General features: G+C 66.6%; 102 protein-coding genes and 1 tRNA gene (2 of these 103 running past the window's edge). 32 read left to right on the forward strand and 71 right to left on the reverse strand.

All coding sequences use genetic code 11. The annotated features are described in order from the left end of the window. From AK36_RS06640 to AK36_RS06655, 4 genes are all read left to right on the forward strand, one after another. Positions 1–712 carry the 3' portion of a LysR family transcriptional regulator gene (locus tag AK36_RS06640; RefSeq protein WP_034193793.1) on the forward strand. It extends 239 nt beyond the left edge of the window, so 712 of the gene's 951 nt are visible here — the last part of the coding sequence; the start codon falls outside the window, past its left edge; the stop codon is at positions 710–712. A 154-nt stretch (positions 713–866) separates the two neighbouring features. Next, positions 867–2255: a nucleobase:cation symporter-2 family protein gene (locus AK36_RS06645; RefSeq protein WP_014725150.1), complete on the forward strand. Its 1389-nt coding sequence runs from the start codon at positions 867–869 to the stop codon at positions 2253–2255. 97 nt (positions 2256–2352) lie between these two features. After that, positions 2353–2772, forward strand: a complete 420-nt coding sequence (locus AK36_RS06650) for an NUDIX hydrolase (protein WP_011881893.1) — start codon at positions 2353–2355, stop codon at positions 2770–2772. Positions 2773–2858: 86 nt separating this feature from the next. After that, positions 2859–3161: a hypothetical protein gene (locus tag AK36_RS06655; RefSeq protein ID WP_011881892.1), complete on the forward strand. Its 303-nt coding sequence runs from the start codon at positions 2859–2861 to the stop codon at positions 3159–3161. A gap of 10 nt (positions 3162–3171) precedes the next feature. Here AK36_RS06655 and AK36_RS06660 read toward each other — a convergent pair whose 3' ends face one another. Beyond that, positions 3172–3384 carry a hypothetical protein gene (locus AK36_RS06660; protein ID WP_014725152.1) on the reverse strand — a complete coding sequence of 71 codons (213 nt, stop codon included), beginning with the start codon at positions 3382–3384 and terminating at the stop codon, positions 3172–3174. A 361-nt stretch (positions 3385–3745) separates the two neighbouring features. On the opposite strand from AK36_RS06660, the gene AK36_RS06665 reads away from it, so the two are divergent. The 3 genes from AK36_RS06665 to AK36_RS06670 all read left to right on the forward strand — a co-directional run bounded on the left by AK36_RS06665 (position 3746) and on the right by AK36_RS06670 (position 7660). Then, positions 3746–4918, forward strand: coding sequence for a DUF4382 domain-containing protein (locus AK36_RS06665; RefSeq protein ID WP_045578142.1), 1173 nt, complete (start codon positions 3746–3748; stop codon positions 4916–4918). Between the two features lie 59 nt (positions 4919–4977). After that, positions 4978–5139 (forward strand): hypothetical protein, encoded by a 162-nt coding sequence (locus tag AK36_RS33905; RefSeq protein ID WP_011881889.1) that lies wholly within the window; start codon positions 4978–4980, stop codon positions 5137–5139. 571 nt (positions 5140–5710) lie between these two features. Continuing rightward, positions 5711–7660 carry a hypothetical protein gene (locus AK36_RS06670; protein WP_045578143.1) on the forward strand — a complete coding sequence of 650 codons (1950 nt, stop codon included), beginning with the start codon at positions 5711–5713 and terminating at the stop codon, positions 7658–7660. 58 nt (positions 7661–7718) lie between these two features. Here the strand turns inward: AK36_RS06670 and AK36_RS06675 are convergent, their stop codons facing one another. The 8 genes from AK36_RS06675 to AK36_RS06710 form a co-directional block, all read right to left on the reverse strand. Continuing rightward, positions 7719–8456, reverse strand: coding sequence for a winged helix-turn-helix domain-containing protein (locus tag AK36_RS06675; protein ID WP_045578144.1), 738 nt, complete (start codon positions 8454–8456; stop codon positions 7719–7721). A gap of 97 nt (positions 8457–8553) precedes the next feature. Further along, positions 8554–9291, reverse strand: a complete 738-nt coding sequence (locus AK36_RS06680) for an iron-containing redox enzyme family protein (protein ID WP_011881886.1) — start codon at positions 9289–9291, stop codon at positions 8554–8556. 17 nt (positions 9292–9308) lie between these two features. Then, positions 9309–11708 (reverse strand): putative bifunctional diguanylate cyclase/phosphodiesterase, encoded by a 2400-nt coding sequence (locus tag AK36_RS06685; RefSeq protein ID WP_034193789.1) that lies wholly within the window; start codon positions 11706–11708, stop codon positions 9309–9311. A 166-nt stretch (positions 11709–11874) separates the two neighbouring features. Further along, a complete protein-coding gene (locus AK36_RS06690) occupies positions 11875–12639 on the reverse strand; it encodes a Crp/Fnr family transcriptional regulator (protein WP_045578145.1) in 765 nt (254 codons plus the stop codon). A 601-nt stretch (positions 12640–13240) separates the two neighbouring features. Then, the gene (locus tag AK36_RS06695; RefSeq protein WP_011881883.1) at positions 13241–14062 is read right to left on the reverse strand and encodes an alpha/beta fold hydrolase; all 822 of its coding nucleotides are present in this window, start codon (positions 14060–14062) and stop codon (positions 13241–13243) included. A 103-nt stretch (positions 14063–14165) separates the two neighbouring features. After that, positions 14166–15047 carry an alpha/beta fold hydrolase gene (locus tag AK36_RS06700; RefSeq protein ID WP_045578146.1) on the reverse strand — a complete coding sequence of 294 codons (882 nt, stop codon included), beginning with the start codon at positions 15045–15047 and terminating at the stop codon, positions 14166–14168. Between the two features lie 51 nt (positions 15048–15098). Then, a complete protein-coding gene (locus AK36_RS06705) occupies positions 15099–16112 on the reverse strand; it encodes an MBL fold metallo-hydrolase (RefSeq protein ID WP_011881881.1) in 1014 nt (337 codons plus the stop codon). Positions 16113–16508: 396 nt separating this feature from the next. Further along, positions 16509–17453 carry a 3-hydroxyacyl-CoA dehydrogenase NAD-binding domain-containing protein gene (locus AK36_RS06710; protein ID WP_011881880.1) on the reverse strand — a complete coding sequence of 315 codons (945 nt, stop codon included), beginning with the start codon at positions 17451–17453 and terminating at the stop codon, positions 16509–16511. Positions 17454–17696: 243 nt separating this feature from the next. Between AK36_RS06710 and AK36_RS06715 the strand changes: the two genes are divergently transcribed. From AK36_RS06715 to AK36_RS06730, 4 genes are all read left to right on the forward strand, one after another. Continuing rightward, positions 17697–18581, forward strand: coding sequence for a LysR substrate-binding domain-containing protein (locus tag AK36_RS06715; RefSeq protein WP_011881879.1), 885 nt, complete (start codon positions 17697–17699; stop codon positions 18579–18581). A gap of 333 nt (positions 18582–18914) precedes the next feature. Continuing rightward, the gene (locus tag AK36_RS06720; protein ID WP_011881878.1) at positions 18915–19709 is read left to right on the forward strand and encodes an acetoacetate decarboxylase; all 795 of its coding nucleotides are present in this window, start codon (positions 18915–18917) and stop codon (positions 19707–19709) included. A 137-nt stretch (positions 19710–19846) separates the two neighbouring features. Then, on the forward strand, positions 19847–20746 hold the full coding sequence (locus AK36_RS06725; protein WP_014725162.1) for a LysR family transcriptional regulator: 900 nt from the start codon (positions 19847–19849) through the stop codon (positions 20744–20746). 162 nt (positions 20747–20908) lie between these two features. Beyond that, positions 20909–21847: a LysR family transcriptional regulator gene (locus AK36_RS06730; protein WP_014725163.1), complete on the forward strand. Its 939-nt coding sequence runs from the start codon at positions 20909–20911 to the stop codon at positions 21845–21847. Between the two features lie 16 nt (positions 21848–21863). Here AK36_RS06730 and AK36_RS06735 read toward each other — a convergent pair whose 3' ends face one another. The 6 genes from AK36_RS06735 to AK36_RS06760 all read right to left on the reverse strand — a co-directional run bounded on the left by AK36_RS06735 (position 21864) and on the right by AK36_RS06760 (position 29828). Next, a complete protein-coding gene (locus AK36_RS06735; protein ID WP_014725164.1) occupies positions 21864–23006 on the reverse strand; it encodes an AraC family transcriptional regulator in 1143 nt (380 codons plus the stop codon). Positions 23007–23065: 59 nt separating this feature from the next. Continuing rightward, on the reverse strand, positions 23066–24001 hold the full coding sequence (locus AK36_RS06740; protein WP_045578147.1) for an electron transfer flavoprotein subunit alpha/FixB family protein: 936 nt from the start codon (positions 23999–24001) through the stop codon (positions 23066–23068). A gap of 16 nt (positions 24002–24017) precedes the next feature. Beyond that, the gene (locus AK36_RS06745) at positions 24018–24767 is read right to left on the reverse strand and encodes an electron transfer flavoprotein subunit beta/FixA family protein (protein WP_045578148.1); all 750 of its coding nucleotides are present in this window, start codon (positions 24765–24767) and stop codon (positions 24018–24020) included. A gap of 190 nt (positions 24768–24957) precedes the next feature. Continuing rightward, positions 24958–26655, reverse strand: coding sequence for an electron transfer flavoprotein-ubiquinone oxidoreductase (locus tag AK36_RS06750; RefSeq protein WP_014725166.1), 1698 nt, complete (start codon positions 26653–26655; stop codon positions 24958–24960). Positions 26656–26668: 13 nt separating this feature from the next. Beyond that, entirely contained in the window at positions 26669–28459 is a 1791-nt protein-coding gene (locus AK36_RS06755; RefSeq protein WP_011881871.1) for an acyl-CoA dehydrogenase, read from the reverse strand. A 124-nt stretch (positions 28460–28583) separates the two neighbouring features. Continuing rightward, positions 28584–29828 carry a CaiB/BaiF CoA transferase family protein gene (locus AK36_RS06760; RefSeq protein ID WP_011881870.1) on the reverse strand — a complete coding sequence of 415 codons (1245 nt, stop codon included), beginning with the start codon at positions 29826–29828 and terminating at the stop codon, positions 28584–28586. 354 nt (positions 29829–30182) lie between these two features. Between AK36_RS06760 and AK36_RS06765 the strand changes: the two genes are divergently transcribed. Then, complete coding sequence (locus tag AK36_RS06765; protein WP_014725167.1) at positions 30183–31439, forward strand: PucR family transcriptional regulator; 1257 nt, start codon at positions 30183–30185, stop codon at positions 31437–31439. Positions 31440–31816: 377 nt separating this feature from the next. Further along, positions 31817–32602 (forward strand): enoyl-CoA hydratase-related protein, encoded by a 786-nt coding sequence (locus AK36_RS06770; protein ID WP_011881868.1) that lies wholly within the window; start codon positions 31817–31819, stop codon positions 32600–32602. A 196-nt stretch (positions 32603–32798) separates the two neighbouring features. Here AK36_RS06770 and AK36_RS06775 read toward each other — a convergent pair. From AK36_RS06775 to fdnG, 7 genes are all read right to left on the reverse strand, one after another. Continuing rightward, positions 32799–32894: transfer RNA gene (locus AK36_RS06775), tRNA-Sec, on the reverse strand. Positions 32895–32926: 32 nt separating this feature from the next. Then, a complete protein-coding gene (gene selB / locus AK36_RS06780; protein ID WP_045578149.1) occupies positions 32927–34855 on the reverse strand; it encodes a selenocysteine-specific translation elongation factor in 1929 nt (642 codons plus the stop codon). Further along, the gene (gene selA / locus AK36_RS06785) at positions 34852–36291 is read right to left on the reverse strand and encodes an L-seryl-tRNA(Sec) selenium transferase (RefSeq protein WP_011881789.1); all 1440 of its coding nucleotides are present in this window, start codon (positions 36289–36291) and stop codon (positions 34852–34854) included. Before selA ends, selB begins: the two co-directional genes overlap by 4 nt. 66 nt (positions 36292–36357) lie before the next feature. Further along, a complete protein-coding gene (gene fdhE, locus AK36_RS06790; protein ID WP_014725170.1) occupies positions 36358–37308 on the reverse strand; it encodes a formate dehydrogenase accessory protein FdhE in 951 nt (316 codons plus the stop codon). Positions 37309–37415: 107 nt separating this feature from the next. Further along, positions 37416–38042, reverse strand: coding sequence for a formate dehydrogenase subunit gamma (locus tag AK36_RS06795; RefSeq protein ID WP_011881787.1), 627 nt, complete (start codon positions 38040–38042; stop codon positions 37416–37418). Then, the gene (gene fdxH / locus AK36_RS06800; protein WP_011881786.1) at positions 38039–38953 is read right to left on the reverse strand and encodes a formate dehydrogenase subunit beta; all 915 of its coding nucleotides are present in this window, start codon (positions 38951–38953) and stop codon (positions 38039–38041) included. The genes AK36_RS06795 and fdxH overlap by 4 nt, the downstream gene beginning before the upstream one ends. A 10-nt stretch (positions 38954–38963) precedes the next feature. Next, positions 38964–42035, reverse strand: a complete 3072-nt coding sequence (fdnG, locus tag AK36_RS06805) for a formate dehydrogenase-N subunit alpha (RefSeq protein WP_080938618.1) — start codon at positions 42033–42035, stop codon at positions 38964–38966. Between the two features lie 152 nt (positions 42036–42187). Between fdnG and AK36_RS06815 the strand changes: the two genes are divergently transcribed. From AK36_RS06815 to AK36_RS06825, 4 genes are all read left to right on the forward strand, one after another. Next, the gene (locus AK36_RS06815) at positions 42188–43120 is read left to right on the forward strand and encodes a YihY/virulence factor BrkB family protein (RefSeq protein ID WP_043292131.1); all 933 of its coding nucleotides are present in this window, start codon (positions 42188–42190) and stop codon (positions 43118–43120) included. A gap of 82 nt (positions 43121–43202) precedes the next feature. Beyond that, positions 43203–43457: a hypothetical protein gene (locus AK36_RS32675; RefSeq protein WP_144410630.1), complete on the forward strand. Its 255-nt coding sequence runs from the start codon at positions 43203–43205 to the stop codon at positions 43455–43457. A 61-nt stretch (positions 43458–43518) separates the two neighbouring features. Continuing rightward, entirely contained in the window at positions 43519–44682 is a 1164-nt protein-coding gene (locus AK36_RS06820; RefSeq protein ID WP_011881782.1) for a porin, read from the forward strand. Positions 44683–45037: 355 nt separating this feature from the next. Then, positions 45038–45511, forward strand: coding sequence for a VOC family protein (locus tag AK36_RS06825; RefSeq protein ID WP_045578150.1), 474 nt, complete (start codon positions 45038–45040; stop codon positions 45509–45511). 231 nt (positions 45512–45742) lie between these two features. On the opposite strand, the gene AK36_RS06830 is transcribed toward AK36_RS06825, so the two are convergent. Further along, positions 45743–46192: an HU family DNA-binding protein gene (locus tag AK36_RS06830; protein WP_011881780.1), complete on the reverse strand. Its 450-nt coding sequence runs from the start codon at positions 46190–46192 to the stop codon at positions 45743–45745. A 279-nt stretch (positions 46193–46471) separates the two neighbouring features. On the opposite strand from AK36_RS06830, the gene AK36_RS06835 reads away from it, so the two are divergent. After that, the gene (locus AK36_RS06835; RefSeq protein ID WP_045578151.1) at positions 46472–47590 is read left to right on the forward strand and encodes an acyltransferase family protein; all 1119 of its coding nucleotides are present in this window, start codon (positions 46472–46474) and stop codon (positions 47588–47590) included. A gap of 742 nt (positions 47591–48332) precedes the next feature. Here AK36_RS06835 and galU read toward each other — a convergent pair. Both galU and AK36_RS33910 read right to left on the reverse strand, forming a co-directional pair. Beyond that, the gene (gene galU / locus AK36_RS06840) at positions 48333–49220 is read right to left on the reverse strand and encodes a UTP--glucose-1-phosphate uridylyltransferase GalU (protein WP_011881778.1); all 888 of its coding nucleotides are present in this window, start codon (positions 49218–49220) and stop codon (positions 48333–48335) included. 227 nt (positions 49221–49447) lie between these two features. Then, complete coding sequence (locus AK36_RS33910; protein WP_011881777.1) at positions 49448–49591, reverse strand: hypothetical protein; 144 nt, start codon at positions 49589–49591, stop codon at positions 49448–49450. Between the two features lie 214 nt (positions 49592–49805). Between AK36_RS33910 and AK36_RS06845 the strand changes: the two genes are divergently transcribed. Continuing rightward, complete coding sequence (locus tag AK36_RS06845; RefSeq protein WP_045578152.1) at positions 49806–50981, forward strand: acyltransferase family protein; 1176 nt, start codon at positions 49806–49808, stop codon at positions 50979–50981. A 698-nt stretch (positions 50982–51679) separates the two neighbouring features. Here AK36_RS06845 and AK36_RS06850 read toward each other — a convergent pair. From AK36_RS06850 to AK36_RS33685, 4 genes are all read right to left on the reverse strand, one after another. Then, complete coding sequence (locus AK36_RS06850) at positions 51680–54133, reverse strand: glycosyltransferase family 4 protein (protein WP_045578153.1); 2454 nt, start codon at positions 54131–54133, stop codon at positions 51680–51682. Next, positions 54130–55596, reverse strand: a complete 1467-nt coding sequence (locus AK36_RS06855) for a flippase (protein WP_011881774.1) — start codon at positions 55594–55596, stop codon at positions 54130–54132. Before AK36_RS06855 ends, AK36_RS06850 begins: the two co-directional genes overlap by 4 nt. An 18-nt stretch (positions 55597–55614) precedes the next feature. Continuing rightward, entirely contained in the window at positions 55615–57807 is a 2193-nt protein-coding gene (locus AK36_RS06860; protein WP_014725182.1) for an NHL repeat-containing protein, read from the reverse strand. A 123-nt stretch (positions 57808–57930) separates the two neighbouring features. Next, the gene (locus AK36_RS33685; protein WP_155630318.1) at positions 57931–58221 is read right to left on the reverse strand and encodes a hypothetical protein; all 291 of its coding nucleotides are present in this window, start codon (positions 58219–58221) and stop codon (positions 57931–57933) included. A gap of 79 nt (positions 58222–58300) precedes the next feature. Here AK36_RS33685 and AK36_RS06865 point away from each other — a divergent pair, with 79 nt between their 5' ends. From AK36_RS06865 to AK36_RS06875, 3 genes are read left to right on the forward strand one after another with little or no spacing between them, the layout of a single operon-like run. After that, entirely contained in the window at positions 58301–59365 is a 1065-nt protein-coding gene (locus AK36_RS06865) for an acyltransferase family protein (RefSeq protein ID WP_011881772.1), read from the forward strand. 35 nt (positions 59366–59400) lie between these two features. Next, on the forward strand, positions 59401–60447 hold the full coding sequence (gmd, locus tag AK36_RS06870; protein ID WP_011881771.1) for a GDP-mannose 4,6-dehydratase: 1047 nt from the start codon (positions 59401–59403) through the stop codon (positions 60445–60447). Then, positions 60434–61402: an NAD-dependent epimerase/dehydratase family protein gene (locus tag AK36_RS06875; RefSeq protein WP_045578154.1), complete on the forward strand. Its 969-nt coding sequence runs from the start codon at positions 60434–60436 to the stop codon at positions 61400–61402. Before gmd ends, AK36_RS06875 begins: the two co-directional genes overlap by 14 nt. Positions 61403–61525: 123 nt before the next feature. Here AK36_RS06875 and AK36_RS06880 read toward each other — a convergent pair whose 3' ends face one another. The 20 genes from AK36_RS06880 to AK36_RS33690 form a co-directional block, all read right to left on the reverse strand. Beyond that, complete coding sequence (locus AK36_RS06880) at positions 61526–62716, reverse strand: O-succinylhomoserine sulfhydrylase (protein WP_011881769.1); 1191 nt, start codon at positions 62714–62716, stop codon at positions 61526–61528. Positions 62717–62959: 243 nt separating this feature from the next. Next, positions 62960–64492, reverse strand: a complete 1533-nt coding sequence (gene purF, locus AK36_RS06885) for an amidophosphoribosyltransferase (protein WP_011881768.1) — start codon at positions 64490–64492, stop codon at positions 62960–62962. A gap of 51 nt (positions 64493–64543) precedes the next feature. After that, positions 64544–65038: a CvpA family protein gene (locus AK36_RS06890; protein WP_011881767.1), complete on the reverse strand. Its 495-nt coding sequence runs from the start codon at positions 65036–65038 to the stop codon at positions 64544–64546. Between the two features lie 6 nt (positions 65039–65044). Then, positions 65045–65902 carry an SPOR domain-containing protein gene (locus tag AK36_RS06895; RefSeq protein WP_034195024.1) on the reverse strand — a complete coding sequence of 286 codons (858 nt, stop codon included), beginning with the start codon at positions 65900–65902 and terminating at the stop codon, positions 65045–65047. A 29-nt stretch (positions 65903–65931) separates the two neighbouring features. Next, a complete protein-coding gene (gene folC / locus AK36_RS06900) occupies positions 65932–67242 on the reverse strand; it encodes a bifunctional tetrahydrofolate synthase/dihydrofolate synthase (RefSeq protein WP_014725185.1) in 1311 nt (436 codons plus the stop codon). Positions 67243–67342: 100 nt separating this feature from the next. Further along, positions 67343–68215, reverse strand: coding sequence for an acetyl-CoA carboxylase, carboxyltransferase subunit beta (accD, locus tag AK36_RS06905; protein WP_011881764.1), 873 nt, complete (start codon positions 68213–68215; stop codon positions 67343–67345). A gap of 63 nt (positions 68216–68278) precedes the next feature. Beyond that, entirely contained in the window at positions 68279–69097 is an 819-nt protein-coding gene (trpA, locus tag AK36_RS06910) for a tryptophan synthase subunit alpha (protein WP_011881763.1), read from the reverse strand. Between the two features lie 91 nt (positions 69098–69188). After that, a complete protein-coding gene (locus AK36_RS06915; protein WP_011881762.1) occupies positions 69189–70040 on the reverse strand; it encodes a DNA-methyltransferase in 852 nt (283 codons plus the stop codon). A 7-nt stretch (positions 70041–70047) separates the two neighbouring features. Next, entirely contained in the window at positions 70048–71241 is a 1194-nt protein-coding gene (gene trpB / locus AK36_RS06920; RefSeq protein WP_011881761.1) for a tryptophan synthase subunit beta, read from the reverse strand. Positions 71242–71295: 54 nt separating this feature from the next. Then, complete coding sequence (locus AK36_RS06925) at positions 71296–71994, reverse strand: phosphoribosylanthranilate isomerase (protein ID WP_045578155.1); 699 nt, start codon at positions 71992–71994, stop codon at positions 71296–71298. After that, the gene (gene truA / locus AK36_RS06930; protein WP_034195022.1) at positions 71991–72803 is read right to left on the reverse strand and encodes a tRNA pseudouridine(38-40) synthase TruA; all 813 of its coding nucleotides are present in this window, start codon (positions 72801–72803) and stop codon (positions 71991–71993) included. The genes AK36_RS06925 and truA overlap by 4 nt, the downstream gene beginning before the upstream one ends. Beyond that, entirely contained in the window at positions 72803–74944 is a 2142-nt protein-coding gene (locus AK36_RS06935) for a motility hub landmark protein FimV (protein ID WP_045578156.1), read from the reverse strand. Before AK36_RS06935 ends, truA begins: the two co-directional genes overlap by 1 nt. 134 nt (positions 74945–75078) lie before the next feature. Continuing rightward, positions 75079–75318, reverse strand: a complete 240-nt coding sequence (locus tag AK36_RS32680) for a hypothetical protein (RefSeq protein ID WP_144410631.1) — start codon at positions 75316–75318, stop codon at positions 75079–75081. A 104-nt stretch (positions 75319–75422) separates the two neighbouring features. Continuing rightward, positions 75423–76544 (reverse strand): aspartate-semialdehyde dehydrogenase, encoded by a 1122-nt coding sequence (gene asd / locus AK36_RS06940; RefSeq protein WP_045578157.1) that lies wholly within the window; start codon positions 76542–76544, stop codon positions 75423–75425. Positions 76545–76626: 82 nt separating this feature from the next. Then, positions 76627–76746 (reverse strand): hypothetical protein, encoded by a 120-nt coding sequence (locus AK36_RS34215; protein WP_014725191.1) that lies wholly within the window; start codon positions 76744–76746, stop codon positions 76627–76629. Positions 76747–76876: 130 nt separating this feature from the next. Continuing rightward, entirely contained in the window at positions 76877–77944 is a 1068-nt protein-coding gene (leuB, locus tag AK36_RS06950; protein WP_014725192.1) for a 3-isopropylmalate dehydrogenase, read from the reverse strand. Between the two features lie 73 nt (positions 77945–78017). Continuing rightward, on the reverse strand, positions 78018–78668 hold the full coding sequence (gene leuD, locus AK36_RS06955) for a 3-isopropylmalate dehydratase small subunit (protein WP_011881755.1): 651 nt from the start codon (positions 78666–78668) through the stop codon (positions 78018–78020). Positions 78669–78735: 67 nt separating this feature from the next. Beyond that, complete coding sequence (locus AK36_RS06960) at positions 78736–78882, reverse strand: entericidin A/B family lipoprotein (RefSeq protein ID WP_011881754.1); 147 nt, start codon at positions 78880–78882, stop codon at positions 78736–78738. Positions 78883–78885: 3 nt separating this feature from the next. Then, positions 78886–80295 (reverse strand): 3-isopropylmalate dehydratase large subunit, encoded by a 1410-nt coding sequence (leuC, locus tag AK36_RS06965; protein ID WP_011881753.1) that lies wholly within the window; start codon positions 80293–80295, stop codon positions 78886–78888. A gap of 140 nt (positions 80296–80435) precedes the next feature. Then, positions 80436–80582 carry a hypothetical protein gene (locus tag AK36_RS33690; RefSeq protein WP_155121960.1) on the reverse strand — a complete coding sequence of 49 codons (147 nt, stop codon included), beginning with the start codon at positions 80580–80582 and terminating at the stop codon, positions 80436–80438. A gap of 448 nt (positions 80583–81030) precedes the next feature. Here AK36_RS33690 and AK36_RS06970 point away from each other — a divergent pair, with 448 nt between their 5' ends. Then, positions 81031–81756, forward strand: coding sequence for a glutathione S-transferase (locus tag AK36_RS06970; protein WP_034195017.1), 726 nt, complete (start codon positions 81031–81033; stop codon positions 81754–81756). 14 nt (positions 81757–81770) lie between these two features. On the opposite strand, the gene AK36_RS06975 is transcribed toward AK36_RS06970, so the two are convergent. The 5 genes from AK36_RS06975 to AK36_RS06995 form a co-directional block, all read right to left on the reverse strand. Then, positions 81771–83468 carry a flavin monoamine oxidase family protein gene (locus tag AK36_RS06975; protein WP_045578158.1) on the reverse strand — a complete coding sequence of 566 codons (1698 nt, stop codon included), beginning with the start codon at positions 83466–83468 and terminating at the stop codon, positions 81771–81773. A 39-nt stretch (positions 83469–83507) separates the two neighbouring features. After that, positions 83508–83990, reverse strand: a complete 483-nt coding sequence (locus AK36_RS06980; RefSeq protein WP_011881729.1) for an aromatic-ring-hydroxylating dioxygenase subunit beta — start codon at positions 83988–83990, stop codon at positions 83508–83510. Next, on the reverse strand, positions 83974–85314 hold the full coding sequence (locus AK36_RS06985; RefSeq protein WP_045578159.1) for an aromatic ring-hydroxylating dioxygenase subunit alpha: 1341 nt from the start codon (positions 85312–85314) through the stop codon (positions 83974–83976). The genes AK36_RS06980 and AK36_RS06985 overlap by 17 nt, the downstream gene beginning before the upstream one ends. Positions 85315–85471: 157 nt before the next feature. Next, entirely contained in the window at positions 85472–85870 is a 399-nt protein-coding gene (locus AK36_RS06990) for a hypothetical protein (protein WP_011881727.1), read from the reverse strand. An 8-nt stretch (positions 85871–85878) separates the two neighbouring features. Beyond that, on the reverse strand, positions 85879–87261 hold the full coding sequence (locus tag AK36_RS06995; protein ID WP_045578160.1) for an MFS transporter: 1383 nt from the start codon (positions 87259–87261) through the stop codon (positions 85879–85881). Between the two features lie 138 nt (positions 87262–87399). Here AK36_RS06995 and AK36_RS07000 point away from each other — a divergent pair, with 138 nt between their 5' ends. Beyond that, complete coding sequence (locus tag AK36_RS07000; RefSeq protein ID WP_045578161.1) at positions 87400–88305, forward strand: LysR family transcriptional regulator; 906 nt, start codon at positions 87400–87402, stop codon at positions 88303–88305. 21 nt (positions 88306–88326) lie between these two features. On the opposite strand, the gene iaaH is transcribed toward AK36_RS07000, so the two are convergent. From iaaH to AK36_RS07015, 3 genes are all read right to left on the reverse strand, one after another. Next, entirely contained in the window at positions 88327–89748 is a 1422-nt protein-coding gene (gene iaaH, locus AK36_RS07005; RefSeq protein ID WP_045578162.1) for an indoleacetamide hydrolase, read from the reverse strand. A 287-nt stretch (positions 89749–90035) separates the two neighbouring features. After that, positions 90036–91286: a DUF1479 domain-containing protein gene (locus AK36_RS07010; RefSeq protein ID WP_045578163.1), complete on the reverse strand. Its 1251-nt coding sequence runs from the start codon at positions 91284–91286 to the stop codon at positions 90036–90038. 104 nt (positions 91287–91390) lie between these two features. After that, the gene (locus AK36_RS07015) at positions 91391–91780 is read right to left on the reverse strand and encodes a VOC family protein (protein ID WP_034195013.1); all 390 of its coding nucleotides are present in this window, start codon (positions 91778–91780) and stop codon (positions 91391–91393) included. Positions 91781–91851: 71 nt separating this feature from the next. Here AK36_RS07015 and AK36_RS07020 point away from each other — a divergent pair, with 71 nt between their 5' ends. After that, positions 91852–92853 carry a helix-turn-helix domain-containing protein gene (locus tag AK36_RS07020; protein ID WP_034195061.1) on the forward strand — a complete coding sequence of 334 codons (1002 nt, stop codon included), beginning with the start codon at positions 91852–91854 and terminating at the stop codon, positions 92851–92853. Between the two features lie 90 nt (positions 92854–92943). On the opposite strand, the gene gltA is transcribed toward AK36_RS07020, so the two are convergent. From gltA to AK36_RS07055, 7 genes are all read right to left on the reverse strand, one after another. Then, the gene (gltA, locus tag AK36_RS07025) at positions 92944–94245 is read right to left on the reverse strand and encodes a citrate synthase (RefSeq protein ID WP_011881720.1); all 1302 of its coding nucleotides are present in this window, start codon (positions 94243–94245) and stop codon (positions 92944–92946) included. A 53-nt stretch (positions 94246–94298) separates the two neighbouring features. After that, positions 94299–94571 (reverse strand): FAD assembly factor SdhE, encoded by a 273-nt coding sequence (locus AK36_RS07030; RefSeq protein WP_011881719.1) that lies wholly within the window; start codon positions 94569–94571, stop codon positions 94299–94301. A gap of 7 nt (positions 94572–94578) precedes the next feature. Beyond that, the gene (locus tag AK36_RS07035; RefSeq protein WP_011881718.1) at positions 94579–95280 is read right to left on the reverse strand and encodes a succinate dehydrogenase iron-sulfur subunit; all 702 of its coding nucleotides are present in this window, start codon (positions 95278–95280) and stop codon (positions 94579–94581) included. 21 nt (positions 95281–95301) lie between these two features. Next, on the reverse strand, positions 95302–97077 hold the full coding sequence (gene sdhA, locus AK36_RS07040; RefSeq protein ID WP_011881717.1) for a succinate dehydrogenase flavoprotein subunit: 1776 nt from the start codon (positions 97075–97077) through the stop codon (positions 95302–95304). A 3-nt stretch (positions 97078–97080) separates the two neighbouring features. After that, a complete protein-coding gene (gene sdhD, locus AK36_RS07045) occupies positions 97081–97449 on the reverse strand; it encodes a succinate dehydrogenase, hydrophobic membrane anchor protein (protein WP_006399546.1) in 369 nt (122 codons plus the stop codon). A 4-nt stretch (positions 97450–97453) separates the two neighbouring features. Next, positions 97454–97870 (reverse strand): succinate dehydrogenase, cytochrome b556 subunit, encoded by a 417-nt coding sequence (sdhC, locus tag AK36_RS07050; protein ID WP_011881716.1) that lies wholly within the window; start codon positions 97868–97870, stop codon positions 97454–97456. Between the two features lie 170 nt (positions 97871–98040). Next, positions 98041–98853, reverse strand: a complete 813-nt coding sequence (locus AK36_RS07055; protein ID WP_193043975.1) for a GntR family transcriptional regulator — start codon at positions 98851–98853, stop codon at positions 98041–98043. Positions 98854–99151: 298 nt separating this feature from the next. On the opposite strand from AK36_RS07055, the gene AK36_RS07060 reads away from it, so the two are divergent. The 5 genes from AK36_RS07060 to acnA all read left to right on the forward strand — a co-directional run bounded on the left by AK36_RS07060 (position 99152) and on the right by acnA (position 106305). Beyond that, positions 99152–100138: a malate dehydrogenase gene (locus AK36_RS07060; protein WP_011881714.1), complete on the forward strand. Its 987-nt coding sequence runs from the start codon at positions 99152–99154 to the stop codon at positions 100136–100138. Positions 100139–100321: 183 nt separating this feature from the next. Beyond that, positions 100322–101326, forward strand: coding sequence for an HpcH/HpaI aldolase/citrate lyase family protein (locus tag AK36_RS07065; protein WP_041494099.1), 1005 nt, complete (start codon positions 100322–100324; stop codon positions 101324–101326). A 230-nt stretch (positions 101327–101556) separates the two neighbouring features. Then, positions 101557–102066, forward strand: coding sequence for a hypothetical protein (locus AK36_RS07070; RefSeq protein ID WP_011881712.1), 510 nt, complete (start codon positions 101557–101559; stop codon positions 102064–102066). Between the two features lie 17 nt (positions 102067–102083). Further along, positions 102084–103535, forward strand: coding sequence for a bifunctional 2-methylcitrate dehydratase/aconitate hydratase (locus tag AK36_RS07075; RefSeq protein WP_045578164.1), 1452 nt, complete (start codon positions 102084–102086; stop codon positions 103533–103535). A 52-nt stretch (positions 103536–103587) separates the two neighbouring features. Further along, positions 103588–106305, forward strand: a complete 2718-nt coding sequence (gene acnA, locus AK36_RS07080; protein WP_011881710.1) for an aconitate hydratase AcnA — start codon at positions 103588–103590, stop codon at positions 106303–106305. A gap of 121 nt (positions 106306–106426) precedes the next feature. Here acnA and AK36_RS07085 read toward each other — a convergent pair whose 3' ends face one another. The 3 genes from AK36_RS07085 to AK36_RS07095 are packed head-to-tail and all read right to left on the reverse strand — an operon-like array spanning position 106427 to position 107615. After that, positions 106427–106867, reverse strand: coding sequence for a DUF1801 domain-containing protein (locus AK36_RS07085; protein ID WP_011881709.1), 441 nt, complete (start codon positions 106865–106867; stop codon positions 106427–106429). Further along, positions 106864–107295, reverse strand: a complete 432-nt coding sequence (locus tag AK36_RS07090) for an SRPBCC family protein (protein WP_045578165.1) — start codon at positions 107293–107295, stop codon at positions 106864–106866. Before AK36_RS07090 ends, AK36_RS07085 begins: the two co-directional genes overlap by 4 nt. Further along, positions 107292–107615 carry an ArsR/SmtB family transcription factor gene (locus tag AK36_RS07095; protein WP_014724723.1) on the reverse strand — a complete coding sequence of 108 codons (324 nt, stop codon included), beginning with the start codon at positions 107613–107615 and terminating at the stop codon, positions 107292–107294. The genes AK36_RS07090 and AK36_RS07095 overlap by 4 nt, the downstream gene beginning before the upstream one ends. Before the next feature lie 702 nt (positions 107616–108317). Here AK36_RS07095 and AK36_RS07105 point away from each other — a divergent pair. After that, on the forward strand, positions 108318–110057 hold the full coding sequence (locus AK36_RS07105; RefSeq protein ID WP_011881705.1) for a S53 family peptidase: 1740 nt from the start codon (positions 108318–108320) through the stop codon (positions 110055–110057). 60 nt (positions 110058–110117) lie between these two features. Here AK36_RS07105 and AK36_RS07110 read toward each other — a convergent pair whose 3' ends face one another. From AK36_RS07110 to AK36_RS07125, 4 genes are all read right to left on the reverse strand, one after another. Next, positions 110118–110954 carry an ABC transporter permease gene (locus AK36_RS07110; protein ID WP_011881704.1) on the reverse strand — a complete coding sequence of 279 codons (837 nt, stop codon included), beginning with the start codon at positions 110952–110954 and terminating at the stop codon, positions 110118–110120. A gap of 34 nt (positions 110955–110988) precedes the next feature. Next, positions 110989–112245, reverse strand: coding sequence for an ABC transporter permease (locus AK36_RS07115; protein WP_011881703.1), 1257 nt, complete (start codon positions 112243–112245; stop codon positions 110989–110991). Positions 112246–112347: 102 nt separating this feature from the next. After that, positions 112348–113394 (reverse strand): ABC transporter substrate-binding protein, encoded by a 1047-nt coding sequence (locus tag AK36_RS07120; protein ID WP_011881702.1) that lies wholly within the window; start codon positions 113392–113394, stop codon positions 112348–112350. Between the two features lie 74 nt (positions 113395–113468). Then, positions 113469–114560 (reverse strand): ABC transporter ATP-binding protein, encoded by a 1092-nt coding sequence (locus AK36_RS07125; protein WP_045578166.1) that lies wholly within the window; start codon positions 114558–114560, stop codon positions 113469–113471. Between the two features lie 108 nt (positions 114561–114668). On the opposite strand from AK36_RS07125, the gene pdxR reads away from it, so the two are divergent. Beyond that, positions 114669–115343: the beginning of a MocR-like pyridoxine biosynthesis transcription factor PdxR gene (gene pdxR / locus AK36_RS07130; protein ID WP_011881700.1), read on the forward strand. The gene runs 849 nt beyond the window's last position; the window shows 675 of its 1524 coding nt (coding positions 1–675); it begins with the start codon at positions 114669–114671; the stop codon falls past the right edge of the window.

Consider the following 115343-nt stretch of genomic DNA (forward strand, 5'->3'; position numbering starts at 1 on the left):
CGTGCTGCGGCCGGCAGCGGCCGACCTCGACCTCGCGACGCTGTCGGCCACCTTCACGCTGCGCGCGGCGGCGTCGTTCATGGAGATGCTGGGCGGCCCGGTCGTCGCCGCGATCGGCGACGTCGCGCCCGGCGTGCGCGTGCGCTTCGTGCCGCGGCTCGCGCGCGACCCCGGGCCGCTGCGCGACGGCTCGGTCGATCTCGACATCGGCAAGCGCGGCGACGACGCGCCGGAGTTGCACACGCGCGAGCTGTTTCTCGACGCGCACGTCGCGGTGGCGCGCAGCGGCCACCCGCTGTTCGCCGCGGCCAGAATCACGCCGGCGCGCTACGCGGCCTGCCGCCACGTGATCGCGGCGCAGCTCGGCGACTTCGGCGGCCCGGCCGACGACGGCGAGCGCACGGCGGTGGCCGCGCACAACGTCCACGTGGTCGTGCCCGGCTATCCGGACGCGATGCGCGTCGCGGCCGGCACCGACCTGATCGCGCTGGTGCCGCGCTCGAGCCTCGGCAACGCGCTCACGCCGGGGCTCGCGGATGCGCTAGGGCTGCGCAGCTTCGCGATCCCGGTCAAGTTGCCCGAGATCCTGATCTCGGCGCTGTGGCACCCGCGCATGCACGGCGACCCGGTGCATCGGCGGCTGCGCGACGTCGTCACCGACGTCTGCAAGCGTGCGTATCCGCAGCGTCGCGCGCCGCGCCGCCCGCGCTGACCGTACACGGGACTGCCGCACCGTCGTTCTCGACTCCGTTCGCGGCCGCCGTTCCGTGGCCGCCAGGCGCCGGCCGTCGCGCCACACCAAGGGGCGGCGCCCGCGGCCGTTCGGCTAAAATGCCGCACTTTCCTCCTGTCCGGCCCGCTCGCCCATGCAACCCGCCTCCTCTGCCCGATCCGCCGCTCACGGCGCCGACGACGCATCTTCCGCGCGCGACCTCGTCTACGGCCCCAACGACCGCCCGGCGCCGACGATCGCGTTCGTCGCCGCCCTGCAGCACCTGCTGGCGATCATCGTGCCGATCGTCACGCCGGGGCTGCTGATCTGCCAGGCGCTCGGCGTCTCGAGCCGCGACACGACGCTGATCGTGTCGATGTCGCTGGTGATCTCAGGCATCGCCACGTTCGTGCAGTGCAAGCGCTTCGGCCCGCTCGGCGCGGGGCTGCTGATCGTGCAGGGCACGAGCTTCAACTTCGTCGGCCCGCTGATCGCGGGCGGCAGCGTGATGGTCAAGCAAGGCACGCCGGTCGAAACGGTGATGGCCGCGATCTTCGGCGTCGTGATCGCCGGCTCGTTCGTCGAGATGGCCGTGTCGCGCATCCTGCCGTTCGTGAAGCGGCTGATCACGCCGCTCGTGACCGGCATCGTCGTGCTGCTGATCGGGCTCACGCTGATCAAGGTCGGCCTCGTCAGCATGGGCGGCGGCTACGGCGCGATGGCCAACGGCACGTTCGCGAGCGCGCAGAACCTGACGCTGTCGTGCGTCGTGCTCGGCACCATCATCGTGCTGAACCGCGTGCCGATCGTCTGGGTGCGCAGCACGGCGCTGGTGATCGCGCTCGCGATCGGCTATGCAGTCGCGGCGGCGCTCGGGCGCCTCGACTTCACCGGCATGCACCAGGCCGCGCTGTTTCAGGTGCCGACGCCGCTGCACTTCGGCATCGGCTTCTCGTGGTCGCTGTTCGTGCCGATGCTGATCATCTATCTCGTCACGTCGCTCGAAGCGATCGGCGACGTCACCGCCACCAGCAAGATCTCGAACGAGCCGGTCGAAGGGCCGGTATGGATGCGCCGGATCAAGGGCGGCGTGCTCGTGAACGGGGCGAACTCGCTGCTGGCCGGCGTGTTCAACACGTTTCCGAGCTCGGTGTTCGCGCAGAACAACGGCGTGATCCAGATCACGGGCGTCGCGAGCCGCTACGTCGGCATCTGGATCGCGGCGATGCTGGTCGTGCTCGGGCTGTTCCCGGTGGTGGCCGGCGCGCTGCAGGCGGTGCCCGAGCCGGTGCTCGGCGGCGCGGCGATGGTGATGTTCGGCGCGGTGGCCGCATCGGGCATCAACATCCTGTCCGGCGTCCACCTCGACCGCCGCGCGCTGCTGATCATCGCGGTGTCGCTCGCGCTCGGCCTCGGCGTGTCGCAGGTGCCCGACATCCTGAACAGCCTGCCGCATGCGCTGAAGAACGTGCTGGCATCGGGTGTCGCGACGGGCGGCATCTGCGCGCTGGTGATGAACTGGTTTCTGCCGGAACGGCAGTAACGCCACCGACGCCGGCACGGCGCGATCTGATCGTCGCGCTCGGCGACGCCGGCCGCCGCTGCTTGGCCCGCCGCCCGGCAGCCGCTAGAATCGCACCATGTCGCCAGCCACCTCCATCGCCCCGCCCGAAATCGCCACCGTCCCGATCAAGGAACGGGCGACCATCGTGTGCTATCGCGCCGAGCAGGTGCTGCTGGTCGCCCGCATGTCGTCGCGCTGGGCGCTGCCGGGCGGCACGATCAAACGCGGCGAAACGCCGCTCGAAGCCGCGCATCGCGAATTGCTCGAGGAAACCGGCATCGTCGGGCAAAGCCTCGTCTATTCGATGCAGTTCAGCGGGCTCGCGAAGGTGCACCACGTGTTCTTCGCGGAAGTCGGCCCCGAACACAAGCCGACCGCCAGCAACGAGATCGACAAGTGCAAGTGGTTCGCGATCGATCGCGTCGCGGCGCTGCGCGCCAGCATCCCGACCAAGCGCATCGTCGAACTGGTCTACCGGCACGAGATCCTCGCCTAGGTAGACGCCCCAGCCCCGCCGGCTCGCACGAGCCGATATCATGCGCCCACGGTCCGTCGTCGCGTTCCCTCTCGAGCGAGCTGCAGATGAACAGTGCGTACACCTACCGCGGATACACGATCGATGTCCGCTGCGAATTCCGGCTCGACCTGCCGCACGCGCGCGCGTCGCTGGCCGATCCGCCCCGGTTCGGGTTCGTCGCCATCGTGCAGGTGCGCGCGGGCGAGCGCGCCACGCGGCTGCTCGCGCCGATCCGGCTCGCCGACGACGGCGGCCGCCTGTTCGACACGACGCGCACCGCGCTGTGCGCGGGCCAGGCCGCTGCCGAGATCATCGTCGACGATTTGCTGGCCGACGCCGGTTGCGCGAACGGGCGCGCCCGCTCGTAACGCGCCGGCGTCAGTGCATCCGCTTCCTGCGGAATTCGTGCGTCGAGTAGACGGCGAGAAAGATGCCGAGCATCGCGATGCCGGATGCCAGGAAGTCGTGGGCGGCGCCCGTGCCGTTCAGCGATTTCGGAAAGAGGTCGAGGCTCAATCCCGCCGCGGCCAGCAGCACGCCTGCCGCGACACCCCATGCCGGTCCGATGGTCGTTTCTTTCGTGTTTTTCATACAGCACCCGTCTACAGTCGTTGCCAGGCGGTGTGCGCGCATTGCGCCGCGTTCACCGCTCACGTCCGCACTATAACGAGGAAAAAAATACCGCGGGTTCGGTGCTTTTCCCCATCAAGTTTTTGCCTCGCGCGGCCGATCTAAGCCGCGCCGTCCGCTGCTATCACGTTCGGCCGAGCGCGCTCGTTCGTTCGCGGCGCGCCGCACTGCGGCGACGCTGAGGCGGAACGTGCGCCGCCAAGCCAGCCCCTTTACGCGTGGACGCAGAATTTACCGTTCGTTGCAAACCTGTCCACACTGTGGGCGCCGCGCGCGGCTATGCTTCGGTCCATCCACAATCATGATGGAAGGGGACAAAACAATGAACAATCGATTCTGGAAGGCCGCGTTGTGCGCAGCGATGGTGCCGTTCGCGCTGGCTGCGTGCGGCGGCGGCGGCGGCGGCGGCGGCGACGGCGGCAGCACGCAAACCGGCACGCTGCACGTCGCGATGACCGATGCGCCGTCATGCGGCTTCGATCATGTCTATGTGACGGTGTCGCAGGTCCGCGTCAATGCGAATGCGAATGCTGCCGATAACGATGCAGGGTGGTCCACCGTCGCGCTGACGACGCCGCAGAAAATCGACCTGCTGTCGCTGACCAACGGCGTCCTCGCCGATCTCGGCCAGACCGCGCTGCCCGCCGGCCAATATCAGCAAGTGCGGCTCGTGCTCGCGCAAAACCAGGGCAACAGTCTCGCGAATTCGGTCGTCCCGACCGGCGGCACCGAGCAGGCGCTCGCCACGCCGAGCGCGACGCAAAGCGGCTACAAGATCATCCAGCCGTTTACGGTGCAGCCGAACACGCTCGTCGACCTCGTGCTCGACTTCAACGCGTGCAAGTCGATCGTCCAGCGCGGCAACGGTACCTATGCGCTGAAGCCTGTCGTCACCGCCACGCCGACCGTGGTGAGCGGCGCGATCGCGGGCTACGTCGCCGCGGCGGAAGCCGGCGCGACCGTCTATGCGGAGCAAGGCGGCAAGGTCGTGCGCGGCACGGTGGCCGACAGCACCGGCAAGTTCGTGCTGTCGCCGCTGATCCAGAGTTCGACGCAGGGCAACTACGACGTCGTGATCGTGCAGAACAGCTTCGCGTCGGGCATCGTGCGCTCGGTGCCGGTCGTGGTGAACACCACCACTTCCGTATCGGCGCAGAGCGCGCCGATCGCGCTGCCGGCATCGACGATGAGTACGGTCAGCGGCACGGTGACGCCGAGCGCCGACGCGCTGGTGCGCGCATTGCAGACCATCGACGCGAACCCGTACGAGATCGCGTCGATCAACGCGAACATGGACACCGGCGCGTATGCGCTGAACCTGCCCGCGGCCGCACCGATCGTCGGCACCTACTCGGGCACGTTGCCGGTCGCGCTCGCCGCGTCGCCGGGCGCCGCCGGTCAATACACGATCGAGGCGGACGCAGCGTCGGGCGCGACGCAAGCGACGAACGTCAACGCAACCACCAGCCAGTCGAACGTCAATTTCACGTTCTGACGCTCGGCAGCAACCACGAAAGGGCCGCACGGCCCTTTCCTCGATAACGGGAGAACGATGTGAAGAAAGGGGTTATTGCGCTGCTCGCGGCAGCGAGCGTGGTGGGCGCACTCAGCGGATGTGTCGCCTACGTGCCGGGCGCGCCGGTCGTCGTCGCGCCGCAGGGCGGACCGGGCAACGGATTCTGTCCGCCCGGCCAGGCGAAGAAAGGCAATTGCTGATGGCACGAAGCCCGCTTCCCAAGCGGGCTTTTTTTCGTCGGCGGCCAGACCGGCACGACGGCAGCGCGGCATCGGGACGTGGCGCAATCGGGGCGCGTTCCGATGCTCGGCAAGCGCGCAGCGCCATCGTTTCGACATGGCGTCCGGATCAATTCAACGTTCCGACTTTATCAAGCGCAGACACCCTGCCCCAACGCCGCGAACGAACGTCGCACATCGTACGCAGCCTGCGCAGCATTCCCTAATTTCAACGATCCGATGCGCCTTTTCCAGCGGGCCTCCGAGCGCGAAATGCGGATTTGCAGGCCGTCGATTCGATGAAATGGCCGCGACATGCCATGCTTATCCTCATATCAACCGGCGCCGATCGTCCCTACTCTGCCGATTCCGTGCATCGCTTCCGCGACCTTCGTGCATTCGACGCGACGTCGCACCCGGAAATACCCGCACATCCTGACGGCAGGTGATCGTGAACCCCAATCTTCGCAATGCCGCGCTCGGCGCCGCACTCCTACTTTCTCTTTCTGCATGCGGAGGCGGTACATCGTCATCTACCACCGGCGCCGTTTATATGGGGCCGCTGCGCAACGCGTCGGTCAGCGTCTATGCGGTCGCGGCCGACGGCTCCGCGTCGGACCAGCCGATCGCCCATGCGGTGACCCGCGACGACGGCACGTTCGTGCTCGGCGGCGCCGTGCACTATCCGGTGCTCGTGCGCGCCACGGGCGGCGTGTATGACGAGGAAGCGACCGGTACGCGCACGGCGCTGCAAGGCGACATCGAAGCCGTCTTCACGGCTGCGCCGGCGCGCATGATCGTGTCGGTCTATTCGAACGCGATCGTTCAGGCGGCACGCGCCGCAGGCGGCTTGACCAGCGCGAACCTCGCGGCGGCGATGGTGCAGGTCAACGCGTTCGCCGGCGGGTTCGACGTGCAGCAGACCGCACCGGCGTTCGTCGCGCCCGGTACGGCGCTCGCTGCCGCCGATCTGTCCGACGGCGCAAAAATGGCGCTGGCGCTCGGCGCCGAATCGCAGAGCCGCACCGACACCGGCGCATCGGTTCAGGACAGCACGCAGAACATCGTCGCGCAATCGGCCAACGGCGACACGCTGGCCGAGTGCAATACCGGCGCCGGCAATCCCGCGGCCGATGGGACGCTCGCTGCGCCGCCCGGCGGAAATTGCGCGGTGACGACCGGCGCGGCCGGCTACGCGGCGAATCCGCTCAATCGTTCGGGCATCGCGTCGGTGGCGATGCTCAAGCCGGTCGTCCCCGGCAAGCCGGCGACGATCACGGTCAGCGACGGCGCATGCCGCGATCGCGTCGCGCTCTACAACGAGCAGTTGCCGCTCTTCACGAGCCGCAAGAACGACGTACAGGCGCGGCTCGGACACAACGTGACAGTCGACAACTGGTCGAGCTTCGCCGACGGCGGCTCGTGGGGCCCGCGCGCGGCCGTGTACGGCGCGATCACGACGGCGTCGTGCGCCGGCGACGTCGCGACGTTCCAGCGCGAGCTGTTGCTGGCAACCGAGAACTACTGGGTCGACCAGGAATTGAACTACTGCCATCACCATATTCCGGGCTGGCTGCCGCCGGCTTCGCGCCCGTCGTTCTTCAACTCGGATACGTCGTCGAAGTCCATGACCTGCGCGCCGCATCGACGCAGCAACGGCGCGCAGACCACCGCGACGCTCGCCAACGCCGACATCAAGTGGCAAGGCGTCGACTGTTCGGACTTCACGTCGTGGGCCTACGATTTTGCCGGCATCACGCACGCAAGCGGCAACCTGCAGACGGGCATCGGCACGCAGGCATGCTCGATCGGTTCGGACCCGCTCGCGGCCGTGACCGACCAGGCCGGCGTGCTGCTCGACATCAATCAGGACAACGTCGCGCAATTCGTCGATCATCTGCGCCCCGGCGATCTGCTGTACATCACCGAAACCGCGCATCCGCAAGCGGCGCCGCAGAGCATGATGTCGGGCTTCGTCGTGTCGCACGTGGTCACGTGGACGGGCAAGCGCTTCAGCGACCTGCGCAACGGCCCCGAAGGCCAACGCTACGATCCGGCGGTGGCCGGCGCGAGCGGCTCGCGTCTGGGCGGCGATTTCGGCGGCTTCTTCTCGCGTGCGGACGGCGGAACGACCAAGGTGCAGCCGTCCGAAATCGGCACGACCGACATGGACCCGTGGATGATCATCGACAGCCACTATGCGGGGCCGGCGTACCGTCCGTTCATCCTCAAGACGCCGAAGCTGAACGCCGACTGGTACGTGACGAGCCTGTCGCACGTGCGCCGCGTGATCGCCCCGGAATCGGCCAGCGCCGATCCCGTGCTCGCACCGCTCACCATCACGAAGGAAGCGACGGGCCATGGGCAATTCAGCCGCTACGTTGTGCTGAGTTCGCCCGCGGGGCGCGCGGCGACGAATGCGCACAAGCTCGTCTATCAACTGTCCGGCGCGAAGGGCGTGCCGACGTGCTACCGCACGCCTGCCGACGCCCCCGCGCAATGACGGCGCGACGAATGCCGACCGCGTCGGCTTCGTCGGCTCCGTCGCCAACGGCGACGACCTAAATGCGCGCTGGCGGCGGCGTCTGCAGGTCGTCGTCCGGCAGCACGCCGAGCGGCACGAAGATGTAGCCGCGGCCGCGTACGGTGCGGATATAGCGATAGTCGCCGAGCGCGCCCTCGACCACGTTGCGCAGCCTGAAAACCAACACGCCGAGCCCGCGCTCCGCGCGCCCGGCGACGGCCGGCCCGAGCCGCGCGAGGATCTCCGCGCGCGACAGCACACGCATCGGCTGCGCGATGAACACTTCGAGCAATGCGAATTCGCTCGCGCGCAGCCCGAGATCTTCGCCCGCGCGCGTCGCGCGGCGCGTCACGAAATCCACGTCGATGTCGCCGAACGCATAGCGATCGACGTGGCGCGGCGCGCGCGCCGCATGCCTGCGGATGGCGCAGCGCACGCGCACCGCGAACTCCATCGGCTCGAACGGCAAGACGAGATAGTCGTCGGCGCCGGCCTCGAACGCGACGAGCTTGTCCGCCAACTGCGCGCTGCTGCCGAGCACGATCACCGGCAGGTCGCAACCCGCGCACCGCAGCGCGTCGAGCGCCGCGCAGACTGCCGTGCCCTGCGGCTCGAAGCGCAGCACGATCAACGCGGGCGCCACCGCGGCGACGCGCGCGCGCAGCATCGATACGTCGTCGAGCACCGACATGGCGATGTCACAGCCGCGCAGCAACGCACGAATCATGCCGCGCATGCGCGGGTCCGGCTCTGCGACGAGTACTTTTGTCAGCATCGGAAATCGTCCAGCAGGACAGCGGCGTGCGCGTCGTCGCCATCACGCCGACGTGCCGACGACGACGCGCGTACCGGCTTCGGCACGGCGCGACCGCCTAAACATGCAGACAGCAATCGAGGCTCATCAGGAAGTATTCGAAGCTCTTGCGGATCGACGTCCCGACCTCGCGCACGTCGCGCGCGTCCGGCGCGCGGCCGAGCAGCGTCGCGACGATATCGAGCGCCTCCCACGGATGGCGGTCGTCGTACTCGGCATGCAGCCTCAGCCAGCGCATCGCGCGATGCCGCACCGACGCATCGAACTTCTCCTCGTATGGCGACGCGCACAGCAGCGCGCTCCACTCGCCCGTGACGCCTTCGATCGCGTAGTTCGTCGCGGCGATGCTCGGCGCCAGCGCGTCCGCGCTGCCGCTCTTCCAGCACCAGTGGCTCAGCGCGAAGCCGGCGAGCGGCGCGTCGGCGCCGAGCAGCATGTCGCGCGTCACGCCGGACTCGGCGGCCCAGTTGGCCCAGTGATCGACGTGATTCTGCTCGACGCGGATATTGCGGATCAGATAGCGCCGCGCCTTCTCGTCGCCGGGCGACCGGTACGCGGCGGTCTTCACGAGGTTCATCGCCATGTACTCGGGAAACTGGCTGACCACCGCCCAGCCGGTCACGAAGAACGTGCGCAGTTGCGCCGCCGTCAGCGTCCCGTCGATCATCGCCGCGAACACGGGATGCGCGCGGATGCGGGCCTTCAGCTCGTCGGTCGCGCCTACCACGTCGCGCAGCCACGCCGGATAGCTGGCCAGGTCCATGATGTCGCCGCTCAGCTCGAATGGAGCATTCATCTGTTGTCCTCCGTGGTTCAATGGAATCCCCCTTCCTGCCAGGGCACGGGGCGGCCGAAGTAATAGCCCTGGCAGTAGTCGACGCCCAGCGTGCGCAGCATCTCGGCCGTCTCCGGGTCCTCGACGTGCTCGGCGACGGTCCGGTACTGCATCACGTGCGCGATGTCGTTGATCGCGCACGCGATGCCACGCTTGACGTGGTCGGACGTCATGGTCGCGACCAGCCCGCCGTCGATCTTCAGGTAGTCGATCGGCAACTGGTGCAGATACGAGAACGACGACATGCCGGCGCCGAAATCGTCGAGCGCGAACCGGCAGCCGAGATCGCGCAGCTCACACATGAAGCGCGATGCGACTTCCAGGTTGCGGACCGCGCTCGTCTCGGTGATCTCGAAGCACAGCAGCGACGGCTCGAGCCCCGACGCCGACAGCTCGGCCATCACGAACTCGACGAAGCGCTCGTCGGTGATCGAGCGCGCCGACAGGTTCACGTTGTATTCGACGTACTCGCGCCGTTCGAGCCGCGCGAGACGCCGGATCACGTTGCTGACCACCCAGCGGTCGATCATCGTCATGTGGCCGTAGCGCTCGGCGGCCGGCAGGAACACCGGTGCGATCAGCTTGCCGTCGGCGTCCGGGACGCGCAGCAGAATCTCCACGCGCTGCGGCGCGCCGTCGCCCGACTGGATCGGCACGATCGGTTGCGCGTGCAACTGGAACGCATTCGTTTCGAGCGCCGTCTTCACGCGGCGGCTCCATTGCGTGTGATACGCCGGGCGGCCGGCATGCAGGTCGCGCGGATGCGCGACGTGCACGCGATTGCGGCCGCCGTCCTTCGCGACATAGCACGCGAGGTCGGCCATCTGCATCGCCTTCTCGATGCTCGCGGGACGGCACGCGAGATCCAGCAGCCCGATGCTGACGCTGATCTTGAACGGTTCGCCGTCCCACGTGAACGTGAAGGCCTCGAGCTGCGCGCGCATGCGCTCGGCCTTGCCGTCGTCGGGCGCGACGTTGCGGCAGGCCGGCAGCAGGATGCCGAACTCGTCGCCGCCGAGGCGGCCAAACACGTCGCCTTCGTCGAGACAGCCGCTGAACACCGCCGTCGCGTCGCGCAGCAGCACATCGCCGGCCGCGTGGCCGCATACGTCGTTCACTTCCTTGAAGCCGTCGAGGTCGAGCACCATCAGCGCGCCGCCCGCGCCGTCGGCCAGCATCTCGCCGAGGCGCCGCTCGAACCCGGTGCGGTTGATCAGGCCGGTCAGCGCGTCGTGCGACGCCTGCCACGTGAGCCGCTCGATCAGCTGGTGCTCGCGCGTCATGTCGCGCAGGGTCAGCACGTGGCCGACGCAACGGCCCGCGGCGTTGGTCATCTTCGACAGCGACGCGCGCACGGGCACCGCCGTACCGCATACGCGGATCAGGTTGAGATCGCGCGTGAACGTGTGGTCGCCGCCGTTGCAAAGCGTTGCGAGCAGCTTGATCGACATGCCGGTCGACGTGTCGATCAGGTCGAGCACGTCGTTGATCGGCTCGCCGACGCACCGCTGCGCCGTCCTGCCGAGCAGTTGCTCGGCGGCCGGGTTCACGGTCTCGATGCTGCGCGTGAGACCGATCGTGACGATCGCATCGACGACCGAACGAAGCGCGGCGTCGGCAAATGCGAGGCTGCGGTCGAGCTCGGTCTGCATCGACGACTGCTGGCGTTGCGCGCGGCTCGCCCAGCGCACCGACAGCAGGATGATCAACAGCGACGCCACCACGTACGACAGGAGCAACTGGATCACCGCTGAACGGAATTCGGCGCTGAGTTCGTCGGAGAAGCGTTTCGGCAACGGCTCGATGCGCGAGTTGATGTCCCAGAGGTCGCGGTTCAGGCGGCTCGTGCGCGCGACGTCGCCCGCGTGGACCGACTCGCGCAGCGCACCGGCGAGCCGGCGCAGGTCGAGCAGATGCCGGTCCGCCTCGGCCCAGTACTGCAGCGCGGTGTTCACGTGCGCGAAGGAGTTCAGGACCGGATAGAACCACACGACCGCGGTCGCATCGACCGGGTTGATGCCGGCCGCGATCATCGCGTAGCGGGCCACGTCGTAGTCGGCCGGCACGCCGATCATCGCGCGGTGCGCAACGCTGAACGACACAAGTGTCGCGTCCGCGAGCCGGTAATCGTCGAACAGCTTTTCGTCGCCGGTGTCGGCGTAGCGGCTCAACAGGATGACCTCGTCCTTCTGCGCCTTCGACCAGCTGCTTTCGCCGCCGACGTATACGCGCAGCGACATGATCACGACCAGGCTGACGGCCACGAACCCGGCCAGCGTCACGATCACGACGACGACCGGCAGGATGCCGAGCGCCGGGCTCCACGGCCACACGTGAAACGAGCTGCGCTGACTCTGAAACTTCGTACTGTTTTCCATACCTTCACGACCGCTTTCTGGTTCTTCTCGATCCAACCTGCCCGGCGCGTCGCCGGAAATCCCGCGTTCACGCATCCATGCTTCCCGGTGTACTGCGCACCGCCGTTCATGCCGCTGCTGCGCGACGCACAGGTATCGGCTGCGCAGCATCACCTGCAGCCGACGGCTAGACCATTCGCGCGCCGAGCGCCGGTAACGCACCGGCGTCGAGTGCGAGGAGGCGCCGCGTTTCGTCGCGGATCGCCCGATGACAGCCGCAACTCGCTCGTTCGAGGCGCGCGAGATCCGTCAGCACGATGACGCCGCGACGCTGATGAATCAGGTCGAGCGCGTGGATCTGTCGCGTGGTTTCGGTGACGGTCTCGCGGCGCACGCCGAGCATCTGACCAAGCATGCCGTGCGTGACCGGGATTTCGATGCTGCGCGAGCGCTCGTAGCCGATCAGCAGCCAGCGCATCAGTTGATGCCGGATCGTGTGATGGCGGCTGCAGAACATCACCTGCGACGCCTGGGACAGCACCAGACTCATCCGCACGAACACCTGCCGGCGGATCGCGGCCGAGGCGGCGCACGCGTCGGCGAAACGGTGCGTACCCAGCCGATACGCGAAGCCGCCGCCATAGACGACGACCCGGCGCTGCATCGCACTGCCGACGATGTCGTCGCAGACGACGCCTTCTCGGCCGATTTCCGTCACGCCGAGCGTGCCCCTGCCCGACCCCGCGAATTGCAGCGACACACCGGCCGTCACCGGAAAATAGACGGCGTCCAGGTTCTCGCCGGCATCACATAAAAGCTCGCCGGTCCGCAGCGTCGTCAGCCGCAGATGCGGCGCCAGTTTCGAACGGCTATTTCCGTCGAGCGAGGCCAAGAAATGATTGGCGACGAGTGCATCCGGCAACTCGACGACATTGTTTTCCCGATGTGTCACGGCACGCCTCGTACGTTGGATTCCTGCCCCACGGCAACCGCACCTTTCGGTGTTTCAGCGTGCCGGGCTTAACGGTTTATTCAACGCTTTATGTCGCGGCGACGTTGAGCAAAAAGGTATCACGCAGCCCGGCCAATGGGGACGCGCCGCCCCACTACATGAAGTAATTTGACAGTTCGTACGGCTAATGCCTTCTCATTCGAATGAAGATTGGCCAATCTGATTCGCCGAGGCATCAAAAACGGAATGTGAAGTATTGATTTACGTCAATTCATTAATGAAAATGCATCGCGATGCGTTTGCCTCGGAAATAAATATCGTTTCATGGTCCGAAGTTAATGCGGGAAGTGTGCGTTATCGAGCGGTTTGCCGGTCGCATCTGTGGAAGGCAAGCCGCACGCCGGCGCACGCGATGTACTCGGAATGAATGTGACGGCGCACGGCGCCCGTCGGGGCGCCCATCGAACTGCGCCATGAGACAAGCCGGTTTCCGCACGCCCACAGCGGGACGGGAAACCGGTGAATGGGAACGATTGGGCACGGCGCCCGGAGCGGTACACCGTGCGCGATTCAAGTCAACGCAATGTGGCCGGCCGCGGCATCAAGCGCGCGCGTAGGCAAGCAGTTCGTCGTTCAAGCGCTGCGCATGCGTCAGATACAGCGCGTGCGGCCCGCGTTCGTACACGCTCAGCGTCGCGTGACGCACGCGCTGCGCCGTGACCGCGCCGGTCAGGCTCAGCGGGGCGGTCTGGTCGTCGTCGCCGTGAATCACGAGCGTCGGAACGTCGAACTTGTCGAGGTCGGGCCTGAAGTCGGTCTCGGAAAAGGCCGCGACGCAATCGAGCGTGCCCTTCAGCCCGCCCTGCAGCGCCATGAACGACGTCCAGTCGAGCGCGGCGCGCGAGATCGTCGAGTCGGGCCGGTTCGAACCGGTAAACAACGGCCAGAAGCTCTCGAAGAATGCGGCGCGGTCGGCCAGGATGCCGGCACGAATGCCGTCGAATATGGCGATATCCGCGCCGTCGGGGTGATCGTCGCGTCGCGCCACCAGCGGCGTCACCGAACCGACCAGCACGGCCTTCGCGACGCGGCCCGTGCCGTGGCGGCCAATGTAGCGAGCCACTTCGCCGCCGCCCATCGAAAAGCCGACGAGTATCACGTCGCGCAGATCGAGCGTCTCGATCAACGTCGCGAGGTCGTCGGACAGCGTGTCGTAGTCGTATCCCGTCCACGGCTGATCGGAGCGGCCGAACCCGCGCCGGTCATACGCGATGCAGCGAAAGCCGTTCGACGCGAGATGATGCATCTGGACGTCCCACATGTCCGCATTCAATGGCCAGCCGTGAATGAATACGACGGGACGGCCTGCGCCCCAGTCCTTGTAGTGAAGCGAAACGCCGTCGCGTGTCGTGAACGTGCTCATGCCGATTCCTCGGTGGTCGAAAGTTGGTGGCTACCACTGGCCGCCACGGATTCGGGCAGCTGCCCGGTGAGGCTCGCGGCGTGACGATGGCGGTGCAGCGCACTCAACCGCCGGTCCAACCGCTCAGGAACTCGAGCAACAGCGCATTGACGCGCTCCGGTTGCTCCTCCTGCGGGAGATGGCCGCAGCGCGCGATCGGCTCGGCGCGCAGATTGGTCGCCATCGACTCCCACACGGCCTTCATATCGAACATGCCGCCGACCGCGTAGAAGTCCTCGCCCCAGATCGCCATCGTCGGACATGCGATGCGGACGTCGGCGTCCGCCTTGTCCTGCGCGACATCCTCGGCGTTCGCCCGATAGTCGGACATCGCGCCGCGCACGGCGCCCGGCCGCTTGTACGCCTTCACGTAGGTGTCGAAGTCTGCGCCTTCGATCGTGTGCGGGTTGTAGCACCAGTCGGAAAAGAAGTGGCGAAGCCACGGCTCCTCGTTGCCCGCGATCAGCGTCTCGGGCAGGTCCGCGACCAGATGGAACAGAAAGAACCAGTACGCCCGCGCCGTTTCGGGGCGCATGTTCTCCGCCACGATGCGCGTCGGCACGTTGTCCATCACGACCAGCCGGTCCACCCGCTCCGGGTGATCCTTCACCAGGCGCGTCGCCACACGCGCGCCTCGATCGTGGCCGACCAGCGCAACCTTGTCGATGCCGAGCCGATCCAGCAGACCGACGATATCGCGCGCCATGTTGCGCTTGTCGTATCCGGATGCGGGTTTGTCGGTTTCACCGTAGCCGCGCAGGTCCGGTGCGATCACGCGATACGTGCGGGCCAGCACCGGTATCTGATGACGCCACGCGAAACTGGTCTCGGGAAAGCCGTGCAGCAACACGACTACCGGCCCGTTGCCGGCGTCGAGATAGTGTTGGCGGATACCGTTCGCGGTGAGCGTGTGATGCGTGACTTCGACATCGTTCGACGTTTCCATCGGTCGTTCCTTCGAAAAAGGCGCATGGAGGAGCGCCGCTGCGCTGCCGCGTCAGCGGCCCGGTGCAGCGCCGGCATCCGGCACCGGCGATGCGTCGTAGTTGACGGGCACCCAGTCGAAGCCGTCGCCATCCGCTCTGACGTGCCCGAGGCCCGGAAAGGAGACATGCGCGGCGCCGACGAGGTAGCGTCGCTCGGCCACCTCGCGCAGGATCTCGCGACGCGATTCGCGCGCCTGCGGCGGATCGCTGTCGTACGCGACGGTGGCTTGCGGATGCCGAAGCTGAATCGCGGCGACGTGCACGACGTCGCCCCACACGAGCAGATGCGCCGTGCCGCTTTCGACGAGATAGGCGATTTGACCGGGCGTATGGCCGGGCAGCGAGATGGCGCGAATGCCCGGTTCGATCACGCCCGCTCCATCGAACGTCTGGAAGCGCCCCGTGGCGCGGTACGGCTCGACCACCGCGGCCGCTGCGTCGAAGAACGGCGCGAGAAGCGGCGATGCGCCCGGCTTGTTGGCCGGATCGAGCCAATAGTCGGCTTCGGTGCGATTCGCCTTGACGATCGCATTGGGAAACACGGCCGCGCCCTTCGACGCGATTCCGCCGATATGGTCTTCGTGCATATGCGTCAACAGCACTTCGTCGACCTGCTCGGGGCGATAGCCGGACGCGCGAAGATTGTCGACGAGCCGCCCGCAGCAATCGCCGTACAGGCTCCCGGCTCCGGCATCGATGAGGATCAGCTTCTTGCCGGTGTTCACGAGGAAGGCATTGATGGAGCCCTGCACCGGCTGCTCGAGGAATGCGCGATGCAGATCGCCGTCGATGGTCGCGTTCGACACGCCCTTGACCACCTTGTCGATCGGGAACGCATGCGTTCCGTCGGAAAGCGCCGTGACTTCGAACTGGCCCACCATCGTTCGGTAGAAGCCCGGCGCCTGCTTGCCGGCAAACGGGGCGGCGGCGAACGCCGCGACGCTCCAGGCTGTCGCGACGACGGCCAATACTGACGCGACGTGCTTGCGTATCCTTCTCGATCGGTTCCCACGATCAGTCGTCATTACCGTCCTCGGTGCATGCTCAGATAGGACGAGCATAGCGACCGCGCGGCACTGGCGTCCCTAAAGTTCCTGAATCGTTCTGTGCGGTCGGGCTTGACGCGGGGGGCGGGGTCGATCGACACCGCTGGACGACGCCGTGGCCGCTTCAACGGCGCAGGCGCTGCTGGCACGCGACGGGACGTCGGTGAGAGATCGCGAAAGGTGGGGAAAGCGTGTGTGGCGAAAGGCAGCGAACCGCAATCATCGGCCGCTGAAATCCAAAACAGCCGCCGAAACGTTCACTGGCTGCCTGAACTGCCAAGATCCCGCCGGGATCGGTACAACGAAACCGCCCGGCGCCTGCCCGACCGGCTCGGTCAGGCAGGTGCCAAATGATGGCGCCGGGCGGCGTACGGCTTACTGCTTCGACTGTCCAGCAAGACGCGCCTTCAGCAGCGTCAACAGCAGCTGATCCCGCTCGGAAGCGAGCGTCTGGAAGTCACGGCCACCCACTTCCTCACGCAAGCCCGCGATCATCTTTTCGCGCACTTCCTGGGTGAATTCGAAGTCGCCGAGCGGCGTCCACCAGGTGACGAGCGGGCCGGCAAACTGATTGTAGAAATGTTCGATGCCGCCTGCGCCGCCGCCGAGATGATTCAGCATCACCGGCCCCATGACACCCCAGCGCAAGCCCGGCCCCCACGAGCAAGCCGCATCCGCATCGGCCACGCTGACCACGCCTTCGCTGACGAGCGACATGATTTCGCGAACCAGCACACCCTGCAGTCGGTTGGCGACGTGGCCAGGCACTTCCTTGTTGAGCCGGATCGTCTTCTTGCCGAGCGCGGTGTAGAACGCGTCCGCGCGATCGATCGCCTCGGCAGCGGTCCGCTTGCCCGCGACGAGCTCGACCAGCGGAATCAGATGCGGCGGGTTGAACGGGTGGCCGACGATGCAGCGCTCGGGATGCCGTTCGCAACCCTCCTGGATGTCCGTCATGGTCAAACCCGACGAGCTGGTCGCGATAATGACGTCCGGACGCAGCATCGCATCGAGCTGACGATACAGTTCGTGCTTGAACGGCAGACGCTCCGGACCGTTTTCCTGGACGAAGTCGACATCGGCAAGGTCGTTCATATCGGTCGTAAACGTCAGGCGCGCCTGCGAGCCGCCCGGCACGACGGCGCCCAGCGTTTCCATCGCAGGCCACGCCTTTGCGATGTACTCGCGCAAGGATTTTTCCGCGCCCGGCGCGGGATCGGTCGCCACGACGTCGAACCCCTGAGCCAGAAACAACGCACTCCAGCTGGCTCCGATGACCCCGGTACCGACTACCCCGATCTTCCGAATATTCTTGCTCATATGGCGACTCGCAATGACTGATAGAGAAATTGGCGCGACGCCGCAGACCGCCGGCGTGGTCTCACCTACTCTCGTGGACCGTGGACCGCGCAGCATGCTGCATTCGGGGTGGGTCAGCGAGCCGGACGGCAGCCTGCATCGAAACGAGTCGATTGCGTCGCGCCTCAAAGTCTAGTCGAGCAGAACCGCGACGCTCCAATACTTTGTGGCACCGACCCTATGCCTCGGCGCTATACTTTCGCGATGGAAATCCGACACTTTCGATATTTTCTGGCGATCGCCGAGGCGGGGAGTTTTGCGGAAGGGGCCAAGCGACTGTGCATTGCCCAGCCGTCGCTGACGCGGCAAATTCGGGCGTTGGAGGACCAGCTTGGTTGCCCGTTGTTCGTGCGGTCCTGGCAAGGCGTGCAACTGACGGATAGCGGCGAAATCCTGCTCAGGGAAGCCCGGCTCGCCGTCGCCCAGTTCGACCTGGCGCTCAAGCGCACGCGGGAAGGCAAACAACATCCGCGGAAACTCGCTCTCGGCATGATTCCCGGCACGGAAGACGAACTAATGGGGCGCATCTCGGCCGCCCTCGGTCCCGAGTTGCAGGACATCGCGATCGACGTTCACAGCAAGCTGCATCTCGATCTGATTCGCGCGCTGGAAAACGGCCGCATCGACGCGGCATTCGTCCGCCAGGGCGATATCGGTCCGGAATGGACGAGCCGGACGGTCCAGGCCGAAGACCTGATCGCCATCCTGCCTCGCGGGCACGCGTTGCTGAACAAACGCCGCCTGTCGCCGGCCGATCTGTCCAAAGAACGCATCATCGCGGTGGCCGCGGCCGCCGCGCCCGCGCTACGCGCAACCATCGACGCATTCCTCCATCAGGACGGCACCGCGCCCGCAAAGCCGCCTCTCGAGGCCGACGGAATGTTGAGCATTTTCTCGCTGGTCGCCGCGACCGGACTCTGCAGCCTCGTGCCGAGCCATTTCGCGCGCATGCTGCCCAAGGGGATGGCTACGCGACGCCTGACCGCATTTGATAGCAGCCGGCTCAATCTCGTGCTGGCCTATGCGGGCAATCGCGCCTCGCCGATCGTGTCGCGCCTCGCCGCGCAGATGGGCGCAACGGTCAACTGAATCGAGCCTGTCCCGACCGGACGCAACGTTCCGCATCATGCCGGCGAAAGATCGCGCGGCGCCCCATCCCCGATCACTCGTTGCATCGCACGCAGCCGAAGCGCCATGCGATGACCGAATTTGCATGTCGGGTTGAGCAACGCGGAATTCAATTTCCTCCAGGCATGCAATTCATAAAAAGAATTCAATTTATTTAAGAAAAATCGAAATCTAGACTGTTCACAGCCGGGGTTACCTGATGCCTGTTTCCGGTGCGAGCGACGCGGGCTCAGCGCCCGCAGATCCGGCGCACCACCCTCGCCTCTCGAAAGTTTTGCCGACCAAGGACCCATTGTGAACATCAGCGACGTCAAGCAACGCGCAGTTTCGATTCCCCTCACCAGCCCGACCTATCCGCAAGGCCCGTACAAATTCGTCAATCGCGAATTCCTGATCGTGACGTACCGTACCGATGCGAAGAAACTTCGGGAGCTGGTTCCCGAACCGCTCGAAATCGACATGGACAATCCGCTCGTCAAGTTCGAGTTCATTCGCATGCCGGATTCCAGCGGCGGATTCGGCGACTACACGGAATCGGGGCAGGTCATTCCCGTGACGTACAAGGGCCGCCGCGGCACCTACACGCACGCGATGTTCCTCGACGACCACGCACCGACTGCCGCCGGCCGCGAGCTGTGGGGTTTCCCGAAGAAAATGGCGAAGCCGTCGCTCGAAGTCGACACCGACACGATCGTCGGCGAACTGCGCTACGGCAAGGTGCTGGTGGCGAGCGCGACGATGGGCTACAAATTTCAGGAGCTCGACGCTCAAGCCGCCAAGGCGACCATCGAGGCGCCCGGCTATCTGCTGAAGATCATCCCGCACGTCGACGGTTCGCCGCGCATCCTCGAGCTGGTCGAATACCGCTGCCAGGACGTCACGATCAAGGGCGCCTGGACCGGCCCGGTCGGCCTCGAGCTGTTTTCGCACGCGCTCGCACCGCTGAAAGACCTGCCCGTGCTCGAGATTCTCTCCGGCACGCACATCCTGGCCGACCTTACCCTCGGCCTCGGCCACGTCGTTCACGATTACCTCGCCCATCCGTCCGCGCACCACGCGCACAAGGAGGCCGCCGACGCCCTGGCGTGAATGAGCGAGCGAGGCGCACACTCCCGGGCGTGCGCCTCACTGCCGGCGACATCGTGACCATCGCGCACCGCTGCAATCCGACGCGCATTTGCACTTCGGGCGATAATCCGTCGGTCCAATCATCGCCAAGAAGTGCAATGGACTTGAAGGCATTTCGCTATTTCGACGAGATCGTCAGGCAAGGGAATTTCGGCAAGGCAGCCAAGCGCCTTCCGCTGTCTCAACCGGCACTGAGCAAAGCGATTCGACTGCTGGAAGACGAACTGGGTGTCACGCTGCTCGAGCGCGGCAGACGCGGCGTCGCCGTCAAGCTCACGTCTGCCGGCGAAGTCGTTCTGCAACATGCGAGAGCCATCCTGGCAGAGCGCGAGCGGATGCAATTCGATCTCGACGCGCTGCGCGACCTCGATCGCGGCGAACTCCGTCTGGGACTGCCACCGGTCGGTAGCGCAGAGTTGTTTGCCGCTCCTTTGGCGGAATTCCGCGAGCGATATCCAGGCGTGTCGATTCATCTGCACGAACATGGCAGCGCCGAACTGGAGCAAGCCGTGCGAGACGGCGAACTCGAGCTCGCGGCAACGATGCTGCCGGTGCGCACCGATCTGCAAGCGATGTTCATCCGGCGCGAGCCGATGGTGCTCGCGGTACCTCGCGGCCATGCGCTCGAAACGCACGTCCGTGTCCACCTGCATGAGCTGAATGGCGTGCCGTTCATCGCGCTGAATGAAGGATTCGCATTGACGCGCAGGCTGCGCGAAGCGTGCATTGCCCAGGGTTTCACGATCAACGAAGTCGCGCATAGCGCCCAGCCGAATTTCGCACTTGCGCTCGTCGCGGCGGGTTTGGGCGTGACGTGTCTGCCGCGGCTGGTCGCGCGCCGACACGGCAACGCCGGCGTGCGCCTGATCGATCTGGATGCGCCCGGACTGGAATGGCGTGTCGCGATCGTGTGGCGCAAGGGCACGACGCTATCCTGGGCCGCACGTGCGTGGCTCGACCTCATCAAGCCGGACGATGCCGGAGTTCCCCTCGACTAGCGACGCAAGCCGACAATCGCGGCGCGCCACGTCGGCCGACGACCCACCTGCCAGGCCACGCCCTCGCCCGCATCCGGCATTGCGGCCCGCTGCGTCAGCGTCCACGAATCGCTGCGCCGATCATGGTCACCGATATCTCGCGCGCTTTCCTTCCAGAGTCACATGAAGATGGATTTTTTCGCTGCAATTGGCATATTCGTACGCGTCGTGGAGTCGGGCAGCTTTACCGCCGCCGCCCGGCAAGTGAATGGCTCGACCGCCCAGATATCGCGCGCCGTCGCATTTCTTGAAAGACAGCTCGGGGTCCGCTTGCTCAACCGCACGACGCGTCACATCGGCATGACGGAAAGCGGCGAACGCTACTTCAAGCGCGCGAAATCGATTCTTGCGGACATCGAGCATGCGTCGGCCGAAGCGCGGAACCGGCTCGCAAAGCCGTACGGAAAGCTGCGGGTACACGCGATGCCGAGTCTCGGGTTACGTTACCTGACGTCCGCGATGGTTCAGTACCAGGTGTCGAATCCCGACGTCAAAATCGAACTGACGCTGTCGGAACGATTCCCGAACCTGATCGAGGACGGCATCGACGTCTCGCTGATGGCAACGGCCGACTTGCCGACTTCGAGCTATGTCTCGAAGGCGCTCGGCGGCAACTACAGCGTACTTGTCGCGTCGCCGGACTACGTGCAGAGAAGCGGCATGCCGTCGACGGTCACGGACCTCGCGGCACATAGCTGCCTCACCTTGAACGCGCCGAACTCGGCTCCCGAAAAATGGCGTCTGCACGGCCCGGACGGCGAGCATGCCCATCTGGTTCAGGCCTCGCCGTTTCAGGTCAACATGCCGGATGCCATGCGCTTCGCGCTGCTCGCGGGCGCCGGCATCGGCCCGCTGACGCTGCATTCGGCGATCGACGATCTTCGCCGCGGCACGCTGGTTCGGGTCCTGCCGGAATATCGCGTCAATGCGCTGACGGTGTATGCGCTCTATACGTCGAAGCGCTATCTGGATGCGAAGGTCAGCACCTTCGTTCAGCATCTGCACGGCATCGCCTTGCCCGCGTTCGAACCCCTCGACACGCTCGTCGCGGCGAATCGCTAACGAGAGGCGCCGGCAATCAGCCGGCCTGCCGACGGGCCTTCCACGGCTGCTGGCGGTATGTCGCCGGCGTGCTGCCTGTCCAGTGCCGGAAGGCGCGATAGAACGCCGTCGGATCGTCGAAGCCGACACTATTGGAAACGGCCTCGATCGAATCGTCCGAGCGCGTCAGCCGATAGATCGCAACGTCCCGCCGCACGTCGTCCTTGATCGCTTGAAAACTCGTGCCGTCGTCCGCCAGGCGTCGTGCCAGCGTACGCACCGACACGTGCAATTCCCGCGCGACCGTCTCGATCGTCGGCATGCTCGGCAACGCATTCTCGATCAACCGGCGAACGCGATGACAAGCCATCTGCTCGGCAAATGAAGTGAAGATCCAGTCTTCCGGCGCGCGGCGCAGGAACTCCTCCAGATCCGGCTTTCGTCGGGAAATCGGACGATCGAGGTAACCGGCATCGAAGAAGAGGCAGGTCTTGTCCCTGCCGAACCGCACCGGTCCGGGAAACAGGTACAGCAAGTCCCCCGACTGCGTCGGCCGAAGGAATCTGAATGAAACTTCGCGCAGCGCGATCTTCTGCCCGATCAGCCATGACGCGACGCCATGGACGAGCTTCAGCATCAGCTCGCTGCCCAGCGCGCTGACCGGCCGACCATCCGGATCAGGAATGAATTCGACGCAGGCGAGCGCGCCCTCTCGCCACGACGCGAGGCGAAAATCGTCGAGTATCAGGCGAAAGAACTGACCGATACGGTTCAACGCGACATCGAGCCGGGGTGCATCGATCAGACTGAGGCAAAGATATTTCAACAGCCCGCTTCTTAAGGGACGACTGAAAATGCCCGGCATTTCATCGTCCAGCTCCGTCGCCAGCAGGCGATACAGCGTCGCGAACTGCTGCTGCGTCACGCGCGCGGCCGGCTTCTCCAATAGGTGGGCCGGGATGCCGGAGCGTTCGGCAAGGCGCACGACGACTTCGCGTTCGGCCCCGGCCAGAAAGCCGTTGACCACCGAGATCGGGACTGTGGCCAGCGGATAGGTCGAAAAGCTGTCTAGCACGGTATCGAATGTTTTCTTGCCACTACGTTCGAAGGCGATGGCGTGCAAGGTGCTGCGGCATGGTCGACAGCCGACGGATGGCGTGTCGACGGCCGGCTCCTCCATCGCGCTACCGCGACAGAGGAGCCGGGGAGCTTGCGCTCACTGGCTACGCAATGCCGTCGTCAGCCCAGCGCGCTCACGAGCTCCGGCACGAGCGTGAACAGATCGCCGACGAGGCCGTAGTCGGCCACGCTGAAGATCGGCGCTTCCGGATCCTTGTTGATCGCGACGATCACCTTCGAATCCTTCATGCCGGCCAAGTGCTGGATCGCACCCGAGATGCCGACCGCGATGTACAGCTGCGGCGCGACGATCTTGCCGGTCTGGCCGACCTGATAGTCGTTCGGCACGTAGCCGGCGTCGACCGCCGCGCGCGAAGCGCCGAGTGCTGCCGACAGCTTGTCCGCCAGCGGCTCCAGCACCTTCGTGTAGTTCTCGCCGCTGCCCAGACCGCGGCCGCCCGACACGATGATCTTCGCGCTGGTGAGTTCCGGACGGTCCAGCTTCGTCACTTCACGGCTCACGAACTGCGACTTGCCGGCGTCCGCCGCCGCTTCGATCTTCTCGACCGCTGCGCTGCCGCCAACGGCCGCCACCGGATCGAAACCCGTGGCGCGCACCGTGATGACCTTGATCGGGTCGCTCGACTGCACCGTCGCGATCGCATTGCCTGCGTAGATCGGACGTTCGAACGTATCGGCCGAATCGACGGCCGTGATGTCCGAGATCTGCGCGACGTCCAGCTTCGCGGCGATGCGCGGCGCGACGTTCTTGCCGTACGCGGTCGCCGGCGCCAGGATGTGCGAGTAATCCTTCGCGATGTTCAGCGCGGTGGCTTCGACGTTTTCCGCCAGGCCAGCTTCCAGCTGCGGCGCGTCGGCCAGCAGCACCTTCGACACGCCTGCGATCTTCGCTGCCGCGTCGGCGGCTGCTTGCGCGTTGTGGCCCGCAACCAGCACGTGAATGTCACCGCCGATCTTCGCTGCCGCTGCGACCGTGTTCAGCGTCGCGGCCTTGATCGACGCGTTGTCGTGTTCTGCAATTACCAGAATCGTCATTTCTTTCCGCTCCCTCTTACAGCACCTTGGCTTCGGTCTTCAGCTTCTCGACCAGCGTCTTCACGTCCGGCACCTTCACGCCGGCCGCGCGCTTCGGCGGCTCGGCCACCTTCAGCGTCTTCAGACGCGGCGTCACGTCCACGCCGAGGTCTTCCGGCTTGACCGTTTCCAGCGGCTTCTTCTTCGCCTTCATGATGTTCGGCAGCGTCACGTAGCGAGGCTCGTTCAGACGCAGGTCGGTCGTGACGACCGCCGGCAGCGTCAGCGACAGCGTTTCCGCACCGCCGTCGACTTCGCGCGCGACCGTGGCGCGGCCATCGGCGACCGTGACCTTCGATGCGAACGTCGCCTGCGGCAGACCTGCCAGCGCGGCCAGCATCTGGCCCGTCTGGTTCGAATCGTCGTCGATCGCCTGCTTGCCGAGGATCACCAGTTGCGGCTGCTCCTTGTCGACCAGCGCCTTCAGGATCTTCGCGACGGCCAGCGGCTCGACGCCGTCGGTCGACTCGACCAGGATCGCGCGGTCCGCGCCGATCGCCAGCGCCGTGCGCAGCGTTTCCTGCGCCTGCGTCACGCCCACCGAAACCGCGACCACTTCGGTCGCCACGCCAGCTTCCTTCAGGCGCACCGCCTCTTCAACGGCGATTTCGTCGAACGGGTTCATCGACATCTTCACGTTCGCGATGTCGACGCCCGTGTTGTCCGACTTCACGCCGACCTTCACGTTTGCATCGACGACTCTCTTTACTGCTACAAGGATCTTCAAGCCATTCTCCTGAATTTCAACATTGCCGCATGCCATCCAGCGGCAACTCGTGCCGTCCGGCGCACCGATGCGCCGCCGGCTGTCGCGGATCCGCGCCGATACCGCTCATAAGCGACCGGATATCGACGCAGGCTATCCGCCTAAAAATGGACGTCGCTCGACCCGCAGCGCACTGCCCGCTACGCATCCGTCACATGTTCGGATAATTCGGCCCGCCACCGCCTTCCGGCGTGACCCACACGATGTTCTGCGTCGGGTCCTTGATGTCGCAGGTCTTGCAGTGCACGCAGTTCTGCGCGTTGATCACGAGGCGGTCGCTGCCGTCGTCGTTCTTCACGAACTCGTATACCGCTGCCGGGCAGAACCGTCCCTCCGGCCCAGCGTAGGTGCGCAGGTTCACGTTCACCGGCACGCTCGCGTCCTTCAGCGTCAGATGCGCCGGCTGGTTCTCCTCGTGGTTCGTGTTCGAGATGAACACCGACGACAACCTGTCGAACGTCAGCTTGCCGTCCGGCTTCGGATACTCGATCGGCGTGCATTGCGACGCGGGCTTCAACATCTCGTGGTCCGCATGCTTGTGGTGCAGCGTCCATGGCACGTTGCCGCCCAACAGCTTTTGCTCGATGCCGACCATCAGCGTGCCCAGGTACAGCCCCTTCGCCATCCACTGCTTGAAGTTGCGCGCGCGGTGCAGCTCCGCATGCAGCCAGGATCGCTTGAATGCGTTCGGATACGCGCTGAGCTCGTCGCCGCGGCGGCCCGTCTGCACTGCATGGAACGCGGCTTCCGCCGCCAGCATGCCGGTCTTGATCGCCGCGTGGCTGCCCTTGATGCGCGACGCGTTCAGGAAGCCTGCGTCGTCGCCGATCAGCGCACCGCCCGGGAACACCGTCTTCGGCAACGACAGCAGCCCGCCCGCGGTGATCGCGCGCGCGCCGTACGACACGCGCTTGCCGCCTTCGAGGAACGTACGGATCGACGGGTGCGTCTTGTAGCGCTGGAACTCCTCGAACGGCGACAGGTACGGGTTCGTGTAGCCGAGGCCGACCACGAAACCGACCATGACCTGGTTCTTGTCCATGTGATACAGGAACGAACCGCCGTAGGTGTCCGACTTCAGCGGCCAGCCGGCCGTGTGGATCACGAGGCCCGGCTTGTGCTTCGCCGGATCGATCTCCCACAGCTCCTTGATGCCGATGCCGTACGCCTGCGGATCCGCGTTCGCGTCGAGCTTGAACTTCGAGATCAGCTGGCGGCCGAGATGGCCGCGACAACCCTCGGCGAACAGCGTGTACTTCGCGTGCAGTTCCATGCCGAGCTGGAAGTTCTCGGTCGGCTCGCCGTCCTTGCCCACGCCCATGTTGCCGGTGGCGACGCCCTTCACCGAGCCGTCGTCGTTGTAGAGGATCTCCGCGGCCGGAAAGCCGGGGAAGATCTCGACGCCGAGCCCTTCGGCCTGCGTGCCGAGCCAGCGCGTGACGTTGCCCAGCGAAATCACGTAGTTGCCGTGATTCCTGAAGTTGCTCGGCAGTGCCCAGCTCGGCACGGCCTTGGCGTCCGTCTCGCTCAGGAACAGGAAGCGATCTTCCGTGACCTCGACGTCGAGCGGCGCACCCAGCGCCGCCCAGTCGGGGATCAACTCGCTGATCGCGCCCGGGTCCATCACGGCGCCCGACAGAATGTGCGCGCCGATCTCGGAACCCTTCTCGAGCACGCACACACCGATCTCGGCGCCCTTCTCCTTGGCCAGCTGCTTGAGCCGGATCGCCGCCGACAGCCCTGCCGGGCCGCCGCCGACGATCACGACGTCGTACTCCATCGATTCGCGCGGACCATACTGTTCGACGAGAGCGGCCTGGCGCGCCGAGCGGCAATCTATTTCGTTCATATGCGGGACCCAGTCAGAACTGGTCCTCCGTCAGGGCGAGCACGCCCTCCCCGCCCTTGGCGCCGACGATCGACGCCTCATACGACAACGCACGCGGCAGAATGAACTCTGCATAGAACTGCCCGATGGCGATCTTCGCGCCGTAGAACGCCTGATCCTCCTGCAGCTTCTTCGCCGCGATCAGCATCGCTCGCGCCATTTGCCATCCGCCGAGAACCACGCCCGCCAGCTGCAGATACAACACGCTGCCGATGAAGACCGCATTGGGATCGCGTTTCATGTTCGCGATGACGAATTCCATCGCATGCTCGAACGAGCGTGCGCCTTGCTCGAGATGCTTGCGCATCGACGCGAACGCCGCACCGTCGTGTGCCGACAGTTCCTCGACCGTCTTCGCGATTTCACCCAGCAGGAACTTCGCCACGACACCGCCGTCGCGGAACGTCTTGCGGCCGACGAAATCGTTCGCCTGGATCGCCGTCGTGCCTTCGTAAATGGTCAGAATGCGCGAGTCGCGGTAGAACTGTGCCGCGCCCGTCTCCTCGATGAAACCCATCCCGCCGTGAACCTGCACGCCGAGGCTCGTCACTTCGAGCGACAGTTCGGTGCTCCAGCCCTTGACGATCGGAACCAGGAACTCGTAAATCGCCTGATGATGCGCACGGGTGGCAGCATCCTCGTGCTGATGCGCGATGTCGTTGTGAGCGGCCGCCACGTATGCGATGGCACGCGACGCGTCGGTCAACGCGCGCATCGTCCCGAGCATGCGGCGCACGTCGGGGTGATGGATGATCGTCACCGCCTCCTTCGCCGAGCCATCGACCGGCCGGCTCTGGACACGCTCCTTCGCATATTCGACGGCCTTCTGGTACGCGGCCTCGGAAATGCCCACGCCTTGCAGGCCGACGGCGAAACGCGCGGCGTTCATCATGATGAACATGTATTCGAGGCCGCGGTTCTCCTCGCCGACGAGATAGCCGGTCGCGCCGCCATGATCGCCGAACTGAAGCACGGCGGTCGGGCTGCCCTTGATGCCGAGCTTGTGTTCGATCGACACGCACTGGACGTCGTTGCGCGCGCCGAGCGAGCCGTCTTCGTTGACGAGGAACTTCGGCACGACGAACAGCGAAATGCCCTTCACCCCTTCCGGTGCGCCGGGCGTACGGGCCAACACCAAATGAATGATGTTCTCCGTCATGTCGTGCTCGCCCCAGGTGATGAAGATCTTGGTGCCGAACACCTTGTACGACCCGTCCTGCTGCGGCTCGGCGCGCGAACGCACCATCGACAGATCCGAGCCGGCCTGCGGCTCGGTCAGGTTCATCGTGCCGGTCCATTCGCCGGAGATCATCTTCGGCACGTAACGCGCCTTCTGTTCGTCGCTGCCCGCCGTGAGCAGCGCTTCGATCGCACCGTCGGTGAGCATCGGGCACAACGCGAACGCTACGCTGGCCGCGTTCAGCATTTCGGCGCAGGGCGTCGCGATCAGTTTGGGCAGCCCCTGTCCTTCGTAATCGACCGGATGCTTGACGCCCTGCCAGCCGCCGGCGGCGAACAGCTTGAAGGCGTCCGAGAAACCGGGACACGCGTTCACCACACCGTCCTTCCACGTATTGCCATGCTTGTCGCCGAGCACGTTCAGCGGCGCGACGACCTCGTTGCTGAACTTCGCTGCCTCTTCGATAACCGCCTGTGCAGTCTCGGCCGTGGCGTCCTCACACCCCGGGAGTGCGCTGATTCGATCGAGTTGGGCGAGTTCGTTGACCACGAACAGAATATCTTTTACCGGTGCGACAAAACTCATCGTACTTCTCCATTCAGTTAGATCTACATCTTGCCGAGCCATCGATTGGCCCGACTTGAAGCGACCACGACAGTGACGCCGGACGCCTGTGCGTCGAGCGTCTACCGCCGTGCCGCATGCGGCATCACTTCGATTGCGCGGCCTGATCCAGTTGCGCGACGACCTTGTCGTTGATCAGCCGCTCGATCTCGTTCGCGTCGTAGCCCAGCGTTGCGAGCACGTCCCGGCTGTGCTCGCCGAGATCCGGCGCGCGGCGCGGCTTCACCTTGTCGACACCAGAGATCTGCATCGGGCTATTGACCGTATAGGTCGTCTTCTCGCCGGCTTCGCCCAGCGGGACGAACACCTCGTTCGCGTACATCTGCTCGTCCTTGACGACTTCGTCGGCGACTTGCACGACACCGTAAATGACCCGCGCCTCGTCAAAGGTCTTTTTCCAGTATTCGAGCGAATGGCCGGCGAATGCCTTGTCGAGAATGCCGACGAGTTCGGTGGCGTGCTTGGTGCGGCCCTCGGAGTCCGCGAAGCGCGGGTCTTCGAGCAGCGACGGCAGATCCATTGCCTTGCACAGGCCGGGGAATTCCTTGTTCGCCTGGAGCAACATCAGCAGCAGCCAGCGGTTGTCCGCGGTGCGGTACGGATTGAACAGCGCGTTGAGCGGCGCATTGCGCGTATGCGCGCCGTAGAACTTCGCGCCGTTGAGCGCGCCCTCGGTCCAGAGCGCCGAGGCCCATGCGCCTTCGGCAATGAGCGAGGTGGAGACGCGCGAGCCTTTGCCCGTCTTCTCGCGATGATAAAGGCCCGTCACGATCGCCGAGAACAGCGTGCTGGCCGTCGCGTGATCGCCAATCCCGGGGATGGGAACGGCGGGCGGGCTATCGCCGTCGCGCGTCACTTCCATCAGCCCGGAGCGCGCCCAATAGGTCGTCACGTCGAAGCCGGGACGGTTGGCCTCGGGGCCTTTCAAGCCATAACCGGTGATGTCCGCGTAGATGAGACGGTCGTTCAGCGGCGCGAGCGCTTCGTAGGAGATGCCGAGTTTGTCGCGGACGCTGAGCGGGAAATTGACCACGACGACATCGGCCCATTTGACCAGTTTTTCGACAATGTCTTTTGCTGCGGGAGACTTGAGATCGAGTGCAAGACTCTGCTTGTTGCGGTTGGTGAGCTGCCAGGGATAGTTGGTGTCGCAGACGGGGTTCGGCGCCAGCTTGTAGAGGTTTCGATAGGGGTCGCCGGTGCCGGGCGGCTCTACCTTGATAACCGTCGCACCGAAATCGGACAGTATCGTGGTTGCCGCGGGACCGGCGATATAGCTTGCGAAATCAACGACTTTGACTTCAGAAAAAATGCTGTCGGGGTTCTGCATGATGTCTGTAGCAGGTACTCTGCGTGTTGTATGGGTGACTCGGACTTTTGGTGCTCGCCAACTGCCGATACCTTATCCCGCTGCGCAGACGACCGACATGGGAGATGTCTCCGACCCGCATGTGGTTTGTCACAATCCGCCAACTCGAACGCCGACTTTCGCCGCACGATGCCCTGCGCTTCAGAGAGCGATTTTTCGATCGGTGATAGTCTTCGGCCCGTGAACGCAAAGCTCAGCGCAAACGACACATGCAATGGAATTTGCACGTGGCGTCGCGCAATGCGTATGTGCCATCGAGACCGAGGCACCCGAGAATTTCTGGTCCGGCACCACCCTAGAGAACGATTGGCCACAATGAGAGTGATACATGTTCCGTCGCCGTCTGCGTTATTGCGGCAACAGATCAAGACAATCTCCGACGATCTGTCGACGGTGATCGAGCGCACTTATGCAGCATTAGGCGATATCGACGGCTATGAGGATCTCCCCATCTCCGTGAAGAAAGACATCGTCGACTCCATATCGATTTCGGAGCGCCTGTGGTTCCAATCGATCGTCGATGGCGAGTTTCCCGACAATGAAAGTCTGAAGACGTTTCAGGACTTCGGACGACGAAGAGTTCATCAGGGCATTTCTCTGCAGTCGCTGCTGCGAGCCTTCCGGATGGCGCTTAGAGAGGTTTGGCGCGCATGCGCCGATCTGGGCAGCAAGCACGACATCTTGCGCGACGAACTGCTGTTCGAGATTTCGCCGTACCTGATGGATTACTTCGACCACATGTCGCAACTGATCTCCTCCGCCTATCTGGATGAGCAGTACCGGCAGGCGCGCTGGCAGGAATCGCTGCGCTACCAGTTGCACGACGTGGTGTTCAGCAGATCGCGCGACGACGATGCGTTTCGCAAGATCACCAAGGCGCTGGGCCTCGATCATGCCGTGCCGAGAATCGCGGTTGCGTTGGCGTCGTCGGCGCTGGACGGCGAGCCGATTCAGGCCGATCGCGCACTGGATCAGATCGTGCAAGTGACGGCGGGCATCCTCAAGACCTCGCGAGATACGCTGGTCGACGCCCGCCATCACGATCGCCTCGTCATCTGGGTTCCGTCGATACAGCAGGAATCCGCGAGCGCGAGCGACAGACGTGTCGCGGAATACATGGCGACACTGCAGGAACGATTGCCGTCCGTCACGTCGATCGGGATCGGCCTCGCCGGCGTCGGCGCACAAGGCTGGGCCGCATCGGCCGACGAGGCGATACGCGCGCTGGATTTCGGCAATCGCTTCGCGCCGGATCAGAAGGTGCATCGCTACTCGGACATCGTCATCGAGGAATGCATCCGAGGGAACGACAGCGCGCTGAATTACTTTCTTTCGCTGCTGAACGAACTGTCGGTCGAGTCGGGCGCGACCCGCACGATCGAGGCGTTCTTCACCAACAGACGGCGTCGGAAAGTGACGGCGGCCGCGCTCGACATCCATCCGAATACGCTCGACCATCGGCTCGAACGGGTGGAGAGCATTCTCGGCGCGAAGCTGGACGACGCGCGATGGATCGCCAAGCTCGAAATCGCACTGAAGTTGCGCGACGGGGCTTGCGCGTTGCCTGCGTGAGTGCGTCCATGACGCGTTGTCGTTCGCCGCAGTGACGGCCATCGTCCGAGCCGGCGACGACTCCTATCACTCGGAGCAGCCGTGCGATCGTCGCTGCCGGATGTCTGGCTGGGTTACGGCCTGCCGTTTGACCGGTTTTGCCATAGAAACGGCAGGCTTGGACATGAACATATCGACTCCACCGGGTTAGGATGTCTCGACACCTGAATCCGATGGCCGCCCGCTTACGTTCATGAACGCGTCAGGCGCACGTGTCGCACCGACGAGATGGCGGCCGTCACATTCATGCGTTCGCGACGTCTGCATCGCGGACCGCAACGGCCGCATTGCATTGCACGCACACGCATCCTCATACACTCAAGTCGAGCTCTTCGAACATGTCGAATTTCCAGAACATCCAATACGAAAAGAAGTCGGGTATTGCGTACGTCACCGTCGATCGCCCCAAATCGTTGAACGCACTGAATTTCCAGACGCTCACTGAAATCACCGCGGCCTTCGAGGACGCACGCGACGACGATGCCGTTCATGGCGTGATCGTAACGGGCTCGGGAAACAAGGCGTTCGTCGCAGGCGCTGACATCTCCGAGATCGCCGCACTGTCGGCCGTCGCCGCGGAGAAATTTGCAGGGCTCGGGCATTCGACCATGAATCTGATCGAGACGCTCGGCAAGCCGGTCATCGCCGCTGTGAACGGATTCGCGCTGGGCGGCGGCTGTGAGCTGGCCATGGCCTGCACCATGCGCATCGCATCCGAACATGCCAAGTTCGGACAGCCGGAGGTCAAGCTCGGCATCATTCCGGGCTTCGGCGGTACCCAGCGGCTTCCGCGGCTCGTCGGAAAGGGAATCGCGATGCAGCTGATCCTGACCGCGGCGCTCATCGACGCCAACGAAGCGCATCGCATCGGCCTCGTCAACGAGGTGGTGGAAGCGGACAAGTTGATCGCGCGCGCGGAGCAGATTCTGAATCAGATCGCCGCGAATGCTCCCATCGCAACGCGGCTCGCCATCACGGCCGTCAACCAGGGGGTCGAGGCGAGCCTCGAGCAGGCCTTGAGCCTCGAGCGTGCGCTGTTCGCGGTGTGCGCGGCGACGGAGGACAAGGCCGAAGGTACGGCGGCTTTTCTCGACAAGCGCGCACCGACGTTCCAGTCGAAATGACGCTCTGATGATGTCGCCGGCGCGGTGATGGCATATTCGCAAGCTCAGCATCGTGCCGAAAAGTCGACCTCTCAGGGCAGCCTCTACTACCGCGCTCTTCGTAAAACGAAAATGCCGTTCAGTTGCTCAACTGAGCGGCATTAGCGGCCTGAGGCGCATTTACGGAAGTCGCGCGGAATGCGCGACAAGCGTTGACTGGCGGAAGGCAGCCAGAGTCGAACTGACCCGGGAGCGTCTGACACCCCCAACCGGATTTGAAGTCCGGCCGTACCACCGGATACGAATGCCTTCCGTGCGGGAAAAATCAGGAAAACCGACGAGCGCCTACGCCTGAATACCGGCCCAACCGCTATCGGGCCGCAGGAAGTGCAGATCGCGGTGAAAGCGAGTATACCCAACCCGGTCGAAGAACTCGAGAATCTGGATCGCACGCTTGCGGCCGAGCCCGGTCGCATCGCGAAACGTCGCCGCATCGAGGCCGCCGCCGTGCATCGGCGCGAGTTCCGCAACGAGCGCAGCCAGCTCGCGCACGACCTCCGCGTGATAGAACAGATCGCGCACGACCTGATGCACGTCGCCGCGCCGCGCGAGCTTGCGCAACAGCGCGCGCACGGCGTCCTCGGCCGTGCCCGTCTCGCGCGCGAGATCGCGCACCCATGGCGGATCGAAACGCCCCGCATGAATCGGCGGCAACAGTTGCTGCGCCAGTGCGTCCTCGCGGGCATCGAAGCTCACCGCATGCGTCGGCAAATGCAGCCACGGCCCGCTGCGCGTCACGTCGCCGCCGTCCACCAGCGCATCGACCAGCGCACGCCACAGCGCATCGCCGACCAGCGGCGCAGCCATGCGCCGCAGCCGCGCCGCATCGAGCCCCTGCTCGTCCGGCACGCGCTCGTGATACGCGCGCAGCGTGTCGATCGCGCGCGCCTGCAACGCCTGCCAGTGCGCACGCGCGATCACGGTGCCGTCGTTCGACGCACCGCGCTCGCGCTGACCGATCGACAGCGCGTCCGTCGGCAACGCCAATGCGTCAGGCGCGAAACCCGTCAGGTGCGTGAGCGTCGCGCGCGCGATCCCGAGCGGCGCCTGTGCGAGCAATGCATCGAGCCGCCCTTCGTCGAGCCACGTCGCGAGCGCGTCCAGCCACGCGCGGCGCGCCGGCGTGCGCCGCTTGCGCGCCGGGCCGAACGGATCGAGCACGCGGCCGCCGCCGACCGTGCGCGTCGCCTGCGGGTTGCGAACGATGAAGCGGTCGCCCGGCAGCGCGAACACCGGCTCGTCGAACACCAGTTGCACGCGCATCCGCTGGCCGGCCGCGAGCATGTCGCCATCGAGCAGCGCGATGTGCGCGACGCGATGCAGCGTGCCGAGATGCACGTGCAGCGGCGCCCAGTGCGTCAGCGTCAATCCCGCATCGGCGAGCAGCGTCAATTCGACGTCGAGCCGCGGCGACGTTGCGACCAGCCGCGCATCGGCGACGGTATCGCCGCGCTCGACGTCCGCCTTCTCGACGCCGGCCAGGTTCAGCGCGCAGCGCTCGCCCGCATGGCCGGTGTCCACCGGCCGATTCTGCGCATGGATGCTGCGCACGCGTGCCGCGCGGCCGGTGCGCACGATCGCAAGCGTGTCGCCGGTCGTCACGCGGCCCGCGAACGCGGTTCCCGTCACGACGGTGCCCTGCCCGGCGAGCGTGAACACGCGATCGACGGCGAGCCGGAACAGCCCGTCGTCGCGGCGCGCGCGCCACGCGAACGCCGCGTCGGCGAGGTGACGTTTCAATGCGGCGACGCCTGCGTCGTCCGCGCGCGTCGCGCACGTGTCGAACACCGGCGCGCCGTCGAGCGTCGAACCATGCAGCCACGCGGCGATCTCGTCGCGCACGGCGCCCACGCGCGCGGCGTCGACACGATCGCACTTCGTCAGCGCGACCGCGCCATGCGTGACGCCGAGCAATTGCAGGATCGCGAGATGCTCGCGGGTCTGCGGCATCACGCCGTCGTCGGCGGCGATCACGACGAGCGCGAAATCGATCCCGCACGCGCCGGCCGCCATCGTGTGGATCAGCTTCTCGTGGCCGGGCACGTCGATCAGGCCGAGCACGTCGCCGTTCTCGAGCGGCGTGTACGCATAGCCGAGCTCGATCGAGATGCCGCGCGCCTTCTCCTCCTTCAGCCGGTCGGTGTCGACGCCCGTGAGCGCGCGCACGAGCGTCGTCTTGCCGTGGTCGATATGTCCCGCAGTGCCGACGATCATGCAGCCGGCCCCGCGATCTGCACGCATTGCGCGACGAGGGCCGCTTCGTCGGCGGCTTCGACGCAGCGCAGGTCGAGCCGCAGCGCGTTGTCGGCGATCCGGCCGATCACCGGCCGCGGCCATTCGCGCAGCCGCTTCTCCAGCTGCGCGAGCGCCCGGCCGCCGCGCTTGCCGTCCGGCGTGCGCACGACGAGCCCGGCGCTCGGCAACTGGTCGACCGGCAGCGCACCGCTGCCGATCTGGCTGAACATCGGCTCGACCTGCACGTCGTAGCCGCTGCCGAGCGCCGCCTGCAGCGGCGCGCGCAGGCGCTCGGCAGCGGCGGCGATGTCGCGCTGCGGCCGCGTCAGCAGGCGCAGCGTCGTGAGCCGCTCGCGCAGAAATTCGGGCGCCTGGTAGAGCCGCAGCACCGGTTCGAGCGCGGCGAGCGTCAGCTTGCCGACGCGCAGCGCACGCTTGAGTGGATGCTTCTTGATCTTCGCGATCAGCGCGCGGTCGCCGGCTATCAGGCCGGCCTGCGGACCGCCGAGCAGCTTGTCGCCGCTGAACGTGACGAGGTTCGCGCCGGCCGCGATCGTCTCCTGCACGGTGGTCTCGTGCGGCAAGCCCCATTGCGTCAGATCGGCCAGCGTACCGCTGCCGAGATCGACCGCGACCGGCAGCCCGTGCTCGCGCGCGAGCGGCGCGAGTTCGGCGAGCGCCACTTCGCGCGTGAAGCCGCTGATCGCATAGTTGCTGCAATGCACCTTCATCAGCAGCGCGGTGCGAGGGCCGATCGCGTCCGCGTAATCGCGCAGATGCGTGCGGTTGGTCGTGCCGACTTCGCGCAGCTTCGCGCCCGCGCGGCTCATGATGTCGGGAATCCGGAACGCGCCGCCGATCTCGACCAGCTCGCCGCGCGACACGATCACTTCGCGCTTCGGGGCCAGCGCCGACAACGCGAGCAGCACCGCTGCGGCATTGTTGTTGACGACGGTCGCGGCTTCCGCGCCGGTCAGCTCGCACAGCAGCGCGTCGATCAGGTCGTCGCGGTCGCCGCGACGGCCGGTCGCGAGATCGAATTCGAGGTTGACGGGCTGCGTGAGCGCGTCGACCACCGCGCGCACCGCGTCGTCCGGCAACAGCGCGCGCCCGAGGTTCGTGTGCAGCACGGTGCCGGTCAGATTGAATACCGGCCGCACCGCGCTCGCGCTCTGCGCGGCGAGCGTGCGCGCGACGGCGGCGGCGATGCGCGCCTCGTCGAGCGGCTCGGCCGCGGCAGGATCGGTGCGAGCGTCGCTGCGCCAGCGTTCGAGCTCGGCGCGCACCGCGTTCAGCACGCGCGTGCGGCCGTAGTCGGCGAGCAGCGGCTGCAGCGGCGCCGACGACAACACGCGCTCCACCGACGGCACGCGCGCGAGGACGGCATTCAGTTCATTCAAACCGGGTTCGGTCACGTCGAAGTGGCTCCATTTCGATGCGCGGCCCGCAGCCGGCGCGCGGCGGGCTGCGGTGTCACGCGCTCAGTCTGCTCGGTCGGCGTCCGCTTCGCGCGACACGTCGGGCCACAGCAGCGGGTTCGGCGAACTGCGCTGGTAGCCGGCTTCGTTCATCAGAAGGTCGAGCGTGAGGCTCGCGAGATCGTCGGCGAGCGGCTCGAATTCGTAGTCCTTCTCCTGATAGCCGATCTTGCGATAGGTCTTGCATTCGTCGCACGATTCGGCCTTCACCGCTTCGCTGCCGCCTTCGATCCCGTGGTACGCGATGCCCTTGGTCGAATCGCAGTGCGAGCACTTGGTGCGCACCATGTGCCACTCGGTCGTGCACAGCCCGCATTGCAGGAAGCGGTAGCCCTGGAACTGGCCGCCGACGCGCACGACGCTCGCGACCGGGTGCGTGCCGCACACCGGGCACAAGCCGGGCTGGTCGAGATACGGCACGTCGGCCGGCGCGACGCGGCTCGCGAGGTCGGTCCACACGACCTGCAGCGCGGCCATCAGGAACGGCGCGGTGGCCGGGTCGACTTCGGCGAAGCGCAGCGCGAGGATCGCGTCGGCCTGCGCGTCGAGTTCGGCGGGCGCCGTCAGGCGCAGCCGGTCGAGCAGCTTCGCGAGCGACGGATTGACGAGCCCGGCGCTTTCGACGCGATCGAGCAGCTCGTACAGCACGGCTCGCCACTGCGGATTGCGTTCGCCGTCGAGCGCCGGCACGAGCGGCATCGAATGCTGCTGCGCGCGTGCGATCGCCTCGGGCGACGGCAGCGGCAGGTTCAGCGCCTGCAGCGTCGCGTGCTGCGCGTCGGCCACGGTCGCCATCAGCCGCAGATAGCCGCTGATCGGGTTCAGGTCGGCGAGCTTGCGCAGCCGCGCGGCGCGCGCCGCAAACACGGAGCCGCGCTCCGGCAGACGAAAGCGCGGAATGGCCGAATGATCGAGTGCCGAGATCTCGGTCGGCTCGAGAATGCGTTGTGTCACGAGTATGTCTTCCAAAAAACAAGCGCCGACGAATCGGCGCTTCGGGGGCGATTCCTGCGGTTCGCGCAACGCCACGCCGAAGCCGGCGTGGCGTGCGCGCCGATGCGCTACTTCACGCTCTCACGGAACCACTTCGGGTGATGCTTGCGGGCCCAGCCCAGCGTGACGGTGCCGCGCACCATCGCGCCGATCGAGCCTTTCACCCACAACGCCGCGTAAATGTGCACGATGATGCTCGCAATCAGCACGAACGCCGCCGCCGCATGCACGACGGCCGCCGCGCGGATCACGCCGATCGGGAAGTAGAACGAGAAATAGCGACGCCAGATCACGATCCCGGACAGCAGGAGCAGCAGCAGGCAAGCCACCAGCGTGAAGAATAGCAGCTTCTGTCCGGCGTTATAGCGCCCCACCGGCGGCAGCCGGTCCTCCCGGTTGTTCACCACGTCGCCGATCTGCTTCAGCCATTGCCGATCGTCCGCGTCGAGCACGTTGTGATGCCAGAAGCGCACCACGAGAATCGCGAACGACACGAACATCACGACGCCGACGAACGGATGCAGTATCCGCGTCCACTGTCCGCCGCCGAACAGCGCGGTGAGCCAGAACATCGACGGATGGAACAGCGCGAGCCCGGACAGCGCGAGCAGCACGAACGTGATCGCGGTGATCCAGTGGTTGCTCCGCTCGTTCGGCGTGTAGCGGACGATCAGGTTGGGGTCGTCGTGCTTCATTTCGCGTCCTCCTTGATGCGTCGCGCCTCGTCGCGGGCGGCGGCTTCCTCGTCGTCGCTGACCTCGTTCGGACCGACCCGCGTGTAATGGAAGAACCCGGCCAGCGCGGTGAGCGCGAGCCCGGCGACCGCGAGCGGCTTCGCGATGCCCTTCCAGAGCTTCACCATCGGGCTGATCGACGGATTGTCGGGCAGCCCGTGGTACAGCGACGGCTTGTCCGCGTGGTGCAGCACGTACATCACGTGCGTACCGCCGACGCCCTGCGGGTCGTACAGCCCCGCATGCTCGAAGCCGCGCTCCTTGAGGTCCTCGATGCGCTCGGCCGCGTGCTGCTTCATGTCCTCCTTGGTGCCGAACACGATCGCGCCGGTCGGGCAGGTCTTCACGCACGCCGGCTCCTGGCCGACCGCGACGCGATCGGAACACAGCGTGCACTTGTACGCGCGATGGTCCTTCTTCGAGATCCGCGGAACGTTGAACGGGCAGCCGGTCACGCAATAGCCGCAACCGATGCAGTTCTCCTCGTGGAAATCGACGATCCCGTTGTTGTACTGCACGATCGCGCCCGGCGACGGGCACGCCTTCAGGCAGCCCGGGTCCTCGCAGTGCATGCAGCCGTCCTTGCGGATCAGCCACTCGAGGTCGCCGGCCGGGTTCTCGTATTCGGCGAACCGCATCACCGTCCACGAGTGCTCCGACAGGTCGGCCGGATTGTCGTAGACGCCGACGTTGGTGCCGACCTCGTCGCGCAGGTCGTTCCACTCCATGCACGCCGTCTGGCATGCCTTGCAGCCGATGCACTTCGATACGTCGATCAGCTTCGCGACGCTCCCGGTCACCGGTTCGCGCGCCGTGGGCGGCGGCGTCGTGGTGGCCGAGACGCGCTTGATATCCAGCGATTGCAATGCCATCTCTTTCCCCTTACGCCTTTTCGACCTTCACCAGGAACGACTTGAATTCCGGTGTGTACGAGTTGCCGTCGCCGACGGACGGAGTCAGGGTGTTCGCGAGATAGCCGGGCTTCGCCACTCCCTTGAAGCCCCAGTGCAACGGCACGCCGACCGTCTGAACCTTCTTGCCGTCGATCGTCAGCGGTTTGATCCGCTTCGTGACGAGCGCGACCGCGACGATGTAGCCGCGCTTGGACGACACCTTCACGCGATCGCCGTGCGCGACGCCGACTTCCTTCGCGAGGTCTTCGCCGATCTCGACGAATTGCTCGGGCTGGATGATCGCGTTCAGCCGCGCATGCTTGGTCCAGTAATGGAAATGCTCGGTGAGGCGGTACGTCGTCGCGACGTGCGGGAACTCCGACACCTTGCCGAACGACGCGCGGTCGTCCGCGAACACGCGGGCGGCCGGGTTGTTCAGCGCCTGCGGGTTGTCGGGGTGCAGCGGGTTCGCGGCGAGCGGCGTCTCGAACGGCTCGTAGTGCTCGGGGAACGGGCCTTCGTTCATCGCCGCGCGCGCAAAGAAGCGCGCGACGCCTTCCGGATTCATGATGAACGGCCCCATCCCGTTCTCCGGCGGCTCGTCGGCCTTGAAGTCCGGCACGTCGGCGCCCTTCCACGCGCTGCCGTTCCAGCCGATCAGCTTGCGGGTCGGGTCGAACGGCTTGCCGCTCACGTCGCACGACGCGCGGTTGTACAGGATCCGCCGGTTGGCCGGCCACGCCCACGCCCAGTTCAGCGTCTGGCCGATGCCGGTCGGATCGGCGTTGTCGCGTCGCGCCATCTGGTTGCCGGCCTGCGTCCACGCGCCGCAGAAGATCCAGCAGCCGCTCGCGGTCGTGCCGTCGTCCTTCAGCTGCGCGAACGCGGCGAGCTGCTCGCCCTTCTTCACGAGCGTCTTCGTCGGATCCTTCGGGTCGGGCAAGTCGGCGAGCGCACGGCCGTTGAACTCCATCGCCAGTTCTTCGGGCGTCGGGCTCTCCGGGTTCGCGTACGGCCACGTGAGGTTCACGATCGGGTCCGGGTACTTGCCGCCCTCCGCCTGGTACATCTTGCGCATCCGCAGGAACAGCCCCGACATGATCTCGAGATCGCTGCGCGCCTCGCCCGGCGGCTCCGCGCCCTTCCAGTGCCATTGGAGCACGCGGCTCGAACTGACGAGCGAGCCGTTCTCCTCGGCGAAGCACGTGGTCGGCAGCCGGAACACCTCGGTCTGGATCTTCGACGCGTCGACGTCGTTGAAATCGCCGTGCGGCTTCCAGAATTCGGACGTCTCGGTCGCGAGCGGGTCCATCACCACCAGCCACTTCAGCCTGGCGAGCCCGGCGGCCGTCTTCGCCTTCGACGGCGCGGCCGCGAGCGGATTGAAGCCCTGGCAGATGTAGCCGTTCATCTTGCCGGCACTCATCAGCTCGATTGCCTGCAGCAGGTCGTACTGCTTGTCGAGCTTCGGCAGGTAGTCGTACGCCCAGTTGTTGTCGGCGCTGGCCGCGTCGCCCCACCACGACTTCATGAAACTGACGTGGAACGCCTTGTAGTTCTTCCAGTAGCTGAGCTGGTTCGGCCGCAGCGGCTGCTGCGCGCGCTTCTTGATATAGCCGTCGAAGTCCTGCTCGGCCTGCATCGGGAGCGTCATGTAACCGGGCAGCAGGTTCGACATCAACCCGAGATCCGTCAGCCCCTGGATGTTCGAGTGGCCGCGCAGCGCGTTCATCCCGCCGCCGGCGATGCCGATGTTGCCGAGCAGCAGCTGCACCATCGCGCCGGTGCGGATGATCTGCGCGCCGATCGAATGGTGGGTCCAGCCGAGCGCGTACAGCACCGTGCCGGCGCGGCCGGGCACGGCCGTGGTCGCGAGCATCTCGCACACCTTCAGGAATTTCTCCTTCGGCGTGCCGCACACCTGCTGGACGAGCTCGGCCGTATAGCGCCCGTAGTGCTGCTTCAGCAGGTTGTAGACGCAGCGCGGATGCTGCAGCGTCGGGTCGACCTTCACGAAGCCGTCGTCGCCGCGCTCGTAGTCCCAGCTGGACTTGTCGGGGTACGCGTGCTTCTCGGCGTCGTAGCCGGAATAGATGCCGTCGTTGAACGCGAAATCCTCGCGCACGATGAACGAGAAGTCCGTGTAGTTCTTCACGTACTCATGCTGGATCTTGTCGTTCGTCAGCAGATAGTTGATGACGCCGCCCAGAAAGACGATGTCGGTGCCGGTGCGGATCGGCGCGTAATAGTCGGCGACCGACGCCGTACGCGTAAAGCGCGGGTCGACGACGATCAGTCGCGCCTTGCGGTGCGCCTTCGCCTCCGTCACCCACTTGAAACCGCACGGATGGGCCTCGGCTGCATTGCCGCCCATCACGAGAATCACGTCCGCGTTCTTGATGTCGACCCAATGGTTCGTCATCGCTCCACGGCCAAACGTCGGGGCAAGACCTGCCACCGTCGGGCCATGTCAGACACGCGCCTGATTATCGAATACGAGCATTCCGAGGCTGCGCACAGCCTTGTGCGTCAGGTAGCCGACTTCGTTGCTGCCCGCCGATGCGGCCAGCATGCCGGTGGTCAGCCAGCGGTTGACCCTGGCGCCGTCGTCGGTCGTCTCGACGAAATTCGCGTCGCGGTCGGCCTTCATCAGCTTCGCGATGCGGTCGAGCGCGTCGCTCCACGAGATGGGCTGCCACGTGTCCGAGCCCGGCGCGCGATACTCGGGACGCGTCAGGCGGTTCGGGCTGTGGATGAAGTCGATCAGGCTCGCACCCTTCGGGCACAGCGTGCCGCGATTGACCGGATGGTCGGGGTCGCCTTCGATGTGGATGATGCTCGACTGCGCGTTCTTCGCGCCATCGCCGAGGCCGTACATCAGGATGCCGCAACCGACTGAGCAATATGGACAGGTGTTGCGCGTTTCGACTGTGCGCGCCAGCTTGTACTGTCGGACTTCGGCGAGCGCTTGCGTCGGAGAAAAGCCCAGCAGGGCAAGACTCGATCCGGCAAGCGACGTGGCCGTCACCTTCAGGAACTGGCGCCGGGACATTTGTAGCATGGTGGTCTCGGGCGTTTTTGTGGGGTTGGGGTGAAGCTGAAAGGAATTATAGACAGTTCAGGCAACTATGATCGAATCCTCGGATCAATACCGATATGCCCGCTCCACCGACGCCCCGCGTTCACCCGCGTTCATCAACAGACCGAACCGTCATGAAACGACCGATCACGTCCGAAGCCACCCGTCTCGCGCAGCAGCAGGCGAACTGGGCACTCAACGCGTTCAAGCGCTTCTCCTCCGACCGCTGCTCGGCGATGGCCGCCAGCATCGCGTTCTTCTCGGCGTTCTCGCTCGCGCCGACGCTCGTGATGGTGATCGCGGTGGCCGGCTGGTTCTTCGGCGACGACGCCGCGCGCGGCCAGGTGTTCGAGCAGGCGCACCAGCTGATCGGCGACGATGCGGCGGCCAGCATTCAGACGATCGTGCAGAACGCGCATCGCGCGGGCAGCAGCGGCGGCATCGCCACGCTGATTTCGTTCGCGGCGCTCGCGATCGGCGCGTCGGCGACGTTCGCGTCGCTGAACACCGCGCTGAGCGTGATCTGGCCGAGCACCGAAAACCGCTGGTCGAGCATGCTCGGGCTCGTGCGCGTGCGACTGGTGTCGTTCGGGCTCGTGCTCGGCGTCGCTTTCCTGCTGATCGTTTCGCTGGTGCTCGACACGGCGATCACGTTCGTCGGCACGTGGCTGCTCGGCGATTCGCCATACGTATTCATCACCAACGTGCTGCAGTTCTTCGTCGGCATCGCGGTGCTGGCCGGCGCGTTCGCCGCGTTGATGAAGTTCCTGCCCGACGCGCGCGTCGCGTGGCGCGACGCCATGGTCGGCGGAGTCGTGTCGGCCATCCTGTTCTCTGGCGGCAAGAAGCTGTTCGCGCTGTATCTGGCGCGGGCCGGCACGGCGAGCGCGTTCGGTGCGGCCGGGTCGTTCGCGGTGCTGCTGATGTGGCTGTACTTCTCGGCGGCCGTGCTGCTGCTCGGCGCGGAATTCGCGGCCGCGCGCGGCGATGCGCATCGCCGCGGCGACCCGCTGCCCGCTGCATCGGCGCAGCCGCAGCCTCCCGCCAAGCGCGCGCCCGGCAACTGACGCCGTAGCGGCCGCGTGCCATTACGCGAACGCGCAGCGTTTCGCAAGCCCCGCGCCGTCGCCCCTTTCGTGACGCGTTGAGATGCCGCTTGCATCGCGTGCCGCCGCCATCTGCATCGGCAAACGTTTGCACACTTCGATTTCTGTGCACACAACGGCGAAATACGTGCTGTTGCTGCACGGCGCATCAACTGTTGCAACAATCGCAGCGCACAACTTGTCAACTGTTTCAAAAACAGGAACAGTTGTTGATGTGCTTGATATATATGGATTTTTTCGCTCTGTTACCTTTTGGAGACACTTTATTTTTTGGGCTTTCTTGCCCGTATTGCACTGAGCTATTCTCCAATCCGCAACAAATAACGAATCACGAATCACTTGCGTGGAGATACTCAACGATGAAGAAACTTGCTCTCTCGACCCTGTCGCTGGCCCTGCTGGGCGCAGCCGGCGCCGCTCACGCTCAATCGAGCGTCACGCTGTACGGCGTGATCGATACGTCGATCACCTACATTCACGGTAACGCTGGTCAAGGCAACAATTCGTGGTCGATGGGCAGCGGCAACCTGCAAGGTGCCCGCTGGGGCCTGAAGGGTACCGAAGACCTCGGTGGCGGCCTGAAGGCAATCTTCCAGGTGGAAAACGGCTTCAACTCGACGAACGGCGCACTGGGCCAAGGCCAGCGCATGTTCGGCCGCCAGGCATTCGTCGGCCTGCAGAGCGACCAGTACGGTACGCTGACGCTCGGCCGCCAGTACGACCCGCTGGTCGACCTGGTTCAGGCAGTGACGGCTGACAACTACTTCGGCAGCGTGTTCGCTACGCCGGGCGACGTCGACAACAACGACAACAGCCTGCGCGTCAGCAACGCGATCAAGTACACGTCGCCGGTCTGGGGCGGTCTGCAATTCGAAGGCATGTACGCACTCGGCGGCGTCGCTGGCGCAACCGGCAAGGGCCAGACGTGGGCAGCGGCAGCAGCCTACAACAACGGCCCGCTCGGCGTGGCTGCAGGCTACTTCCACGCAAGCAACGCGTCGGCACTGAATGCGGCTGGCCAGCGCACCGGCTGGGCAGGCACGTCGGACTCGATCTTCGACGGCGATTCGGGCACCACGTTCATCAACAACGCGTTCACGTCGGCGGCGTCGATCGGCATCGCTCAGGTTGCCGCGCAATACGCGTTCGGCCCGGTCACGGTTGGCGCCGGCTACAGCAACGCGCAGTACAAGGCAGACGCGAACTCGACGTTCGGTACGAACCAGAAGTACAACACGGGTCGCGGGTTCGTCACGTACCAGGCGTCGGCACCGCTGCTGCTGGGCCTCGGCTACATCTACACGAAGGGTAGCGGCAACAACAACGGCAAGTACCATCAGGTTTCGCTCGGCGCCGACTACTCGCTGTCGAAGCGCACGGACGTCTACCTGGTTGGCGCGTATCAGCACGCCAGCGGCAAGAACGCGGACGGCACCGATGCGCAAGCAGCGATCGGTTCGTACGGCGTCGCCGGCACGAGCTCGCAGGAAATCGTCGCACTCGGCCTGCGCCACAAGTTCTAAGAAGTACGTTTCCGGTGTGCATGGCGTCTTCGACGCCATGTCGCCGAACTGCAAAACCAGCCCCGGCTTCGGCCGCGGCTGGTTTTTTTTCGTCCCGTGCGTGGCGGCGCGATGTCGGCCGCCCGATGCGCGTCCAGTGACGGACAGTATCGGCGGCGTTCGACAGCGGCGCTCGGGCCGTCTGTCGCGTGCCTGAGCGCATGCCGAACCCGTGCCCGGCACTACGTGTTGCCGGCGTCCGCCCGAACCTGAACCGCGTATGCTGCCAGCTGTCGATTTCGACGTACGTCGTGCGTCGTAACGATGGCGGGAGGCGCATTGCCAGCCTTCCCCGACACCTGACAGGAGACGCTCGATGACGATTCAGAAGATCACGCCCTTCCTCTGGTATACGACCGAAGCCGAAGACGCCGCGGCGTTCTATGCGGGCATTTTCCCGAACTCGCGGGTCGTGCGCGTCACCGCGGTACAGGGGACCGCCGGCACGCGGATGGTCGAATTCGAACTGTTCGGCCAGCCGTTCATCGCGATGAGCCATCCGCGCACCGAGACGTTCAACCACACGGTTTCGCTGATGGTCAGTTGCGCGGACCAGGCCGAGCTCGACCGCTACTGGAGCGCGCTGCTCGACAACGGCGGCACCGCCGACGGCTGCGGCTGGCTGCGCGACCGGTTCGGCGTGTCGTGGCAGATCGTGCCGGACGCGCTGATCCCGATGATGGCCGATCGCGACACGGTCAAGGCCGGGCGCGTGGCCGCCGCGATGATGCAGATGACGAAGTTCGACGTTGCCGCGTTGCAGGCTGCCTACGCCGGCACGGCGAACTGACGCCAGCCGCCGCGCGCGTGCCGCCGGCTACTGCATACTGCAGCGCGTCGCGTTCGCCACGTGCGCAGCGCGCGCGAGCGCATCGGTCGGCGCGAGCGCATCGCGTCGTGCCGCACACGATCGGCCGCGCGGCCGACGCCATCAATGAAAAATCCCCGCACGCTTTCGCGTACGGGGATCGTCGGACGTTGCAACGGTCGCCGGCGTGGACGCGGCGACCGTCACGCTGCATTACGCAGCAGCGTCCTTCAGCTTCTTCAGCGCACGTGCCTTGACGCGCACGCTGGCCGGCTTCGCCGGGAACCAGCGCTCTTCGCCCGAGAACGGATCCTTGCCGAAGCGCTTCTTCTTCGCCGGCACGACTTGCGCCGTGATCTTCAGCAGACCCGGCAGCGTGAATTCGCCCGCGCCCTTCTTGTGGATCGAGCCCAGCACGACGTTCTCGAGTGCGACGAGCACTGCCTTGACCGCCTTCACTTCGACAGCTGCGCGCTCAGCGATGTGCGTTGCGAGCGATGCCTTCGTGAACTTGTCCTTCAGCGGCGTCGGAGCGGCCGGTGCTGCCTTCGCGGCAGCCTTCTTGGCCACTACTTTCTTCGCGGGCGCAGCCTTTTTGGCAGCCACTTTCTTGGTGGCCGGTGCGGCAGCCTTCTTGGCCACCTTTTTTGCGGAAGTCGCCATGTTTCTCCTACCAGGTGTGGTCGTTGGATACACGAAGCGTGCAACGCGCGCGCTTCAACGCCGGATTCTACAAGCGCGTCGACGCTTCGTGGAGTACTTTTGTGCGTTTTCGCGGGGTTTCCCGCAGGTTTTGTTGCGCTCGACCGACTTCGCCGACGTTCGAGCATCGAAAAACGCCTGCACGTATGCGTCGAACGCAGCGCTCGAACGAGCCGAACGCGAATTACGTTCGATATTTGCGCACCTATACTGACCTCGCTCAGTGCCCCGGATGCCTTCATGCGCGAAGTCAGATACGTCAAAGGACTCGACGGCCTGCGAGCCATCGCCGTCATTCTCGTTTTCCTGTCCCACAAGGGCCACGTCCTCGCCGTCGACGTGGGCAAGCTCGGTGTGTGGACGTTCTTCTTCATCAGCGGATTCCTGATCGTCGGCGAACTGCATCGCAACCGTCAGGCGATCGAATGCGGCACGATGACGCGCCGTCATGCGCTCGCGCTGTTCCTCGCGAAGCGCGCGCTGCGGATCTTTCCCGTCTACTACCTGCTGCTCGCCGCGCTCGCGATCGCGCACGCGCTGTTCTACCAGCGCGGCGTCAAACTCGGCCTCGCGTGGCACGCGACGTTCCTGTCCAATTACTGGATCGGCGTCGTCAAGGACGGCTGGCCGGGCTCCACGTCGCACTTCTGGAGCCTCGCGGTCGAGCAGCAGTTCTATCTGATCGCGCCGCTCACGCTGCTCGCGGTGCCGGCCGCGCGCCATGTCGCGCTCGGCGTCGCGGCCGTCGCGCTGTGTGCGCTCGCGCATCTCGCGCTGTATGCGGTCGATGCATCGCCGGTGCTGATCTACGCGTTTTCGCCGTGGAATTTCGCGCTGATCGCACTAGGCGGCGTGGGCGCGATGGCGCTCGCGGATCACGGCCGCGGCGTCCTGCGTCGCGTGCCGCCGGGATGGGTCGGCGCGGCGGGCGTCGCGTTCTTTCTCGCGCTGCCCGCGCTCACGCCGCTGCCGGACGTCGTCACGGGGCTCGCGGATCTCGGCCTGTCGGCGTCGCTCGGCTCGCTGATGCTGTGGATCGTCACCGAGCCGGACCATCCGGCCGTCGCGCTGCTCGACTGGGCGCCGCTCGTCTACCTCGGCACGATCAGCTACGGCTTCTACCTGTTCCACAACCTGGTGCCGGCGCGCTTCGGCACGATGCCCGCGCTGTTCGCGCGCGTGCCGATGCCCGCGTTCGTGCGCGACGCGCTGCCCGAGCTGCTGCAGTTCGCGCTCGCCGTGCTGCTCGCTCATCTGTCGTGGCGCTACCTCGAAAAGCGCCTGCTCGACTTCAAGAAGCCGATCGCCGCGATGCTCGCGCGGTACTTCGTGGCGCGGCCGAGCGCGTCTGCGCGCTGACGGAACGGCGGATCTTAGCGACGACGGCGCTATGGCCGGCGACGTTCGCGCGGCGGGTTGGGTGGTTGATTGCGAGCCCGGCTAACGTTGCCGCGATGGATTTGTTGCATACGCGTTCCGTGCCGACGTGCTCGAACCGCCACGCGCATCCAACCGTAAGCGCTGGCCGATGCGGCTCGACGTGCGCGCTTCGATGGGTGCATCGCGAGATGTGCGTCCTGGCATATGCGACCGACCGGTGCGTCCCGATGTGCGTATCCCAACATAGAGGCCCTGACGGGTGCATCCCTACACGCGCCCACGTGCTCGTCCCGATGTGTGTCCCGACACGGCCGACCCGACAGGTGGGTTCCGACATATGCCTCCCGACGCGTGTGTCCCGCCGGGCACGCTCCGGCGTGCGTGTCCCGACGTGGCCGCCCCGACGTGTGTCTCCCGACATATGCGTCCCGACATGTCCGTGCGGACGTGTGTGCCCCCATGTGCGCGTCCCGACGCGCGCACCCGCCACGCACCCCACCCCGCGGCGCGCAGCCGGTCGCGACACGCAACGCAGCGGCCCGGCAGCCGCACGCGTAGCCCACTCCCCCGGACAGCGGCCGATCGACCGCGCGCATGACGCGCCCACCACCCCACCGTTGCCACCGCATCGCACGTACGCACGCAAAAAAGCCCCGGCGCGCGAAGCGGCCGGGGCCAACGGAACAACCACCACCTGAAACAGCGAAAGCAGCGCGGCTACTTATGCGACGGCAGCGAGCGCCGGCAGACAAGTACGCAGATACGCCTCGAATTCGCGGCTCACTTCCGGATGCTGAAGCGCGAACTCGACGGTCGCCTTCAGGTAGCCGAGCTTGCTGCCGCAATCGAAGCGCGTGCCGTAGTAGCGGTACGCGAGCACCTGTTCGTTCGCGAGCAGCGACTGCACGGCGTCGGTGAGCTGCAGCTCGCCGCCCGCGCCCGGCTTGATCCGGCGCAGATGATCGAAGATCGTCGGCATGAACACGTAGCGGCCGACCACGCCGAGGTTCGACGGCGCATCTTCCGGCGCCGGCTTCTCGATGATGCCCGCCAGCTTGATGATGTCCTCTTCCCATTCGCGGCCCTCGACGACGCCGTACGAGCGGCTGTCCTCGCGCGCGATCGTCTCGACCCCGATCACCGAGCTGTGGTAGTGGTCGAACACGTCGACGAGCTGCTTGAGCACCGGCTGCTCGCCGTGCAGCAGATCGTCCGCGAGAATCACCGCGAACGGCTCGCCGTGCACGAGCTTTTCCGCGCACAGCACCGCATGGCCGAGCCCGAGCGCTTCCGGCTGACGCACGTAGAAGCAGTCCACGTTGCTCGGCTTGATGCCGCGCACGAGCTCGAGCAGCTTTTCCTTGCCGCGCGCCTCGAGTTCGGCCTCGATTTCGTATGACTTGTCGAAATGATCCTCGATCGCGCGCTTGCTGCGCCCCGTCACGAAGATCATCTCCGTGATACCTGCGTTGATCGCTTCCTCGACCGCGTACTGGATCAGCGGCTTGTCCACGACAGGCAGCATTTCCTTCGGGCTCGCCTTCGTTGCTGGGAGGAACCGCGTGCCGAGACCGGCAACGGGGAACACGGCCTTGGTGACTTTCAACATGTTCGCATCCTGATTGCGTTGAATGCGCCGCGTCGCCCAGCGACCCGGCGCGAATGTTTTGCGGGCGGTTTATCGGGAACCGGCGGCGCAGCCAATTCCAATCCGCATGTTTTCGATATGGACCGATTATCCGGCCATCCGGAAAACAGATAATTCATAATCCGGTCGATATTGCCGCATACGGCATCGCTACGGAAACAAATTACCGATTCTTCGGATACAAATAGTTACGATTCGAATTCCTCGATATACGGGACGCCGCCCCGTTCGACGCCGGGGCGAATCGGCTCGTTCTTCAGCGCCTCGCGGTAGGCCGACAGCACGGCCATGACCAGCAGTACCGCTGCGCTCGCGATCCAATGCATATCCATCTTGCCGCTCCTTTGCATCAATCATCCGGATCTTCAAACTATCAGAAAAAAATCCGCAAATAATTGCACCCCGTCCGAACCCGCTTTCACCCCGATATAAAACCACGATCCGAAATACGGTTATTCGCCGGCGGGATTTTTTTATTGATTCGCTCGAATTCTTGCGCATTACGATCGGACCATCCCCTTCATCCGTCGCAAGGATTCGAATCGCATGCAAGCATTCAGCGGATCGCCTTTGACTGCGCCGCCCGTCGCCGATCACAAGGAACACGTGATCGACGCGATGCGCGGGTTCGCGGCGCTGCTCGTCGCCTATTTTCATTGCCGGCAGGTCGTCTGGGTCGGCATGCAAGGCTTCCATCGCGCTTACGGCCACGCGCTCGACCCGAGCGTGATCGTCGGCTATCTGACGTTCCCGTTCGCGTGGGGGTCGGCCGGCGTGCCGATCTTCTTCGTGATCAGCGGCTACTGCATACACCGCAACGCGGCGCTCAAGCTCGCGGCCAACCCGGCCTACCGGCTCGATGCGCCGAACTTCTGGGCGCGCCGCTTCGCGCGCATCTATCCGGTGCTGCTCGCCGCGCTGCTGTTCACGCTCGCGATGGATGCGATCAGCCTGCAGATCGCGCCGGTCAGCCACAAGATCCGCGACATCGGGCTCAGCGCATTCGTCGTGAACCTGCTGTCGCTGCAGGGCGTCGCGGGCTACACGTACGGCTCGAACGGCGCGCTGTGGACGCTGTCGCTCGAGGTGCAGTTCTATGTGATTTATCCGCTGCTGTTCGCGCTGCGCCGGCGCGTCGGGATGCCGGCGATCCTGGCGGCCGTCGCGCTGGTGAACGTCGCGTCGGCGTGGCTGCTCGAGCGGCACGATCTGCAGTTCTTCACGTCGTACTGGCTGTCGTGGACGGTCGGCGCGTGGATCGCCGACGTGCGCGCCCAGCCCGCGCGCGGCGCGACCGCCGTGCCGTCGCGTTGGTGGTACGGCGCGGCCGCGCTGTTGCTCGCCGCCGGTTGCGGCGCGTTCCACTTCGGCCAGTACGGCGCGTTCCAGCTGTGGGCGGCCGGCTTCGCGTGCTTCCTGTACCGCGCGCTCGCGTGCCCGCCGCGCCCGACGCCGCTGCTGCGGCTGCTCGGCTGGTTCGGCGACTTCAGCTATTCGCTGTATCTGGTCCACCTGCCGCTGTTCGTGTGCCTCGGCTCGGTGCTGTTCCACTCGGAATTGCAGCTGTCGATCTGGCCGTCGTTCGGCTTCATGGCCGCCGCGATTCCGGTCGCGTATCTGTTCTACCGGCTGTTCGAACGCCCGGCGATGACGTGGTCGGCGAGCCTCAAGCCCGCGCGTACGGCGCGCGCCGTCGCGCCGACGCCCGAACAGGCTGCCTGAACGCGGCACTCCCGCTCGGCCCGACTTCGGCCGGGCGGCGCCGTTTCAGCGGCAGCGCGGCGATCCGCCCGCCAAGGTGCGTCGCGATGGGGCGGACAGTTGGCGCTTGCAGCGTCGGCGAAGCGCTGGGCTTGGATGGCATGCTGTCCTGCGTACGCTTGGATAGCATGCACACGCCGGCGCGCAAGCTCCACGCACGTGCATGCAGGCGCCACGCGGAACCGCCGCGACGCCGGCCGGACCGCTGCACGGCAGTTGCCGGGGTTGCCGGGGTTGCCGGGGTTGCCGGGGTTGCCGGGGTTGCCGGGGTTGCCGGGGTTGCCGGGGTTGCCGGGGTTGCCGCTGTTGCCGCAGTTGCCCCAGAGGCGGACCGAGCCGGCTCTGCATCAGCGCCGCCTTCCGGCTGCGTCTCGTGCTACCCCGCAAACGACCACTCGCTCCCGCCCACAGCCACGCGTCGGCTGCCCCGACGCGGCACATAGAAACCAAAGCGGAACCAGAAGCAAAACCGCACCCGCCGAGAGAGCACCGATCGACGAGCCGGCGTTGCGCATCTTCGACTACGACGACGATGACGCCCCGCGCGCCGCATCTTGCGCGCCAAACAACAAGAGGCCCTCATGCAGCACACCACTGCATGAGGGCCCCTCCTCGCCGCCTCGTGCCGACAAGAATCGACACGCCTCGACGCCTCGCGCCTAGCGCTTCTTCGCCTTCGCGGCCTTCGCCGTATCGGCGAGGATCTTCTCGACCCGCTCGACATAGGTTTCGGTGCCGAACCGCCGCACCGCGGTCGCCCGCCCGCTCGCGACCAGCCGCTCGCGCAGCGCGCCGTCGTGCTTGAGCCTGCCGAGCGCATCGGCCAGCGCGGCCGCGTTGCCGGGCTCGCACAGCAGCCCGTTCTCGCCGTCCTCGATGATCTCGACGACGCCGCCCGCCCGCGCCGCGACCACCGGCCGCCGCGCCAGCATCCCCTCGACGATCACGCGCCCGAACGGCTCCGGCGTGATCGACGTGTGCGCGACCATGTCGACCGCCTTCATGCATGCGGCCACGTCGCGCTGGAAGCCGAGGAAGTGCACGCGATCGCCCATCCGGTGCCGCGCGACCGTCTCGTGCAGCTGCGCCGCGTACTCGTCCTCGCCGAACAGCGGCGCGCCGACCAGCACGACGTGCATGTCGGGATGGCGCGTCGCGGCTTCCAGCAGCAGATGCTGCCCCTTCCAGTGCGCGAGCCGGCTGAACGAGCCCACCAGCCACGCGTGCTCCGGCAGCCCGAAGCGCGCGCGCAGCGCGGCCTGGCTGACGTTCTCCAGCGCGTCGAACGGTTCGGCCGAGATGCCGTTGAACACCACGTCGACGTGCTGCGGCGTGAAGCCGGTCAACGCACGGAACGCCTGCGCGGACGCGTCCGAGTTCGCGATCACGCGCGTGATGCCGAACCGCGCGCAATACTTGATGGCCTTCAGCTGCTTGCCGCCGAAATGGTCGCCGCTGACGATATCGCGCAGATGCCAGACCACCGGCTTGCGCGCGAGCCGCCCGGCCAGCGCCGCGACCACCATCGCGCGCTGCGTGTTCGCGTAGATCACTTCCGCACGGCGCGCGCGCCGCGCCACGTTGCGCACGAGCGCGACGAGCTGCTTCAACGCGCCGGCCGACACGCCGCCCTGCTTGCGCACGCCGGCGAGCGCGCCCTGGTCGAGCACGTCGACGCGCGCGCCGATCTCGTCGAGCGCCGCGCGAAACGGGCCGTCGTCGAACAGCAGCACGTCGGCGTTCGCGCGCATGTGCTTCATGATCTCCAGCAGCGACAGCTCCGCGCCGCCGAGCACGCCGCTCTGGTCCAGCACGAGCGTCGCCGGGCCGCGCGCGACCGGCAGCGGCGCGACGGCCGTGCTGCGCTGCGCGGTCGAGCCCGGCAGCGCCGCCTCGACGTAGTCGAGAAAGCGCTGCCTGAACGTGTCGGCGGAGAAGCGCTCGGCGTTCGCGCGGCACGCACGCGGCGCGAAGCGCTGCGGCGCCCGCTCGAACTCGTCGACCGCCGCGACGATCGCATGCGGCGTCTGTTCGTCGAAGAACAACCCGGTCGGATGCGCGTGCGAGGTCGGCTCGAGCACCGTTTCGAGCGCGCCGCCCTTGCCGTACGCGATGACCGGCGTGCCGCACGCCTGCGCCTCGACCACCGAGATTCCGAAATCCTCCTCGGCCGCGAACACGAACGCCTTCGCGCGCCGCATCCGGTCATGCAGCACCGCGAACGGCTGGTAACCCATGATCTCGACGTTCGGGCCGGCCTTCGCGCGGATCTTCTGCATCTCGGGGCCGTCGCCGATCACGACGAGCTTGCGCTCCGGCGTGCGCGAAAACGCTTCGACGATCAGGTCGATCTTCTTGTACGGCACCATCCGCGACGCGGTCAGGTAGAAGTCGTCCTTCACGTCGTTCAGCGAGAAGCCGTCGACGTCCACCGGCGGAAAGATCACCGCCGCGTCGCGGTGGTACACCTTGCGGATGCGCCGCGCGATGAACGCGGAGTTCGCGATGAAGCCGTCCACCGCGTTCGCGGTGCGCGTGTCCCAGTTGCGGATGTAATGCAGGATCATCCGCGCGAGCAGCGACTTCGGCCCGTGCGTGAGATTCGATTGCTCCAGATACTGATGCTGCAAGTCCCACGCATAGCGGATCGGCGAATGCACGTAGCTGATGTGCAGCTGGTCCGGGCCGGTCAGCACGCCCTTCGCGACCGCATGGCTGCTGGAGATCACGAGGTCGTAGTCGGACACGTCGAGCTGCTCGATCGCGAGCGGCATCAGCGGCAGGTAGCTGCGGTACTTGGTGCGCGCGAACGGCAGCTTCTGGATGAACGAAGTCGTCACGGGCTTGCCGCGCACGAACGCGCGGTCGTCGAGGAAATCGACGAGGCTGAACAGGTCCGCGTCGGGAAAGCACGCGATGATCTGTTCGAGCACGCGCTCGGCGCCGGCATACGTGACGAGCCAGTCGTGGACGATCGCGACGCGCAGCGGACGCGACGCATCGCGTGCGCTCGCGCGAGCGGGCGCTTCGGTGCGGCGCAGTACGGCATCGCCGGCCGCGGCCGCGTCGGCCGTGGCGAAGTTCAAGGCGTGTTCCGCCAGATCGCGATTCATACGGTTTTCCTCGCATTGAGACGGACGAACAGGTCGCGCACGAGCGCGCGCAGCCCAGGAGTCATCGTGAGCGACCACGCCAGGTTCAGCACGAGCACGACGGCGCACAGGCCGATCGACTCGCCGAGCCCCGACCATGTTTGCGCGAGCAGCAGGCTCGCGAGCAGGAAGGCGAGGTGCGCGAGCATGTCGAGCACGATCGCGCGCATCCGGATGGCCGACAGGTAGAGCAGCACGCCGTAGTCGACCAGCGCGCGCACGGCGACGACCACCGCCGCGCCGATCAGCCCGAAGTGATGAATGCCGAACCACAGCGCGCCGACGAAGAACGGCATTTCGACGAGCCCCGCGAACGCGGCGCGCGCCGGATTGACCTGCGACTGGATCAGGATGCGCGTGACGCTCGCCTGCCCGACGAGCCACACGCTGATCACCAGCACGCGCCCGACCGGCGCCGAATGCGCGGCGAGATCGGCGCCGACCCACAGCGTCAGGAACGGCGCGAGCGCGAAGATCGCGACGATGCCGACCGGCGTGAACACGCCGTTCAGGAATTCGAGCGACTGGCGCGCGAGCGTGTCGGCGTGATCGCGGCCGACCGCCGACAGGCGCGGAAACAGCGTGCGCACCAGCGCGTTCGGCAGCATGTTGAGCCGCGTGACGAGGTTCTGCGGCACGGTGTAGTAGGTGACGAACTTCGCGCCCATGCCGGCGCCGAGCATCACGCGGTCGAGCGTGTCGGCGATCATGCTGGCCATGCTCGCGATCAGCATCCAGCCGCCGAAGTTGAACAGCCCTTTCGCGGTGCCCCACTGCGGCGGATCGATGCGGCGGATGCCGAGCACCTTGATGCTCGCGTGGCCGAGCATCACCGCCGCGATCAGCCGCGCGACCACCGCCGCGGCGAGCACCGTCTGCAGGTTCGGCGCGATCCACCACGCGGCGCCGAGCGGCAACAGCTGGAACAGGAACGTGCCGATCGTCTGGTTCGTGTTGAACACGCCGAAGCGTTCCGCGCCGTTGATCGCGCCGGCGAACACCCACGACACGTTCGCGAGCGGAATCGCGAGCGCGAGCCACGGCAGCGCGAGATACACCTCGTGCTGCATCGCCGCCGACACCTTCGTGAAGTACGCGGTATAGACGAACGCGCCGAAGTAGATCAGCAGGCCGCCCGCGATGCCGGTGCCGAGATTGAGCCAGAACGCGCTCCAGAACACGCGCGCGCTTTCGGCCGCATCGCCGCTCGCGAGCGCCTTCGAGATGTGGTTCTGCGCGGCCATGCTCATCCCGAGATCGAGGATCCCGAAATAACCGATCAGCGTCCACACGAGGCTGACGACGCCGTAGCGCTCCACGCCGAGTGCATGGATGTACGCAGGCACCGTGACCAGCGACACGAAGGTCGGCAGGATCAGCCCGATGAAGTTGATCGAAACGTTCTTGAGTATGCCTTTGTCCATGCTCTTGCCTATCGGCCGTTACGGTTTCCAGCGGTACATCAGCACCTTGCCGCGCGCGTCTTCCTCGACGAACACCAGGTATTCGCCGTTCTCGCGCCGGAACGCGCTGATGCCGAACGGCACGTCGACCCAGCCCGACGCGCGGCCGACCTCCGCACCGGGGCTCATCACGCCCACTTCCTTGCCGGTTTCCTTGTCGTACACGTGGATCTTCCCGACCGGCTCGACCGTGAAGAGGTAGCGGCCCTCGACGGTGATCCCGATCAGATCGAAGATCGGCTTCGCGTCGAGCTGCCATGGCAACGCGACCTGGTAGCGCAGCACCGGCGAGCCGCTCGACCATTTGTCGAAGCGCACCAGCACGCGGCCGACCTCCTTGTTGATGCCCGGTTGCGGCGGCGCGTCCGCGGTATAGCCGGTCACGTACAGCGTGTCGGTCTGCGGCTCGTAGAGCGCGCGGCGCAGCTGCGTGAACGGCTGCGGCATCGGATAGGTCGTGACCTTGTCGTACGAATAGATCGGGTTGCCGGCCTTGTCGACGCCGCCATAAGCGAAACGATGGATGCCGCGCACGTCGCTCGTGCGCCAGATGTCGCCCTTGGTGTCGACCCACCAGCCCCAGCCGCCCGCCTTCGCCTTGCCGGTCGTGTTGATCGTGAATTCATCGGCGTCGAGCCGGCCGTTGCCGTTCGCATCGCGCCAGATCCAGTCACCGCCCGGCGGCTTGTTCGGCACCTTGTCGACCGGCCGCGCACGGCCCGCGATCAGCCCCGACGGAATCGCGACCTCGCCGTCGCGCTTGGCGTCGAAGCGGTAGATCTTCAGGTGATCGGCGTACATGTCGGTCAGGTACAGGAACGTGCGGCCGTCGAGGCGGCGCGCGAACGGCATGCCCGGATACTGGTCCGTGTGGAACACCGGGTCGTCCGGATACTTGAAGCGGTTCGACAGGAACCCGACGTATTTCCAGTCCTGCCCCGGCGGCTTCGACAAGTCGAGCTCGAAGCGCTTGTTGCCCGTGTACACGCTGTTCGGCCGCGCGGGATCGAGCCACGCGCCGTCGACGAACAGCAGCCCCTGCACCTGCCAGCGCAGCTTGCCGTCGGGCGTGTAGCTTTCGAGCACCGCGCCGAGCCCGGCGCCGATCGTGTCGTGGCGCGGCCCGATGCCGTTCATCGACACGTACACGTTGCCGGCGCGATCGACGCCGACACCGGTCAAGCCGTTGAAGCGCTGCGGCCCCGGACGCCCCGGCACCGGGCCTGCAAAGATGCCGCCGCGCTCGCCGAGCGTGCCGGACGGCGCATAGCCGTGGCCGCCCTTCGAAAAAATCAGCACCTGCTGGCGCGGGCCGTTGTCCGCGATCAGCACGCGCCCTTTCGCATCGACCGCCACGTCCACCGCCGCGGTGCCTTCGGGCAGCGCGGGCGCGTCGTCGAGCTTGCGGCCGTCGGCGCGCACGTGCGCGAGCCGCGCGGGGCCGGTGAGCGTGTCGGTCAGCAGCCATAACGTGCCGTCGCCGGCCAGCGCGATGCGGCCCGGCTCGTGCGCGCTCCAGGTGGCCTTCTTCTGCATCGTGTCGGCGTCGTACACGTCGACTTCGTCGTGCGTCGGGTTCGTCGCGAACAGGGTCTTGTCGTCCGCGGCGAGTCCGCCCACTTCGGCCTTCGACTCGCCCACCTCCGAGCGCGCCGGCGCCGCCACCTCGTTCATCACCATGAAGCTCGCGGCCATCCGTGCGCGGCCCGCATCGGCGCGCCCGCCGGGCGCGACCTGCGGCGCCGCGCGAAACGGCGCGGGCTGTTTCATGTCGCCGAGCGTGCGCCGTGAAATGCCGAACCACTGCTTGCCCTTGTCCGGCCAGATGCCGGGCGACTGCAGATGGCCGCGCTCGTTGCCGACGCCGATCGCGACGTACGCGTACTTGCCGTTGACCGCGACCGCGCTGCCGCCGAGGTTGCCCCAGCCGTGCGTGCCGCCGGCGAAGCCGAGCATCTTGCCGTCCTGATAGACGCTCGCTTCAGCGCCGCTCTCGTCCCACGGCGCGTTCGTATACACCTTGCCGTCGGGCGTGACCGCGATCGCGCGGATATCGATCTGCGTCCAGCTGCCGTCGCCATAGCCGAACGTATTGCCGATCCACGACGTGGTCGCGGGCAACACGTTTTCGGCCGGGGCGGCGCTCGCCGCGAGCGCCGCGCATACGGCCATGCCAACCAGAATCACACGTCGCAATGCGCTCTCCAGACTCGATGCAAAAGCGACCGGCGGCGCGGCAAAAAGGCCCGTGCAAACGCCCTGTCACTAAATGGGTTTCAAACGTCGCGATGCAGGTTACAAGCAAAAATAATCACAAGAAATTTGGAAATATTTGGGGATGTTTCCGTATGAAATATCTCGCGACGCGCAGCAAAGAAATGGCGGGAATGCGGCAATAACGACCGCGTGTTGGTTCGGCGTCCCGTAGAAAATGCCGCATCGTCCCGCCACATGGGGCTCACGGACTGCAAACCTTTCATGCAGCGCACGAATTGCGCGCAATTCGAATCTTTCCAGGCGAATAAATGAGCTGCGTTTTTTTGCCGATTTCTTTTCCCTAGAATCGATTTCGATTCGATATTTCATTTAAACGCATGGATTACGTTCACGCATCGAATGCGCGGCACGGCGGCGCATTGGCCGCGCGTCGCGAAGGAGCGGCGCGATGACGAACCTGTCGCATCAGGCCGCTGGCGCGCCGCCGCAACACGGCCGCATCGTGCAGCTCGACGGGCTGCGCGCGATCGCGGTCGGCGCCGTGTTCCTGCAGCACGCGCTGAAGGCGCCGCTATGGATGGGCGTCGATCTGTTCTTCGTGTTGAGCGGGCTGCTGATCACCGGCATCCTGCTGGAGCGCAAGGCGCGCGGGCAGTCGTATTTCGGCCACTTCTACGCACGCCGCGTGCGGCGCATCCTGCCGCCGTACGTGTTGCTGCTGGTCGTGTCGACACTGCTGTTCGGCGCGAGCTGGCTGCCGCACTGGCCCTGGTTCGCGTTCTTCTCGACCAACATCGGGCTGTCGCTCGGCAGCATCGGCCACGACAGCCTGAACGTGCTGTGGTCGCTCGCCGTCGAGGAGCAGTTCTACATCTTCTGGCCGTTCATCGTGCTGTGGTGTTCGGAGCGCGCGCTGCTGTGGGTGGCCGCCGCGCTCGTCGTCGCGGCGCCCGTGCTGCGCGCGATCGCGACGCCGTGGTTCGATTCGTTCTGGCCGATCTACTACCTGACGCCGTTCCGGATGGACCTGCTCGCCGCCGGCGCGCTGCTCGCCATCCTGCTGCGCCGCGACCGTCGCGCGCTCGAGCCGTTCTATCCGCTCGCGATCGTCGGCGCGCTCGTCGCGCTGGCGATCCTCGGCTGGCTGCACCTGTCGTTCCCGCGCTTTCGCGCGGCCAACACGCCGCTGTCGAACGCCGCGCTCTACAGCATCTCGCTGCTGCTCTGCACGTCGATCGTCGTGATCGCACTGCGCGGCCGCGGCATCGTGCAGCGCGTGCTGACGAACCCGTTGCTCGTCTACGTCGGCACCGTCAGCTACACGGTCTACCTGATCCACCTGAGCGTGCTGTACGCGCTGTGGCCGCTGCACCTGAACCGCTTCGTCACGGCCGCGCTCGCGCTCGCGATCACGCTCGCCTACGCGACGCTGAGCTGGTACGGCTTCGAGCGACGCCTGACCCGCGGCCCCGCTCGCAGCGCATTGCCGGCCGCCGCGCGCACGACCGCCTGACTTTCTCAATCCATCGTTTCGACCAGGACATTGCCATGAGCCAAACTCGCAAGAAGGCCATCATCACGGGGATCACCGGGCAGGACGGCGCCTATCTGGCCAAGCTGCTGCTCGACAAGGGCTACGAAGTAACGGGCACCTACCGTCGCACGAGCTCGGTGAACTTCTGGCGCATCGCGGAACTGGGCGTCGCCACGCATCCGAACCTGACGCTCGTCGAACACGATCTGACCGATGCCGGCTCGAGCCTGCGGCTGCTCGAACGCACGCAGCCGGACGAGCTGTACAACCTGGCCGCGCAGAGCTTCGTCGGCGTGTCGTTCGATCAGCCCGCGACGACCGCCGAGGTGACCGGCATCGGCCCGCTGAACCTGCTCGAGGCGATCCGCGTGGTGAGCCCGAAAACGCGCTTCTATCAGGCGTCGACGTCCGAGATGTTCGGCAAGGTGCAGGCGATTCCGCAGACGGAAACGACCGCGTTTTACCCGCGCAGCCCGTACGGCGTCGCGAAGCTGTACGCGCACTGGATGACGGTCAACTATCGCGAGTCGTACGGGCTGTTCGGCTGCAGCGGCATCCTGTTCAATCACGAATCGCCGCTGCGCGGCCGCGAGTTCGTCACGCGCAAGATCACCGACACCGTCGCGAAGATCACGCTCGGCCACGCGAACAAGCTCGAGCTCGGCAACCTCGACGCGAAACGCGACTGGGGCTTTGCGCTCGAATACGTCGAAGGGATGTGGCGGATGCTGCAGGTCGACGAGCCCGACACCTACGTGCTCGCGACCAACCGCACCGAGACCGTGCGCGACTTCGTGCAGATGGCGTTCGCGGCGGCCGGCTACCAGATCGAATGGACCGGCAAGGGCGAGAAGGAACGCGGGCTCGACGCATCGAACGGCAACGTGCTCGTCGAAGTGAATCCGAAGTTCTACCGCCCCGCCGAGGTCGATCTGCTGATCGGCAGCGCAGACAAGGCGAAGTCCAAGCTCGGCTGGGCGCCGCAGACGACGCTGGAGCAACTCTGCCAGATGATGGTCGAGGCGGACCTGACGCGGAATCGTCAACATGACACGTACTGAGGCCGGCCGCCCGTCGCGCCGTGCGTTCGTCACGGGTGTGACCGGCTTCACCGGCCGCTACATGGCGAAGCGCCTCGCCGCGGCCGGCTACGACGTGTGGGGCACGGTCGCGCCCGGCACGGCGCGCCCGGACGACCCGGCGTTCGCAAATTGCACGCTGCTGCCGGTCGATCTGCTCGACGCCGACGCGATGCGCGCGGCGGTCGCCGATGCGCGCCCCGATGCCGTCGTGCACCTCGCGGCCCGCGCGCACGTCGCACGCGACGAGCCGTCGCAGACCTACGCGGTCAACATCGTCGGCACGCGCAACCTGCTGGCCGCGCTCGCGGGCCTCGACCGCCGTCCGTCGGCGGTGCTGCTCGCGAGCAGCGCGAACATCTACGGCAACTCGACGGCCGGCGTGATCGACGAAACGGTCGCGCCCGCGCCGGCGAACGACTATGCGGTCAGCAAGCTCGCGATGGAATACGCGGCGAAGCTGTGGGCCGATCGCCTGCCGATCGTGATCGCACGGCCGTTCAACTACACGGGCGTGGGCCAGGACGATGCCTACCTGCTGCCGAAGCTCGTGTCGCACTATGCGAGCCGCGCGCCGCGCATCTCTCTGGGCAATCTCGACGTGAGCCGCGATTTTTCCGACGTGCGCGACGTGACGGCCGCATATCTGAAGCTGCTCGAAGCCGCGCCGGCCGGCGAGACGTTCAACGTGTGCTCGGAGCGCGCGTATTCGCTGAAGGAAGTGCTCGCGATGCTGTCGCGCATCGCCGGCTACGTGATCGACGTGACGATCGATCCGCGCTTCGTGCGGCACAACGAAGTGAAGCGCCTGAGCGGCTCGCGCGACAAGCTGCGGCGCGCGGTTGGCGAATTGCCGGTGACGCCGCTCGACGACACGCTGCGCTGGATGATGGACGCGGTGCGCGACGCGCCGCGGCAGGCTGCGCACGCCGGCTGATTCGCGCGGCGCGTGCGCGTGCGTGCGTGCGTCGCCGGCAGAAACACGGCAGGCAAAAAAAACGGGCCGCTCGATGTCGAGCGGCCCGTTGCATGACCGGCGCAGAACGCCGCGCTGTCGCGCTCAGCCGCCGAGGCCGCGCGCGAGATCGTTGCGCAGATCGCCCGCGTACTCGAGGCCGACCGCGAGGCGGATCAGCCCCTCGGTGATCCCGGCGGCCGCGCGCGCTTCCGGCGTGACGCGCGCGTGCGTGGTCGTCGCCGGATGCGTGATCGTCGTGCGCGTATCGCCGAGGTTGCCGGTGATCGAGATCAGCTGCGTGCCGTCGATCACGCGCCATGCGTTCGCGCGCTGCTGCTCGGGCGTGTCGCCCTTCAGCTCGAACGAGACGATCGCACCGCCCGCCTTCTGTTGCCGCTTCGCGAGCTCGTACTGCGGATGCGATTCGAGCCCCGGATAGAACACGCGCGCCACGGCCGGATGCGCGTCGAGCCAGCGCGCGATTTCGAGCGCATTCGCCGACTGCTTCTCGACGCGCAGCGACAGCGTTTCCATCCCCTTCAGCAGCACCCATGCGTTGAACGCCGACAACGTCGGGCCCGCGCTGCGCACGAACGGGAACACCTTGCCCATGATGAATTCCTTCGAGCCGACCAGCGCGCCGCCGAGCACGCGGCCCTGGCCGTCGAGGAACTTGGTCGCCGAGTGCATCACGACGTCGGCGCCGAGTTTCAGCGGCTGCTGCAGCACCGGGCTGCAGAAACAGTTGTCGACGACGAACAGCGCGTTCGCGGCCTTCGCGATCTTGCCGATCGCTTCGATGTCGGCGAGCTCGGTCAGCGGGTTCGACGGCGTTTCGAGGAAGAACATCTTCGTCTCGGGCCGCACCGCTTCGCGCCATGCGTTCAGGTCGGTCGGATCGACGAAGGTCGTCGTGATGCCGAACTTGCTGAAGATCTGCGAGAACATCCCGAGCGTCGAACCGAACAGGCTGCGCGAGCTGACGAGGTGATCGCCCGCCTGCAGCGCCGACATCACGACCGACATGATCGCGGCCATCCCGGATGCCGTCGCGATGCACGCCTCGCCGCCTTCGAGCGCCGCGAGACGATCCTGGAACATGGAGACCGTCGGGTTCGTGAAGCGCGAATAGGTGAAATAGTCTTCCGAATTCGCGAAGCGCTCCGCTGCGTCGGCTGCGCTCTTGAAGCAGAAGCTCGACGTGAGGAACAGCGCTTCCGAGTGCTCGTTGTATTCGCTGCGCTGCGTGCCCGCGCGCACGGCGAGCGTGTCGAAGTTGAGGGAGTCGTCCATGTTCCGTTTTCCGTATTCGAGGGCCGCGCATCGCGCGCGCCCAGCCACAAATCAGGCCAAAACAAAAAGCCCGCTATGCGTCGGCATCAGCGGGCTTCGGTGCGGTACGACAGCGGTCGACTCGGGCCGGCTGCCGCCGGCCTTCGCTTTAGCTGTTTTGGGAGATCGCCCCGCGTCCGCAAGCTGAATCAAATCGACGCAAGGCGCCATCCTATCACGCTTCGTCGCAAGCGTGCGCCGGCGTCACTCCACCGACAGCTGCAGGTTCATCTGCGAACGCGCGGTGTCGCTCGCGGTGTCGCGATCGGCCTGCGATGCCGGTGCGAGGCGCGCGCGCTCGATCGCGTCGAGGTACTCGGGCGTCACGGCGCCGGTGATGTAGTTGCCGTCGAAGCACGACGCCTCGAAGCCTTCCAGCTTCGGGTTGATGTCGCGCACCGCGCGGCGCAGGTCGTCGACGTCCTGATAGATCAGGTGGTCGGCGCCGATGATCTTCGCGACCTCCTCATCGGTGCGGCCGTGAGCGACCAGCTCGCCGCGCGTCGGCATGTCGATGCCGTACACGTTCGGGAACTTCACGGGCGGCGCGGCCGACGCGAAGATCACCGACTTCGCGCCCGCATCGCGCGCCATCTGCACGATCTCGTGCGAGGTCGTGCCGCGCACGATCGAATCGTCGACGATCAGCACGTGCTTGTCCTTGAACTCGATGCTCATCGCGTTGAGCTTCTGGCGCACCGACTTCTTGCGCACGGCCTGGCCCGGCATGATGAACGTGCGGCCGACGTAGCGGTTCTTGAAGAAGCCTTCGCGATACTCGACGCCCAGCTTCGCCGCGACCTGCATCGCCGCCGGACGCGACGAATCGGGGATCGGCATCACGACGTCGATCGGCACGTTCGGCAGCTCGCGGCGGATCTTCTCGGCGAGGTAATCGCCCATGCGCAGGCGCACGTTGTAGACGGGCACGCCGTCGAGGCACGAATCCGGACGCGCGAGGTACACGTATTCGAACATGCACGGGTTGAGCGTCGGGTTTTCCGCGCACTGCTGGCTGTGGAAGTTGCCGGCCTTGTCGATGAAGATCGCTTCGCCCGGCTCCACGTCGCGCACGAATTCGAAGCCGATGCCTTCGACGGCCACCGACTCCGACGCGACCATCCATTCGGTGCCGTGTTCGGTTTCGAGCTTGCCGATGCAGAGCGGGCGGATGCCGAACGGATCGCGGAACGCGACGAGGCCGTAGCCGGCGATCAGCGACACGATCGCGTACGAGCCCTGCAGACGGCGGTGCACGCCCGCGACTGCCTTGAACAGCGAGGCCGGATCGAGCTCCAGGCCGGTGGTCGACAGTTGCAGCTCGTGCGCGAACACGTTCAGCAACACTTCGCTGTCGGAATTGGTGTTGATGTGCCGGCGGTCGATCCGGAACATCTCGTCCTTCAGCTGTTGCCAGTTCGTCAGGTTACCGTTGTGCGCGAGGATGATCCCGAACGGCGCGTTCACGTAGAACGGCTGTGCCTCGGCTTCGCTCGACGCCGAACCGGCCGTCGGATAGCGGACCTGGCCGATGCCGAAGGTGCCGGGCAGGCTGCGCATGTTGCGCGTGCGGAACACGTCGCGCACCATGCCGTTCGCCTTGTACATGTGGAAATTGCTGCCGTCCGCCGTCGCGATGCCCGCTGCGTCCTGACCGCGATGCTGCAGCAGCAGCAAGCTGTCATAGATCAGCTGGTTGACAGGGGATTGGGAAATAACGCCTACGATGCCGCACATGGCATGTCCTTCAAGATGACAAAATCGGTTACGTCCTGCCCGGCCGCGTCGTCACACGCGTACGTACTGGGCCATGCCGTCGGGCAGGAGCTGCTTCAGCTCGTGCACGCCCTGCTCGGCGAAAGGACGCAATAGCGCATTGCGCCAGAAATCCTGTTTGGGCAACTCGGTCAGCCCGGCCGCCGCGACCAGCAACACCACCAGCACGCAGCCGCGCACGAGGCCGAACATCATGCCCAGCGAGCGATCGACACCGCCGAGGCCCGTCACCTGCGCGATGCGCGACAACAGCGCATTCGCGACACCGGCGACGAACACGACGCCGATCACGATCAGCGCGAACGCCAGCACCCACTGTGTCAGCGCGCCGCCCGGCCAGTTCGCCGGTATGTACGGCTCCACGAGTCCGACATAGCGGGCCGCGATCACGACCGCCGCGATCCAGCCGATCAGCCCGAAAATCTCCGAGACGAAACCGCGCCATGCGCCACGCAGCGCAGACAACGCGATCACCGCCAATACAGCGTAGTCGAAAGCAGTCAGCATCGCACGTTACTGCGTGAGCCCGGCTTCGCGCACTTTCGCGATCGCGGCGGACGCCGCCGCGCGATCCGCGAACGGGCCGGCACGCAGCAGTGTAGCCGTGCTGCCGTCCGCCTGCTTGCGATGCTCGACATATGCGGGCACGCCCGCCGATTTCAACTTCGTCGCCCACGAACGCGCCGTTGCGTCGTCCTTGAACGACCCGAGCTGCACCGCGAAGCGTGCGCCGGCCGGCGAGGCAGGCGAAGAGGCGTCGCCGGCGTCGGCCGCGACGTCGGTATTGGCTGCCGCCACTGCTGCGGGCGCCGGCTTCGGCGCGGGCGCAGCGGGCTTCGCGGCCGGTTTGGCGGCCGGCTTTGCGGCGGCTTTCGGCGGCGTCACGCTGGCCGTGGCCGTCGTGGTATCGGGTTTGGCAGCCGGCTTGGCCGCGTCCTTCGCGTCCTTCGTGTCTTGCGCAGCGGCGGCGACCGCCGCATCGGATGCCGGCGGCTCGTCGTGCGCGACGCCCGCCTGCACGTCGGCCGCGTCGTCGTCGCGCGGCGCGACCGCTTGATGTGCGGGGCGATTCGGAATGTCGATCGCGATGTCGTCCGTCACCGGCTTCGGATGCGAGTCGAGGACCATCGGCAGCACGATCACCGCGGCGACGACGAGTGCGATCGCGCCGACGAGGCGCCGGCGCGCGCGTTGCTTTTCAGGAAGGGTCGGATCGAGGAGCAGCGCGTCCGATTCCGGCCGCTCGGTGCGGCGCGTACGTCGCTCGACGCGCTCCGCGCGCTCGGTGCGCACGTTCCGGGAGGCCCCGGTACGACCGCCGCGCCGCGGGGGCGCGTCGTCGTCTTTCTTGCCGAACGAGAAAATTCCCATGAATGGCTGAGTCCGAAACTGCCCGACAGTCAGTGTTGCTGCGATTTCCGGTAGGCCATCACACCGGCCACCGTATGGAAACTGCCGAAAACCACGATTCTATCATTCTCGGATGCTCTTTTTAGTGCATCGCGAAACGCATCGGCCGGCGACGCGAACCGCGTGACGCTCGAATCGGGGCCGTCCTGCACGCCGGCATGGCGCAGCGCCGCTTCGAGCTGCTCCGCGCTCGCCGCGCGCGGCAGCGGCAGATCGGTCACGCACCAGTGGTCGATCTCGCCCTTCAGGTGCCGCAGCACGCCGTCGATGTCCTTGTCGTGCATCGCGCCGAACACCGCGTACGTGTACGGGAAGAAGCCCATGTTGCCGAGGTTCTGCTCGAGCACGGCGGCTGCGTGCGGGTTGTGCGCGACGTCGAGCACGATCGCCGGCTTGCCGGGCAACACCTGGAAGCGGCCGGGCAGCTCGACGTTCGCGAGCCCGAGGCGGATGTCCTGCGCCGACACCGGCAGCACCGGGCGCAGCGCTTCGAGCGCGGCGAGCGCGGCCGACGCGTTGATCAGCTGATTCGCGCCGCGCAGCGCCGGATAGGCCAGCGCCGGGTAGCGCTTGTCGCGGCCGAGGTAGCTCCATTGCTGGCGCTCCGCGCCCGGCTGCGCCTCGTAGCGGAAATCGCGGCCGACCAGCCAGAGGTCAGCGCCGATCGCAGCGGCGTGGTCGACGAGCGTATGCGGCGCCGCCGGGTCGCCGCAGATCGCCGGCTTGCCCGCGCGGAAGATGCCCGCCTTCTCGAACGCGATCTTTTCGCGCGTGTCGCCGAGGTATTCGGTGTGGTCGATGTCGATGCTCGTGACGACCGCGCAATCGGTGTCGATCACGTTCACCGCATCGAGGCGGCCGCCGAGGCCGACTTCGAGGATCACCGCGTCGAGCCCGCGCGATGCGAACAGATGCAGGATCGCGAGCGTCGTGAACTCGAAGTACGTGAGCGAGACCGGCTCGGGCAGCGACGTGCGGGCGGCTTCGACCGCTTCGAAATGCGGCAGCAGCTCGGCGTCGGCGACCTGCTGCCCGTTCACGCGCGCGCGCTCGGCGAATTCGAGCAGGTGCGGCGACGTGTGGCAGCCGACCTTGTAGCCCGCGTGAACCAGGATCGCCTCGAGGAACGCGCAGGTCGAGCCCTTGCCGTTCGTGCCGCCGACCGTGATGACCGGGCACGCGAATTCGAGCTGCAGCGCGGCCTTGACCTGCGCGATGCGGGTCAGGCCCATGTCGATGCCGACCGGGTGTGCGCGCTCGAGATGCGAAAGCCAAGCGTCGAGAGTGGGGAAAGTGCTCATCGGATCAAATCTGAATCGGTACGGCCACTACGCCAAAAAACGAAGCGCGCCGCCCGGCGGATCAGCCGGGCGACGCGCGCAGTTCACAACGTCGCGCCAATCAGGCCAGCGCGTCGGCCGGCTGCCGCTGCAACAGCGCGAGCAATTGCGCGATCTCGTCGCGCAGCTTGCGGCGGTCGACGATCATGTCGATCGCGCCCGTCTTCAGCAGGAATTCCGCACGCTGGAAGCCTTCCGGCAGCTTCTCGCGCACCGTCTGCTCGATCACGCGCGGGCCGGCGAAGCCGATCAGCGCCTTCGGCTCGGCGATCACGACGTCGCCGAGGAACGCGAAGCTCGCGGACACGCCGCCCATCGTCGGATCGGTCAGCACCGAGATGAACGGCAGCTTGGCTTCGGCCAGCTTCGTCAGCATCGCGGTGGTCTTGGCCATCTGCATCAGCGACAGCAGGCTTTCCTGCATGCGCGCGCCGCCCGATGCCGTGAAACAGATGAACGGCACCTGCTGCTCGAGCGCGTTCTGCGCGCCGCGCGTGAAGCGCTCGCCGACGACCGAGCCCATCGAGCCGCCCATGAACGAGAATTCGAAGCAGGCCGCGACCACCGGCAGCGTGTGGATCGCGCCGCCCATCACCACCATCGCGTCGGTCTCGCCCGTGTCGTCCATCGCTTCCTTCAGACGATCGGGGTACTTGCGGCTGTCCTTGAACTTCAGCGAGTCGACCGGCACGATTTCCTGGCCGATCTCGTAGCGGCCTTCCGGATCGAGCAGCGCGTCGAGACGCTCGCGCGCGCCGATGCGCATGTGGTGATCGCACTTCGGGCACACGTGGAGGTTCGCGTCCACGTCGTTGCGGTACAGCACGGCCTCGCAGGACGGGCATTTGACCCACAGCCCTTCCGGAATGCCCTTGCGGCTTTTCGGGTCGGTCTGCTTGATCTTCGGCGGCAACAGTTTGTCGAGCCAGCTCATCGTATGGTTTCCTGTTCCGTGGCGGGGCGGGCCTTGCGGCCGTTCCCGCTTCCTGTGTTGTGTTTATCGCGCCGTCTTGCCGGCGCCGTCCAGCGCGGCGCGCAGCTCGGCGATGAACGACTTCAGCGCGGCGGCGGCGCCTTCCGGTGCGGCGCTTTCGAGCAATTGCACCAGACGGCTGCCGATCACGACGGCGTCCGACACTTCGGCCACCGCGCGCGCCGTTTCGGCGTCGCGGATGCCGAAGCCGACGCCCACCGGAACCGGCACGCGCGACTTGATGGCCGGGATTTTACCCGCAATGCTCGAAACATCCAGATTTCCGGCGCCGGTCACCCCCTTCAGCGACACGTAGTACACGTAGCCGCTCGCGATCTTGCCCACGTCCGCGATGCGTTCGTCGGTCGACGTCGGCGCGAGCAGGAAGATCGGATCGATCTGCGCGGCGCGCATTTTCTCGGCGAACACGCCGGCTTCCTCGGGCGGATAGTCGACCACGAGCACGCCGTCGACGCCGGCCGCGTGGGCTTCGGTCGCGAACGCGTCGACGCCCATCCGCTCGATCGGGTTCGCATAACCCATCAGCACGACGGGGGTTTTCTGGTCGGTCTCGCGAAAGCGCTTCACGTCGGCGAGCACGGTCTTGAGCGTGACGCCGCGCGCGAGCGCGCGCTCCGACGAGCGCTGGATCACCGGGCCGTCGGCCATCGGGTCCGAGAACGGCACGCCGAGCTCGATCACGTCGGCGCCGCCCGCGGCGAGCGCGTGCATGAACTCGACGGTCTTCGCGGGATCGGGATCGCCGGCCGTGATGAACGGGATCAGGCCCTTGCGGCCTTGTTCGGCGAGCGCCGCGAAGGTCTGCTGGATACGGTTGGACATGGCAATTTTCCTTGTGTCGACCGGAGCGGGCGCTTCAGCGCTCAACTCCGATCCCATGCAAAGCGAGCGATCGGCACGGCGGCGGCGCGGCTCACGCGCACGCCTGCGCGGCGAGCGCGTTCACGCGCTCATGCGCGATCGCGCAATAACTTTCGTTGATCTCGTAGCCGACGAAGTCGCGCCCCTGCCGCGCGCAGGCCACCGCGGTCGTGCCGCTGCCCATGAACGGATCGAGCACGCGGCCGCCCGGCGGGCAGCTTGCGAGCACCATCCGCTCGATGATTTCCAGCGGCTTCTGGGTCGGATGATCGACGCGCTCCGCGTGCTGCCGATGCAGGCGCGAGACCGACCAGACGTCCTTCGGGTTGTAGCCCATCTCCAGCCACTTGCTGCCTTCGAACAGCTTGCGCGAGCGGGCCTTCTTCGTGTCGGCGTCGTAAGGGATGCGGACCGGATCGAGATCGAAGTAATACGCTTTCGAAACCGCGAAAAAGCCGATGTTGTCGTGCACCGACGTGAAACGGCGCGTCGTGCCGCCCATGCTCGGCACGCGCCGATCCCAGATGATCTCGTTGACCATCGTGAGCTTCGTCTTCAGGAAGCTGAAGATTTCCGGCGCGTACTGCCACGTGCAGAAGATGTACATCGACCCGCTCGGCTTGAGCTTCGGAATCGCGAGATCGAGCCACTCGCGCGTCCACGCGAGAAACGCGTCGCCCGAACGCTTGTCCGAGTCGTTGCCGTAGTCCTTGCCGAGCCCGTACGGCGGATCGGCGACGATCAGGTCGATCGACGCATCCGGCAGGCGCGCGGCTTCGGTCATGAAATCGCGGTTGTACAGCTCGATCCCGAGCGGCAGCGCGCGCGGCGCGGCGGCGGCCGGCTGCGCGGCCTCCGCTTCGCTCGCGGCGCCGCCGCCCGGTTGTTCGATCAGGTCACGCATCGGGCGGTCAGAGCGCGATGCCCGTTCGCTCGGCGACGGTGTGCATGTCCTTGTCGCCGCGGCCCGACAGGTTGACGAGCAGGATCTTGTCCTTCGGCAACGTCGGCGCGAGCTTCACGGCATATGCAAGCGCATGGCTCGACTCCAGCGCCGGAATGATCCCTTCGATCCGGCAGCAGTCGTGGAACGCCTTCAGCGCTTCGTCGTCGGTGATCGCCACGTACTGCGCGCGGCCGCTGTCCTTCAGCCATGCGTGCTCGGGGCCGACGCCCGGATAGTCGAGGCCGGCCGACACCGAATGCGTCTCGATGATCTGGCCATTCTCGTCCTGCAGCAGGTACGTGCGGTTGCCGTGCAGCACGCCGGGGCTGCCGGCGATCAGCGATGCCGCGTGATGGCCCGACGCGAGGCCCTCGCCGGCCGCTTCGACGCCGATCAGCTGCACCGACGTGTCGTCGATGTACGGATAGAAGATGCCCATCGCGTTCGAGCCGCCGCCCACGCACGCGATCACCGCGTCCGGTTGACGGCCGGCCAGCTCCGGCATCTGCACGCGGCACTCGTCGCCGATCACGCGCTGGAAGTCGCGCACCATCGCCGGATACGGATGCGGGCCCGCGACCGTGCCGATGATGTAGAACGTGCTTTCGATGTTCGTGACCCAGTCGCGCATCGCCTCGTTGAGCGCGTCCTTCAGCGTGCGCGAACCCGATTCGACCGGCACGACCGTCGCGCCGAGCAGCTTCATCCGGTAGACGTTGGCGGCCTGGCGGCGCACGTCTTCCGCGCCCATGTAGACGACGCACTCCATCCCGAAGCGCGCGCAGATCGTCGCGGTCGCGACGCCGTGCTGGCCGGCGCCCGTCTCGGCGATCACGCGTTTCTTGCCCATGCGCTTCGCGAGCAGCGCCTGGCCGATCACGTTGTTGATCTTGTGCGCGCCGGTGTGGTTCAGGTCTTCGCGCTTCAGGTAGATCTGCGCGCCGCCGAGCATCTCGCTCCAGCGCTGCGCGTGATAGATCGGCGACGGCCGGCCGACGAAGTACTTGAGCTCGCGCTCATACTCGGCGACAAATTCGGGGTCATTGCGGAATTTTTCGTACGCCGCGCGCAGTTCGTCCAGCGCGTGAATCAGCGTTTCGGCGACGAATACGCCGCCATACGGGCCGAAGTGGCCGTGATCATCAGGGAGGTTGTACATGGTGTCACTCTCGATCGGTCGGTGCGCCGCACTGTGGGGCCGCACCGGCTTGCATCACCCGGCGTCCGCGTCGCGCACCGCGCGTACGAACGCCGCCATCCGGGCGTGATCCTTCACGCCCTTTGCGCCCGCCACTTCGATGCCGCTCGAGACATCGACAGCAAACGGACGCAACCGGCGGATCGCATCACCGACGTTTTGCGCGTTCAAGCCACCACTCAAAACGGCCCGATGCGCGAGCTCTGCGGGAATAAGTGACCAATCGAAGACCTTGCCGCTACCGCCGTAGTCCGGCACCAGGGTGTCGAACAGGAGGCCGCGCGCTTTCGAATAATGAAGATCCGATTCTACCAAATCGGCCGGCTGCGTCGAGGGGCCGACGCGCACCGCGCGCAACCACGGCAGCCGCGCCGCGCGGCCGAGGGCCTCGCACTGCTGCGGCGTCTCGTCGCCGTGGAACTGCAGCATCGTCAGCGGCACGTCGCGCACCACCGCATCGATTTCGGCCTCGGTCGCGTTGACGAACAGCCCCACCACCGATACGAACGGCGGCGCGGCGCGCGCCAGCTCGGCCGCCTGCGCGATCGACACCGCGCGCGGGCTGCTCGGGTAGAACACGAGGCCGATCGCGTCGGCGCCGAGCACGGCGGCGTGCAGCACGTCGTCGACGCGCGACAGCCCGCAAAGCTTGATGCGCGTGCGCGGCGCGACGCCGGACGCGGAAGTCGAAGGAAACACGGCCAGCTCCGTCATGGTTGAGGGTCCAGATCGGCCCAGACGCTGCTCCACGGCACGCTGCCGAGCTGCGCGGGCGGGACGGCGAATTCCGCCGGATAGCCGACGTGGGCGAGGTACAGCCCGTCCGCCATGAACGTCGGCGCGGCGAGATTGCGATCGCGGCCCGCGAGCACGTCGGCGAGCCAGTCGGCCGGGTAGCGGCCGCGCCCGACCGCGACGAGGCAGCCCATCAGGTTGCGCACCATGTGGTGCAGGAACGCGTTCGCGCGGAAGCGGAAATGGATGAAGTGCCCCGCACGTCGCACGTCGATCTGATACAGGTGTTTGACCGGCGTCTTCGACTGGCATTCCGACGAACGGAACGACGAGAAGTCGTGCTCGCCGATCAGGTGCGCGGCGGCGGCGCGCATCGCGTCGTCGTCGAGCGGCGTGTGGATCCAGCCGGCCCGGCCGGCCAGCATCGGCGAGCGCACCGGATGCACGTACAGCGCGTAGTAGTAGGTGCGCTCGAACGCCGAGAAGCGCGCATGGAACGTGTCGGGCATCGCCTTCGCCCACTGCACGGACACGGTCGGCGGCAGGAACGCGTTGGTGCCGCGCACCCACGAGAATTCCGCGCGGTCGAGCGCCGTGTCGAAGTGGACGACCTGACCGAGCCCGTGCACGCCCGTGTCGGTCCGTCCCGCGACCGTCGTGTGCAATGGCACGCACGCGAATTCGCCGAGCGCGCGCTCGAGCGCATCCTGCACGGTCTTGCCGTGCGGCTGCGCCTGCCAGCCGCAGAACGCGGCGCCGTCGTACTGAACCCCGAGCGCGATCCGCATCACGCGTCGGCCGCCAGTTTCGCGAGCAGTGCGCGCGCATCGTCGCGCGTGGCGGCGTCGTTTGCGTCGACCACCTCCTGCAGCAGCGTGCGCGCGCCCGACAGGTCGCCAAGCTCCACGTATTCCAACGCCAGATCCAGCTTGTTGCGGGCAATGCGCGCAAGCTCCTCCGGCGTCAGTGCGGGCAGCTCGGCATCGGGGGCGGACGGCAGATCGAGATCGAAATCGAGCTTCAATGCACCGAACCGGGCGCCGAGCGGCGGCAGCGATGACGGCGTGGGCACCGTGGACGCGCCTCCCGCCTGCTCGGCAGGCGTGGTCGCATCCGGGTCCCAATCGAACTCGTCGTCGTGCTCGACGGATCGTTCATCCGACGCTTCGGTCGCGCCCAGCGGCGGGCGTGGCGCGGCTTGACCGTTAGTTGCTGATTGCTCGCTTTCGGTTTGGGCTTCCGGCGCTTGCGGCACGGCGTGCTCGTCGGCGATGCGCGGCGGCAACGGCATGTCGAGGCTATTCAACGCGTTGATCGCGTTCTGCATCAGCGCCTCGTGCTGCGTGTCGGTCGGTGTAGGAGCCGCGGGCGCCGTTTCAGCCGGCGCGTCTGCAGCGGCGGGCGCAGCAGCAGGCACGTCGGGCGGGAGCGCTGCTGCGGGCGCGGCCGGCGCTTCGGCTTCGGCTTCGGCTTCGGCTTCGGCGTGATCGTCGTGCGTCGACGCCTCTTCCGGCGGCGGCGCGACATCGGCCTCCCGCACGTCGGCCGTCTCTGCCGCGACCGCGGCGGCCGTCACGAGGCTCACGTCGGTCGCCGCATCGCGGGAAAACGGTGTGGCGGGCAGCGTCGGCGGCACGGGCTCGACGGCACGCGGCGATGCGTCAAGGTCGGTGTCGACGGGTGCCGTATCACGGGATTGCGCCGGCGGCACGTCGGCGGACGACGCCGCAGCGGCGTCCGCGGCGCGCGCTTTCCTGCGCTTGCGCCATGCAAACCCCGCAATGAGGACGACAACGGCCGCGCCGGCTGCTGCGGCCGGACGCCAGTCCATCTGACCGGTCGCGCGAGGCGACGACGGCGGCGCAACGCTCGTCACGACCGGCGGCACGGGGGCCGACGCCGGCGCCACTGCGCTGGCGGCGGCACCGGACGCCGCACCGGACGCCGCGTCGCCCGCGACCGCCGACGACGCAGCACCGGATGCCGCGACATCGCCCTGAACCGGACGCACAGCGGCCGGCGCGGGCGCGACGTTGCCGGATGGCGCCGGCTTGCCGATGCCGTGGTTCTGCAACTCCATCAGCACGCGGTTCTTCAGCGCGAGCAGTTGCTGAAGGCTCGACGGCCGCGGCTGCGACGCACTCGCAGCAGGCGCCGCTGCGGGCGGCTGCTGTGCGTGCTGAGCCGCACCACCCGCGGCGGGCTGCGCCGCAGCCTCGCTCGCCGACGACGGTGCGGACTGAATCGCGCCGTTCCAGACGTGCGGCCCACTGGCCCCCCCGACCGGCGCAGCCGGTTGAGCGGTTGCGGCCGACGATGCACCATGCGTCGCCGATGCGCCGGCCGAACTCGATGCACCGTTGGCGGCCGGGGCGTTCGCGCTGCTCGTGGGAGCGGCCGGCGCCGCGGGTGCGATCGGGGCGCTCGACACGGCCGATGCCGTCGGCGCGGCCACGGCGGCCGAGCCGGGATGGGCAGCCGACGCGCCGTGCTGCGCACCCGCCACCGTGGCGGAGCCCCCACCTGCCGCGGACCCGGCCGATGCGCCCGATGCCGCGCCGGCACCGGCCGGCACGAGCGCGGCGCCGGTGGCGTCCAGCGCCGGCACGGTCAGCGTCGCGCCGACTTTCAGCCGACTCGGGTCGCGCTTCATGAACGCCTGTGGATTCGCGTCGAACAGCGCGCGACCGGCACGCGCGAGCACGCCCGGGTCATGCGACTGCGTGGCGGCCTTCGCCAGATCGTTCAGCGACTGGCCCGGCTGGACCGTCACGGTGAGCGGAACGGCGCCGCCGGCGGCCGACGCCGGCTGTTCGCCGGGGCTGGCCGCACCGGCCGAAGCGGCCGCGCCGAGCGCCAGGACCGCCAGTGCGCCGCACACGGCGCGCGACAGGCGGGACTGACGCGGAAACAGGGAATTTCGGGACATCGTGGGCTCTATCGCCGCGCGCGGGCGCGGCTCGGATTCGCGTAGGGAAGCGTCTATAAACTCGCCGCAGAAATGCAAAAGCGTCGCGCGGAACGCGACGCTTTCGGCGGCTCTGCGCGTCGTAACCGCATAGTTTACTTCACGCGATCCGATTCCGGCCGAATTCGTCGCCGGCCGATACGGCCGACCGACCGATTCGGCAATGGAGCTGGGGATCGCGCGCGGCGCGCATGATCGAGCACGCGCCATTCGTCGGCCTGAATGTCGCCGGCTGCGTTCTGGCCGAAACGAACGCGGCCGCCATCGACATCCACGCCCACTTCCGCGCCGGCCGCGAAGCCGCGGGATCGGCGGCACGGCCCCAGCCCGCTCATGGGCGCATCCAGCGCCAGACATCAACAAAAACGCCTGCCGCCCGCGAACGGGCTGGCAGGCGTCTCGCTTCGCGCGCCGGCGGCGCGCGTGCGCGGCCCGATGCTTACTTGTCGAGCAGGATGCGCAGCATGCGGCGCAGCGGCTCGGCCGCGCCCCACAGCAGCTGGTCGCCGACCGTGAATGCCGACAGGTACTCGCCGCCCATCGCCAGCTTGCGCAGGCGGCCGACCGGCACCGTCAGCGTCCCGGTGATCTTCGCCGGCGACAGATCGCGCATCGACGCTTCACGCTCGTTCGGGACGACCTTCACCCAGTCGTTCGCCGACGCGAGGATGCCGTTGATCTCGTCAAGCGGCACGTCCTTCTTCAGCTTGATCGTCAGCGCCTGCGAGTGGCAGCGCATCGCGCCGATACGCACGCACAGCCCGTCGACCGGGATCGAACCCGGCTGGCCCATCGCCGGCTTGCCGAGGATCTTGTTGGTTTCCGCGCCGCCCTTCCACTCTTCCTTCGACATCCCGTTGCCGAGATCCTTGTCGATCCACGGAATCAGCGAGCCGGCGAGCGGCACGCCGAACTGGCTCGTCGGCATAGCGTCGCTGTTCATCGTCGCGAGCACGCGGCGGTCGATGTCGAGGATCGCCGAAGCCGGATCGGCCAGTTGCTGCTCGACCGAGCCGTGCAGCGCGCCCATCTGCGACAGCAGTTCGCGCATGTTCTGCGCGCCCGCGCCCGACGCGGCCTGGTACGTCATGGCCGTCATCCAGTCGACGAGGTTCTCGCGGAACAGGCCGCCGAGCGCCATCAACATCAGGCTGACCGTGCAGTTGCCGCCAACGAAGTTCTTCGTGCCCTTGACGAGCGCGTCCTTGATCACGTCGAGGTTCACCGGATCGAGGATGATGACCGCATCGTCGTTCATCCGCAGCGACGACGCCGCGTCGATCCAGTAGCCGCTCCAGCCGGCCGCGCGCAGCTTCGGGAACACTTCGTTCGTGTAGTCGCCGCCCTGGCACGTGATGATCACGTCGCACTTCTTCAGCTCGTCGACGTTGGTCGCGTCCTTGAGCGTGGTCTCGTTTTTCGCGAACGACGGCGCTTTGCCGCCCGTGTTGCTGGTGCTGAAAAACACCGGTTCGATCAGGTCGAAATCGCCTTCTTCCTGCATGCGTTGCATCAGCACGCTGCCGACCATGCCGCGCCAACCTACGAGACCTACGTTCATGACTAACCCTTTGAATGGAGCTTCCCCGCCATTTCCGCCCCCGGCGTGACCGCGCGGGGAAACAGGCGGGCACGACGGACGATCAGCGTTTAATGATCGTTTTCGTGGTAATGGTTTTCGTGATGACGATGGCGCGCGCATCCGCACGGGCAATGTTGCCGTGGGATTTCAAGACCGGGGAGATCAGGGAAATCAGCGCCATCGTTCGAGTCTACACAAAGCCGGTTGCCCGCACAACGGCCAACCGTGCGTGGACCGGCCGATTTCGCGGCCGATTCACGTGTTTTTCATCCCGGCCGCCGTACCGGCCGGCCATATGCGTGCAACGCGGCTTACAGCGCCGCCACCACCGCATCGCCCATCGCCGAGGTGCCGACCTGCTGGCAGCCCGGCGTCGCGATGTCGCCGGTGCGATAGCCTTGTTCGAGCACCGTTTTCACCGCGCGCTCGATCCGGTCGGCCTGCTCCGCGCGATTCAGCGAATAGCGCAGCAACATCGCGGCCGACAGGATCGTCGCCAGCGGGTTCGCGATGCCCTTGCCGGCGATGTCCGGCGCCGAGCCGTGCGACGGCTCGTACAGGCCCTTGTTGTTCTTGTCGAGCGAGGCCGACGGCAGCATGCCGATCGAGCCCGTCAGCATCGACGCTTCATCCGACAGGATGTCGCCGAACATGTTGCCCGTCACGATCACGTCGAACTGCTTCGGCGCCTTCGCGAGCTGCATCGCCGCGTTGTCGACGTACATGTGCGACAGCTCGACGTCCGCGTATTCCTTCGACACGTCGATCATCACGTCGCGCCAGAATTGCGACGTTTCGAGCACGTTCGACTTGTCGACCGACAGCAGCTTCTTCGCGCGCTTTTGCGCGGCCTGGAACGCGACGTGTGCAATGCGGCGCACTTCGGGTTCCGAGTAGCGCATCGTGTCGAAACCTTCGCGCGCGCCGGCGAACGGGCCGTCCGGTGCGGCGCGCACGCCGCGCGGCTGGCCGAAGTAGATGTCGCCGTTCAGCTCGCGCACGATCAGGATGTCGAGGCCCGCGACCAGCTCCGGCTTCAGCGGCGACGCATCGACGAGCTGCGGATAGCAGATCGCCGGGCGGAAGTTCGCGAACAGCTCGAGGTGCTTGCGCAGCCCGAGGATCGCCTGCTCGGGGCGCAGCGCGCGCTCGAGCGAGTCGTACTTCCAGTCGCCGACCGCGCCGAACAGGATCGCGTCGGCGTCCTTCGCCAGCTTCAGCGTCGCATCGGGCAGCGGATGACCGCTCGCCTCGTAGCCGGCGCCGCCCACCGGCGCGTGCTCGAGCTCGAACTTCTCGTCGAGGGCGTTCAGCACCTTGACCGCTTCGTTGACGATTTCCGGACCGATGCCGTCGCCGGGCAGCACTGCAATCTTCATGCGTTATTCCTGGACTGGGTAATGTGGGTGGCAGGTCGGCGAGCGCGTCACGCGCGCCCGCCCGCGGCCGAAATCAGCCGACCAGCTTGTTGTTGAGCCACGGCTGCTTCGCGAGCCGCTCGGCTTCGAACTGGCGGATCTTGTCCGCGTGACGCAGCGTCAGGCCGATGTCGTCATAGCCGTTCAGCAGACAGTACTTGCGGAACGCGGCGATCTCGAACGGATACTCGCGGCCGTCGCCCGTGCGCACGACCTGCGCCTCGAGGTCGATCGTCAGCTGATAGCCGTTGAACGCATACGTGTCGTTGAACAGGTGATCGACCTGCTGCTCGGTCAGCACGATCGGCAGCAGCCCGTTCTTGTAGCAGTTGTTGAAGAAGATGTCGGCGAAGCTCGGCGCGATGATCGCGCGGAAGCCGTACTGCTGGAGCGCCCACGGCGCGTGCTCGCGCGAGCTGCCGCAGCCGAAGTTCTTGCGGGCCAGCAGCACCGACGCGCCCTGGTAGCGCGGCTGGTTCAGCACGAAGTCGGGGTTCAGCGGGCGCTTCGAGTTGTCCTGGCCGGGCTCGCCGTGGTCGAGGTAACGCCATTCGTCGAACGCGTTCGGGCCGAAGCCCGTGCGCTTGATCGACTTCAGGAACTGCTTCGGGATGATCGCGTCGGTGTCGACGTTCTCGCGATCGAGCGGCGCCACGACGCCGGTATGCACATTGAATTTTTCCATGATCCGTCTATCCGGTTGAAGGGCCGGCATGCCTGGCCGGCGCACATCGACAATATTTCGGCGGGCATCAGTCCGCGGCGCGCTGCAGCGCGTTGCCGGCGGCGTTGACGTCCTGGCCGAAGCCTCGGACGGTGTTGCAGCCCGTCAGGCCGAAGCCGAGCCCGACGAGCGCCAGCGCGGCAAGCACGCGCACGATACGTTGCGATGCCTTCACGCGTTACCCCAGCTTGCGAATGTCGACGAAATGGCCTTCGATCGCCGCCGCCGCCGCCATCGCGGGGCTCACGAGGTGCGTGCGGCCGCCCGCGCCCTGCCGGCCTTCGAAGTTGCGGTTCGACGTCGACGCGCAGCGCTCGCCCGGCTCGAGCCGGTCGGCGTTCATCGCGAGGCACATCGAGCAGCCGGGCTCGCGCCATTCGAAGCCCGCGTCGGTGAACACCTTGTCGAGCCCTTCGCGCTCGGCCTGCGCCTTCACGAGGCCCGAGCCCGGCACGACCATCGCGAGGCGCACGTTCGGTGCGATGCGGCGGTTCAGCTTCTTCACGACGTACGCGGCCGCGCGGATGTCCTCGATGCGCGCGTTCGTGCATGAACCGATGAAGATCTTGTCGACGTTGATCGACTCCATCGGCGTGTTCGGCTCGAGCGCCATGTAGGCGAGCGCGCGCTCCATCGCTTCGCGCTTGACCGGATCCTTCTCGCGCTCGGGATCGGGTACGCGCGCGTCGATCGACGTGACCATTTCCGGCGACGTGCCCCACGTGACCTGCGGGACGATCTCGGCTGCGTTCAGCTCGACCACGCGGTCGAACTGCGCGCCTTCGTCGGACTTGAATTCGCGCCAGTATTCGACCGCCTGATCCCATTCCGCGCCGGTCGGCACGAACGGACGGCCTTTCAGGTAGTCGATCGTCGTGTCGTCGACGGCAACCATGCCGGCGCGGGCGCCGGCTTCGATCGCCATGTTGCACACGGTCATCCGGCCTTCCATCGTCAGCGCGCGGATCGTCGAGCCGCCGAATTCGATCGCGTAGCCGGTGCCGCCCGCGGTGCCGATCTTGCCGATGATCGCGAGCACGATGTCCTTCGCGGTACAACCGCGCGGCAGCGTGCCTTCGACCTTCACGAGCATGTTCTTGCTCTTTTTCTGCAGCAGCGTCTGCGTCGCGAGTACGTGTTCGACTTCCGACGTGCCGATGCCGTGCGCGAGCGCGCCGAACGCGCCGTGCGTCGACGTGTGCGAATCGCCGCAGACGATCGTCATGCCCGGCAGCGTCGCGCCCTGCTCCGGCCCGATGATGTGCACGATGCCCTGACGCAGGTCGTTCATCTTGAACTGCGTGATGCCGAAGGCGTCGCAGTTCGCGTCGAGCGTGTCGACCTGCAGCTTCGAGACCGGATCGGCGATGCCGTGGCTGCGATCGGTGGTCGGAACGTTGTGGTCCGACACGGCCAGGTTCGCGCTGATGCGCCACACCGGGCGGTGCGCGACGTTCAGCCCTTCGAACGCCTGCGGGCTCGTGACTTCGTGCAGCAGTTGACGGTCGATGTAGAGCAATGCCGTGCCGTCGTCTTCGGTGTGGACGACGTGGGTATTCCACAGTTTGTCGTAGAGAGTCTGTGCCATGGGTATGCGGGGTCGTGATGACTACAAGCCTTGCGGGTGCGGTCGATTATGCCACGCGCAACGCGCCGCCGCGCAGTGCGGGCGCGAAAAACCCATTAAAAACAGTGGTTTGGCTGGTAGTGGCAATACCTGTATCGGGATTACCAGCCAAACCCGCCCACGCCCGGATCGCGACGCACCGGAACGCCCCGGTCTGCCTGCGCGCGATTCGCGCATACGACCGATTCACGCAGTTCGGCACGTCCCGTCTCGCCGAACCGGGAGCCCGCCGCGATGAAGCTCGGCATCCGCACCTCGCTCGCCCCGCCTCGACACCGAAGGCGCGCCATTCACGACGCTGTTACGCCACGGCACGCTCGATATCGAGCTGTACCGCGCGCGGCGACGACCGCCAAACGCCGCTTACGTGCGACGAGATCTACGCGATCACGGCGGACGCGTCGCGCTTCATTGTGCGACCGGCGAGAATGTGCAGTGGCACGCCAGCGACGTGCTATTCGTCCGCGCGTTCGCGCCGCACCGTTTCATCGGCTTCTCCAACGATCGCTCGACGTGGGTGTCAATCGACGGCCCAAACGGCGACACACGCGACATACCCACCCCCTACCACCCGCGCCTCACGCCGCATTCCTCCCAATCTCCTACACTGTCTATTCCCGACGAGCGGCGCACGGCCGCCCTTCCCGCCATCGCGATGCGCACGTCACGCGGCGCATCGCCCGACAGGAGCACCGGATGCGATACGAACTCTATTACTGGCCCGAAATCCAGGGCCGCGGCGAATACGTGCGGCTCGCGCTCGAAGCGGCCGACGCCGACTACGTCGACGTCGCGCGCGAAACGGGCCGCGGCATGGGCGTGTCCGCGATGACGCGGATGATGGACAGCACGAAGGCCGAATGCGTGCCGTTCGCGCCGCCGTTCCTGAAAGCCGGCGACGTAGTCGTCGGGCAGACCGCGAACATCCTGCTGTTCCTCGGCCCACGGCTCGGGCTCGCGCCCGACGACGAAGCCGGCCGGCTGTGGGTTCACCAGTTGCAGTTGACGGTCGCCGATTTCGTCACCGAAATCCACGACACGCATCACCCGATCGGCAGCGGCCTGTACTACGAAGATCAAAAGGCGGAGGCCGCCGAGCGCGCGGCCGATTTCATCGCCCACCGGCTACCTAAATTCCTCGGCTACTTCGACCGCGTCCTCGCGCAGAATCCACACGACAGCGGCTACATCGCGGGCGACGCGTTGAGCTACGCGGATCTGTCGATGTTCCAGCTGATCGAAGGCCTGCGCTACGCGTTCCCGAACGCGATGAAGCATGCAGCGCGCAAAGTCGGCGGCCTCGTCGCGCTGCACGACCGCGTCGCCGAGCATCCGGGCGTCGCGCGCTATCTGGCATCGGAGCGCCGCATCGCGTTCAACGAGATGGGGATCTTCCGGCACTACGCCGAGCTCGACAGCTAGCGGCGCATGCCGCGTCAGTCGCCGTAGCGATAGCGGTTGCGCATCGCGTCGAGCGGATTGCCGTCGGCCAGCACGCCGCCGAGGCTGTGGATCACCGCGCTCGCCGCGTTGATCGCCGTCTGCACCGCGCCCTCGATCCAGCCGCCCGTAAACGAGCAGCAGCAGCCGGCCAAGTAAATGCCACGGTCCGCCGACGGCTCGGCGGCCGTCTGGAACTGGTAGAACAGCGCCTGCGAATGGATGTCCTCGCCCGGATAGTTCAGCTTGAACGCGCCGAGCGCATAGCGGTCCGACAGCCAGTCGTGGCTCGTCACGTTGCGCGCGTAATCGTCGTCGAGCGGACGCAGGTGTGCGGCGAACGCCGGCGACACGACGGCGATCTCGGCCACGAGGCGCTGGAACCGCTCGACCTTGTCCGTGAGCGACAGGATCTTGTGCGAATCGTCTTCCCACGTGTAGCTGATCAGCACGACGCCGTGCGCGTCGCGATCGTCGGGCGCGTAGTCGAGGCAGTAAATACCGCGCGCCAGCGTGTCGGTCTGGATGTTGTGCGGCAGCCCGTGCTTGAGCCAGAACTTGTCGCGGGTCAGCACGAACAGCTTCGACGAGCTGACCATGTGCGTGTCGTTGATCGCGCGCACGACCTCGGGCGCGAACAGGTTCGCGATGCCGGTGATGCCCATGCCGACCTGCATCGCCCGCGTCGTCGTCGCGACGATCACGCGGTCGAACACCTGCGTCGTCCCATCGTCGAGCGTCAGCGCGAAGGTGCCGTCCGGCTGCTTCTCGACGCGCCGCACGGCCGCGTGCACCACCCGGTCGCGTACGCGCGCGGCTTGCCCGCCGTCGTCGAGCAACCGCTGCGCGAGCGCGAAGATGCCGGCCGGAATCAGCCGCTGGTCGACTTCGAGTTCGTTGACGACGATCCGCAGGATTTCGAGGAACGACGCGCGATAGACCGGCTGAAAACCGCCCGAGCCGATCCCGAGCGTGCCGAACAGCCGCAGGTCCTCGCTCCTGCGCCAGCGCACGCCGCCGGGCGGCGTCGCGCCCGTGAAGATCTTGACGATCGCCGAGTAGAACGACTCGTCGCCGAACCGGTCGATGTACTGCTGCCAGCCGCGACGCGCGTCGTCGTAGCAATGCGCGCGCAGCAGCGCCGTCAGCTCGGCCGGCGCGGGCAGCTGCGTGCCGTCGTCGAGCCGCACGCCGTCGCGTATGAACGCGCGCCAGCCGCGGTCGACGCGGTCGAACAGCGCAGGCGGGCGCTCGCCCGCGGGCCAGCGATACGCATGCCCCTGGTAATGGATCTCGGTATCGACGACACCCGGATCGGGAAACGTCGACGAGCTGTCGATGCCGAACCGCTCGAGATAGTGGTACAGCGCGGCCTGCGATGGCGGGAAACGCATCGCGCCCATTTCGGCGAGCAGGTGCGGATGGTCGGGATTGATCGACTGCGACAGCAGCCGGCCGCCCACGCGCGCCGGGTTCGCCTCGAACACGACGAGCTGCCGCGCACCCGCGCGCAGCAGCTCGCACGCGGCGACGAGGCCGCCCACGCCGGCGCCGACGATCGCGATCCGCGCGTCGCGCGCGCCATCCGCCGGCAGCGTGCCGAGGTGTCCGCCGGTGCGGGCCAGGAAGGCGCCGTAGTCGTACAGCGTGTCGATGTACGGCAGCGTGCGCGACAGGAATTCAGGAGCGTTCATGGGAGCGGGGTCGGTAAGGAGCGTGCGCGGCGCACGCGGTCACATCGGCAGCTGGATGCTGCCGAGCGGCGCGTCGGCATTGACGAGATCGACGCGCTTCACGTGGATGCGCAACGCGTCGTCGCGCACCGCCAGCGCGTGCGTGTACCAGCCGGCGAACAAGGTCTGCTCGTCGCGCCGTGTTTCGACGTAGTGAAACGGCGTGCGCAGCAGGTACGCGCCGTGATCGGGCTCAGCGCGATCGACCTGCGGCCGCTGCAGCAGATGATGACCGCGGCTCGCCGGCTGCTGCGAGAACGTGCGGCGCCCGCCGAGCCGCTCGATGCGGATGCGCAGCAGCAGCAGGTCCTCGTCCATCAGCGCGCCGTGCAGCTCGGTGTCGGGCTGATCCGGCGACAGCGGCATCCAGTAGCGCGCATCGTCCGCGTACATCGAGAGCCATTCGTCGTAGCGCCGCTCGTCGAGCAGGCGCGCCTCGCGATAGACGAACGCGACGAGCTCATCGTCACTGAATACGCGCATCGGCGGCCTCCTGCGTCGACGCGGGCGCGATGTAGCGCAGCCATGCGCGGAACTGGTTGCGGATCTGCTGCTCGCTGGTGCCGTTCGTCACGAACGTCGGCTGCGCGAACTCCTGCGGATCGAACAGACGACCGACGTGCACCCAGTCGCGCGACTGCGTCGCGAGCCCACGCTGCGCGCGCTCGTACATCTCGAGATCGTCGTGCGCGACGATCGACGTCGGCGCATTGATCAGGCGGTTGTACGCGAGCGTGCGCTCGAACAGCGAGTCCGGTGCGCCGACCAGCCGGAACGACCACGACTCGACCAGCGTGCGATCGACGGCAAGCGGCTTGAACACGCGCAGGATCTGGATCGGCCCCTTCACCATCGCATTCGGGAACAGCACGGTGTTGTGACGCACCTCGCCGAGAATGCGCGCGGCGCGCGCTTCGCCATAGGCGGCGACCATCTTCTCGTGATAGCCGGGAATCGGCGTATAGCGCGCATGGATCGAATCGGCGGTGCCGGTATGCCCGTGCCCGTTGGGCCACACGCGCAGCCCCATCTGCTCGAAGAACGCGTGCGGCTGGATGAACGGCTCGAGCAGTTCGACCGCCATCGGCTTCGCGTGCTGCGCGCCGTCGCGCTCCCACACGCGCACGGCCGTGCCGGCCGACGATTCGTGCGCGACCATCGGATGACAGGTGTCGGTCTGGTTCTCGACCAGCATTTTCCAGTTGCAGCCGTGCACGTAGCGGAACACGCCGCCGGCGACTTCGACGCGCCCTTCCGGCGAACGGTCGACCAGATTGTCGAGCGACGACAGCGCGTCGCCGAAATACGCGTGAAAATCGACGCCGGACGGGTTCAGCCGGCAGAACACGAAGCCGCGATGGTCATGCACCGCGCCGATCGCCTGCATCCCCTTGCTCGCCTCGCACGATGCGAAGCCCGTGTTCTCGTAGCCGCGCCGCAGCGGGATCGCGTAGAGGCTGCCGTCGGTCCGATACGACCACGCGTGATACGGGCAGCGGAAGAACGCGCCCGTGTTGCCGCACGCGTCCGTCACCAGCTGGGTGCCCTTGTGCGAGCAGCGATTGTGGAGCACCCGCACCGACCCTTCGTCGTGGCGCACCATCACGACCGGCTCCGCGCCGATCGTCGTCGTCACGTAGTCGCCCGTCCGCGGAATCTGGCTCGTGTGGCCGACGTAGACCCACGTGTTGCGGAACAGCTCGCGCATCTCCAGCTCGAAGATGCGCGGCGACAGATAGAGGTCCTTGTGCACCTCGGTGTCGCGCACGAGCGACGCCGGCTCGTCGATGAACGGTTGCGCCGTCATGCGTGCCTCCGGCTGCGCACGCGCGAACGCCGCGCGCCGGCGCGGCGCGCGGTGTCGATTGCTTTTGTTGTCATCTCTCAGGTTCTGCTTGATATGGCGCCCGGAAGCGCATGCGCGTGCCGCCGCACCGCGCGGCACGCGTCGTTGCGGGTAACGGTCAGCCCGTCACCGGTGTTTCGTGCAGCCGCAGCCAGCCGATGCGGCCGTCCGCATCGCGTTCGAACACGACGGTCGAGCGGCGCACGGTACGCCGGCCGGCTTCGTCGGTCTGCGTCTCGCGATACGCGATCGCCGCGCCGCGCTGCCATGCGCTCACTTCGTGCAGCTCGTCGATCGCGATGCGCAGGCCGGGCCGCGCGCCGTAGCCGCGCGAGAACAGGATGTCGATATCGGCGTAGTCGAGCGCATGGCCCTGCAGCGAGATCATCGAGAACGCGCGCGAGAAGCGCGCGAGCAGCGGCGCGAGCGCGTCGCGCGTGGCGCGGCCGGACAGCCATTGCTCGATGTCGACGTGCGCATCGATCACTTCCTGGAAATACGGGTTTGACGGATTCATGCCGGAACTCACGAACGTTGGGAAGCCGCGCGCGCGGCAGGCGCACGATGCGTGGCGAGGCGTGCGACGAACGGCAGCGGCAGCAGCGTCGCCAGCGCGGCCAGCCCGAAGCATTGCTGGTAAGGCAGCTGCGCGGCGCCGCCCTGCAGCGACAGCAGCAGGTTCAGCGCGCTGCCCAGCACCGCGACGCCGAGACAGAAACTCAGTTGCCGATTGATGTTCCACAGCGCGCTCGCGTCGCCCATCCGCGCGGCCGGCACGTCGACGAACGCCGCGCTTTGCGACGTGCTCGTGCACATGCTGGCGCCCAGCCCCATCGCGACGAACGCGAGCACGCGCCCGGCCTCGAGCGCGGCGAGCGGCGTCGCGAGCAGCACGATGCCGATCGCATCGATCGCGATCCCGCAGACGAACAGCGGTTTCGGCCCCCACTTCGGAAAGCAGCGGCGCGTGGTCGCGATCGCGGCGAACGACGCGATCGCCCACGGCACCATCAGCGCGCCCGTGTGGGTCGCACTGAGCCCGAGCGCGTTCTGCAGATACAGCGCGGCGACGAGGTTCACGCCCGTGAACACGCCGGGCACGCACAGATAGACGATCAGCCCGATGCGCAGCAGCGGCTGCGCGACCAGGCGCAGATCGAGCAACGGCGCCGCGGCGCGGCGCGCATGCAAGACATACGCGGCGCCGGCCGCGATCGCGATCGCGAGCGGCACGAGCGCGTCGCCGCCCGCACCCGGCTGGCCCGCGAACGTGAGCCCGAGCAGCAGCGCGACGAGCGCCGTCGCGCTCAACCCGAGGCCGCGAAAGTCCAGCGCGGGCGGCTTGCCGTCCGGCGCGTCGGCCGGCAGCCATGCGAACGCGAGCACGCTCGTGAGCGCGGCGAGCGGCAGCATCCCGAAGAAGATCGCGCGCCACGATGCGCGGTCCACGACCACGCCGCCGAGCGCCGGCGACAACGCGGGCACGAGCAGCGCGACCATCATCACGATCGACGTCAGATGCGCGCGCGCCTCGGGCGGATACGCGCGATACGCCATCGTCTGGCCGACGGGGATCAGTAAGCCGCCGCCGAGGCCCTGCACCAGCCGCCACGCCAGCAAGGCGCCGATCGACGCCGACAGGCCGACGCCGAGGCTGCCCAATGCGAACAGCAGCAGCGACGCGATCAGCAGCCGGCGCTCGCCGAAGCGCCGCGCGAGCCACGTGCCGAGCGGAATCACCACCGTGAGCCCGAGGACGTACGTGTTGCCGATCCACGCGAGCTGCGCGACCGACGCGTGCAGCTCGCGCTGGATCGTCGGATAGGCCGCGTTGATGACGAACATGTTCGCCAGGTCGATCGCGAACCCGAGCAGGTAGACGGCAGCGATTTTCGAGCGATCGGTCATGACGGCGGAAAACGTACGGAACGCCGCAGTGTAAGGTTCGGCGCGGCCGTCGATAAGACCGTCCGGGCGGCCACACTGGTCGAAAAATTTTGACAATCGAGGCACCATGTCGGTTTTCCGCCCAGCATCCGACACGCCATGGTGAGTCTCGATCGTTTCGCCGTCTTCCGCGCCGTCGTGGAAACGGGGTCGTTTACGGCCGCCGCCGCCCAACTGAATCAGGCGCGCGCCGCCGTCAGTTTCAACATCAAGCAGCTGGAGGCCGAGCTCGGCGTCACGCTGCTCGCGCGCACCACGCGGCGCGTCGAGCTGACCGACGCGGGCGAGCGCTTCTACGCGCGCTGCGTGCGCGTGCTGGAGGAAGCCGAAAGCGCGATCGACGACGCGCGCAGCGAGCATGGCGGGATGCACGGCGTGCTGCGCGTGACGTCGACGGTCGAGTACGGAACGATGGTCGTCGCGCCGGCGCTGCACGCGTTCATGCAGCGCCACCCGGCGCTGCGCGTGCGGCTCGAGACCCATGCGACTCAGGTCGACCTGGTGCGCGAGCGTGTCGACGTCGCGATTCGGCTCGGCCGCCTCGAGCAGTTCCAGGATCTGCCCTACCGCGGCGCGTGCCTCGCGACCTACGAGGTGCGGCCGGTGATCGCGCCTTCGCTGCTCGCCGAGGCCGGCCTGTCGCAGATCGGCTCGCCGGAGCTGCTTGCCCGGCTGCCGCAACTCGGCCATACGCGGCTCGAGCGGATCGCCACGTGGACGCTCACCGATCGCGACGGCAACCCGCATGCGTTTCGTCCCGGCGCGAAGCCGCGCGTGGTGGTCGACAACGCTTCGGTGCTGCGCGTGCTCGCGCGGCAAGGCAGCGGCGTCGCGCTGCTGCCCGAGTGGCTCGTGCGCGACGACCTTGCGAGCGGCGCGCTGGTCGATGCGCTGCCCGGCTACCGGTTTCCGCCGCAGGCCGTCTATGCGCTGTACCCGTCGACCGCACACGTGCCGCAGAAGGTGCGCGCGTGGGTCGACTTCATGAAAGCGTATCTGGCCTGAGCCGGCGCCGCATGCGCAGGCTCACGCGCGTGCCGCATCGTCCCGCAGCCGTGCGTCGACGCGTGCCGCGATCGCCAGCAGGCGGCGGTCGCCGCCCCACGGGCCTTCGAGCATGAGCCCGACCGGCAGCCCCGTTTGCGCGGAGCGGCCGGCCGGCAGCGACACCGACGGTACGCCGGCGAGCGACGCGGGCGAGGTCTGACGCGCGACGCGCGCGAACAGCGCCGCGTCCTGCGCGGCCGTCATCGCGGCGGTGGCGTCGAGCAACGGCGCCTCGCCCGGCACCGTCGGCATCGCGATGCAGTCGACCGGCGTACCGAATGCGTCGTCGTACCAGCGCACGATGCGCCGACGCCAATCGAGCGCATCGGCGTAGGACTGTGCATCGATCGGCGCGGATACGAACGAACGGAAGATCGCGCGGACGTCGTCGCTCGCGATCCGTTCGACGAACGTGTCGAACGGGATGCCGAGCCGTTGCGTCGCGAAACGACGCCAGTACAGGTTGGCCTCGAAGGCCGCAATCGGAAAGCCGCACGCTTCGCTCGCGTCGTGCAACTGCCGCGCGGGCAACGGCACGAGCGTCGCGCCGGCCGCCGCGCAGGACGCGAGCGCGCGTTCGATGCAGGCCGCGACGCCGGGATCCAGCTCGTCGAAATACGGCGCGGCCGGCACGCCGATGCGCAGCTGCGACCAGCCGGGTGCGGCGGCAATGCCGTCGTCACGCGTCAGCACCGCATCGAGCAGCAGCAGATCGTCGATGTGCCGGGCGATCGGCCCGACCGTATCGCGCGTGTGCGACAGCGACAGCACGCCGTGCGACGAATAGCGCTGCGCGGACGGCCGCAAGCCGTACACGCCGCAAAATGCGGCGGGAATGCGCACCGACCCGCCGGTGTCGGTGCCGAGGCCGAACGGAATGCCGGCCGCGACGGCCGCGGCCGTACCGCCGCTCGAGCCGCCCGCGATACGGCGCGGGTCGTGCGGGTTGCCGACCGTACCGAACTGCCGGTTGCCGCTCGTGATGCCGAACGCGAGCTCGTGCATGTTGGCCTTGCCGAGCGGCACCGCGCCGGCGTCGAGCAGGCGCCGGACGGTCAGCGCATCGTGCGTCGCGCGATAGCCGTTCACTGCCGGGCTCGCGCCGAGCGTCGGCATGTCGGCGGTGTCGAGGTTGTCCTTGATGACGAACGGCACGCCGGCGAGCGGCAGCGCGTCGCCCTGTGCGATACGCGCATCGATGCGCTCGGCCGTGCGGCGTGCGAGTTCGGCATCGACGTGCACCATCGCATTGAGCGGCGCAATGGCGGCGACGCGCGCGAGTGCATCATCGGCCACGTCGACGGCACGGCACGCGCTGTGGCGCACCGCGTCGGCAAGCCCGCGCACGCTCGCATCGGAAATGAAGGGAGAGGAAGAAACGCGGTTCGGCTGTGTTGTCATGTTGTGTGCTGGACGCGGAATCGATCGGGAAACGGGCGGCGTACCGAAGGCCCTGTCCGGCATGCCGCGCGCAGCGCGATGGTAGCCCGGGGCGCGCGCGGGCGCACGTGGGGCATCATGCAGGCGGTTGGGAACGGTCGGGGCGTAGGCGGCCGGGCGCGCGGCGAATTGCAGGCCGAATCGAATCGCAAGCGGCATGGTACGGATGCGGCGGATACTTCGGATGCCGTGGATACTGATGCCGCCGATGCCGCCGATGGACCGACGGCGCGCGCGCCGTCGGTCCATCAAGCGCACGGCTCGAACCCCATCTGCTCGCGGCCCAGCCCCGTCAGATCGCGCTCGCACGCGCGCCCGTCGAAATCGACCTCGAAATGATCGGCCGGAAAATCCGGCGGGCTCTCGCCGCGCACGAACGCCTGCCGCTGGCGCTGCAGGTACGCATTGTTCTTCGGGCAGCCGGGCGCGGCCGCGATGTACATCACGTTGCTGTCGCCGCTGCCGCGATGCACGTCTTCGACCGCATGCACGACGTCGCCGTGCCAGAACACCGCGTCGCCCGGCTCCATCTGCGGAATCGGCACCAGCGCATCGAGCAGCAGCGCATGCCACTCGGGCAGGATCGACAGCGCGCGGCCGGGCCGCGCGCCGCACAGGTCGTCGTCGGCGACATCGTCCTGCAGCGCGCGCAGCACGACATACGCCATCGCGTTCGCGACCGGAATCAGCTGCAGCGTGCCGTCGCCGGGGCCTTGCGGCGTCAGCGCGGTCCAGCCCTGGAACGTACGGAACATCGAACACACGGCCGGCGACGCAATCTCCTCGACGTCGGGCCGGAATGCCGCGTCGAACGGGTCGTAATCGCGCCAGCGGCCGGCCAGCACGTGCCGATACACGTGCCGGAAATTCGGCCCGAGCCAGCGTTCGACCGACCCGCCGTCGACGTGCGGCGACAGCCCGAGCGTCGTCGAACCCGGCGGCCGGCGGCGGATGCGATCCGCGTACGCCGGAACCCGGTCGGGATCGAAATGCGGGCGTGCGCCATCAGCATGACGCCACAGCCGGTTCAGGAACACGCGCGCCTGCGTCAGCGCTGGCGACTGGCGCGCGGCCACCTGCGGCTTCGACCAGTAGACGCCGTAGATCTGCGGCTTGCCGGACGCGAGGTTGCCGAAGTAGCGATCGTCGGCGCGCGCGTGCAGCCGCTCGGCGAAGCGGTTCGCCTCGAGATACGCACCGATCTCGTCGTTCCAGTCGCGCGCCTGCCGCGCGTCGAACACGCCGCGGATCACCGCCGCGCCGTGTGCACGGATCGCGTCGATCGTGCGCGGCTCGACCGCGCCGTTCGCGATCTCCGCGAACCGCAGCACCGGAATCGCATCGCGGCCGTGCGCGTGCGTGCGGCGGATCGCGTCGACCTGCCGCGCGATGTCCCCTTCCAGCTCGCGGAACGTCGTCGCATAACCGGGCAGGTCCGCACGCAGCGCCCGTTTCGCCGCGCGGATCGCGGCCGGCAGATCGTCTATCGTCAGGGGCATCGTCGTCTCCTCGCTGAACCATGTCGTGATGAGCGCTCAGCGTACGGCCGACACGTCGCCGCGATCGATACTATCCGGCCGACAATCGATACAATCCGGACAACCTAGCCCGGACGATGACAGACGACGCACAGCTTGTTGCCGTCCGGATCGCGGAAGTACGCGCCGTAGTAGTCGCGGTGATAGTGGGGCCGCAGGCCGGGCGGCCCCTCGCAGGTGCCGCCGTGCTGCAGCGCGAGCGCGTGGCAGCGGTCGACCTGCGCGCGCGAATGCGCATCGAACGCGATCGTATGGCCGTTGCCCGGCTCGGGCCGGCGGCCGTCGAGCGGCCGCCCGAAGAAGAACAGCGGCCGGTCGGTGTCGGCCGGCATCCAGCCCGACCAGCCGTCCGGCTCGCGGAACTTCAGGCGCAACCCGAGTTCCGCGAACAGCGGCGCGTAAAAATCGTACGCGCGTGCGGTATCGCTGACGCCCACGCAAACATGTGAAAACATGGCTTCGCTCCGTCGTGACGATCGACCACGATCATGCCACGGTGCGATGCCGCCGTCGCCCGGAGGCCGCGATGAAGCCGCAATACGAACACGTGACGTACGCTCCCGGCTGCTCGATCCGCGTATATCACCGCCAGCTCGCACGCATTCCGTTCGAATGGCATCGGCATCCTGAGTACGAACTGACGCTCACGCTGAACAGCCGCGGCCGGCGCTTCATCGGCGATCACGTCGCCCGCTATGCGGACGACGACCTGGTGCTCGTCCCGCCGAACCTGCCGCACACGTGGTCGTCGAATGCGCGCATCGATCGCGCCGCGCCCGAAGTCGCGCTCGTCGTGTGGTTCGACGGAGACTGGGCCCACCGCGTCGCCGACTGCTGCGCCGAATACACGCCGCTGCGCTCGCTGCTGCGGCGCGCAGCGTCGGGCCTCGCGTTCGATGCCGATACGGCGCGCGCGATGCGCGCCCGGCTGCCGCGCTTGCTCGATGCGTCGCCGCGCGTGCGGCTCGCCGCCGTACTCGACACGCTCGCGGAACTCGCCGAAGCCGGCGGCGAGCCGCTGGCCGGCGCGCACGCGTATAGCCGGTCCGAGCGGATCGCGTCGTCCGTCGACGCATCCGCTCCGGAAGCCGAACGCGTCGAGCGCGTGCTCGATGCGATCGACCGCCGGTTCCACGAGCCGCTGCGCATCGACGCGCTCGCGGCCATCGCGCATCTGTCCGAACGCTCGCTGCAACGACTGTTCGCGCGCCATCTCGGCGAAAGCGTCGGCCGCTACCTGCAGCGGTTGCGGCTCGCGCACGCGTGTCGCCATCTGGCCGGCAGCGACTGGCCGGTCGCGACGGTCGCCGCGCGCTGCGGCATTCCGAACGTCGCGAACTTCAACCGTCAGTTCCTCGCCGCACGCGGCATGACGCCGCGCGCATACCGGCGCCTGTTCGCGCAGCATGGCCATGCGTCGGGCGTCGACGTGCCGGGCGCCGATGCCTCGGCTGCCGACGCCCCATCGCTCGACACACGCCCACCGTCGCTGGAACGCAGCACCGGCCCGCGCCGCCCGCACAAATGAAAACACCCCGGCGGGATGACCCACCGGGGTGTCGGGGCGTTGCGTTTGCCGGACGCGAACGGCGTTGCAGCCGTTCGCGCCGCGCACGACTTAACGTGCGTTGAGCGGCTTCGCTTCGCGCGGCGTGTCGCCGATGAACAGCTGACGCGGACGGCCGATCTTTTGCTCCGGATCCGCAATCATTTCGTTCCACTGTGCGATCCAGCCGACCGTACGTGCCATCGCGAAGATACACGTGAACATCGACGTCGGGATGCCCAGCGCGCGCTGCACGATACCCGAGTAGAAATCGACGTTCGGGTACAGCTTGCGCGACACGAAGTACTCGTCTTCCAGCGCGATCTTCTCGAGCTGCATCGCGAGCTTGAACAGCGGGTCGTCGTGCAGGCCCAGTTCGTTCAGCACTTCGTAGCACGTTTCGCGCATCAGCTTCGCACGCGGGTCGTAGTTCTTGTACACGCGGTGACCGAAGCCCATCAGCTTCACGCCCGAATTCTTGTCCTTCACCTGCTTGATGAATTCGGGGATGTTGTCCGGCGAGCCGATCTGCTCGAGCATGTTCAGCGCGGCTTCGTTCGCACCACCGTGCGCCGGGCCCCACAGACACGCGATACCGGCCGCGATACACGCGAACGGGTTCGCGCCCGACGAGCCGGCCAGGCGGACCGTCGACGTCGATGCGTTCTGCTCGTGGTCAGCGTGCAGGATCAGGATACGGTCGAGCGCGCGGACGAGCACGTCGTTGACCTTGTACTCTTCGCACGGGTTCGAGAACATCATGTGCATGAAGTTCGCGCTGTACGACAGCGAGTTCTTCGGATACACGAACGGCTGGCCGATGCTGTACTTGTATGCCATCGCGACGAGCGTCGGCAGCTTGGCGATCATGCGGATCGCCGACACTTCGCGGTGACGCGGGTCGTTGATGTCGAGCGAGTCGTGGTAGAACGCCGACAGCGCGCCGACTGCGGCGACCAGGATCGCCATCGGGTGCGCGTCGCGGCGGAAGCCGCGGAAGAAGAAGTGCATCTGCTCGTGCACCATCGTGTGCTTCGTGACGGTGTCGACGAATTCCTTCTTCTGTGCTGCGTTCGGCAGTTCGCCCTTCAGCAGCAGGTAGCAGGACTCGAGGAAGTCCGCGTTCTGCGCGAGGTTGTCGATCGGGTAGCCGCGGTACAGCAGTTCGCCCTTGTCGCCGTCGATGTACGTGATCGCCGAGTTGCACGAAGCCGTCGACATGAAGCCCGGGTCGTAAGTGAACTTGCCGGTTTGGCCGTACAGCTTGCGGATGTCGATTACGTCCGGGCCCATCGTCCCCTTGTAAATCGGCATTTCGACGCTCGGCGAGTTGTCGCTGAACGATAGCGTGGCTTTAACATCAGACGGAGTCATGGCACATCCTCAATCGAAATAAAGAAACGGGATTCGATAACGGGCGTAACGCTTTAAACGTTGCGCAGCATCTCCAACAGCCGGTGAACATCCGGGCTGTCTAGGTCGCCCTCTGGTTCCTTGCGCGCGAGGAGCAAGTCCATCAGGTCGTTGTCGCTCAGATCGAGCAGGCGCGACAACGCGCCTACGTCTGCATCGGTGAGGTCATGCTCGTGTCTGCTGAAGAAACGCTCGAACAGAATGTCGTTCTCCAGCAGACCCCGCCGCGCGCGCCAACGCAGGCGCGCGCGACGGTGCGGGTCGGATTGATGCGAGTCGTCGCTCATTTCAACCTTAAACCGCGCGGCGAACCATCAGTTCCTTGATCTTGCCGATCGCCTTCGTCGGATTCAGGCCCTTCGGGCACACGTCGACGCAGTTCATGATCGTATGGCAACGGAACAGACGGTACGGATCTTCCAGATTGTCGAGACGCTCGCCGGTGGCGGTGTCGCGGCTGTCGGCGATGAACCGGTAAGCCTGCAGCAGGCCCGCCGGGCCCACGAACTTGTCCGGGTTCCACCAGAAGCTCGGGCACGACGTCGAGCAGCTCGCACACAGAATGCACTCGTACACGCCGTCGAGCTCGTCGCGCTCTTCCGGCGACTGCAGGCGTTCCTTCTCCGGCGGCGGCGCGTCGTTGATCAGGTACGGCTTGATCGAGTGATACTGGTTGAAGAAGTGCGTCATGTCGACGATCAGGTCGCGCACCACCGGCAGCCCCGGCAGCGGACGCAGCACGATCTTCTGCGGCAGATCGTTCAGGTTCGTCAGGCACGCGAGACCGTTCTTGCCGTTGATGTTCATCGCGTCCGAGCCGCACACGCCTTCGCGGCACGAGCGGCGGAACGACAGCGTCTCGTCCACGGCCTTCAGCTTCACCAGCGCGTCGAGCAGCATGCGCTCATGCTGGATCTCGAGCTCGTACGTCTGCATGCGCGGCGCCGCGTCCTTGTCCGGATCGTAGCGATAGAGTTCAAAAATGCGTTTTGCCATTTCGGATTCCTTTGACTCGGCTTAGAACGTGCGCGGCTTCGGCGGCACGGAGTCGACCGTCAGCGGCTTCATTTGAACCGGCTTGTAGTCGAGGCGATCGCCTTCGCTGTACCACAGCGTGTGGCGCAGCCAGTTGTCGTCGTCGCGGTGCTCGTAGTCGCTGTGCGCGTGTGCGCCGCGGCTTTCCTTGCGCGCTTCGGCCGACACCATCGTTGCACGGGCCACTTCGATCAGGTTCTCCAGCTCGAGCGCTTCGATGCGCGCGGTGTTGAACACCTTCGACTTGTCCTTCAGGTGGATGTTTTCCACCCGCTCCTTCAGGCCGGCCATCTGGTCCACGCCTTCCTTCAGCAGCGCCGAGGTACGGAACACGCCCGCATGCTTCTGCATCGTCGAGCGGATGTCGTTCGCGACGTCTTGGGTGTATTCGCCCGACGTCGACTTCTCGAGCTTCGCCAGACGTGCCAGCGAGTATTCGCCCGCGTCGGCCGGCAGCGGCTTGTGGTCGCGCTGGTTCTTCACGTGCTGGACGATGTGGTTGCCGGCCGCGCGGCCGAACACCACCAGGTCGAGCAGCGAGTTCGTGCCCAGGCGGTTCGCGCCGTGCACCGACACGCACGAGCATTCGCCGACCGCGTAGAAGCCGTTGACCGGCTCCTTGTGATCGCGCGACGTGCCCACGACCTGACCGTGGATGTTGGTCGGAATGCCGCCCATCTGGTAGTGGATCGTCGGCACGACCGGGATCGGTTCCTTGATGCAGTCGACGTTCGCGAACCGCAGCGCGATCTCGCGGATCGACGGCAGACGCTTCATGATCGTCTCCGCGCCGATGTGCGACAGATCCAGCAGCACGTGGTCCTTGTTCGGACCGACGCCGCGGCCTTCCTTGATTTCCTGGTCCATCGAGCGCGACACGAAGTCACGCGGCGCCAGATCCTTCAGCGTCGGCGCATAGCGCTCCATGAAGCGCTCGCCGTTCGAGTTGCGCAGAATGCCGCCTTCGCCGCGCACGCCTTCCGTGATCAGCACGCCCGCGCCGGCCACGCCGGTCGGGTGGAACTGCCAGAACTCCATGTCCTGCAGCGCGATGCCCGAGCGAGCGGCCATGCCCAGCCCGTCGCCCGTGTTGATGAACGCGTTCGTCGATGCCGCGAAGATCCGACCAGCGCCGCCCGTCGCGAACAGCGTCGTCTTGCCTTCCATGATGTAGACGTCGCCCGTCTCCATCTCGAGGGCCGTCACGCCGAGCACGTCGCCGTCCGCGTCGCGGATCAGGTCGAGCGCCATCCATTCGACGAAGAACTGCGTCTTCGCCTCGACGTTCTGCTGGTACAGCGTGTGCAGCAGCGCGTGACCGGTACGGTCGGCGGCCGCGCAAGCGCGCTGCACCGGCTTCTCGCCGTAGTTCGCGGTGTGGCCGCCGAACGGGCGCTGGTAGATCGTGCCGTCCGCGTTGCGGTCGAACGGCATGCCGAAGTGCTCGAGCTCGTACACGACGTTCGGCGCTTCACGGCACATGAACTCGATCGCGTCCTGGTCGCCGAGCCAGTCGGAACCCTTGATCGTGTCGTAGAAATGGAAGTGCCAGTTGTCTTCGCTCATGTTGCCGAGCGACGCGCCGATGCCGCCTTGTGCCGCGACCGTGTGCGAACGGGTCGGGAACACCTTCGACAGCACGCCGACCGACAGGCCCGCACGCGACAGTTGCAGCGCTGCGCGCAAGCCCGAGCCGCCCGCGCCGACGATCACCACGTCGAACTTGCGGCGCGGCAGGGAAGTTTTGATTGCAGCCATTCTTTACACTCTCCAGAGAATCTGCGCGGCGTAGCCCGCACATGCGAGCAGCCAGACGATGGTCAGCGATTGCAGCAGCAGGCGCACACCGACGGGCTTCACGTAGTCCATCCAGATGTCGCGCACGCCGACCCATGCGTGGTAGAAGAGGGAAAGCAGCGTCACGAAGGTCGCGAGCTTCATCCATTGCGCGGAGAAGATCGATGCCCAGCCTTCGTACGAGAAGTCATGCGCGCCGAAAAACAGGACGAGCAGAATGACCGTGTAGACCGCCATGATCGTGGCGGTGACGCGCTGCGCGAGCCAGTCGCGCAGGCCGTAGTGAGCGCCGACGACGAGGCGCTTCGAGCCGATTCGGTTGTTGGCTGCCATTTTCTTAGAATGCTCCGAACAGTTTGAGTGCCATGGCGATCGTCAGCGCGATCGAGACGACAAACACGACCACGGCCGTACGCTTGCCGCCTTCCTTCGAGACGGCGTCATGGTTGACGTCCATCAACAGGTGGCGAATGCCGGCGCAGAAATGGTGGAGGAACGCCCAGGACAACGCGAGGACGATCAGCTTGACGACGATGTTGGAGAGGAAAGACTTGAAGACTTCGAAGCTGAGCTCCGACGTGAGGCTCTGATCGAAGAGGAACAGCAGGAACGGCAGGAACAGGAACAGCAGCGCGCCGCTGATTCGATGGAGAATCGACAATATCGCCGCCGCAGGCATGCGATATTTCATCGTGATGTCGCCGAATCCGATGTTCCGGTATTCCGGCCTCGGCTTTCTTACTGCGTCAGTCATGCTAGACCCCTACTATGTTGTCACACTAATCCGCGATTTTAGCGCCTTTTTATATCGCGCTGCAGCGAAAGTCTGCTCTGGATCGTTACGCAAACGCGAACAAAAGGCGGCCCGATACGTGCTACGCGAACGTGGGGAGAACGCGCGCCCGCAGCTTGGCCGATACGTCGTCAGCTCAAGTCATTGTGATAGTAATACCCGGTTGTGACATACCAGCCGCGCCGCACTTCCACCGGCCGATCGCCGTACGTATAGGACACCCGCTCCACCGACAGCAACGGAAAACCCGCCGGCACGCGCAGCAGGTCGGCAACCGCCGGCTCCGCCGCCACCGCCCGGATCTTTTCCGTCGCGCGAATCATGCGCGTGCCGAACTCCGTCTCGAACATCGCGTAGAGCGGCCCCTTGTATTCGCTCAAACGCTCGAACGACAGCCCGCGGAACATCGCGCCGGGCAGCCAGATCTCGTCGAGCACCGTCGCGTCGCCCTCGAACGCCAGCAGCCGGCGCACCTGCACCACCGGGTCGGCCGGCTTCAGGTCGAGCTGCCGCGCGATCTCGGCCGGCGCCCGCAAGCGCCGGCATTCGAGCACGCGGCTCACGTGCGGATGCTCGGCGCCGTCGTCGGCGAGCAGGCGCAGAAAGCGGAACTGCGCGCGATCTTCGTTGTGCGTTGCAACAAACGTACCCTTGCCCTGCCGCCTGACGACGAGATTCTCGGCGGCCAGTTCGTCGATCGCCTTGCGCACGGTGCCCTGGCTGACCTTGTAACGGGCCGCGAGCTCCACCTCGCTCGGGATGATCTCGCCCGGCTTCCATTCGCCCGATTCCAGACTCTGCGTGATCAACGACTTGATCTGCTGGTATAACGGGCTGAAAGTCGGCGACGGCGCGGCAGGCGCCGGCACGGAATCGCCCGCGCCCGGCTGCCCTGGGCTGCCTGCGCCGGTCGGATTCGCGTTGTTCGCCTGGTTCGATGTCATGGCGCGCATTTCATCACAAACCGCGCTTTTCCGTCCACTCAAATTCAGCAAAACATCTGTCTTATATAAGACATATGATACCGTTTGACTTTGGCCACGCCCGCTCCTACACTCCCGGTCGAGCAAGGGTTCGCGGGTGCAAAACGCGTCCCCGGCTACGTGCCACGGCCGTCTCCAGGTTCACCGCGTCTGCCTTTCGCGAGTCCTCCGCCCTGCTTCACTGCAACGCTACGCGTAACGCGCATAGAATGGCGTTTTGCCTAGCGTCCATCGCTTCATCCCGTCCTGGAGATTTTCAATGGCTAAGCCCGCAAAGCGCGTTGCCGTCACCGGCGCCGCAGGTCAAATCGCTTACTCCCTGCTGTTCCGCATCGCGAACGGCGACCTGCTCGGCAAGGACCAGCCGGTCATCCTGCAACTGCTCGACCTCCCGCAAGCCCAAGCCGCCGTCAAAGGCGTCGTGATGGAACTCGAAGATTGCGCGTTCCCGCTGCTCGCGGGCGTCGTGATCACCGACGATCCGAAGGTTGCATTCAAGGATGCAGACGTCGCACTGCTCGTCGGCGCACGTCCGCGCTCGAAGGGCATGGAGCGCAAGGACCTGCTGTCGGCCAACGCCGAGATCTTCACGGTCCAGGGCGCCGCGCTGAACGAAGTCGCGAGCCGCGACGTCAAGGTGCTGGTGGTCGGCAACCCGGCCAACACGAACGCCTACATCGCGATGAAGTCGGCGCCGGATCTGCCGAAGAAGAACTTCACGGCCATGCTGCGCCTCGATCACAACCGCGCGCTGTCGCAACTCGCAGCGAAGACGGGCAAGCCGGTCGCATCGATCGAGAAGCTCGCCGTGTGGGGCAACCACTCGCCGACGATGTACCCCGACTTCCGCTTCGCGACCGCCGAAGGCGAGTCGATGCTGAAGCTCGTCAACGACGACGTGTGGAACCGCGAAACGTTCATCCCGACCGTCGGCAAGCGCGGCGCGGCGATCATCGAAGCGCGCGGCCTGTCGTCGGCAGCGTCGGCAGCCAATGCGGCGATCGACCACGTGCGTGACTGGGTGCTCGGCACGAACGGCAAGTGGGTCACGATGGGCATCCCGTCGGACGGCTCGTACGGCATCCCCGAAGACATCATCTACGGCGTGCCGGTCACCTGCGAAAACGGCGAATACAAGCGCGTCGAAGGCCTCGAGATCGATGCGTTCTCGCGCGAGAAGATGGACGGCACGCTCGCCGAGCTGCTCGAAGAGCGCGACGGCGTCGCACACCTGCTGAAGAACTAAGCAGGCTGCGTGGCCGGGCCGCCCGCGGGCGGCCCGGCCACGGCACGGGCGGCCGGCGCGCAGCCAGCCGCGCCGCCCGATCCGATCCGGGCACGTTTTGCCGCCGGCGCGCAGCGCGTGCCGGCCCAGAACGTGGCCGGATCCGATTTCTCCCCGATGATCCGCTTCCCTGGCGTAGAAGAGATGTCCGCGCTCACTCCTGCACAAGTGCTGTACGACGGGGCGTCGCCGCCCGCGATCCTGCCCTGCTGCGATCACTACGCGGGCAGCGAGAAGCTGATGCGCAAATCGCTCGCGCTCCAGGCCGAACTCGGCCCGGTGTTCGACATCACGCTCGACTGCGAGGACGGCGCGGCCGTCGGCCAGGAAGCCGCCCACGCACAGCTCGTCGCCGAATTCCTCGGCAGCGCCGAGAACCGCTTCGGACGCGTCGGCGTCCGCATTCACGACTTTTCCCATCCGCACTGGCGCGACGACGTGCGCATCGTGCTGCGCGCCGCGCGCGCGCCCGCCTACGTCACGCTGCCGAAGGTAGCCGGCGCCGCCGATGCGGCCGAGATGATCGCGTTCATCGAAGGCACGCGCCGCGAGCTCGGGCTCGCGCAGCCGATTCCGGTCGACGTGCTGGTCGAGACGCACGGCGCGCTCGCGCAGGCCGCGACGCTCGCCGCGCTGCCGCTGGTCGGCACGCTGAGCTTCGGGCTGATGGATTTCGTATCCGCCCATCACGGCGCGATTCCCGATGCGGCGATGCGCTCGCCGGGCCAGTTCGATCACCCGCTCGTGCGCCGCGCGAAACTGGAGATCGCCGCGGCCTGCCACGCGCACGGCAAGACGCCGTCGCACAACGTCACGACCGACGTGCGCGACATGAGCGTCGTGGCCGGCGATGCACGCCGCGCGCGCGACGAATTCGCCTTCACGCGGATGTGGAGCATCCATCCGGCGCAGATCCGTCCGATCGTCGACGCATTCGCGCCGCGCACCGACGAGGTCGCGCTGGCCGCCGAGATCCTGCTGGCCGCGCAGGCCGCCGACTGGGGCCCGACGCGCCACGGCGACACGCTGCACGACCGCGCGAGCTACCGCTATTACTGGTCGGTGCTGCGCCGCGCGAAGGCGACCGGCCAGGCCGTGCCGCGCGAAGCCGCGCCGCTGTTCGGGCCGGCCGGCGCAGGCTCCGGTTAAGCCGGCCGAGCCGCCGACATGCGGATTTCATCGAATCTCCGGCGCGCGAACGCGACACAGGTTTGCGAAACGACAAAAAACGTAACCGAGCCCGAAAACCTGAAATATGCGCAGCCAAATAGGTCAAAATAGCGGCCGCTGCGCGCTTCCGGGGGCGCGTGCAGTTTCAAACCGGCCGGCGGCGTCAGCAGCCGGCCCTTGTCAACTGATAATCGAAAGGTTCTGACTCCATGAAGAAACTCCTGATCGCTACCGCCATCGGCGCGTTGTCCGCCACGCTGCTGGTGTCGGCGCCGAGCGCGTTCGCCCAGGGTACGGCCACGACTGCGAAGAAGACGGCCAAGCGCCCGGCACCGGCCAAGCGCCTGATTCCGCGCAGCAAGAAGTCCCTCGCGCGTGCCGCGGCGAAGGTCGATCCGGTACCGGACGGCGCAGTGAAGTGGGCGTGCAAGGACGGCCTGTCGTTCGACCTCGCCGGCGACATGAAGCGCGACCAGCTGGTCACGGTCCACTGGGCGAAGAAGAACTACAAGCTGCCGCGTCAGGCCACGACGACCGGCGCCGACACGTTCTACGATCCGGCCGCCGGCTTCAAGCTGGTCGTGATCCCGACCAAGGCGATGCTGTTCAGCGACGCGAACGGCGGCGAGCGTCTCGCCGACGAATGCGTGACGCCGGAAATGGCGCAAGGCGGCGCCGCACCGACGCAGTCCAACGAGCTGAAGCCGGCGACGAACTAAGCGCGCCCAGGCCCTCGATGTCCGCCCCGGTCTCCAACGTCCGCCCTGCGCCGGATTCGGTACTCGTCGACATCGTCGACTACGTGCTCGACACCGGCATCGACAGCGCGCTCGCGCTGGAGACGGCGCGTCATTGCCTGATCGACACGCTCGGATGCGGACTCGAGGCGCTCTCCTACCCTGCCTGCACCAAGCTGCTCGGCCCCGTCGTGCCGGGCACGATCGTGCCGAACGGCGCGAAGGTGCCCGGCACGTCCTTCCAGCTCGATCCCGTACAGGCCGCGTTCGACATCGGCGCGATGATCCGCTGGCTGGACTTCAACGACACCTGGCTCGCCGCCGAATGGGGTCATCCGTCCGACAACCTCGGCGGGATCCTGGCGACGGCCGACTGGCTGTCCCGCACGGCCGTCGCGGCCGGCAGGAAGCCGCTCGCGATGCGCGACGTGCTCGTCGCGATGATCCAGGCCCACGAGATCCAGGGCTGCCTCGCACTCGAGAATTCTTTCAATGCCGTCGGGCTCGACCACGTGCTGCTGGTCAAGGTCGCGTCGACCGCCGTGGTCGGCCGCCTGCTCGGGCTCACGCGCGACGAGCTGCTCAATGCGGTGTCGAACGCGTTCGTCGACGGCCACGCGTTGCGCACCTACCGCCATGCGCCGAACACCGGCTCGCGCAAGTCGTGGGCGGCCGGCGACGCGACGTCGCGCGCGGTGCGCCTCGCGCTGATCGCGAAGACCGGCGAGATGGGCTACCCGTCCGCGCTGACCGCGAAGACCTGGGGCTTCTACGACGTGCTGTTCCGCGGGCAGCCGTTCCGCTTCCAGCGCCCGTACGGCACCTACGTGATGGAGAACGTGCTGTTCAAGATCGCGTTCCCCGCCGAATTCCATGCGCAGACGGCCGTCGAGGCCGCGCTGCAGCTGCACGCGCGGCTCGCCGCGGCCGGCCGCACGACCGACGAGATCAGCCGCATCACGATCCGCACGCACGCGGCCGCGATCCGCATCATCGACAAGCAGGGGCCCCTCGCCAATCCGGCCGACCGCGACCACTGCATCCAGTACATGGTGGCCGTGCCGCTGCTGTTCGGCCGGCTGAGCGCGGCCGACTACGAAGACGCGACCGCCGCCGATCCGCGCATCGACGCGCTGCGCGCGAAGACCGTGTGCGTCGAGGATCCGCAGTTCACGAAGGACTACCACGACCCGGCCAAGCGCTCGATCGCGAACGCGCTGACGATCGAATTCGCGGACAGGTCGACGCTTGCCGAGGTGACGGTCGAATATCCGATCGGCCATCAGCGACGCCGTGCCGACGGCATCCCGCTGCTGATCGAGAAATTCCGGACCAACCTTGCCCGCCGTTTCCCGGCAAAGCAGCAACAAGCGATTCTCGACGTGTCGCTGGACCAGGCAAAGCTCGATGCGATGCCGGTCAATGAGTACGTCGATCTGTATATGATCTAGCCGTCAGATACAGGACTCTTTGTTTCCTAGCCTTAAACCCAGGAAAATCACCATGGCCCACAATCTCCACAAGACCCTCAAGGAATTCGACAGCGGTTCCGGCAAAGGCAAGTTCTACTCGCTGCCGCAGCTCGGCAAGGAACTGAAGACGAAGATCGAACGCCTGCCGGTGTCGATCCGCATCGTGCTCGAGTCCGTGCTGCGCAACTACGACGGCAAGAAGATCACCGAAGAACACATCGAGCAGCTCGCGAACTGGCAGCCGACCGCGAAGCGGGTCGACGAGATTCCGTTCGTGGTGTCGCGCGTCGTGCTGCAGGACTTCACCGGCGTGCCGCTGCTCGCCGATATCGCGGCCATGCGCGGTGTCGCGCAGCGTTCGGGCAAGGATCCGAAGAAGATCGAGCCGCTGGTGCCGGTCGATCTCGTCGTCGACCACTCGGTGCAGATCGACTACTTCCGTCAGAAGGATGCGCTCGACCTGAACATGAAGCTGGAATTCCAGCGCAACAACGAGCGCTACCAGTTCATGAAGTGGGGCATGCAGGCGTTCGACACGTTCAAGGTCGTGCCGCCGGGCGTCGGCATCGTCCACCAGGTGAACCTGGAATACCTCGCGCGCGGCGTGCACAAGAAGGCCGACGGCGGCGACACCGTGTACTACCCGGACACCCTCGTCGGCACCGACAGCCACACGACGATGATCAACGGCATCGGCGTGGTCGGCTGGGGCGTAGGCGGCATCGAAGCGGAAGCCGGCATGCTCGGCCAGCCGGTGTACTTCCTGACGCCGGACGTCGTCGGCGTCGAGCTGAAGGGCAAGCTGCGCGAAGGCGTGACGGCCACCGACCTGGTGCTGACGATCACCGAAATGCTGCGCAAGGAGAAGGTCGTCGGCAAGTTCGTCGAGTTCTTCGGCGAAGGCACGAAGTCGCTGTCGTTGCCGGACCGCGCGACGATCGGCAACATGGCGCCGGAATACGGCGCGACGATGGGCTTCTTCCCGGTCGACGAAAAGACGATCGAGTACTTCGAAGGCACGGGCCGCACGAAGGCCGAAATCGCCGCGTTCGAGAACTACTTCAAGGCGCAGAAGCTGTTCGGCATCCCGAAGGCAGGCGACATCGACTACACGAAGACGGTCACGCTCGACCTCGCGACGGTCGCCCCGTCGCTGGCCGGCCCGAAGCGCCCGCAGGACCGCATCGAAATCGGCAACGTGAAGTCGACGTTCACCGAGCTGTTCTCGAAGCCGGTCGCCGAAAACGGCTTCGCGAAGAAGGCCGAGGACCTGAACGCGCAGTACACGACGAGCAACGGCGTCGACGTGAAGAACGGCGACGTGCTGATCGCCGCGATCACGTCGTGCACGAACACGTCGAACCCGAGCGTGCTGCTGGCCGCCGGCCTGCTCGCGAAGAAGGCCGTGGAAGCCGGCCTGACGGTCGCGCCGCACATCAAGACGTCGCTCGCGCCGGGATCGCGCATCGTCACCGAATACCTGACGAAGACGGGCCTGCTGCCGTACCTCGCGAAGCTCGGCTTCGAAGTCGCCGCGTACGGCTGCACGACCTGCATCGGCAACGCGGGCGACCTGACGCCGGAGCTGAACGAAGCGATCACGAAGAACGACATCGTCGCGGCGGCCGTGCTGTCGGGCAACCGTAACTTCGAGGCGCGCATCCACCCGAACATCCGCGCGAACTTCCTCGCGTCGCCGCCGCTCGTCGTCGCCTACGCGATCGCCGGCAACATCACGCGCGACCTGATGACGGAGCCGGTCGGCAAGGGCAAGGACGGCTACGACATCTACCTCGGCGACATCTGGCCGACCAGCGACGAAATCCACGCGCTGCTGAAGTTCGCGCTGGACCCGAAGAAGTTCGAGGACAACTACTCGAAGCTCACGAAGAAGGGCGACCTGTGGAGCAAGATCGAGGGCGAAACGGGCCAGGTCTACGACTGGCCGAAGTCGACCTACATCGCCGAGCCGCCGTTCTTCGGCCACGACTTCTCGATGGAGCCGGCCGCGTCGATCCCGACCGTCCAGGGCGCGCGCGCACTGGGCATCTTCGGCGATTCGGTGACGACCGACCACATCAGCCCGGCAGGCTCGATCAAGGAAGACTCGCCGGCAGGCAAGTGGCTGAAGGAGAACGGCGTGCAGAAGGCCGACTTCAACAGCTACGGCTCGCGCCGCGGCAACCATGACGTGATGATGCGCGGCACGTTCGCGAACGTCCGCATCAAGAACCTGATGATCCCGGCGAAGGCCGACGGCACGCGCGTCGAAGGCGGTCTGACGATCCACCAGCCGAGCGGCGAACAGCTGTCGATCTACGACGCGGCGATGAAGTACGTCGGCGCCGGCACGCCGACCGTCGTGTTCGCGGGCGAAGAGTACGGCACGGGCTCGTCGCGCGACTGGGCCGCGAAGGGCACCCAGCTGCTCGGCGTGAAGGCCGTGATCGCCCGCAGCTTCGAGCGCATCCACCGCTCGAACCTGGTCGGCATGGGCGTGCTGCCGCTGCAGTTCAAGGGCGCGGACAGCGTGCAGTCGCTCGGCATCACCGGCGAAGAGACCTACGACATCGAAGGCCTCGGCGACGACTTCAAGCCGCAGCAGGACGTCACGCTGGTGATCCACCGCAAGAACGGCGAAACGACCCGCGTGCCGGTGCTGCTGCGCATCGATACGCCGATCGAAGTCGACTACTACAAGCACGGCGGGATCCTGCCGTTCGTGCTGCGCTCGCTGCTCGCAGCGTAAGCGCCCTGCTTTTGCAGGTGCCGCAGCCGCCTCGCGGCGGTTGCGGCCGATTTGGATACCCGACCTCGTGTCGGGTTTTTTTTCGTCCGTACAAAGGCGCGCGCCGCAGCGGCCGGCGGCGCTAGGCTTGCTTGCCGCCGCGCGCCTTCGCACCCGCAGCGGCGCGTGCGTTCTTCTTCAGATGCGCGCGGTTGTAGTCGATCGCCGCGCGAATCAGGCGCTGCAGCGCGCGCCGGTCGAGCTTGTCGCCTTCCATGAAGTCGATCGCGCGGCGCGCGTTGCCGTCGAGGCCCGCGTTGAACAGCCCATCGGGATCGGCCAGCTGCGCGCCGTGCATGAACGTGAGCTTGACCTTGCCCTTGTGCGCGTTCGCGACCGCGATCATCCCGTCGCACGACCAGACGGGGCTGCCCATCCACTTCCATTCCTCGACGATGCCGGCGTCGGCCGCGAGGATCGTCGCGCGCAGCTCGGCAAAGACGTCGCGGCGCCAGTCGGCGATTCCGGCGATCAGTGCGTCGATGCGCGCGGACGGCGTCAGGTCGTGCCCGGCGGCGCTCATGCGTCGGCCTCCCCGCCCTCGTCCTGGCGTGCGAGCAGTTGTTCGAGCGACGCGAAGAACTTCGGCCAGCCGTGCTGCGCGCCACGGTACGCCTGCTCCTGATCGGTGCGGAAGCCGCTTTGCTCCATTCGCAGCAGCGTGCCGTGCGGCGTGGGCGTGAGCGTCCATGTGACGACGCTTTCGAGGCCATGAGCGGCCCACGTGTACGACAGCGCGCGGTGCGGCTCGATCGTCAGCACGGTGCAGTCGACCGAACCCCAGTCGGCGCGAAAACTGAACGCGCGGCCCGCCACCGGTTCGAAATCGCTCTGCATCAGCCACGCGTCGAGCAGATGCGGTTGCGTGAGCGCACGCCAGATCTTCTCGGGCGGATGCGACAGCTCCCGTTCGACGACGACGGTACGGGTTGCGGCGGGGTTGGGGTTCATTGGTCCATTCTCCTGAGCAGATCTTCGAGCGCATCGAACCGGTTCTGCCAGAAGGCGGTCATCTGGCCGGCCCAGTCGAGCAACGGAGTCAGCGCCTGCGGCTGCGCGCTGTAGTGCGTCTGCCGGCCCGCGTGACGGTCGCTCACGAGCCCGGCCTGCTTCAGTACACCCAGATGCTTCGACACGGCCGGCTGCGACACGCCGGCGCGGGCCGTCAGCGCGGCGACCGTCAGCTCGCCTTCCGCACACAGTCGCTCGAACAGCGCGCGGCGCGTCGGATCGGCAAGTGTTCTGAACAGCAGGTCGTGCGGGCTTTGCATGCTGGAATCAATAACTTTGTGGTTATGGATTGCAGAATAGCTCGGCGACGGCGCGCGTCAAGCATGGGTTGCGGCCGGATGTCGCGCGCGACACGCGCAAGCCGGGGCGACCGAACGCGCGCAAACGCCGCCGCACCGGCGCGCCGTGGACATCGGACGCTCGGCCGAACCCGGCATCCGGATGCGTTCGAGCAATTCCTCTAATCGGCTCGCGCGCTTCGCGAACCGAAAGGACGCTGCAAGGCTCGGCGATGCGACGTTCCACAGTTCGGGAAACCGGCACGTCCGAACGGGTCGAGAATTCCCGCCGTCGCGGCTCGCGCTGCACGCGTCCCGGCCCCGCGCCGTCGCGCGCCCACATAGTGCGACGCGCGCCGCATTCCGGCGCGGAGGCGAACGACGCGTGCGCGCACGGCAGCGCCGCGCAATTGCGCACATTCCGATACCGCAACGAACGCGTCATGCGCTCGAACGGCGCGGACGGTCGCACCGGCGCGCCGCAAACCGGTTCCGTCCGTCCGCGCATGCCGTTGCGCGCGCACCCAACGCAGTGCCCGCGCGCGGCACGTCGGTGTCAGAACTGACAGCTATGGAAACTGCCAGCTACCTGAACGACCCCGACACCCTACGCTCGTCACCGCTCGCAGCCCCACAAGGGTTGCGGCTTCCAGCAACGTCGTCTCTCCCGAAAAAGGATTCCCGATGAAAAGGAACGCGCGGTTCGCCCTGTCCCTCCCGTCGCCCCGCCGCCTCGCGTGCGCGTGGCCGCTCGTGTTCGCCGCCGGTGCGGCGCATGCGAGCACGGACTGGGTCGATACCCACACGAAGGCCTTTCTGACCGGCCCGCAGCTGATGGCGCGCAGCACGGCGCCGTCGCTCGAACTCGCGGCCGGCGAGACGGCCGACATCGTCGTCAGCCTGAAGCTGCGCAACGCGGCGCAGCTCAAGCAGCTCGCCCGCGACGTGAACCGGCCCGGCAACGCGCATTACGGCCAGTACCTGACGCACGAGCAGTTCCTCGCGGACTACGCGCCGACCGAAGCGCAGGTGAAGTCGGTCGTCGACTATCTGCGCAAGAGCGGGTTCGTGAACATCGAGGTCGCGCCGAACCGGCTGCTGGTGTCGGCGCACGGCACGGCGGGCACCGTGAAGACCGCGTTCAACACGTCGCTCGTGCACTTCCAGTACGCGGGCCGCGCCGGGTTCGCGAACGCGTCGACGGCGCAGGTGCCGCGCGCGCTCGGCGACGTCGTCGGCTCGGTGCTCGGCTTGCAGAACGTCGCACGCGCGCGCCCGATGCTGCGCATCGGCAACGTCGCGAAGCCACAGGCGCTCGCGGCCGGCACGGCCACCGGCCACTATCCGAAGGAGTTCCCCGGCCTCTACAACGCGACCGGCGTGCCGACGGCGGCCGGCGTGACGGTGGGAATCGTCACGATCGGCGGCGTATCGCAAACGCTGCAGGACCTGAAGCAGTTCACGTCGAGCAACGGCTACGGCACGGTCGCGACCCAGGCCGTGAAGACCAACGGCACCGGCACGTCGGGCAGCTACAGCGACGACCAGGACGGCCAGGGCGAATGGGATCTCGACAGCCAGTCGATCGTCGGCTCGGCGGGCGGCCAGGTCGGCAAGCTGGTGTTCTACATGGCCGACCTGAACGCGGCCGGCAACACCGGGCTCACGCAGGCGTTCAACCGCGTGGTGTCGGACAACACGGCGAAGGTGATCAATGTGTCGCTCGGCTGGTGCGAGACCGACGCGAACGCCGACGGCACGCTCGACGCCGAGGAGCAGATCTTCACGACCGCCGCGGCGCAGGGCCAGACGTTCTCGGTGTCGTCGGGCGACGAAGGCGTGTACGAATGCAACAACCGCGGCTATCCGGACGGCTCGAACTACACGGTGTCGTGGCCGGCCGCGTCGCCGCACGTGCTCGCGATCGGCGGCACGACGCTGTACACGACGTCGGCCGGTGCGTTCTCGAACGAGACGGTGTGGAACGAAGGCCTCGACGGCAACGGCAAGCTATGGGCGACGGGCGGCGGCGTCAGCACGATCCTGCCGGCGCCCGCGTGGCAGTCGGGCAGCAACCGCCGCTTGCCGGACGTGTCGTTCGACGCCGCGCAGAGCACCGGCGCGTACATCTACAACTACGGCCAGTTGCAGCAGATCGGCGGCACCAGCCTCGCCGCGCCGATCTTCACCGGCTTCTGGGCGCGGCTGCTCGCGGCAAACGGCACCGGGCTCGGTTTCCCGGCCGCCAGGTTCTATGCGCGCATTCCGTCGAATCCGTCGCTGGTGCGCTACGACGTGGTGTCGGGCAACAACGGCTATCAGGGGTATGGCTACACGGCAGGCACCGGCTGGGATTACCCGACCGGCTTCGGCAGCCTGAACGTCACGAACCTCAACAAGCTGATCCAGTCGGGCGGCTTCTGAGCGTCGCGTGAAGGCCGGCGCGCGCCGATGGCGGCGCGCCGGCCGGCGAAGCGCTCGCCGTCAGGACACCGCGCGCCGCGCATTGCGGCCGCGCAGCCATTCGAGCGCGAGCAGCAGGCTCGTCGAGAAGATGATCAGGATCGTGGCGAGCGCCGCGATCGTCGGGCTGATGTTCTCGCGGATGCCGGTGAACATCTGGCGCGGCAGCGTCGTCTGATCGGCGCCGGCGAGGAACAGCGTGACCACGACTTCGTCGAACGACGTCGCGAACGCGAACAGCGCGCCCGACATCACGCCCGGCGCGATCACCGGCAGCGTCACGCGGAAAAACGTCGTGACCGGATTCGCGCCGAGCGACAGGCTCGCGCGCACCAGGTTGTAGTTGAAGCCCTGCAGCGTCGCGGCCACCGTCGTCACGACGAACGGCACGCCGAGCGCCGCGTGTGCGGCGATCAGCCCCGTGTAGGTGTTCGCGAGCCCGAGCGGCGCGAAGAACAGGTACATGCCGACGCCGACCACCACCACCGGCACGATCATCGGCGACAGCAGGATCGCCATCAGCAGCGCCTTGCCGCGGAAGTCGGCCTTCGTAAGGCCGATCGCGGCGAGCGTGCCGAGCACGGTCGCGACGATGGTGGCCGCCGGCGCGACGATGAAGCTGTTCTTCGCGGCCATGCGCCACTCGTCCGACGCGAGCAGGTTCTCGTACCAGCGCATCGAGAAGCCCGGAATCGGATAGACGAGGAACGTGCTCGACGAAAACGACAGCGGCACGATCGCGAGCACCGGCAGGATCAAATACAGCAGCGTCAGCACGACGAGTACGCGCAGCGCGACGTACCACGCGCGTTCGACGAACGACATGTGCGGCGCGAACAGCGGCCTGGCGAGTTTCATGGTCGGACTCCCTTCCCGTTTCCCTGTGCCCGGCTCAGCCGAGGCTCACGTTGGTGCGCGTGAAGCGCCCGTATACCGCATACAGCACCAGCGTCGCCGCGAGCAGCAGCCCGCCGAGCGCACACGCCATGCCCCAGTTGATCGTCACGTTGGTGAAGTACGCGACGTAGTAGCTGACCATCTGGTCGTTCGGCCCGCCGAGCAGCGCCGGCGTGATGTAGTAGCCGATCGCGAGAATGAACACCAGCAGCGCGCCGGCGCCGATGCCCGGGTAAGTCTGCGGCACGTACACGCGCCAGAACGCGGCGAACGGATGGCTGCCGAGCGACACGGCCGCGCGCTGGTAAGTCGGCGGAATCGACTTCATCACGCTGTACAGCGGCAGGATCATGAACGGCAGCAGGATGTGCGTCATCGAGATGTACACGCCGACGCGGTTGAACAGCAGGCTCAACGGATGCGAGATCAGCCCGCTGCCGATCAGCGCGCTGTTGATGAGCCCTTCGCTCTGCAGCAGCACGATCCACGCGGCGACGCGCACCAGCACCGAGGTCCAGAATGGAATCAGCACGAGGATCATCACGAGGTTCGCGCGACGCTCGGACAGCGTCGAGATCCAGTAGGCGAGCGGATAGCCGAGCAGCAGCGCAAACAGCGTGACCGCGACGCCGATCACGAACGTTCGGCCGAAGATCGCGAGGTAGATCGACTGATCGGGGTCGGCCTGCACGATGTTGCCGAAACCGTCCTGCTTGTGGTCGAGCGACGCGAGCAGGTAGAACGGCGACAACTGGCTGCCGTTCTTCGCGATCGACTGCCAGTAAGGGAGCTCGCCCCAGCGCGAGTCGAGCTCGATCAGCTTCGCACGCGTTTGCGCAGGCGTGAGCGCCGCATCGTTGTCGCCCTTCAGCGGCATCGCGCGGGCCGTCTTCGCCACCAGCGAGCGATAGCCGGGAATTTCGGTGTTCAGGCGCCGTGCGAGTGCGCCCATCGCCTCGCTGTCGGCGACCTTCGCCATGTCGGCCGCGAGTGCGACGTAGGCGGCATCGGCGGGCGGTGCCTTGCGGTCCCAGGCCGACAGCGCGGCGATCGTGTTCGGCAGCGCGGTCGCGATCTCGGGGTTCTGCACCGCGCGCGTGAGCAGCGTGCCGATCGGCACGACGAACACGAGCAGCAGGAAAATCGCGAGCGGCGCGATCAGCAGCAACGCCATCGTGCGCTTGCGGGCCTCGGCGGACTTCAGCTCGCGCTTGAGCGCGGCGGTCGACGGTGAAGAGGGGGCGATCGTCATCGTGTTCAACGGTTCTCTCCGGCCGGGCTCGATCCGGTGGAATGCCGCGCGGCGCGCTCGACGCGCCGCGCGGCGGGTTGCATCAGGACAGCTGAACGGCCGTTACTTCGTCGCCCATGCGGCGAAGCGCTGCTCGAGCTCGTCGCTGTGGTCGGTCCAGAAGCCGATGTCTTCCAGCACCGCGTTCTTGCCGTTGGCCGGCGAGTTCGGCAGGTTCGCGAGCGTCTTCGCGTCGAGCGACTTGATCGCCACGACGTTCGACGGGCCGTACGCGATGTGCTGCGCATACGCCTGCTGCGCCTTCGGCGTCAGCGTGTACGCGATGTACTGCTCGGCCAGCGCCTTGTTCGGCGTGCCCTTCGGAATCGCCCAGTAGTCGAGGTCGTAGATGCTGCCGTTCCACACGACCTTCAGGTTCTTGCCTTCCTTCTGCGCGGCGTCGATGCGGCCGTTGTACGCGGTCGACATCACGACGTCGCCGGCCACGAGGAACTGCGGCGGCTGCGCGCCCGCTTCCCACCACTGGATGTACGGCTTCAGCTCGTCGAGCTTCTTGAACGCGCGATCCTGGCCCGCCTTCGTGCCGAGCACCTTGTACACGTCCTTGGTCGGGACGCCGTCGGCCATCAGCGCGAACTCGAGGTTGTAGCGCGCGCCCTTGCGCATCCCGCGCTTGCCCGGGAATTTCTTCACGTTCCAGAAATCGGCCCAGCCCGTCGGTGCGCTCTTCAGCTTGTCCGCGTTGTAGGACAGCGCCGTCGACCACACGAAGAAGCCGACGCCGCAGGTCTGCGGTGCTTCCGGAATCAGATCGGACTTCTTCGCGATCTTCGACCAGTCGAGCTTCTCGTACAGGCCTTCGTCGCAGCCGCGATTCAGGTCGCCCGATTCGACTTCGACGACGTCCCAGCTCACGTGCTTGGCCTCGACCATCGCCTTGACCTTGGCCTGTTCGCCGTTGTACTCGACGGCCGTGACCTTGTTGCCGGACGCCTTCTCGAACGGCTGGTTGAACGCGGCTTTCTGAGCGTCGCCGTTCGCGCCGCCGAAGTTGACGACCGTGAGTTCGGCCGCGGTGGCCGATGCGCCGACGACGGCGAGCGCCAGGGCGAGCGCGGTGCGACGCGCGGTAGTGCTTGCTCCGTTCATGATGGTTCCTCTCGTGGTGGAAGTGAGGCAGTTGTTGTTGACGTCGTACTGCGGAAAAGCGGATGAACCCGGCGTCACGCGAACACGCGCAGGTGCTCGGGCGCAAAGGCGAGCGAGATCGGCGCGCCGGGCGAGAACGTGTCGAGCGCGCCCGTTCCGAGCGGCACCTTCACGAAGCATTCGTCCTGGCCCGGCAGCGCGCAGCGCATGCGCACGTGATCGCCGAAATAGATGAGGCTGCGCGCCTCGCCGGTCACGCAGTTGGCCGGGCCGCTTGCCTGACCGTTCGCGAGACTCATGCGTTCGGGTCGGATGCACGCGACGGCCGGCGCACCTTCGACCGCATCGCCGATGCGGCGGCCGACGAGTTGCGTGCCGTCGTCGAGACGGAACTCGCAGAATTCGCCGTCGACGCGCGCGATGGTGCCGCGCAGACGGTTGCTGTCGCCGATGAAGTTCGCGACGAATTCGTTGCACGGCGATTCGTACAGGCGGTCGACGGTGTCGAGCTGCTGCACGATGCCCTTGTCGAACACGGCGACGCGATCGGACATCGTCAGCGCCTCGCCCTGGTCGTGCGTCACGTAGACGAACGTGACGCCGAGCTTCTCGTGCAGCGCCTTCAGTTCGTACTGCATGTGTTCGCGCAGCTGCTTGTCGAGCGCGCCGAGCGGCTCGTCCATCAGCACGAGCTTCGGCTCGAACACGAGCGCACGCGCCAGCGCGATACGCTGCTGCTGGCCGCCCGACAGCTGCGCGGGATAGCGCTTCGCGAAGCGCTCCATCTGCACCATCTTCAGCGCATGCGCGACGCGCTCGGCGCGCTCGGCGGCGCCGAGCTTGCGCACCGTCAGCGGATACGCGACGTTCTGTTCGACCGTGAGGTGCGGAAACAGCGCGTAGTTCTGGAACACCATGCCGATGTTGCGCTTGTGCGGCGGCACGGTGTTCAGCAGCTCGCCGTCGAGACGGATCTCGCCGCCCGTCGGGAACTCGAAGCCCGCCAGCATCATCAGGCAGGTGGTCTTGCCCGATCCGGACGGCCCGAGCAGCGTCAGGAATTCCCCGCGCTTGATGTCGAGGTCGAGCGATTTGACGACCAGCGTCTCGCCGTCGTAGGTCTTTCGCACGCCGCGAAAGCTGACGATCACATCATCGGACTTCATCGTGGTGGTCCCCTTGCTGCGCGACAAATGTTTTTGACATGCGAACTACTATACGGCGCGTACGGTTCTACAATAGGGAACCATTTCAATATTCCTAGTGGGACCACTTTGGATACCGTGATCCTGGCCGACTGGCTGTCCGCCCGCCTCGACCGCAGCTCGTCCGAGCCGATGTACCGGCAGCTTCTGCAGCAGATGCAGCAGGCGATCCTCACCGGGGAACTGGCGCCGGGCACCAAGCTGCCGAGCTCGCGCACGCTCGCAGCCGATCTGTCGATCGCGCGCAATACGGTGCTTCACGTATACGATCAGCTCACCGCCGAGGGCTACGTGCTGACGACCACCGGCAGCGGCACCTACGTGGCCGACACGCGACCGGACGCCGCGGCGATCCGCGTGCCGGGCGCCGCGCAGCCGTCGTGCGAAGCCGATGCGGCGCCGCAGCAGGACACGCGCCGCGACCTGTCGATGCGCGGCCGGCAATTGATCGAGCATGCGGGCGTGTCGCGGCGCCAGTGGGGCGCGTTCATGCCCGGCGTGCCGGACGTGGCGGAATTCCCGAGCCGGACCTGGAGCCGCCTCCAGGCGCGGCTGTGGAAGGAAGCCAACCCGGAGCTGCTGACCTATGCGCCGGGCGGCGGCTATCGGCCGCTGCGCCGCGCGCTCGCCGACTACCTGCGCGTCGCGCGTTCGGTCAAATGCTCGCCCGACCAGGTCATCATCACGACCGGCATTCATCAGTCGATTGATCTCGCGGTGCGGCTGCTGTCGGACATCGGCGAT

It is taken from the genome of Burkholderia vietnamiensis LMG 10929 (genome assembly GCF_000959445.1).
Taxonomy (GTDB): domain Bacteria; phylum Pseudomonadota; class Gammaproteobacteria; order Burkholderiales; family Burkholderiaceae; genus Burkholderia; species Burkholderia vietnamiensis.

Coding starts and splice junctions, on each gene's coding strand:
- AK36_RS06645 (WP_014725150.1), top strand. CDS start 867: ATGCAACCCGCCTCCTCTGCCCGATCCGCCGCTCACGGCGCCGACGAC.
- AK36_RS06650 (WP_011881893.1), top strand. CDS start 2,353: ATGTCGCCAGCCACCTCCATCGCCCCGCCCGAAATCGCCACCGTCCCG.
- AK36_RS06655 (WP_011881892.1), top strand. CDS start 2,859: ATGAACAGTGCGTACACCTACCGCGGATACACGATCGATGTCCGCTGC.
- AK36_RS06660 (WP_014725152.1), bottom strand. CDS start 3,384: ATGAAAAACACGAAAGAAACGACCATCGGACCGGCATGGGGTGTCGCG.
- AK36_RS06665 (WP_045578142.1), top strand. CDS start 3,746: ATGAACAATCGATTCTGGAAGGCCGCGTTGTGCGCAGCGATGGTGCCG.
- AK36_RS06670 (WP_045578143.1), top strand. CDS start 5,711: ATGGGGCCGCTGCGCAACGCGTCGGTCAGCGTCTATGCGGTCGCGGCC.
- AK36_RS06675 (WP_045578144.1), bottom strand. CDS start 8,456: ATGCTGACAAAAGTACTCGTCGCAGAGCCGGACCCGCGCATGCGCGGC.
- AK36_RS06680 (WP_011881886.1), bottom strand. CDS start 9,291: ATGAATGCTCCATTCGAGCTGAGCGGCGACATCATGGACCTGGCCAGC.
- AK36_RS06685 (WP_034193789.1), bottom strand. CDS start 11,708: ATGGAAAACAGTACGAAGTTTCAGAGTCAGCGCAGCTCGTTTCACGTG.
- AK36_RS06695 (WP_011881883.1), bottom strand. CDS start 14,062: ATGAGCACGTTCACGACACGCGACGGCGTTTCGCTTCACTACAAGGAC.
- AK36_RS06700 (WP_045578146.1), bottom strand. CDS start 15,047: ATGGAAACGTCGAACGATGTCGAAGTCACGCATCACACGCTCACCGCG.
- AK36_RS06705 (WP_011881881.1), bottom strand. CDS start 16,112: ATGACGACTGATCGTGGGAACCGATCGAGAAGGATACGCAAGCACGTC.
- AK36_RS06710 (WP_011881880.1), bottom strand. CDS start 17,453: ATGAGCAAGAATATTCGGAAGATCGGGGTAGTCGGTACCGGGGTCATC.
- AK36_RS06715 (WP_011881879.1), top strand. CDS start 17,697: ATGGAAATCCGACACTTTCGATATTTTCTGGCGATCGCCGAGGCGGGG.
- AK36_RS06725 (WP_014725162.1), top strand. CDS start 19,847: ATGGACTTGAAGGCATTTCGCTATTTCGACGAGATCGTCAGGCAAGGG.
- AK36_RS06730 (WP_014725163.1), top strand. CDS start 20,909: ATGAAGATGGATTTTTTCGCTGCAATTGGCATATTCGTACGCGTCGTG.
- AK36_RS06735 (WP_014725164.1), bottom strand. CDS start 23,006: ATGGAGGAGCCGGCCGTCGACACGCCATCCGTCGGCTGTCGACCATGC.
- AK36_RS06740 (WP_045578147.1), bottom strand. CDS start 24,001: ATGACGATTCTGGTAATTGCAGAACACGACAACGCGTCGATCAAGGCC.
- AK36_RS06750 (WP_014725166.1), bottom strand. CDS start 26,655: ATGAACGAAATAGATTGCCGCTCGGCGCGCCAGGCCGCTCTCGTCGAA.
- AK36_RS06755 (WP_011881871.1), bottom strand. CDS start 28,459: ATGAGTTTTGTCGCACCGGTAAAAGATATTCTGTTCGTGGTCAACGAA.
- AK36_RS06760 (WP_011881870.1), bottom strand. CDS start 29,828: ATGCAGAACCCCGACAGCATTTTTTCTGAAGTCAAAGTCGTTGATTTC.
- AK36_RS06765 (WP_014725167.1), top strand. CDS start 30,183: ATGAGAGTGATACATGTTCCGTCGCCGTCTGCGTTATTGCGGCAACAG.
- AK36_RS06770 (WP_011881868.1), top strand. CDS start 31,817: ATGTCGAATTTCCAGAACATCCAATACGAAAAGAAGTCGGGTATTGCG.
- selB (WP_045578149.1), bottom strand. CDS start 34,855: ATGATCGTCGGCACTGCGGGACATATCGACCACGGCAAGACGACGCTC.
- AK36_RS06795 (WP_011881787.1), bottom strand. CDS start 38,042: ATGAAGCACGACGACCCCAACCTGATCGTCCGCTACACGCCGAACGAG.
- fdxH (WP_011881786.1), bottom strand. CDS start 38,953: ATGGCATTGCAATCGCTGGATATCAAGCGCGTCTCGGCCACCACGACG.
- AK36_RS06815 (WP_043292131.1), top strand. CDS start 42,188: ATGAAACGACCGATCACGTCCGAAGCCACCCGTCTCGCGCAGCAGCAG.
- AK36_RS32675 (WP_144410630.1), top strand. CDS start 43,203: ATGCCGCTTGCATCGCGTGCCGCCGCCATCTGCATCGGCAAACGTTTG.
- AK36_RS06820 (WP_011881782.1), top strand. CDS start 43,519: ATGAAGAAACTTGCTCTCTCGACCCTGTCGCTGGCCCTGCTGGGCGCA.
- AK36_RS06825 (WP_045578150.1), top strand. CDS start 45,038: ATGACGATTCAGAAGATCACGCCCTTCCTCTGGTATACGACCGAAGCC.
- AK36_RS06830 (WP_011881780.1), bottom strand. CDS start 46,192: ATGGCGACTTCCGCAAAAAAGGTGGCCAAGAAGGCTGCCGCACCGGCC.
- AK36_RS06835 (WP_045578151.1), top strand. CDS start 46,472: ATGCGCGAAGTCAGATACGTCAAAGGACTCGACGGCCTGCGAGCCATC.
- galU (WP_011881778.1), bottom strand. CDS start 49,220: ATGTTGAAAGTCACCAAGGCCGTGTTCCCCGTTGCCGGTCTCGGCACG.
- AK36_RS33910 (WP_011881777.1), bottom strand. CDS start 49,591: ATGGATATGCATTGGATCGCGAGCGCAGCGGTACTGCTGGTCATGGCC.
- AK36_RS06845 (WP_045578152.1), top strand. CDS start 49,806: ATGCAAGCATTCAGCGGATCGCCTTTGACTGCGCCGCCCGTCGCCGAT.
- AK36_RS06850 (WP_045578153.1), bottom strand. CDS start 54,133: ATGAATCGCGATCTGGCGGAACACGCCTTGAACTTCGCCACGGCCGAC.
- AK36_RS06855 (WP_011881774.1), bottom strand. CDS start 55,596: ATGGACAAAGGCATACTCAAGAACGTTTCGATCAACTTCATCGGGCTG.
- AK36_RS06860 (WP_014725182.1), bottom strand. CDS start 57,807: ATGGCCGTATGCGCGGCGCTCGCGGCGAGCGCCGCCCCGGCCGAAAAC.
- AK36_RS33685 (WP_155630318.1), bottom strand. CDS start 58,221: ATGAAATATCGAATCGAAATCGATTCTAGGGAAAAGAAATCGGCAAAA.
- AK36_RS06865 (WP_011881772.1), top strand. CDS start 58,301: ATGACGAACCTGTCGCATCAGGCCGCTGGCGCGCCGCCGCAACACGGC.
- gmd (WP_011881771.1), top strand. CDS start 59,401: ATGAGCCAAACTCGCAAGAAGGCCATCATCACGGGGATCACCGGGCAG.
- AK36_RS06875 (WP_045578154.1), top strand. CDS start 60,434: ATGACACGTACTGAGGCCGGCCGCCCGTCGCGCCGTGCGTTCGTCACG.
- AK36_RS06880 (WP_011881769.1), bottom strand. CDS start 62,716: ATGGACGACTCCCTCAACTTCGACACGCTCGCCGTGCGCGCGGGCACG.
- purF (WP_011881768.1), bottom strand. CDS start 64,492: ATGTGCGGCATCGTAGGCGTTATTTCCCAATCCCCTGTCAACCAGCTG.
- AK36_RS06890 (WP_011881767.1), bottom strand. CDS start 65,038: ATGCTGACTGCTTTCGACTACGCTGTATTGGCGGTGATCGCGTTGTCT.
- AK36_RS06895 (WP_034195024.1), bottom strand. CDS start 65,902: ATGGGAATTTTCTCGTTCGGCAAGAAAGACGACGACGCGCCCCCGCGG.
- folC (WP_014725185.1), bottom strand. CDS start 67,242: ATGAGCACTTTCCCCACTCTCGACGCTTGGCTTTCGCATCTCGAGCGC.
- accD (WP_011881764.1), bottom strand. CDS start 68,215: ATGAGCTGGCTCGACAAACTGTTGCCGCCGAAGATCAAGCAGACCGAC.
- trpA (WP_011881763.1), bottom strand. CDS start 69,097: ATGTCCAACCGTATCCAGCAGACCTTCGCGGCGCTCGCCGAACAAGGC.
- AK36_RS06915 (WP_011881762.1), bottom strand. CDS start 70,040: ATGCGTGACCTGATCGAACAACCGGGCGGCGGCGCCGCGAGCGAAGCG.
- trpB (WP_011881761.1), bottom strand. CDS start 71,241: ATGTACAACCTCCCTGATGATCACGGCCACTTCGGCCCGTATGGCGGC.
- AK36_RS06925 (WP_045578155.1), bottom strand. CDS start 71,994: ATGACGGAGCTGGCCGTGTTTCCTTCGACTTCCGCGTCCGGCGTCGCG.
- truA (WP_034195022.1), bottom strand. CDS start 72,803: ATGCGGATCGCGCTCGGGGTTCAGTACGACGGCGCCGCGTTCTGCGGC.
- AK36_RS06935 (WP_045578156.1), bottom strand. CDS start 74,944: ATGTCCCGAAATTCCCTGTTTCCGCGTCAGTCCCGCCTGTCGCGCGCC.
- AK36_RS32680 (WP_144410631.1), bottom strand. CDS start 75,318: ATGAGCGGGCTGGGGCCGTGCCGCCGATCCCGCGGCTTCGCGGCCGGC.
- asd (WP_045578157.1), bottom strand. CDS start 76,544: ATGAACGTAGGTCTCGTAGGTTGGCGCGGCATGGTCGGCAGCGTGCTG.
- AK36_RS34215 (WP_014725191.1), bottom strand. CDS start 76,746: ATGGCGCTGATTTCCCTGATCTCCCCGGTCTTGAAATCCCACGGCAAC.
- leuB (WP_014725192.1), bottom strand. CDS start 77,944: ATGAAGATTGCAGTGCTGCCCGGCGACGGCATCGGTCCGGAAATCGTC.
- leuD (WP_011881755.1), bottom strand. CDS start 78,668: ATGGAAAAATTCAATGTGCATACCGGCGTCGTGGCGCCGCTCGATCGC.
- leuC (WP_011881753.1), bottom strand. CDS start 80,295: ATGGCACAGACTCTCTACGACAAACTGTGGAATACCCACGTCGTCCAC.
- AK36_RS33690 (WP_155121960.1), bottom strand. CDS start 80,582: ATGCCGAGCTTCATCGCGGCGGGCTCCCGGTTCGGCGAGACGGGACGT.
- AK36_RS06970 (WP_034195017.1), top strand. CDS start 81,031: ATGCGATACGAACTCTATTACTGGCCCGAAATCCAGGGCCGCGGCGAA.
- AK36_RS06975 (WP_045578158.1), bottom strand. CDS start 83,468: ATGAACGCTCCTGAATTCCTGTCGCGCACGCTGCCGTACATCGACACG.
- AK36_RS06980 (WP_011881729.1), bottom strand. CDS start 83,990: ATGCGCGTATTCAGTGACGATGAGCTCGTCGCGTTCGTCTATCGCGAG.
- AK36_RS06985 (WP_045578159.1), bottom strand. CDS start 85,314: ATGACGGCGCAACCGTTCATCGACGAGCCGGCGTCGCTCGTGCGCGAC.
- AK36_RS06990 (WP_011881727.1), bottom strand. CDS start 85,870: ATGAATCCGTCAAACCCGTATTTCCAGGAAGTGATCGATGCGCACGTC.
- AK36_RS06995 (WP_045578160.1), bottom strand. CDS start 87,261: ATGACCGATCGCTCGAAAATCGCTGCCGTCTACCTGCTCGGGTTCGCG.
- AK36_RS07000 (WP_045578161.1), top strand. CDS start 87,400: ATGGTGAGTCTCGATCGTTTCGCCGTCTTCCGCGCCGTCGTGGAAACG.
- iaaH (WP_045578162.1), bottom strand. CDS start 89,748: ATGACAACACAGCCGAACCGCGTTTCTTCCTCTCCCTTCATTTCCGAT.
- AK36_RS07010 (WP_045578163.1), bottom strand. CDS start 91,286: ATGCCCCTGACGATAGACGATCTGCCGGCCGCGATCCGCGCGGCGAAA.
- AK36_RS07015 (WP_034195013.1), bottom strand. CDS start 91,780: ATGTTTTCACATGTTTGCGTGGGCGTCAGCGATACCGCACGCGCGTAC.
- AK36_RS07020 (WP_034195061.1), top strand. CDS start 91,852: ATGAAGCCGCAATACGAACACGTGACGTACGCTCCCGGCTGCTCGATC.
- gltA (WP_011881720.1), bottom strand. CDS start 94,245: ATGACTCCGTCTGATGTTAAAGCCACGCTATCGTTCAGCGACAACTCG.
- AK36_RS07030 (WP_011881719.1), bottom strand. CDS start 94,571: ATGAGCGACGACTCGCATCAATCCGACCCGCACCGTCGCGCGCGCCTG.
- AK36_RS07035 (WP_011881718.1), bottom strand. CDS start 95,280: ATGGCAAAACGCATTTTTGAACTCTATCGCTACGATCCGGACAAGGAC.
- sdhA (WP_011881717.1), bottom strand. CDS start 97,077: ATGGCTGCAATCAAAACTTCCCTGCCGCGCCGCAAGTTCGACGTGGTG.
- sdhD (WP_006399546.1), bottom strand. CDS start 97,449: ATGGCAGCCAACAACCGAATCGGCTCGAAGCGCCTCGTCGTCGGCGCT.
- sdhC (WP_011881716.1), bottom strand. CDS start 97,870: ATGACTGACGCAGTAAGAAAGCCGAGGCCGGAATACCGGAACATCGGA.
- AK36_RS07055 (WP_193043975.1), bottom strand. CDS start 98,853: ATGACATCGAACCAGGCGAACAACGCGAATCCGACCGGCGCAGGCAGC.
- AK36_RS07060 (WP_011881714.1), top strand. CDS start 99,152: ATGGCTAAGCCCGCAAAGCGCGTTGCCGTCACCGGCGCCGCAGGTCAA.
- AK36_RS07065 (WP_041494099.1), top strand. CDS start 100,322: ATGTCCGCGCTCACTCCTGCACAAGTGCTGTACGACGGGGCGTCGCCG.
- AK36_RS07070 (WP_011881712.1), top strand. CDS start 101,557: ATGAAGAAACTCCTGATCGCTACCGCCATCGGCGCGTTGTCCGCCACG.
- AK36_RS07075 (WP_045578164.1), top strand. CDS start 102,084: ATGTCCGCCCCGGTCTCCAACGTCCGCCCTGCGCCGGATTCGGTACTC.
- acnA (WP_011881710.1), top strand. CDS start 103,588: ATGGCCCACAATCTCCACAAGACCCTCAAGGAATTCGACAGCGGTTCC.
- AK36_RS07085 (WP_011881709.1), bottom strand. CDS start 106,867: ATGAGCGCCGCCGGGCACGACCTGACGCCGTCCGCGCGCATCGACGCA.
- AK36_RS07090 (WP_045578165.1), bottom strand. CDS start 107,295: ATGAACCCCAACCCCGCCGCAACCCGTACCGTCGTCGTCGAACGGGAG.
- AK36_RS07095 (WP_014724723.1), bottom strand. CDS start 107,615: ATGCAAAGCCCGCACGACCTGCTGTTCAGAACACTTGCCGATCCGACG.
- AK36_RS07105 (WP_011881705.1), top strand. CDS start 108,318: ATGAAAAGGAACGCGCGGTTCGCCCTGTCCCTCCCGTCGCCCCGCCGC.
- AK36_RS07110 (WP_011881704.1), bottom strand. CDS start 110,954: ATGAAACTCGCCAGGCCGCTGTTCGCGCCGCACATGTCGTTCGTCGAA.
- AK36_RS07115 (WP_011881703.1), bottom strand. CDS start 112,245: ATGACGATCGCCCCCTCTTCACCGTCGACCGCCGCGCTCAAGCGCGAG.
- AK36_RS07120 (WP_011881702.1), bottom strand. CDS start 113,394: ATGAACGGAGCAAGCACTACCGCGCGTCGCACCGCGCTCGCCCTGGCG.
- AK36_RS07125 (WP_045578166.1), bottom strand. CDS start 114,560: ATGAAGTCCGATGATGTGATCGTCAGCTTTCGCGGCGTGCGAAAGACC.